108 protein-coding genes, 1 tRNA gene and 1 pseudogene (1 of these 110 running past the window's edge) are annotated in these 112969 nt (G+C 72.8%); 50 read left to right on the top strand and 60 right to left on the bottom strand.

Features of this window, described 5'->3' with window-relative positions:
* The 3 genes in view from ACFY29_RS17230 to argS are tightly spaced (at most 8 nt apart) and all read right to left on the bottom strand, a layout consistent with a single transcriptional unit that may run on beyond the window.
* On the bottom strand, nt 1-1280 hold the 5' portion of the coding sequence (locus ACFY29_RS17230; protein ID WP_328426065.1) for a homoserine dehydrogenase. 31 nt of this gene lie to the left of the window's left edge; 1280 of the gene's 1311 nt are visible here — the first part of the coding sequence; it begins with the start codon at nt 1278-1280; its stop codon lies off the left edge, out of view.
* Between the two features lie 8 nt (nt 1281-1288).
* The gene (gene lysA / locus ACFY29_RS17235; RefSeq protein ID WP_386987201.1) at nt 1289-2674 is read right to left on the bottom strand and encodes a diaminopimelate decarboxylase; all 1386 of its coding nucleotides are present in this window, start codon (nt 2672-2674) and stop codon (nt 1289-1291) included.
* A 1-nt stretch (nt 2675) separates the two neighbouring features.
* Complete coding sequence (gene argS, locus ACFY29_RS17240) at nt 2676-4343, bottom strand: arginine--tRNA ligase (protein ID WP_328419882.1); 1668 nt, start codon at nt 4341-4343, stop codon at nt 2676-2678.
* Nucleotides 4344-4441: 98 nt separating this feature from the next.
* Here argS and ACFY29_RS17245 point away from each other — a divergent pair, with 98 nt between their 5' ends.
* The 4 genes from ACFY29_RS17245 to ACFY29_RS17260 all read left to right on the top strand — a co-directional run bounded on the left by ACFY29_RS17245 (nt 4442) and on the right by ACFY29_RS17260 (nt 7046).
* Nucleotides 4442-5254: a DUF3105 domain-containing protein gene (locus ACFY29_RS17245; protein WP_386987204.1), complete on the top strand. Its 813-nt coding sequence runs from the start codon at nt 4442-4444 to the stop codon at nt 5252-5254.
* Nucleotides 5255-5262: 8 nt separating this feature from the next.
* A complete protein-coding gene (locus ACFY29_RS17250; RefSeq protein WP_386987207.1) occupies nt 5263-5931 on the top strand; it encodes a DUF305 domain-containing protein in 669 nt (222 codons plus the stop codon).
* 199 nt (nt 5932-6130) lie between these two features.
* Nucleotides 6131-6826, top strand: a complete 696-nt coding sequence (locus ACFY29_RS17255; RefSeq protein WP_328426067.1) for a winged helix-turn-helix domain-containing protein — start codon at nt 6131-6133, stop codon at nt 6824-6826.
* A 145-nt stretch (nt 6827-6971) separates the two neighbouring features.
* Nucleotides 6972-7046: transfer RNA gene (locus ACFY29_RS17260), tRNA-Arg, on the top strand.
* A gap of 51 nt (nt 7047-7097) precedes the next feature.
* Here ACFY29_RS17260 and ACFY29_RS17265 read toward each other — a convergent pair.
* A complete protein-coding gene (locus ACFY29_RS17265; RefSeq protein ID WP_386987209.1) occupies nt 7098-8027 on the bottom strand; it encodes an NADP-dependent oxidoreductase in 930 nt (309 codons plus the stop codon).
* A gap of 122 nt (nt 8028-8149) precedes the next feature.
* Here ACFY29_RS17265 and ACFY29_RS17270 point away from each other — a divergent pair, with 122 nt between their 5' ends.
* Together ACFY29_RS17270 and ACFY29_RS17275 are read left to right on the top strand one after the other, a co-directional pair.
* Entirely contained in the window at nt 8150-8593 is a 444-nt protein-coding gene (locus ACFY29_RS17270; protein ID WP_355608643.1) for a helix-turn-helix domain-containing protein, read from the top strand.
* Nucleotides 8594-8653: 60 nt separating this feature from the next.
* Nucleotides 8654-9493 (top strand): aldo/keto reductase, encoded by an 840-nt coding sequence (locus tag ACFY29_RS17275; RefSeq protein WP_386987213.1) that lies wholly within the window; start codon nt 8654-8656, stop codon nt 9491-9493.
* A 45-nt stretch (nt 9494-9538) separates the two neighbouring features.
* On the opposite strand, the gene ACFY29_RS17280 is transcribed toward ACFY29_RS17275, so the two are convergent.
* Complete coding sequence (locus tag ACFY29_RS17280; protein ID WP_386987216.1) at nt 9539-10744, bottom strand: DUF418 domain-containing protein; 1206 nt, start codon at nt 10742-10744, stop codon at nt 9539-9541.
* A gap of 297 nt (nt 10745-11041) precedes the next feature.
* On the opposite strand from ACFY29_RS17280, the gene ACFY29_RS17285 reads away from it, so the two are divergent.
* Nucleotides 11042-12382: a carbohydrate-binding protein gene (locus ACFY29_RS17285; protein ID WP_386987219.1), complete on the top strand. Its 1341-nt coding sequence runs from the start codon at nt 11042-11044 to the stop codon at nt 12380-12382.
* Between the two features lie 82 nt (nt 12383-12464).
* Here ACFY29_RS17285 and ACFY29_RS17290 read toward each other — a convergent pair whose 3' ends face one another.
* The gene (locus ACFY29_RS17290) at nt 12465-13484 is read right to left on the bottom strand and encodes a DNA polymerase domain-containing protein (protein WP_386988459.1); all 1020 of its coding nucleotides are present in this window, start codon (nt 13482-13484) and stop codon (nt 12465-12467) included.
* Nucleotides 13456-14907 (bottom strand): MFS transporter, encoded by a 1452-nt coding sequence (locus ACFY29_RS17295; protein ID WP_386987222.1) that lies wholly within the window; start codon nt 14905-14907, stop codon nt 13456-13458. The genes ACFY29_RS17290 and ACFY29_RS17295 overlap by 29 nt, the downstream gene beginning before the upstream one ends.
* Nucleotides 14908-14986: 79 nt before the next feature.
* Between ACFY29_RS17295 and ACFY29_RS17300 the strand changes: the two genes are divergently transcribed.
* The 3 genes from ACFY29_RS17300 to ACFY29_RS17310 all read left to right on the top strand — a co-directional run bounded on the left by ACFY29_RS17300 (nt 14987) and on the right by ACFY29_RS17310 (nt 18346).
* Nucleotides 14987-15418, top strand: coding sequence for a helix-turn-helix domain-containing protein (locus tag ACFY29_RS17300; RefSeq protein ID WP_328419902.1), 432 nt, complete (start codon nt 14987-14989; stop codon nt 15416-15418).
* 100 nt (nt 15419-15518) lie between these two features.
* On the top strand, nt 15519-16109 hold the full coding sequence (locus ACFY29_RS17305) for a TetR/AcrR family transcriptional regulator (protein WP_386987225.1): 591 nt from the start codon (nt 15519-15521) through the stop codon (nt 16107-16109).
* A complete protein-coding gene (locus tag ACFY29_RS17310; RefSeq protein ID WP_386987228.1) occupies nt 16109-18346 on the top strand; it encodes an MMPL family transporter in 2238 nt (745 codons plus the stop codon). Before ACFY29_RS17305 ends, ACFY29_RS17310 begins: the two co-directional genes overlap by 1 nt.
* 62 nt (nt 18347-18408) lie before the next feature.
* Here the strand turns inward: ACFY29_RS17310 and ACFY29_RS17315 are convergent, their stop codons facing one another.
* A complete protein-coding gene (locus ACFY29_RS17315) occupies nt 18409-19665 on the bottom strand; it encodes an erythromycin esterase family protein (RefSeq protein ID WP_328419908.1) in 1257 nt (418 codons plus the stop codon).
* Nucleotides 19666-19782: 117 nt separating this feature from the next.
* Here ACFY29_RS17315 and ACFY29_RS17320 point away from each other — a divergent pair, with 117 nt between their 5' ends.
* Nucleotides 19783-19974: a DUF2795 domain-containing protein gene (locus tag ACFY29_RS17320; RefSeq protein ID WP_328419910.1), complete on the top strand. Its 192-nt coding sequence runs from the start codon at nt 19783-19785 to the stop codon at nt 19972-19974.
* A 14-nt stretch (nt 19975-19988) separates the two neighbouring features.
* Here ACFY29_RS17320 and erm read toward each other — a convergent pair whose 3' ends face one another.
* A complete protein-coding gene (gene erm / locus ACFY29_RS17325; protein ID WP_386987232.1) occupies nt 19989-20786 on the bottom strand; it encodes an ErmE/ErmH/ErmO/ErmR family 23S rRNA (adenine(2058)-N(6))-methyltransferase in 798 nt (265 codons plus the stop codon).
* A gap of 426 nt (nt 20787-21212) precedes the next feature.
* Nucleotides 21213-22115: a Gfo/Idh/MocA family protein gene (locus ACFY29_RS17330; protein WP_386987235.1), complete on the bottom strand. Its 903-nt coding sequence runs from the start codon at nt 22113-22115 to the stop codon at nt 21213-21215.
* 328 nt (nt 22116-22443) lie between these two features.
* On the opposite strand from ACFY29_RS17330, the gene ACFY29_RS17335 reads away from it, so the two are divergent.
* Entirely contained in the window at nt 22444-22836 is a 393-nt protein-coding gene (locus tag ACFY29_RS17335; RefSeq protein ID WP_386987238.1) for a hypothetical protein, read from the top strand.
* Entirely contained in the window at nt 22829-23245 is a 417-nt protein-coding gene (locus ACFY29_RS17340; protein ID WP_386987241.1) for a hypothetical protein, read from the top strand. The genes ACFY29_RS17335 and ACFY29_RS17340 overlap by 8 nt, the downstream gene beginning before the upstream one ends.
* Nucleotides 23246-23341: 96 nt before the next feature.
* On the opposite strand, the gene fabG is transcribed toward ACFY29_RS17340, so the two are convergent.
* Nucleotides 23342-24100, bottom strand: a complete 759-nt coding sequence (gene fabG, locus ACFY29_RS17345; RefSeq protein WP_328419918.1) for a 3-oxoacyl-ACP reductase FabG — start codon at nt 24098-24100, stop codon at nt 23342-23344.
* Nucleotides 24101-24143: 43 nt separating this feature from the next.
* Nucleotides 24144-25796 carry an alpha-amylase family protein gene (locus ACFY29_RS17350; protein WP_328419920.1) on the bottom strand — a complete coding sequence of 551 codons (1653 nt, stop codon included), beginning with the start codon at nt 25794-25796 and terminating at the stop codon, nt 24144-24146.
* 94 nt (nt 25797-25890) lie between these two features.
* Here ACFY29_RS17350 and ACFY29_RS17355 point away from each other — a divergent pair, with 94 nt between their 5' ends.
* Together ACFY29_RS17355 and ACFY29_RS17360 are read left to right on the top strand one after the other, a co-directional pair.
* The gene (locus ACFY29_RS17355; protein WP_386987246.1) at nt 25891-26505 is read left to right on the top strand and encodes a DUF1349 domain-containing protein; all 615 of its coding nucleotides are present in this window, start codon (nt 25891-25893) and stop codon (nt 26503-26505) included.
* Nucleotides 26506-26602: 97 nt separating this feature from the next.
* Nucleotides 26603-27274, top strand: a complete 672-nt coding sequence (locus ACFY29_RS17360) for a DedA family protein (RefSeq protein WP_328419924.1) — start codon at nt 26603-26605, stop codon at nt 27272-27274.
* A gap of 43 nt (nt 27275-27317) precedes the next feature.
* On the opposite strand, the gene ACFY29_RS17365 is transcribed toward ACFY29_RS17360, so the two are convergent.
* The 4 genes from ACFY29_RS17365 to ACFY29_RS17380 all read right to left on the bottom strand — a co-directional run bounded on the left by ACFY29_RS17365 (nt 27318) and on the right by ACFY29_RS17380 (nt 31483).
* Nucleotides 27318-28706 carry a chitinase gene (locus tag ACFY29_RS17365; RefSeq protein ID WP_386987249.1) on the bottom strand — a complete coding sequence of 463 codons (1389 nt, stop codon included), beginning with the start codon at nt 28704-28706 and terminating at the stop codon, nt 27318-27320.
* A gap of 147 nt (nt 28707-28853) precedes the next feature.
* Nucleotides 28854-30263 carry a carbohydrate-binding protein gene (locus ACFY29_RS17370; RefSeq protein ID WP_386987252.1) on the bottom strand — a complete coding sequence of 470 codons (1410 nt, stop codon included), beginning with the start codon at nt 30261-30263 and terminating at the stop codon, nt 28854-28856.
* Between the two features lie 71 nt (nt 30264-30334).
* Nucleotides 30335-31090: a YidC/Oxa1 family membrane protein insertase gene (locus ACFY29_RS17375; RefSeq protein ID WP_386987255.1), complete on the bottom strand. Its 756-nt coding sequence runs from the start codon at nt 31088-31090 to the stop codon at nt 30335-30337.
* A gap of 99 nt (nt 31091-31189) precedes the next feature.
* Nucleotides 31190-31483 (bottom strand): hypothetical protein, encoded by a 294-nt coding sequence (locus ACFY29_RS17380; RefSeq protein WP_386987258.1) that lies wholly within the window; start codon nt 31481-31483, stop codon nt 31190-31192.
* Nucleotides 31484-31695: 212 nt separating this feature from the next.
* On the opposite strand from ACFY29_RS17380, the gene ACFY29_RS17385 reads away from it, so the two are divergent.
* The 3 genes from ACFY29_RS17385 to ACFY29_RS17395 all read left to right on the top strand — a co-directional run bounded on the left by ACFY29_RS17385 (nt 31696) and on the right by ACFY29_RS17395 (nt 35288).
* Nucleotides 31696-32832: a glutamate--cysteine ligase gene (locus tag ACFY29_RS17385; RefSeq protein WP_386987261.1), complete on the top strand. Its 1137-nt coding sequence runs from the start codon at nt 31696-31698 to the stop codon at nt 32830-32832.
* 23 nt (nt 32833-32855) lie between these two features.
* Complete coding sequence (locus tag ACFY29_RS17390) at nt 32856-34235, top strand: FAD-dependent oxidoreductase (protein ID WP_386987264.1); 1380 nt, start codon at nt 32856-32858, stop codon at nt 34233-34235.
* A gap of 72 nt (nt 34236-34307) precedes the next feature.
* Nucleotides 34308-35288 (top strand): LacI family DNA-binding transcriptional regulator, encoded by a 981-nt coding sequence (locus tag ACFY29_RS17395; RefSeq protein WP_355608725.1) that lies wholly within the window; start codon nt 34308-34310, stop codon nt 35286-35288.
* 102 nt (nt 35289-35390) lie between these two features.
* On the opposite strand, the gene ACFY29_RS17400 is transcribed toward ACFY29_RS17395, so the two are convergent.
* A complete protein-coding gene (locus ACFY29_RS17400; RefSeq protein WP_386987266.1) occupies nt 35391-36338 on the bottom strand; it encodes a carbohydrate kinase in 948 nt (315 codons plus the stop codon).
* Nucleotides 36335-37600, bottom strand: coding sequence for an AGE family epimerase/isomerase (locus tag ACFY29_RS17405; RefSeq protein ID WP_386987269.1), 1266 nt, complete (start codon nt 37598-37600; stop codon nt 36335-36337). Before ACFY29_RS17405 ends, ACFY29_RS17400 begins: the two co-directional genes overlap by 4 nt.
* 275 nt (nt 37601-37875) lie before the next feature.
* Between ACFY29_RS17405 and ACFY29_RS17410 the strand changes: the two genes are divergently transcribed.
* On the top strand, nt 37876-38742 hold the full coding sequence (locus ACFY29_RS17410) for an aminoglycoside phosphotransferase family protein (protein WP_386987272.1): 867 nt from the start codon (nt 37876-37878) through the stop codon (nt 38740-38742).
* 121 nt (nt 38743-38863) lie between these two features.
* Here the strand turns inward: ACFY29_RS17410 and ACFY29_RS17415 are convergent, their stop codons facing one another.
* On the bottom strand, nt 38864-39673 hold the full coding sequence (locus ACFY29_RS17415; RefSeq protein ID WP_386987274.1) for an Fpg/Nei family DNA glycosylase: 810 nt from the start codon (nt 39671-39673) through the stop codon (nt 38864-38866).
* A 180-nt stretch (nt 39674-39853) separates the two neighbouring features.
* On the opposite strand from ACFY29_RS17415, the gene ACFY29_RS17420 reads away from it, so the two are divergent.
* The 4 genes from ACFY29_RS17420 (at nt 39854) to rocD (ending at nt 44999) form a co-directional block, all read left to right on the top strand.
* Nucleotides 39854-41779 (top strand): ricin-type beta-trefoil lectin domain protein, encoded by a 1926-nt coding sequence (locus ACFY29_RS17420; RefSeq protein ID WP_386987277.1) that lies wholly within the window; start codon nt 39854-39856, stop codon nt 41777-41779.
* A gap of 110 nt (nt 41780-41889) precedes the next feature.
* Nucleotides 41890-42618, top strand: coding sequence for a DMT family transporter (locus tag ACFY29_RS17425; RefSeq protein WP_328419944.1), 729 nt, complete (start codon nt 41890-41892; stop codon nt 42616-42618).
* Between the two features lie 351 nt (nt 42619-42969).
* Complete coding sequence (gene ddaH, locus ACFY29_RS17430; protein ID WP_386988462.1) at nt 42970-43785, top strand: dimethylargininase; 816 nt, start codon at nt 42970-42972, stop codon at nt 43783-43785.
* An 11-nt stretch (nt 43786-43796) separates the two neighbouring features.
* The gene (gene rocD / locus ACFY29_RS17435; RefSeq protein WP_386988466.1) at nt 43797-44999 is read left to right on the top strand and encodes an ornithine--oxo-acid transaminase; all 1203 of its coding nucleotides are present in this window, start codon (nt 43797-43799) and stop codon (nt 44997-44999) included.
* 56 nt (nt 45000-45055) lie between these two features.
* Here the strand turns inward: rocD and ACFY29_RS17440 are convergent, their stop codons facing one another.
* From ACFY29_RS17440 to ACFY29_RS17470, 7 genes are all read right to left on the bottom strand, one after another.
* On the bottom strand, nt 45056-46210 hold the full coding sequence (locus tag ACFY29_RS17440) for an FHA domain-containing protein (RefSeq protein WP_328419946.1): 1155 nt from the start codon (nt 46208-46210) through the stop codon (nt 45056-45058).
* The gene (locus ACFY29_RS17445; protein WP_355608580.1) at nt 46207-46500 is read right to left on the bottom strand and encodes a 4a-hydroxytetrahydrobiopterin dehydratase; all 294 of its coding nucleotides are present in this window, start codon (nt 46498-46500) and stop codon (nt 46207-46209) included. The genes ACFY29_RS17440 and ACFY29_RS17445 overlap by 4 nt, the downstream gene beginning before the upstream one ends.
* 143 nt (nt 46501-46643) lie before the next feature.
* A complete protein-coding gene (locus ACFY29_RS17450; RefSeq protein ID WP_328419950.1) occupies nt 46644-47696 on the bottom strand; it encodes an acyl-CoA desaturase in 1053 nt (350 codons plus the stop codon).
* A gap of 134 nt (nt 47697-47830) precedes the next feature.
* Nucleotides 47831-51409 carry an SCO7613 C-terminal domain-containing membrane protein gene (locus ACFY29_RS17455; protein WP_386987283.1) on the bottom strand — a complete coding sequence of 1193 codons (3579 nt, stop codon included), beginning with the start codon at nt 51407-51409 and terminating at the stop codon, nt 47831-47833.
* 48 nt (nt 51410-51457) lie between these two features.
* Nucleotides 51458-51778, bottom strand: coding sequence for a divalent-cation tolerance protein CutA (gene cutA / locus ACFY29_RS17460; RefSeq protein ID WP_328419954.1), 321 nt, complete (start codon nt 51776-51778; stop codon nt 51458-51460).
* A gap of 9 nt (nt 51779-51787) precedes the next feature.
* Nucleotides 51788-52804 carry a 1-acyl-sn-glycerol-3-phosphate acyltransferase gene (locus tag ACFY29_RS17465; protein ID WP_328419956.1) on the bottom strand — a complete coding sequence of 339 codons (1017 nt, stop codon included), beginning with the start codon at nt 52802-52804 and terminating at the stop codon, nt 51788-51790.
* The gene (locus ACFY29_RS17470) at nt 52804-53637 is read right to left on the bottom strand and encodes a patatin-like phospholipase family protein (protein WP_386987287.1); all 834 of its coding nucleotides are present in this window, start codon (nt 53635-53637) and stop codon (nt 52804-52806) included. Before ACFY29_RS17470 ends, ACFY29_RS17465 begins: the two co-directional genes overlap by 1 nt.
* A gap of 154 nt (nt 53638-53791) precedes the next feature.
* Between ACFY29_RS17470 and ACFY29_RS17475 the strand changes: the two genes are divergently transcribed.
* Complete coding sequence (locus ACFY29_RS17475; protein WP_386987290.1) at nt 53792-55270, top strand: protein kinase; 1479 nt, start codon at nt 53792-53794, stop codon at nt 55268-55270.
* A 31-nt stretch (nt 55271-55301) separates the two neighbouring features.
* Here the strand turns inward: ACFY29_RS17475 and ACFY29_RS17480 are convergent, their stop codons facing one another.
* From ACFY29_RS17480 to ACFY29_RS17520, 9 genes are all read right to left on the bottom strand, one after another.
* The gene (locus ACFY29_RS17480) at nt 55302-56357 is read right to left on the bottom strand and encodes a glycosyltransferase family 4 protein (RefSeq protein ID WP_386988469.1); all 1056 of its coding nucleotides are present in this window, start codon (nt 56355-56357) and stop codon (nt 55302-55304) included.
* A gap of 154 nt (nt 56358-56511) precedes the next feature.
* Entirely contained in the window at nt 56512-57183 is a 672-nt protein-coding gene (locus ACFY29_RS17485) for a BON domain-containing protein (protein WP_386987293.1), read from the bottom strand.
* 180 nt (nt 57184-57363) lie between these two features.
* Nucleotides 57364-58971: a trypsin-like peptidase domain-containing protein gene (locus tag ACFY29_RS17490; RefSeq protein WP_386987295.1), complete on the bottom strand. Its 1608-nt coding sequence runs from the start codon at nt 58969-58971 to the stop codon at nt 57364-57366.
* 62 nt (nt 58972-59033) lie between these two features.
* Nucleotides 59034-60590 (bottom strand): ATP-binding protein, encoded by a 1557-nt coding sequence (locus ACFY29_RS17495; protein WP_386987298.1) that lies wholly within the window; start codon nt 60588-60590, stop codon nt 59034-59036.
* Nucleotides 60587-61288 carry a response regulator transcription factor gene (locus tag ACFY29_RS17500; RefSeq protein ID WP_030336721.1) on the bottom strand — a complete coding sequence of 234 codons (702 nt, stop codon included), beginning with the start codon at nt 61286-61288 and terminating at the stop codon, nt 60587-60589. The genes ACFY29_RS17495 and ACFY29_RS17500 overlap by 4 nt, the downstream gene beginning before the upstream one ends.
* A 99-nt stretch (nt 61289-61387) precedes the next feature.
* On the bottom strand, nt 61388-62011 hold the full coding sequence (locus ACFY29_RS17505) for a PadR family transcriptional regulator (protein WP_328419968.1): 624 nt from the start codon (nt 62009-62011) through the stop codon (nt 61388-61390).
* Nucleotides 62008-62832 (bottom strand): DUF4097 domain-containing protein, encoded by an 825-nt coding sequence (locus tag ACFY29_RS17510; RefSeq protein ID WP_386987303.1) that lies wholly within the window; start codon nt 62830-62832, stop codon nt 62008-62010. Before ACFY29_RS17510 ends, ACFY29_RS17505 begins: the two co-directional genes overlap by 4 nt.
* Nucleotides 62833-62966: 134 nt before the next feature.
* Nucleotides 62967-63920 carry a lysophospholipid acyltransferase family protein gene (locus ACFY29_RS17515; protein WP_386987306.1) on the bottom strand — a complete coding sequence of 318 codons (954 nt, stop codon included), beginning with the start codon at nt 63918-63920 and terminating at the stop codon, nt 62967-62969.
* Nucleotides 63917-64699, bottom strand: a complete 783-nt coding sequence (locus ACFY29_RS17520; RefSeq protein WP_386987308.1) for a GNAT family N-acetyltransferase — start codon at nt 64697-64699, stop codon at nt 63917-63919. Before ACFY29_RS17520 ends, ACFY29_RS17515 begins: the two co-directional genes overlap by 4 nt.
* A gap of 180 nt (nt 64700-64879) precedes the next feature.
* On the opposite strand from ACFY29_RS17520, the gene ACFY29_RS17525 reads away from it, so the two are divergent.
* From ACFY29_RS17525 to ACFY29_RS17535, 3 genes are all read left to right on the top strand, one after another.
* On the top strand, nt 64880-65527 hold the full coding sequence (locus tag ACFY29_RS17525; protein ID WP_386987311.1) for a hypothetical protein: 648 nt from the start codon (nt 64880-64882) through the stop codon (nt 65525-65527).
* A 141-nt stretch (nt 65528-65668) separates the two neighbouring features.
* Entirely contained in the window at nt 65669-66604 is a 936-nt protein-coding gene (locus tag ACFY29_RS17530) for an ATP-binding cassette domain-containing protein (RefSeq protein ID WP_328419977.1), read from the top strand.
* Nucleotides 66601-67413 carry an ABC transporter permease gene (locus ACFY29_RS17535; protein ID WP_328419978.1) on the top strand — a complete coding sequence of 271 codons (813 nt, stop codon included), beginning with the start codon at nt 66601-66603 and terminating at the stop codon, nt 67411-67413. Before ACFY29_RS17530 ends, ACFY29_RS17535 begins: the two co-directional genes overlap by 4 nt.
* Before the next feature lie 94 nt (nt 67414-67507).
* Here the strand turns inward: ACFY29_RS17535 and ACFY29_RS17540 are convergent, their stop codons facing one another.
* Both ACFY29_RS17540 and ACFY29_RS17545 read right to left on the bottom strand, forming a co-directional pair.
* Nucleotides 67508-67915, bottom strand: a complete 408-nt coding sequence (locus ACFY29_RS17540) for a hypothetical protein (RefSeq protein ID WP_386987315.1) — start codon at nt 67913-67915, stop codon at nt 67508-67510.
* Entirely contained in the window at nt 67912-68259 is a 348-nt protein-coding gene (locus ACFY29_RS17545; RefSeq protein ID WP_328419982.1) for a hypothetical protein, read from the bottom strand. Before ACFY29_RS17545 ends, ACFY29_RS17540 begins: the two co-directional genes overlap by 4 nt.
* Nucleotides 68260-68525: 266 nt before the next feature.
* Here ACFY29_RS17545 and ACFY29_RS17550 point away from each other — a divergent pair, with 266 nt between their 5' ends.
* From ACFY29_RS17550 to ACFY29_RS17565, 4 genes are all read left to right on the top strand, one after another.
* Entirely contained in the window at nt 68526-72272 is a 3747-nt protein-coding gene (locus ACFY29_RS17550) for a multifunctional oxoglutarate decarboxylase/oxoglutarate dehydrogenase thiamine pyrophosphate-binding subunit/dihydrolipoyllysine-residue succinyltransferase subunit (RefSeq protein WP_386987318.1), read from the top strand.
* A 107-nt stretch (nt 72273-72379) separates the two neighbouring features.
* On the top strand, nt 72380-72559 hold the full coding sequence (locus ACFY29_RS17555; protein WP_328419986.1) for a DUF6104 family protein: 180 nt from the start codon (nt 72380-72382) through the stop codon (nt 72557-72559).
* Nucleotides 72560-72799: 240 nt separating this feature from the next.
* Nucleotides 72800-74869 carry a phosphate acetyltransferase gene (gene pta, locus ACFY29_RS17560; protein WP_386987320.1) on the top strand — a complete coding sequence of 690 codons (2070 nt, stop codon included), beginning with the start codon at nt 72800-72802 and terminating at the stop codon, nt 74867-74869.
* Entirely contained in the window at nt 74866-75981 is a 1116-nt protein-coding gene (locus tag ACFY29_RS17565; RefSeq protein ID WP_328419990.1) for an acetate kinase, read from the top strand. The genes pta and ACFY29_RS17565 overlap by 4 nt, the downstream gene beginning before the upstream one ends.
* A 106-nt stretch (nt 75982-76087) precedes the next feature.
* On the opposite strand, the gene ACFY29_RS17570 is transcribed toward ACFY29_RS17565, so the two are convergent.
* Nucleotides 76088-76255 (bottom strand): hypothetical protein, encoded by a 168-nt coding sequence (locus ACFY29_RS17570; RefSeq protein ID WP_328419992.1) that lies wholly within the window; start codon nt 76253-76255, stop codon nt 76088-76090.
* 158 nt (nt 76256-76413) lie between these two features.
* On the opposite strand from ACFY29_RS17570, the gene ACFY29_RS17575 reads away from it, so the two are divergent.
* Together ACFY29_RS17575 and ACFY29_RS17580 are read left to right on the top strand one after the other, a co-directional pair.
* Complete coding sequence (locus tag ACFY29_RS17575; protein WP_386987323.1) at nt 76414-77322, top strand: alpha/beta hydrolase family protein; 909 nt, start codon at nt 76414-76416, stop codon at nt 77320-77322.
* Between the two features lie 92 nt (nt 77323-77414).
* Nucleotides 77415-78383 (top strand): alpha/beta hydrolase family protein, encoded by a 969-nt coding sequence (locus ACFY29_RS17580; RefSeq protein ID WP_386987326.1) that lies wholly within the window; start codon nt 77415-77417, stop codon nt 78381-78383.
* 108 nt (nt 78384-78491) lie between these two features.
* On the opposite strand, the gene ACFY29_RS17585 is transcribed toward ACFY29_RS17580, so the two are convergent.
* The 3 genes from ACFY29_RS17585 to ACFY29_RS17595 form a co-directional block, all read right to left on the bottom strand.
* Nucleotides 78492-79454 (bottom strand): zinc-binding dehydrogenase, encoded by a 963-nt coding sequence (locus ACFY29_RS17585; protein WP_386987329.1) that lies wholly within the window; start codon nt 79452-79454, stop codon nt 78492-78494.
* Between the two features lie 37 nt (nt 79455-79491).
* Nucleotides 79492-80670, bottom strand: a complete 1179-nt coding sequence (locus ACFY29_RS17590; protein ID WP_328420000.1) for an NADP-dependent malic enzyme — start codon at nt 80668-80670, stop codon at nt 79492-79494.
* Nucleotides 80671-80813: 143 nt separating this feature from the next.
* On the bottom strand, nt 80814-81164 hold the full coding sequence (locus ACFY29_RS17595) for a S24/S26 family peptidase (protein ID WP_328420002.1): 351 nt from the start codon (nt 81162-81164) through the stop codon (nt 80814-80816).
* Nucleotides 81165-81248: 84 nt separating this feature from the next.
* Between ACFY29_RS17595 and sodN the strand changes: the two genes are divergently transcribed.
* The 3 genes from sodN (at nt 81249) to ACFY29_RS17610 (ending at nt 82611) form a co-directional block, all read left to right on the top strand.
* Entirely contained in the window at nt 81249-81653 is a 405-nt protein-coding gene (gene sodN, locus ACFY29_RS17600) for a superoxide dismutase, Ni (RefSeq protein ID WP_328420004.1), read from the top strand.
* 62 nt (nt 81654-81715) lie between these two features.
* Nucleotides 81716-82207 carry a GNAT family N-acetyltransferase gene (locus ACFY29_RS17605; RefSeq protein WP_386988472.1) on the top strand — a complete coding sequence of 164 codons (492 nt, stop codon included), beginning with the start codon at nt 81716-81718 and terminating at the stop codon, nt 82205-82207.
* Nucleotides 82204-82611 (top strand): ATP-binding protein, encoded by a 408-nt coding sequence (locus tag ACFY29_RS17610; RefSeq protein WP_328420008.1) that lies wholly within the window; start codon nt 82204-82206, stop codon nt 82609-82611. The genes ACFY29_RS17605 and ACFY29_RS17610 overlap by 4 nt, the downstream gene beginning before the upstream one ends.
* Before the next feature lie 66 nt (nt 82612-82677).
* Here the strand turns inward: ACFY29_RS17610 and ACFY29_RS17615 are convergent, their stop codons facing one another.
* Nucleotides 82678-83067 (bottom strand): hypothetical protein, encoded by a 390-nt coding sequence (locus tag ACFY29_RS17615; protein WP_386987334.1) that lies wholly within the window; start codon nt 83065-83067, stop codon nt 82678-82680.
* A gap of 43 nt (nt 83068-83110) precedes the next feature.
* Here ACFY29_RS17615 and ACFY29_RS17620 point away from each other — a divergent pair, with 43 nt between their 5' ends.
* Nucleotides 83111-84061, top strand: a complete 951-nt coding sequence (locus ACFY29_RS17620) for a diacylglycerol kinase family protein (RefSeq protein ID WP_328420012.1) — start codon at nt 83111-83113, stop codon at nt 84059-84061.
* Nucleotides 84062-84511: 450 nt separating this feature from the next.
* Nucleotides 84512-84769, top strand: coding sequence for a WhiB family transcriptional regulator (locus ACFY29_RS17625; protein WP_007072794.1), 258 nt, complete (start codon nt 84512-84514; stop codon nt 84767-84769).
* A 66-nt stretch (nt 84770-84835) separates the two neighbouring features.
* Here the strand turns inward: ACFY29_RS17625 and ACFY29_RS17630 are convergent, their stop codons facing one another.
* The 5 genes from ACFY29_RS17630 to ACFY29_RS17650 all read right to left on the bottom strand — a co-directional run bounded on the left by ACFY29_RS17630 (nt 84836) and on the right by ACFY29_RS17650 (nt 88775).
* Nucleotides 84836-85648: a sirohydrochlorin chelatase gene (locus ACFY29_RS17630; RefSeq protein ID WP_386987337.1), complete on the bottom strand. Its 813-nt coding sequence runs from the start codon at nt 85646-85648 to the stop codon at nt 84836-84838.
* Nucleotides 85630-86391 (bottom strand): phosphoadenylyl-sulfate reductase, encoded by a 762-nt coding sequence (locus ACFY29_RS17635; protein WP_386987340.1) that lies wholly within the window; start codon nt 86389-86391, stop codon nt 85630-85632. The genes ACFY29_RS17630 and ACFY29_RS17635 overlap by 19 nt, the downstream gene beginning before the upstream one ends.
* Nucleotides 86388-86549, bottom strand: a complete 162-nt coding sequence (locus ACFY29_RS17640; protein WP_328420022.1) for a hypothetical protein — start codon at nt 86547-86549, stop codon at nt 86388-86390. Before ACFY29_RS17640 ends, ACFY29_RS17635 begins: the two co-directional genes overlap by 4 nt.
* Nucleotides 86546-88258 carry a nitrite/sulfite reductase gene (locus ACFY29_RS17645; RefSeq protein ID WP_386987343.1) on the bottom strand — a complete coding sequence of 571 codons (1713 nt, stop codon included), beginning with the start codon at nt 88256-88258 and terminating at the stop codon, nt 86546-86548. Before ACFY29_RS17645 ends, ACFY29_RS17640 begins: the two co-directional genes overlap by 4 nt.
* 292 nt (nt 88259-88550) lie before the next feature.
* Nucleotides 88551-88775, bottom strand: coding sequence for an ArsR/SmtB family transcription factor (locus tag ACFY29_RS17650; RefSeq protein WP_386988474.1), 225 nt, complete (start codon nt 88773-88775; stop codon nt 88551-88553).
* Between the two features lie 161 nt (nt 88776-88936).
* Between ACFY29_RS17650 and ACFY29_RS17655 the strand changes: the two genes are divergently transcribed.
* Nucleotides 88937-90466 carry a glycosyltransferase family 39 protein gene (locus ACFY29_RS17655; protein WP_386987346.1) on the top strand — a complete coding sequence of 510 codons (1530 nt, stop codon included), beginning with the start codon at nt 88937-88939 and terminating at the stop codon, nt 90464-90466.
* A 181-nt stretch (nt 90467-90647) separates the two neighbouring features.
* Here ACFY29_RS17655 and ACFY29_RS17660 read toward each other — a convergent pair whose 3' ends face one another.
* Together ACFY29_RS17660 and ACFY29_RS17665 are read right to left on the bottom strand one after the other, a co-directional pair.
* Complete coding sequence (locus tag ACFY29_RS17660; protein ID WP_386987349.1) at nt 90648-92252, bottom strand: histidine kinase N-terminal domain-containing protein; 1605 nt, start codon at nt 92250-92252, stop codon at nt 90648-90650.
* 24 nt (nt 92253-92276) lie between these two features.
* Nucleotides 92277-93308 carry an SIS domain-containing protein gene (locus ACFY29_RS17665; RefSeq protein WP_386988477.1) on the bottom strand — a complete coding sequence of 344 codons (1032 nt, stop codon included), beginning with the start codon at nt 93306-93308 and terminating at the stop codon, nt 92277-92279.
* Nucleotides 93309-93497: 189 nt separating this feature from the next.
* On the opposite strand from ACFY29_RS17665, the gene ACFY29_RS17670 reads away from it, so the two are divergent.
* On the top strand, nt 93498-95336 hold the full coding sequence (locus ACFY29_RS17670; RefSeq protein WP_386987351.1) for a tetratricopeptide repeat protein: 1839 nt from the start codon (nt 93498-93500) through the stop codon (nt 95334-95336).
* Here the strand turns inward: ACFY29_RS17670 and ACFY29_RS17675 are convergent, their stop codons facing one another.
* Entirely contained in the window at nt 95337-96914 is a 1578-nt protein-coding gene (locus ACFY29_RS17675) for an MDR family MFS transporter (RefSeq protein ID WP_355613637.1), read from the bottom strand. It lies immediately after the preceding gene.
* 111 nt (nt 96915-97025) lie between these two features.
* Between ACFY29_RS17675 and ACFY29_RS17680 the strand changes: the two genes are divergently transcribed.
* A complete protein-coding gene (locus tag ACFY29_RS17680) occupies nt 97026-97637 on the top strand; it encodes a TetR/AcrR family transcriptional regulator (RefSeq protein WP_386987354.1) in 612 nt (203 codons plus the stop codon).
* A 51-nt stretch (nt 97638-97688) separates the two neighbouring features.
* On the opposite strand, the gene ACFY29_RS17685 is transcribed toward ACFY29_RS17680, so the two are convergent.
* Together ACFY29_RS17685 and ACFY29_RS17690 are read right to left on the bottom strand one after the other, a co-directional pair.
* On the bottom strand, nt 97689-98198 hold the full coding sequence (locus ACFY29_RS17685; RefSeq protein WP_386987357.1) for a GNAT family N-acetyltransferase: 510 nt from the start codon (nt 98196-98198) through the stop codon (nt 97689-97691).
* Entirely contained in the window at nt 98195-98416 is a 222-nt protein-coding gene (locus ACFY29_RS17690; protein WP_355613643.1) for a biotin/lipoyl-binding carrier protein, read from the bottom strand. The genes ACFY29_RS17685 and ACFY29_RS17690 overlap by 4 nt, the downstream gene beginning before the upstream one ends.
* A 221-nt stretch (nt 98417-98637) precedes the next feature.
* On the opposite strand from ACFY29_RS17690, the gene ACFY29_RS17695 reads away from it, so the two are divergent.
* Nucleotides 98638-98712: a 50S ribosomal protein bL37 gene (locus ACFY29_RS17695; RefSeq protein WP_386988480.1), complete on the top strand. Its 75-nt coding sequence runs from the start codon at nt 98638-98640 to the stop codon at nt 98710-98712.
* Between the two features lie 119 nt (nt 98713-98831).
* Here the strand turns inward: ACFY29_RS17695 and rsrA are convergent, their stop codons facing one another.
* From rsrA to ACFY29_RS17720, 5 genes are all read right to left on the bottom strand, one after another.
* Nucleotides 98832-99119 carry a mycothiol system anti-sigma-R factor gene (gene rsrA, locus ACFY29_RS17700; protein ID WP_328420042.1) on the bottom strand — a complete coding sequence of 96 codons (288 nt, stop codon included), beginning with the start codon at nt 99117-99119 and terminating at the stop codon, nt 98832-98834.
* Between the two features lies 1 nt (nt 99120).
* Nucleotides 99121-99948: a sigma-70 family RNA polymerase sigma factor gene (locus ACFY29_RS17705; protein ID WP_355613646.1), complete on the bottom strand. Its 828-nt coding sequence runs from the start codon at nt 99946-99948 to the stop codon at nt 99121-99123.
* 283 nt (nt 99949-100231) lie between these two features.
* Nucleotides 100232-100849: an alpha/beta family hydrolase gene (locus tag ACFY29_RS17710; RefSeq protein ID WP_386987362.1), complete on the bottom strand. Its 618-nt coding sequence runs from the start codon at nt 100847-100849 to the stop codon at nt 100232-100234.
* 52 nt (nt 100850-100901) lie between these two features.
* Entirely contained in the window at nt 100902-101294 is a 393-nt protein-coding gene (locus ACFY29_RS17715; RefSeq protein WP_328420048.1) for a WhiB family transcriptional regulator, read from the bottom strand.
* Nucleotides 101295-101490: 196 nt separating this feature from the next.
* Nucleotides 101491-102201, bottom strand: coding sequence for an SOS response-associated peptidase (locus ACFY29_RS17720; protein ID WP_386987366.1), 711 nt, complete (start codon nt 102199-102201; stop codon nt 101491-101493).
* A 101-nt stretch (nt 102202-102302) separates the two neighbouring features.
* On the opposite strand from ACFY29_RS17720, the gene aroA reads away from it, so the two are divergent.
* The 4 genes and pseudogenes from aroA to ACFY29_RS17740 all read left to right on the top strand — a co-directional run bounded on the left by aroA (nt 102303) and on the right by ACFY29_RS17740 (nt 106589).
* Entirely contained in the window at nt 102303-103604 is a 1302-nt protein-coding gene (aroA, locus tag ACFY29_RS17725) for a 3-phosphoshikimate 1-carboxyvinyltransferase (RefSeq protein ID WP_386987369.1), read from the top strand.
* Nucleotides 103574-104734: a ribosome small subunit-dependent GTPase A gene (rsgA, locus tag ACFY29_RS17730; protein ID WP_386987372.1), complete on the top strand. Its 1161-nt coding sequence runs from the start codon at nt 103574-103576 to the stop codon at nt 104732-104734. Before aroA ends, rsgA begins: the two co-directional genes overlap by 31 nt.
* A gap of 28 nt (nt 104735-104762) precedes the next feature.
* On the top strand, nt 104763-105581 hold the full coding sequence (gene hisN / locus ACFY29_RS17735; RefSeq protein ID WP_386987375.1) for a histidinol-phosphatase: 819 nt from the start codon (nt 104763-104765) through the stop codon (nt 105579-105581).
* Between the two features lie 59 nt (nt 105582-105640).
* Nucleotides 105641-106589, top strand: a pseudogene (locus ACFY29_RS17740) (hypothetical protein).
* Here the strand turns inward: ACFY29_RS17740 and ACFY29_RS17745 are convergent.
* The gene (locus tag ACFY29_RS17745) at nt 106547-107746 is read right to left on the bottom strand and encodes a glycosyltransferase (RefSeq protein ID WP_386987377.1); all 1200 of its coding nucleotides are present in this window, start codon (nt 107744-107746) and stop codon (nt 106547-106549) included. The pseudogene ACFY29_RS17740 and the gene ACFY29_RS17745 sit on opposite strands and share 43 nt — an antisense overlap.
* A gap of 235 nt (nt 107747-107981) precedes the next feature.
* Between ACFY29_RS17745 and ACFY29_RS17750 the strand changes: the two genes are divergently transcribed.
* From ACFY29_RS17750 to ACFY29_RS17760, 3 genes are all read left to right on the top strand, one after another.
* Nucleotides 107982-108980 carry an SDR family oxidoreductase gene (locus ACFY29_RS17750; protein WP_355613654.1) on the top strand — a complete coding sequence of 333 codons (999 nt, stop codon included), beginning with the start codon at nt 107982-107984 and terminating at the stop codon, nt 108978-108980.
* A gap of 83 nt (nt 108981-109063) precedes the next feature.
* The gene (locus ACFY29_RS17755; RefSeq protein ID WP_386987381.1) at nt 109064-109849 is read left to right on the top strand and encodes an ATP-binding protein; all 786 of its coding nucleotides are present in this window, start codon (nt 109064-109066) and stop codon (nt 109847-109849) included.
* 89 nt (nt 109850-109938) lie between these two features.
* Nucleotides 109939-110511 carry a DUF5709 domain-containing protein gene (locus ACFY29_RS17760; RefSeq protein WP_386987384.1) on the top strand — a complete coding sequence of 191 codons (573 nt, stop codon included), beginning with the start codon at nt 109939-109941 and terminating at the stop codon, nt 110509-110511.
* A gap of 20 nt (nt 110512-110531) precedes the next feature.
* Here ACFY29_RS17760 and ACFY29_RS17765 read toward each other — a convergent pair whose 3' ends face one another.
* Nucleotides 110532-111191: a response regulator gene (locus ACFY29_RS17765; protein WP_386988483.1), complete on the bottom strand. Its 660-nt coding sequence runs from the start codon at nt 111189-111191 to the stop codon at nt 110532-110534.
* Between the two features lie 14 nt (nt 111192-111205).
* Nucleotides 111206-112372 (bottom strand): MacS family sensor histidine kinase, encoded by a 1167-nt coding sequence (gene macS / locus ACFY29_RS17770; protein ID WP_386987388.1) that lies wholly within the window; start codon nt 112370-112372, stop codon nt 111206-111208.
* 120 nt (nt 112373-112492) lie between these two features.
* Between macS and ACFY29_RS17775 the strand changes: the two genes are divergently transcribed.
* On the top strand, nt 112493-112951 hold the full coding sequence (locus ACFY29_RS17775) for an ATP-binding protein (protein ID WP_328420070.1): 459 nt from the start codon (nt 112493-112495) through the stop codon (nt 112949-112951).
* The last annotated feature ends 18 nt before the right edge of the window (nt 112952-112969 follow it).

Here is a 112969-nt window from a genome sequence, read left to right on the forward strand (position 1 = left end):
GTCACCGACCGGACGATGTCCAGACCACGAAGCTCGCCGACGGTGGCGGCGAGCGCGGCGTCCGGTGCCACGTGGGTGACGATGACCAACTCGGCGTCGCCGTCCCGGCCGGGCACCCCGCCCGCCGAGCCCTGCCGCACGGTCGCGATCGACACGTCGTGCCGGGCGAACACGCCAGCCACCGCGGCCAGCACACCCGGACGGTCGGCCACGTCCAGGCTGACGTGGTAGCGGGTCAGCGCCTCGCCCATCGGCCGCACCGCCAGGTCGGCGTACGCGCTCTCGCTGGCCGCGCGCACCCCGGCGAGCCGGTTGCGGGCCACCGCCACCACGTCGCCGAGGACGGCGCTGGCCGTCGGCGCGCCACCCGCGCCCCGGCCGTAGAACATCAGCTCCCCGGCCGCGTCCGCCTCCACGAAGACCGCGTTGAACGCGTCGCCGACGCTGGCCAGCGGGTGGCTGCGCGGGATCATCGCCGGGTGCACCCGGACACTGACCGTGTCCCGGCCGGCCGGGTCGACGCCGCGGGCCGCGATGCAGAGCAGCTTGATCGTGCAGCCCATCGCCTGGGCGCTGGCCACGTCCGCGGCGGTGACCTCGGTGATGCCCTCCCGGTGCACGTCGGCGGCACCGACCCGGGTGTGGAACGCCAGCGAGGCGAGGATCGCCGCCTTGGCCGCCGCGTCGAAGCCCTCCACGTCGGCGGTCGGGTCGGCCTCCGCGTACCCCAGCTCGGTGGCCTCCTCCAATGCCTCGGCGAAGCCGGCGCCGGTGGCGTCCATGGCGGAGAGGATGAAGTTGGTGGTGCCGTTGACGATGCCGGTGACCCGGTTGATCCGATCGCCGTGCAGCGACTCGCGCAGCGGGCGCAGCAGCGGGATGGCCCCGGCCACGGACGCCTCGTAGTAGAGGTCGCCGCCGCCCTCGGCCGCCGCGTCGTGCAGCGCCACGCCGTCCTCGGCGAGCAGCGCCTTGTTGGCGGTGACCACGCTCTTGCCGGCGCGCAGCGCCTCGACCAGCCAGGTCCGGGCCGGCTCGATGCCGCCGACCACCTCGATCACCACGTCCACGTCGTCGCGCTTGATCAGGCCGAGCGCGTCGGTCGTGAACAGGGTGGGGTCGACCGGCAGGTCACCGCGGTCACGGCCGAGTCGGCGGACGGCGATGCCGGCGATCTCCAGCGGAGCGCCGATCCGGGCGGCCAGGTCGGTCCCCTGCTCGTGCAGCAGCCGGACCACCTCCTGACCGACCGTGCCGCAGCCGAGCAGTGCCAAGCGCACAGGTGACGTCATCCCACATCCAAAGCCAGCAGATCCTCTTCGGTTTCCCGCCGGACGATCAGACGCGCCTGGCCGTCGCGCACCGCGACCACCGGTGGCCGGGGTACGTGGTTGTAGTTGCTGGCCATGCTGCGGCAGTAGGCACCGGTGCCGGGCACCGCGACAAGATCTCCGGCCTGCACGTCGGCGGGCAGGAATTCATCCTTCACCACGATGTCCCCGGACTCACAGTGCTTTCCCACCACGCGGGCGAGCATCGGCTCGGCGGTCGAGGCACGGGAGGCCAGCGTCGCCGAGTAGGACGCGTCATAGAGCGCCGTCCGGATGTTGTCGCTCATCCCGCCGTCGACGCTGACGTACGTGCGGATGCCGTCGAGGTCCTTGACCGTGCCGACCTCGTAGAGGGTGAACACGGACGGCCCGACAATGGCCCGCCCCGGCTCGATGGAGAGCCGCGGCACGGCCAGATTCTCCGCCGCGCACTCCGAGTCGACGATCTTGCGCAGCCGCTTGGCCAGATCCTGCGGAGCGGCCGGGTCGTCCTGGGTGGTGTAGGCGATGCCGAAGCCGCCGCCCAGGTCCAGCTCGGGCAGCTCGACCCCGCGCGCGTCGCGGATCTGCGCCTGGAGGGCGAGCACCCGGCGGGCGGAGACCTCGAAGCCGCTGGCGTCGAAGATCTGCGAGCCGATGTGCGAGTGCAGCCCGCGCAACTCCAGTACGTCCTCGTCGAGGATCTTGAAGGCGGCCGACGCGGCCGCCCCGCCGGCCAGCGAGAAGCCGAATTTCTGGTCCTCGTGGGCGGTGGCGATGAACTCGTGGGTGTGCGCCTCGACGCCGACGGTGACCCGGACCAGCACCCGGGGGCGGACCCCCCACTCGCGGGCCAGCGCGGTCAGCCGGTCGATCTCGGTGAACGAGTCGACGATGATCCGCCCCACCCTGGCGTCCAGTGCCCGGCTCAGCTCGGCCACCGACTTGTTGTTGCCGTGGAAGCCGATCCGCTCCGGCGGCATCCCGGCCGCCAGCGCGGTGGCCAGCTCGCCGCCGGTGCAGACGTCGAGGTGCAGCCCCTCCTCGGCGATCATCCGAACCACCGCCCGGCAGAGGAACGCCTTGCCGGCGTAGTAGACGTCCTCGGTCGGGAAGGCCGCCCGAAAGTCCCGGCAGCGTGACCGCAGGTCGTCCTCGTCGAGGACGTACACCGGGGTGCCGAACTCGGCCGCGATGTCGCGGACGCTCAGGCCCGCGACGGCGACCGCGCCGTCGGCGCCACGCGTCACCGTACGTGGCCACAGCGCCGGCACGAGGGCGTTGACGTCCTGTGGGGTACGCAGCCAGGCCGGCCCCTGGTTGCTGATGTCCGCGTGCAGCGCACCAGCCTCATGAGCCCTCATGTCACATCCTCTCGGGTGCGGAGACGCCGAGCAGGTGCAGACCGTTGGCGATCACCGTGCGGGTGGCGTTGTTGAGCCAGAGCCGGGCCCGGTGCAGGTCGGTGACCTCCTCGTCGCCCAACGGCAGCACCCGGCAGTTGTCGTAGAACCGGTGGAAGGAGGCGGCGACGCTCTCCTCCAGGTAGCGGGCCACCCGGTGCGGCTCGCGCAGCTCGGCGGCGGTGGCGACCACCGCCGGGAACTCGGCGAGCGCCTTGAGCAGCTCGTTCTCCTTCTCGTGCCCGAGCAGCTCGGGGCGGAAGTCGTCGGCGCCGCCCTGGAGCAGCCCCACCTCGGCGGCGTTGCGGGCCACGCCCGCCGTCCGGGCGGCGACGTACTGCACGTAGTAGACCGGGTTGTCACGGGTGGCCCGGGTCCACAGCTCGATGTCGATGTCGATCGGGGAGTCGCTGGAGTAGCGGGCCAGCGCGTACCGGGAGGCGTCCACCCCGATCGCCTCGACCAGGTCCTCCAGGGTGATCACGGTGCCGGCCCGCTTGCTCATCCGCACCGGGGCGCCGTCGCGCAGCAGGTTGACCAGCTGCCCGATCAGGATCTCCAGGTTGCGCTCCGGGTCGTCGCCGAAGCAGGCGGCCATCGCCTTCATCCGGCCGATGTAGCCGTGGTGGTCGGCGCCCAGCATGATCACGACCCGCTCGAAGCCGCGCTCCCGCTTGTCCAGGTAGTAGGCGCAGTCCGCGGCGAAGTACGTCCACTCGCCGTTGGACTTGCGCAGCACCCGGTCCTTGTCGTCGCCGAAGTCGGTGGTCCGCAGCCAGGTGGCGCCCTCGGACTCGTAGACCTGGCCCTGCTCACGCAGCCGGGCCAGGGCGAGGTCCAGCTCACCCCGGTCGTGCAGGTCCTTCTCGTTGAAGTAGGTGTCGAACTCCACCCCGAAGTCGCGCAGCGAGGAGCGGATCTCGTCGAACATCAGCGCGACGCCCTCGACCCGGAACACCTCCTGGGCGGCGGCGTCGTCCAGGGTCAGCACGTCCGGCCGGCGGGCCTGCACCTCGGCGGCAATCTCCCCGATGTACGCCCCGCCGTAGCCGTCCTCGGGCGCGGACTGGCCGTTGGCGGCGGCGAGCAGCGAGCGGGCGAACCGGTCGATCTGCGACCCGGCGTCGTTGAAGTAGTACTCCGTGCCCACCTCGGCGCCGGTGGCCCGCAGCAGCCGGCTGAGCGCGTCACCGACGGCCGCCCAGCGGACTCCGCCGATGTGCACCGGGCCGGTCGGGTTGGCCGAGACGAACTCCAGGTTGATCTTTTCGCCGGCGAGCCGGTCGCTGCGGCCGTACTCCGCGCCGGCCTCGACGATCACCCGGGCGAGCTGGCCGGCGGCGGCCGCGTCCAGCCGGATGTTCAGGAAGCCTGGGCCGGCGATTTCCACCGACTTGACCCCGGGTGCCCGGCCCAGCTCGTCGGCCAGCGCGGCGGCCAGCTCGCGCGGCGGAACGCCCACCTTCTTGCTCAACTGCAGGGCGAGCGTGGAGGCGTAGTCGCCGTGCTCGGGGTTGCGGGGTCGCTCCACCGCCGTACGCTCCGGCAGCGCGGCCTGGTCCAGGCCACGCTCGCTGAAGACGGCGCGGGCAGCGGTGAGGACGACCGAGGCGAGTTCTGCAGGAGTCACCCAGCCATGTTATCGGGGGTAGACTCGGGCACTCGGCGGCTACCCACCGCGTCATCCGGCCCGCCAACATCCCTGACCGACCGACTTGACGAGGCACGATGAGCATCAGCACCCCCGGTGGCCCTGAGCGCCGCCCGACCGTGGTCAGCACCGGCAAGAAGCCGGCCGCAGGCCGGCCGGCGTCCGGCGCCAAGGCCGGTTCCGGCAAGCCGGCGGGCAAGCCTGCGGGCACTCCGCGGGCAGGTGGCAAGGGCCCCCGCAAGCCGGTCACCCCGGTCAAGGTGAGCCAGGGCCGCGCGTGGGGCCCGATCGCGCTCTTCGTCGCCGTGGGCGTGCTCGCCGCCGGCATCATCGGGTACGGCGCCTGGGCGTCGTTCCAGGGTGCCAAGCCGTGGGACAAGCGGGCGAGCGCCATCGACGGCATCGTCAACTACCGCAAGTCGGACCCGGAGAGCCTCAAGTACGAGGCACACAAGTCCGGCCCGCTGACCTACAAGTACTCGCCGCCGGTGGGCGGGGTGCACAACGCCACCTGGCAGAACTGCATGGGTGACGTGTACGACGCCCCGATCGCCAGCGAGCACGCGGTGCACAGCCTGGAGCACGGCGCCGTCTGGATCACCTACCGGCCAGGCCTGCCGCAGGACCAGATCGACAAGCTCGCCGGCAAGGTCCGCGGCGTCGAGAAGATGATGATGAGCCCGTACGAGGGCCTGGACAAGCCGATCTCGCTTCAGGCGTGGGGCTTCCAGCTCAAGGTCGACAACGCCGACGACGCGCGGATCGACGAGTTCATCAAGGACCTGCGGGTGAACGCCTCCATCGAGGGCCCGACCGCGCTGTGCAACACCGGCGTCACCGCCACCGGCACCACGCCGCGTGACCTCGACTCCCAGATGCCCACCCAGTAAGGACGGCGATGACTGCTCCCGCCACCACTGACAGCGAGCACGACGAGGCTCCGGCCGCCCCGGACCAGGGCGGCCGGGCCCCGGCGCGGCGCTACGGCGTGCTGGCGCTGACCGCCATGCTCGTGGTGGGCCTGCTGCTCGGGTTCGGCGGCGGCCTGCTCACCCCGGGGCTCACCCGACCGGGTGACACCTCGGTGGAGGCGGGCTTCGCGCGGGACATGACCACGCACCACACCCAGGCGGTGGAGATGAGCCTGACCGCGTACCGGTCGGCGACCCTGCCCGGGGTGCGGCAGATGGCAGTCGACATCGCCAGCGGGCAGCAGGGCGAGATCGGCGCCATGCAGACCTGGCTGCGGCAGTGGGAGCTGAGCCCGACCGGGTCGCAGCCGCCGATGTCGTGGATGTCCGACGGGGCCACTGTCAAGGACGGGCTGATGCCGGGGATGGCCACCCCGCAGGAGATGGCCGCCCTGCGTGACGCCCAGGGCATCGAGGTCGACCGGCAGTTCCTGGACCTGATGATCAATCATCACCTGGGCGGCATCCACATGATCGACGCGGTGCTCGGCGAGACCGACAACGCCGAGGTGCTGCGGGTGGCGCGGACCATGAAGTCCACCCAGCAGAGCGAGCTGAACAACCTCCGGCAGCTCCAGGCGCAGGCCAAGGGCTGACCTACCGGACGGGCACATCGGGCCCGCGTCACCGCCGTGGACCGGCGGGGCGCGGGCCCGCGTCATGTGGTGGGAACGACCCCATCTTGTCCCTGAAGTTCCGTATGGGCGTTTTGAGCGGTGCAACCGATTACGTTGCTTAGAGAGTTTTCTCCGCACATATCGTGACCAGTTGCGATTCGGGCTCGTTGCGCAGGACGTGGGGGTTGCACTCAGAGACGCACGGCGTTCGGTCACCAGCTGGTGCCGGCGCCACACCATCGGCGGTGACGGGGCGGTGGCAGCCGTCCGTCGCGGACAGCGGCAGGGCGAGCCGGGAATGCTCAGCCGCGAACAGGAACTCGAACTGATCGACGCGCTCCGGGGCGTCCACCCCGACGAGTTCGGCCTGGACGAGGAGCTGTGGACGCGGCAGAGCCTCACCACGCTCATCCAGCGCCGGTTCGACCTGCCGCTGGACGCGGGGGCGGTCGGGGCGTACCTGCGGGCCTGGGGGTTGGGTCCGCGGGAGCCGCGCGAGCGGGCCTGCGGGCTCTGCGTCAGCGCGGTCGAGCGCTGGGTACGCAGCGAGTACCCGGCGATCACCCGGGCCGCCCAGGAGCACCTCGCCGAGGTCTACTGGCTCGGGCGGGTCCGGCTGCGCGGCACCATGCCGGCGGCCGACGTGATCTCCGCCGTCTCGTCCCGCGGTCGGGTGCGCTTCATGATCACCACGCCGACGGTGGACCCGCCGCTCCCCCGGGACTTCGTGCTGCGACTCAGCGGGGAGGAGCAGCGCACCGTGCACCTGATCGTGGACGGCTCCTGGCCACGCAACGAGTGGCCCCGGCGACTCCCCCGGCGGATCGTGCTGCACCCGCTGCCCAGCTGCGGTCGGGTGATCGCCGCCGCCTGACGGCTACGGGCCCTCGCCGCCTGACCGCCCCGGGCGGTCGGGCGGCTGACCACCAGGGCGATCGGGCGGTTGGCGACACGATCGGGTCACCGGATACCGATTCGGCGTTCACGGAGGAGGTTTGCTAGTCTTCTCCAGTCGCTGAGCCCCCGTAGCTCAGGGGATAGAGCACCGCCCTCCGGAGGCGGGGGCGCAGGTTCGAATCCTGCCGGGGGCACCATCGTTGAATCGCACGTAAGGCCTCTGACAGGGTAAACCCCGGTCAGGGGCCTTAGTCGTGTGCCCAGGGCTGGAGCACGTAGCGACCGCGCACCCCACCCTTCGCCATCGCCCGGTGGGCGTCGTCGACCTGGTCCAGCGGCATGACCGTGTGCACTCGGGCCGGCAGTTCGCCGGACGCGGTGCGGGCGAGCAGGTCACCCAATCGAGGGCCGTCGGGGTGCGCTACCACGGCGGCTACGGTGATCCCACGCTCCATGGCCGGCACGGCGTTCGGCCGGACGCCGACGAAGGCCCCGCCGTCGCGGACCAGGGCGAGACCCTGCTCCTGCAGGGCAGCACCGTCGGCGACCGCGTCCCAGCCCGACTCGGCTCGGGCGGTGAAGTCGGCGCCGAGGCTGCGGACGAACTCCTCGTCCTCGGCTCGGGCCAGGCCGGTCACGCGCCAGCCGCGGTCCTGCGCGAGCGAGGCGACGTACCCCCCGACCGCGCCGGCCGCCCCGGTCACCAGCAGCCGGTTACCGCCGGTGGGCGCGTCGCCGAGCAGGTCGACGATCTGCGCCGCAGCCAGCCCATTGAGCGGCACCGTCGACGCCGCGACCAGGTCCAGCCCGTCAGGCACGACGGCGAGGTCGGCGGCCGGCACGACGAGCTGTTCGGCGTAGGTGCCGAAGTCGCGGTCGAACCCAGCCACCAGACCGGCGACCCGGGTACCTACGGTCAGGTCCACGCCGCGGCCGGCGGCTACCACGATGCCGGCGAAGTCCCAACCCAGGCCGGTACGCTCCGCCTGATTGATCAGTCCCATGGCGTGGAAGAAGCCACCCGCGACCCCGAGGTCGACGGGGTTGACCGGCGCAGCGGCGATCTCGACCCGGACCTCGCCGGGCCGGGGCTCAGTTACGGGAACGTCAATGATCTCGATCGAGCCGGGTGCGCCCGGGGTGCGCACGACGGCGGTGCGGTAGGTGGACATGCTCATGGGTTCGCTCCTCATGGCTTGTGTTCGGCGGTCTTCCCACATCACTATTGAGGGGTAACTCTCCACTAGGAAGTACGCACCTCAGAGTGCGTAGGGCACCGCCCGGTAGGAAGGAGCAGTCGATGCCAACACGGACGGCAGCCCAGAGGCGGGCACAGGCGCAGGCGGACTACGACGCGTTCCTCGCACGCTGCCCCAGCCGCCAGCTACTCGACCGGATCTCCGACAAGTGGGTGACGCTGATCCTGGCGGCACTCGGCAGCGACGGCCCGCATGCCCCCGGCAGCAACCGTGTCGGCGAGCCGCGAGCGATGCGCTACTCGGAGTTGGCCCGCCGGCTGGCCGGCGTCAGCCAGAAGATGCTCACCCAGACGCTGCGCTCCCTCGAACGCGACGGCCTGGTCACCCGCACCGTGACGGCAACCGTGCCGGTCACCGTCACGTACGAGCTGACCGACCTGGGTCTCTCGCTCCACCACCTGATGCGCGCCGTCAAGGATTGGGCCGAGGCGCACATGGACGAGGTGCTCGCCAATCGCGAGCAGCATGACATCCGCGTCGGCTGAACGCTGACCATCAGCGCAAGAGCGTGCTGTTAGCGTTGCCCCCTCAACAGGGGAGACAGAATGACATCGACAACGTTCCGTATCGGAGGAGATCTGGAGGTACGCCGGCTCGGGTTCGGTGCCATGCGCCTGCCGACCGAGGCGGGCGCTGCCCGCGAGGCATCTCTGGCGGTGATCCGGCGGGCCGTCGCGCTGGGCGTCACGCTGATCGATACCGCCCACCTGTATGGCGGAGGAGCAAACGAGGAGCTTCTCGCCGAGGCCCTCTACCCCTATCCGGACGGGCTGCTCATCACGACCAAGGTCGGCGTTGCGCGATCAGGCCCGCAAGGGGAGTGGAAACTGGACGGGCGGCCGGCCGTCCTGCGCGCGCAAGTCGAGCAGGCTCTGCGCCGGCTGCGCGTCGAGCGAATCGAGCTGCTCCAGCTGCACCGGATCGATCCAGAGACGCCGCTGGCCGAGCAACTCGGTACGTTGCGGGAGCTGAAGGCTGAAGGCAAGATCGGCCGAATCGGGCTGTCCGAGGTCACCGTTGCCGAGTTGGACCAGGCGCGTCAGATCGTTGATGTGGCGAGCGTGCAGAACCGGTACAACGTGCTCGACCGCGAGCATGAGCCCGTCCTCATGGCCTGTGAGCGGGCAGGCATCGCGTTTCTGCCGTGGCGGCCGGTCGCGGCAGGAACGTCGGGGGCGAAGGCGGGGATCGCCGCCGTAGCATCCGAGGTCGGCGCCACCCCCACCCAGATTGCGCTCGCCTGGCTCCTGAGTCGCTCGCCGGTGATGCTCCCGATCCCCGGCACCGCCCGGGTGGACCATTTGGAAGAGAATCTCGCTGCAGAGAGCCTTCACCTGACTCCAGCCCAACAAACCAGCCTGGACCGGCTGCAAGAGCTGGCATAGGCACTGCACGATCTCCCAGCCGGGCAGCGCCGGTACCGGGACCCGTCATGCCGGGTCCGCGGCCCGCAGCCGTGGCCACCGCTGCTCGGTCCAGGCCCGCAACAGCCACTCCATCGGTCCGTACCGGAACCGGGCCATCCATGCCGCGCTGGCGGCGAGCTGCACGCAGTAGATCGCGACCGCGATGAGTACGACGACCGGGGGTGCGACGGCACCGGCGAGGCCCAGCCCGACGCCGGTGAAGACCAGCACGCAGAGCAGCGACTGACCCAGGTAGTTCGACAGGGACATCCGGCCGGCCGGCGCGAGTACGGCGACGACCCGCCGCCCCCGGGCGGTCTGGAAGAACTGGAGCAGGGTGGCGGCGTACGCGGCCGCGAGCAGCGGCGCGGTGAGCACGCCCGCCGTCAGCCCGGTCAGGTTGGCGGTGCCCCCGCCCGATGCGAAGATCACCGCACCGGCCAGGCCGACCGGATAGCCCAGCTGCTGCACCCGGTGCAGGAGCTGCTGGTTCCCGACGACGTCGGTGAGTAGCCGGCGCCGCCCGGCCGCGTAACCGAAGAGGAAGGCCGAGAGGGCGAGCGGCCCCTGCACGAGGAGCGTGCCGAACATCGCCGGCAGCTGGCGTACGTGCTCGGTGATCACCGAGCCGATCCCGCCCTGTAGTGCCTCGGTGGACCGCTGCCCCGCCGCGAGTGCCGTCGCCGGATCGGTGACCAGCTGGGTCCCGCCCGTGGCGGCGAGCGCGAGGACGAAGCCGATCCCGCCGGTCAGCAGTACGGCGGCGCGCAGCGCGGTCCCGGCGCCGACTCGCCGCATGCCGAGCAGGACCAGACCGAGCAATGCGTACGTGGTCAGGATGTCGCCCTGGAACAGCAGCACCGCGTGCAGGATGCCGAGCACGAAGAGCCCGGCCAGCCGTCGCCGGAACCGTGGGGCGAAGTCGACGCCGCGCCGCGCGGCGGAATCGAGCTGGAGGGTGAAGCTGTAGCCGAACAGAAAGGAGAAGAGCAGGTACGCCTTCATGGTGAGGAGCAGCTCGACCAGCCACCGGACCGCCTGGTCGCCCCACGAGTCGTGCGCGGGATCCGGAACCAGCTGGAAGGAATAGCCGGAGGCGAAGAAGGCGATGTTGACGACCAGGATGAGGAGCAGCGCCACGGCGCGCAACGCGTCGACGTCGACGATCCGGGAGAGCGTCCCGGACGACGCTCGATTCTCGACGGGCGGGTCTCCGATGGAGAAATTCACGTGACCACCTCCGGAACGGACAGGAATCGTCTTCGATGACTTTCCTGCGACGCTACGAAGCGGTCTGTCCAGATGACAGCCGGTGAGCGGGAAGTTCGCCGGTGGGGCAGGCCCTACCCCCGCGAGGCCGGGGGGCAACGCGACCATGGCCGGAGACATCTACCGGATCATGGACGTATGGGGCCGATGTCCCCGTCCGAGGCGACGCCAGCCGAATCTGTTAACAACCCTTGATATTAAACATCACGGACGTCAATATGTGGAGGTCGCGGGTCGTCGAAGCCTGGGGAGTGAGCCATGAGAAGCCGTCGGATTTTCGCAGTGGTAGCCGGGGCGGCGATGACCGTCGCGGCCGCCGTCGCCTTCGTCCCCAGCAGCATGGCCGCCGTGTCCTCGGCGGACGCCGCCCTGCTGGTCGCCTGTACCGCACCGGCCTGGGCCGAGGGCAACACCTACCCGGCGGGTGCCCAGGTCACCTATGGCGGCCGGCTCTACCAGGCTCTGGTCACCCACACCGCACACCCCGGCGCGGGCTGGAACCCGGCCGCGACCCCGTCGCTGTGGCGTGACCTGGGCGCGTGCTCGGGAGGCACCCCGCCACCGACCACACCGCCACCGACCACACCGCCGCCCACCACACCGCCACCCACCACGCCGCCACCGACCACGCCGCCGCCGACCGGTGGGACCTGCGGGGTGAAGTCGCGGCCCGCCGGCAAGGTGCTGCAGGGCTACTGGGAGAACTGGGATGGCGCCTCCAACGGCGTACACCCCGGCCTCGGCTGGATCCCGATCACCGACAGCCGGCTCAGCCAGCACGGCTACAACGTGATCAACGCGGCTTTCCCGGTGATCCGCTCAGACGGCACGGTGCTCTGGGAGAACGGCATGGACGCTGGCGTCAAGGTGGCCACCCCAGCCGAGATGTGCCAGGCCAAAGCGGCCGGCGCAACGATCCTGATGTCGATCGGCGGGGCCGCGGCGGGCATCGACCTGAGCTCCAGCGCGGTCGCCGACCGGTTCATCGCGACGATCGTGCCGATCCTCACGGCCTACCACTTCGACGGCATCGACATCGACATCGAGACTGGCCTGACCGGTAGCGGGAACATCAACACCCTCTCCACGTCGCAGGCCAACCTGATCCGGATCATCGACGGAGTCCTGGCCCGGATGCCGTCGAACTTCGGCCTGACCATGGCACCGGAGACGGCCTACGTCACCGGCGGCAGCGTGGTCTACGGCTCGATCTGGGGCTCGTACCTGCCGATCATCAAGAAGTACGTGGACAACGGCCGGCTCTGGTGGCTGAACATGCAGTACTACAACGGCAGCATGTACGGCTGCGCCGGCGACTCGTACCCCGCTGGCACGGTGCAGGGCTTCACGGTGCAGACGCAGTGCCTGAACAACGGCCTGACCATCCAGGGCACCACCATCCGCGTGCCGTACGACAAGCAGGTTCCGGGCCTCCCCGCGCAGAACGGCGCCGGTGGCGGCTACATGTCGACGTCGCTGGTCACGCAGTCGTGGAACGCCATACCCGGCCTCAAGGGCCTGATGACCTGGTCGGCGAACTGGGACGGGTCAAAGGGCTGGACGTTCGGCGACAACGTGAAGCGCTTGCAGGGGCGCTGAAGGGTCGCGGCTCCCCTGCCCGACTGGGAGGGGGAGCCGCGCCGCGACAGCGAGCGCCCGGACCGGACCGCAGCGCGTGCCGTCAGCCGGTCTGTCGGCGGGCGCGGGCCCGGCGCTTGCCCTCGTGCATGGCCTGCACGCGGGCCACCGGGATGGCTCGCCCCTCGGCCACCAGGTCGGCGGGGAGCGGCTGCGGCGCCGGCATCAGCGCCACCCACGGGTCGGCCCCGGCCACCAGCGACGGCACGGTCCGGATGGTGAAGTCGGCCGGGGTCACCTGGGGCAGGTCGGCCCAGTCGACCGGGAAGGAGACCGGCAGCCCAGGGCGCAGCCGCGGGCTGTACGTGGCCGCCACGGTCGCCCCGCCGGCCCGGGTGGCGTCCACGAAGACCCGGCCGCCCCGGTCCTCCTTGATGTAGGCCGTGGTGGCCAGCGCCGGGTCGAGCCGCTCGGCGCGGACGGCGAGCGCCCGGGTGGCCGCGGCCAACTCCTCCGCCGTGGGCTCGTCGGCCACCGGGACGAAGACGTGCACGCCCTTGGCGCCGCTGGTCTTGACCGCCCCGGCCAGGCCGACGTCGGCGAGCGCCTGGCGGACCAGCAGCGCCGTGGCGACCGCCGCGCCGAACCCGTCCCCCTCCGGCGGGTCGAGGTCGAGCACCAGGTGGGTCGGGCGGTGCAGGTCCGCCGCGGTGGCCAGCGTCGGGTGGAACTCCACGGCCCGCTGGTTGGCGAACCAGAGCAGGGTGCGCCGGTCGTCGCAGAGGGCGTACGAGATCTCCCGGTGCGACGCCTCCGCCCAGACCGGCACCCGGCGGACCCAGTCCGGGGTGTACCGGGGCAGGTTCTTCTGCATGAACGGCGGCTGGCCGGGGCGGACCCGGATCACCGACAGCGGCCGGTCTCGCAGCTGCGGCAGGATCCGGTCCCGGACCGCGTCCAGGTAGTCGACCAGGTCGCGCTTGGTCGCGTCGTCGCGGTCGGACAGCGGCTGGTCCAGGTTGGTCAGGGCCACCCCGTCCCGGGTTTCCTCAGCCTCGCTCACCCGCTCACCCTCCCGGCACCGGCGCCGTCGGTCAACTGGACGCGGCGCTTCGCTGCCGATCGGTTTCGACGCGCGGCGCAGTGGGCCGGTCGCCGGACAGCGTGGTCAACGCGACCAGCAGCGCGGCGATCACCAGGGCCGCGGCGACGGCGAACGCCATCCGGTAGCCGCCGGCCAGCGCGGCCGTCTCGGCCCAGCCGGCGGCCCGCAGGCCGTCGGCGCGCGTGGCGGCCAGGGTGGCCAGCGCGGCCAGTCCGACCGCACCGCCGACCTGCTGGGTGGTGTTGGCCAGCCCGGAGGCGAGCCCGGCGTCCGCGTCGGTCGCGCCGGCCATGGCCAGCGTGGTGACCGCCGGCAGGGTCAGGCCACCGGCCATCCCGAAGACCACCATCGAGGGGAGTACGTCGGCGAGATAGCCGCCGTCGGCGGGCAGCCGGGCGAGCAGCAGGAAGCCGACGGTCGCCAGACCGAGCCCGGCGAGCAGCACGGTCCGGGCACCCCACCGGGCGATCAGCCGACCGGCCAGGCCGAGCGACACCACCGCGATCACCACCGGGGTGGGCAGGAAGGCCCAGCCGGTGGCGGCCGCATCCAGCCCGAGCACCAGTTGCAGCTCCACGGCGAGCAGGAACTGGAAGCCGAAGTACGCGGAGACCATGAGGAACTGCACGGCGTTCGCCGCGACCAGGCCCGGAACGCGCAGCACCCGGGCCGGCAGCAGCGGAGTGGCCGCCACCCGTTGGCGCATGGCGAACCCGCCGAGCAGCAGCGCCGCGAGCGCCGCCGCACCGAGGGTCCGTGGGCTCGTCCAGCCATGCTCGCCGGTCCCCACGATGCTCAGCACGGCGGCCATCAGGCCGGCGGTGGCGAGCAGCGCGCCGGGCAGGTCCAGGCCCGCCCGCAGGCCGATCCCCCGCTCGGCGGGGAGCCGGCGGACGGCGGCGAGCAGGATCACCGCCCCGATCGGGAGGTTGATCAGGAAGATCGACCGCCAGCCGGCCAGGTCGGTGAGCACGCCACCGGCCACCGTGCCGACCGACGCGCCAGCCGCCCCGGTGAAGCTGAACACGGCGATCGCGCGGGCCCGCTCGGCCGGCTCGGGGTAGAGCCGGACGATCATGCCGAGACTGACCGCCATGGCCAGCGCGCCGCCGACGCCCTGACCGAAGCGCGCGGCGACCAGCAGGGCCGGCCCGGTAGCGACCGCGCAGGCCAGCGAGGCCAGGGTGAACAGCGCGACGCCGGCCAGGAAGACCCGCCGGCGGCCAAGCAGGTCGCCGAGGCGGCCGGCGAGCAGCAGCAGCCCGCCGAACGCGACCAGGTAGGCGTTGACCACCCACGCCAGGCCGGCGGCGGTGAAGCCCAGGTCGCGTTGCACGGCGGGCAGTGCCACGGCGACCACGCTGCCGTCCAGGATGATCATCAGGCTGCCGGCGCAGAGCACGAGCAGCGCTGGCCAGCGGGACGGGACGACACGGTCCATGGGGACCCCTCCTTGGTGCACGGTTTGTTACCGACGCCATCGTCTGTGACCATGAGCCTGAGCGGAAGGAGGCACTGTTATGTCCCAGAGGAACAGCGATGTGTCCGCGCTGGTCCAGGCCGAGCTGACCTGCGCGGCCGGGAACGTGCCGTTCACCCCGGGGCAGGCCCGGGCGTGCACCGTCCGCGAGGTGCTCGACCGGGTCGGCGGCAAGTGGAGCATCGGCATCCTGGTGGCGGCCTCGAACGGCCCGGTGCGCTTCACCGAACTGGAGCGGCACATCGAGGGGATCAGTCGACGGATGCTCACGCTGACCCTGCGCAACCTGGAACGGGACGGCCTGCTGCACCGCACGGTCTATCCGACCGTCCCGCCCAAGGTCGAGTACACGGCCACCCCGATGGCGCTGGAGCTCTACGAGTCGCTGGTGGCGCTGACCAGCTGGGCCGAGCGGCACCGCCGGGCCATCGCCGAGGCCCGGACCAGGTACGACACCGAGCACGCCGGTTAAACCGGTCGGCGGTGTGGGGAACGCCACCCCGGCAATCTGACCGATCGGTCAGGGTCTGACCGATCGGTCAGGCATGCTGGTCTGCGGAGGTGGACCAGTGATGGCCAAGGCGGTTTTCGACACGCACGGCGAGATCCTCGCCGCGGCGGCGCGGCGGTTCGCGGTGACCGGCTACCGGGGCACCTCGCTCCAGGACATCGCCCGCGAGGTCGGCTGTTCCAAGGCCACCGTGCTGTACCACTTCGCCAACAAGGAAGCCCTGCTCGCCGAGCTGATGTCCCCGGCGATCGCCGTCCTGCGGGACCTCGACGACCAGCTCACCGGGCTGACCGGCGCGGCCGCCCAGCAGGCCGCCGGCGTGGGCTTCGTCGACCTCGCGGTCCGGTTCCGGGGGGAGATCGCGCTGCTCCGCGGTCAGTTCTCGGAGCTGCTCTGCCAGCCGGCCTTCGCCCACATCCAGCAGATCTCCGAACGGCTGCGAGACGCGTTGGCCGGGCACTCCGACCGGCCGGTAGCCCGGATCACGGCGCTGGTGCTGCTGGCCGGCATCCCCGAGGCGTGCGCCGAGTTCGTCGACATTCCCGACGACGAACTGCGCGTCGCCCTGCTCTCCCTCGTCCGGCAGGCCCTCGAACCCGTCGACGACACACGCCTGCCCCAACCACCCACGACCGAGGACAAGGAATCCTGATGGCCACCCTGCTCTACCGGCTCGGCCGGGGCGCGCTGCGCCGGCGACGGCTCGTCGTCGCGCTCTGGCTCGTCGTACTCGTCGTCGCCGGCCTTGCCGCAGCGACCCTGCGCGGCCCGACGGCGAGCAACTTCACCATGCCCGGCACCGAGAGCCAGCGCGCGCTCGACCTGCTCGCCGAGCAGTTCCCCGCGGCCAGCGGCGCCACCGGCACCATCGCGGTCAAGGCGCCGGGGGACGGCCAACTGGCCAGCCCCGAGGGCCAGGCCGTGGTGCAGGAGCTGGTCCAGCAGGCCTCCACGCTGCCCGGCGTGGTCGGTGCGGTCGACCCGTTCCAGGTCGGCGCGGTCTCGCCCGACGGCCGGTACGCACTGGTCCAGGTCCAGTTCGCGACCGGCGCCGACGGGGTGAGCGATGAGCAGCGCACCGCGTACGAGGAGGTCGGTGCCGCCGCCGAGGCCAAGGGTTGGCAGGTCGCCCCGGGTGGCGAGGTGCTGGGTGGTGAGCCGGAGATCGGCTCCACCGAGGCGCTCGGCGTACTGGTCGCCGCGATCGTTCTGATCATCACCTTCGGCTCACTGGTGGCCGCCGGGATGACCATGCTCAACGCCCTGATCGGCGTGGGCGTCGGCATGGCCGGTCTGTTCGCGCTGAGCGGCGTCATCGAGTTGACCAGCACCGCGCCGATCCTGGCACTGATGCTCGGCCTCGCGGTCGGCATCGACTACTCGCTGTTCATCACCTCCCGGCATCGGCAGAACCTGCTCGACGGCCTGTCCCCGGAGGAGGCGGTCGGCCGGGCCGTGGGTACCGCTGGCTCCGCCGTGGTCTTCGCGGGCGCCACCGTGGTCATCGCCCTGGCCGGGCTGGCCGTGGTGAACATCCCGTTCCTCACCGTGATGGGTTTCGCCGCCGCCGGCACGGTCACCGTCGCGGTGCTCGTCGCGATCACCCTCCAGCCCGCGCTGCTCGGCTTCGCGGGCCTCCGGGTGCTCCCCCGCCGGCTGCGATCGGTCGCCGCCGACTCCGCGAGTGCCGGTGACGTCGCACTGGTCGACGGTCCGGACGTCAACGACCGGCCGTCCGTCGGGAACGCGCCGAACGAGGACCGGTCCTCGTTCGGCTTCCGCTGGGCGCGGCTGGTCACCCGGTTCCGGGTACCGGTCATCCTGCTCAGCCTGCTCGGCCTGGGGCTGCTCGCGCTGCCCACACCGGACATGCGGCTGGCTCTGCCGGACCCCTCGACGGCGGCCGTCGGCTCGCCCGCCCGGGTGGCGAGTGACCTGACCACCGAGGGCTTCGGACCGGGCTTCACCGGCCGGCTCGCGGTGGTGGTCGCCGGCGACACGCCGCAGGCCACCTCGGCCGCCGTGCCGCAGGTCACCGCCCTGCTCCAGCGCACCGAGAACGTGCTCGCGGTGGCGCCGGCGCAGGTCAGCCCGGACGGCCGGACCGCGCTGCTCGGGGTGGTGCCGAAGACCGGCCCGACCGATGAGGCCACCGAGACGATGGTGCACGAGATCCGTGGCTCGGTGGGCGGGATCCGCGACGCGGACGTACTGCTCACGGGGGCCACCGCAGTCGGCATCGACGTCTCCGAGAAGCTCTCCGACGCGCTGCCGACCTACCTGCTGCTGGTGGTCGGGCTCTCCGTACTGCTGCTGATGCTGGTCTTCCGCTCGCTGCTGGTGCCGATCAAGGCCGCACTGGGCTTCCTGCTCACCGTCGCCGCCACGTTCGGCATCACGGTGGCGGTCTTCCAACAGGGGCACCTCGCCGACCTGGTCGGCCTGGACACCCCGGCCCCGCTGATCAGCTTCCTGCCGATCCTGCTCATCGGCATCCTGTTCGGGCTCGCGATGGACTACGAGGTGTTCCTGGTGTCCCGGATGCGGGAGGACTTCGTGCACGGCGAGTCCGCCCGGCAGGCCACCATCAGCGGTATGGGGCACGGTGCCCGGGTGGTCACCGCCGCCGCGCTGATCATGATTTCGGTCTTCGGAGGCTTCGTCTTCCTGGAGGACCCGGTGATCAAGTCGATGGGCTTCGCGCTCGCCGTGGGTGTGGCCATCGACGCCTTCGTGGTCCGGATGACCATCGTTCCCGCGGTGATGTCGCTGCTCGGCGACCGGGCCTGGTGGCTGCCCCGCTGGCTGTCCCGCGTCCTGCCGAACGTCGACATCGAGGGCGAGGGCCTGCGGAACCACCTCACCGAGCGCACGCCGACCCGGGTCTGACCCGCTCGACCGCGGAGGCGTGGTGGCATTTCGGACACCACGCCTCCGCGGTGCGGGCCTGGTCAGACGCCGGCTGGGTAGGTCTCCATCTCGCCAGGGGCGGCCGGGACGGGCAGCGGGTGCAGGGCGGTGGTCTCGTCACACCAGATGAAGGCGTCGTAGCGTTCGCCGAGCCGGGTCGGCACGTAGTTGCCCCAGGACTCGAAGGACGGGTCGTAGACGACGCCGATCGCCCGGTGGTCCACGGTGTCGGTGACCCAGCCGGGCTGGTCCTCCCCGCCGAAGACCAGGACCGCCCGATCCGGCATCAACTCGTGCATCCGCCGCTCGACCGACCCCTCCCGGGCCGGTGGCACCACCATCGGCTCGGGCGTCGAGCCCCACCGGGGGGCGGCGATCACCGTCCCGCGATAGCTGCCGAAGCCGATCAGCGTCACCGCGTCGTCGCCGTGCCGCTCCCGGGCCAGCTGACCAATGTTGATCATCCCGTCCGCGGCCATGTCGGTGGCCCGGGCGTCCCCGACGTGCGTGTTGTGCGCCCAGACGATCCCTCGGGCGTCCGGGCCGTACCGGTCCAGCAGCCGGTCCAGGGTGTCCTGCATGTGGGTGTCGCGGATGTTCCACGAATCCGGCCCACCGGCCACCATCGCCCGGTAGTAGCGCTCCGCGCCGGCCACCACCTCCGCGTTCTGCCAGGCCGAGAAGCGGTCCGGACCGTCGGAGAGGGCATGTTCCCGGGTCCGGGCCAACAGCCGGACCACCTCCTCCTCGCAGCGGGCGGAGACGAACCGGCTGGCCGCGCCGTACTCCTCGACCCGCTTGCCGTACGGCTCAAAGCACCGGTACGCGTCCTGCGCCGCCTCCAGCGAGGTCGGATCCTCCTCCCCCAGGTAGTCGAAGATGGCCTGCATCGACTCCCAGAGGCTGTACACATCGAGCCCGTGGAATCCGGCCCGTTGCTCCTCCGGCCGTTCCACGTTCCACGCCCGCAGCCACCGGCAGAACCGGGCCACCTCGGCGTTCGCCCACATCCAGGTCGGCCACCGCTCGAACCGATCGAGCGCGATCTGTGGATCGAGCGCCCCGCCCGGCGCGGCGGTGACCGAGCGGTGCACCCGGTCGCAGTCCGGCCAGTCGCCCTCCACGGCCACGAACGAGAAGCCGCACTCCGCGATCAGCCGGCGGGTGAGCTGCTCGCGCAGCCGGTAGTAGTCGTAGCTGCCGTGGGTGGATTCGCCGATCATCACCACCCGGGCGTCCCGGACGCGCTCCAGCAACGGGTCGAAGTCGCTCGGCGCGCCGAGCCGCTGAACCAGCATGTCAGCGGCTACCCGGCGGCCGCTGCGACAAACCGTCGGCGCGCCGCGGGCGACACGCCGTACACCGGCCGTCCGGCCGACCGGTGTACGGGTGGAGCGAGCGGGTAGCCGGCCGACATGACCGTCACCGGGGTTCAGTTGCAGGAGTACCTGGCCGGGCTCGACTACCCGGTCTCGCGCGAGGATCTGGTCCGCTGGGGGCAGGAGAACGGGGCCAGCACGGCGATGTTGCAGATGTTCCAGGCGTTGCCGGTGGAGCAGTTCGAGTCGCCGGACGAGTTGAGCGCCGCGCTGACCACCCGCACCTGATCGGGGCGGTGGGGTCACCGGGCGTGCAGCAGGCGGAACAGCACCAGCCACTGTTCGGGCCAGACGTAGCCGACCGGGGTGTCCGATGCGATCCGGGTGGCCCGCAGCGCGGCCGCCACCCGGGACGGCGGGTGATGCCGGCGCAGGCTCGCGGCGAGGGAGCCGCCGACTCCCTCGAAGCCCACCGCCACCAGCCGCTGGTACGCCGGCAGGGCCGCCCGGGGTAGCAGCGGCTCCGCCCGACGCTCGATGCGCAGGATCCCGGCGTCCACCGCCGGCACCGGCCGGAACGCGGTACGTGGTACCCGTCCGGCCAGCCGCCAGCCGAGCTCCGGCCAGGTCGAGACGGTGAGCCGGGTCCACCGGCCGTAGTCGCCGCTGCGCCGCCGGGCGTACTCCAACTGGGTGAGCAGGGTGGCCGAGCGCAACCGGGGCGCGGCAAGGCACCACCGCACCACGGCCGAGGTCAGCGACCAGGGGATGTTGCCGACCACCGCGAACGGCTCCGGTGGTGGCTCGGCGGCCAGGAAGTCGGCCTGTCGGTGCTCGACGGTGGGCAGGGTCGCGCAGACGGCGGCCAACTCCCGGCCGGCGGCCGGATCCACCTCGTACGCCGTCAGTCGCGCGCATCGGGCGGCGAGCGGCCGGGTCAGCTGGCCACGACCGGCGCCGACCTCCAGTAGGAGCCCGTCCGGATCGGGGTCGGCGGCGCGGACCAGCCGTGCCACGGCGGTCGGGTCGGCGAGAAAGTTCTGGCTGAGTACACGACGGGACCGGTCGCGTTCGGTAGGTCGGGATTTGCGGGGCGCCACGGGTCTTCGTCCTGTCTGTCGCCGTTCGGCGACGGGCTGGACAGGCAGCCGGGATTCCGGGCCTGTCCGAGTGGATCGGGACTCGGACGGCCCTGGACGATGGCGCGGGAACGCGGCGGTGCGGCAGCGACGGGGCGACAGCCCCGGGTGCGGCGGCAGGAATGAGCCGATCAGCGGCGGCGGGGCTCAGCCCCGGCTCGCCGCGAGGGTGAACCGATCAGCGGCGGGTCGCGTCCCGGCCGGCCAGGGCCGGACGCCGGACTCGCGGGCGGGACACCAACAAGTGGCCCCGAGCGGCCGGCGTACCGACCCCCTCGATCAGGGCATGCGTGAACATGCCCGCCACCCTAACCAACCCCAACCCCGCCCTCCACCCATTTCCCCCGCCGCCGACCCATCCCCCGGTGAGTGGGGGTGGGGGTGGGGTTACGGGAGGGGGACTGTGCGGGATTCGGTGCGGGCGATTTCGGCGGCGGCGAGGATGCCGACGACCTCCCGGCCGAAGCGGACGTCGCAGCGGTGGTCCCGGGTACCCGCCTGAACCTGCTCGATGAGCTGGTCGATCGCCACGCCGAACGCCGTCGCGGGGTCGTTCTCCCCGAGCGGGACGGTCTCGATGCCGTTCTCGCCGTAGAACACGAACTCCCGGGCCATCGCCTCGCGCGGTGCGTCCAGGGAGAGCGAGGCGCTGCTGGTGGCCCCACCATCGTGGGTGAGCAGCAGGTGCACCATCCCGCTCGGGCCGTTCATCGCGGCCACCTGAGTCGCCCGGCCCAGCACCGGCAGGATGATCGAGAGCGCGTGCGGGCCGATGTCCCAGAGCGCGCCGTGCTCGCGCCGCCACAGCGAACCGCCGTACGGGCTGCCCTCCTGGAAGATCGACGCGAACGCGGTGGTCCGACCGTGCTGCCAGCCCCCGGCGGCCGCGGTCGCGGCGAGGAAAGCGGTCACGTTCGGCTGGAACCGCTGGGTGAAGAAGATGACCGACGCGACCCCGGACGCCTCGGCGGCGGCGACCACCCGGTCGGCGTCGGCGACGGTGAGCGCCAGCGGCTTGTCCAGCAGCAGGTGCCGGCCGGCGGTGGCCGCCCGGACCGCGATGTCGGCCTGGATGTCCGGCGGCAGCGCGACGGCGACCGCGTCGCACACCTCGAGCAGCGCGTCGACGTCGGCGAACGCCGGCACCCCGTACACCTCGGCCAGCGCGGCGGCCCGCTCCGGGTTACGCCCCCACACCCCGACCAGTTCCGCGTCCGGGTGTGCGTGCAGCGCCTTCCCGTGCGTCTCAATCGCCCAGTGACCGGTGCCGAACAAGCCGAACCGCAGCACGTGTACCTCCGCCGTTTCCCCTCACCGCGGCGACGCCACGGGCGAGATCCACGCTAGTCGCCCCACCAGGCGTGCCGGCAGCGGGTTGACCAACCGGAGCCCGGAGGTTCCGGCGCGGGCCGGCAGAGCCGATGCCTGATTGGCGCCTGTCGAGCTGCCCCAGATATGGGCCATCGACGCTCAGACCAAAAAGTGCCCGCCCCTGCCACTGCCCCATTTGTGGGGCAGCTCGACAGCGAGCGGCGATAGACAGCCAGGCGGCATCACTCGTTTACTACGACGGTTAGTAGGCTGTGCCGGTGACCGAGGCAACGACCGGGTGGGTCCGGTGACCAGCGTGGGCGCCGACTCACCGGTGGACGGGATCCTCGCGACGGCTTCCATCGTGCTGTCGCTGCTCGTCGCGGTGTGGGCACTGGTGGCGGCGCTACGCCAGCGGCCGCCGGACCGGGTGCAGTTCATCGGCCTGGGCGTACTCGAGTTGGCGCTGCTCGCGTTGAGTGTGCTGGCGCTGGTCGCGGTCGGCGGCGGGGACCGGCCCGGCGAGCCCGGTGCCTTCTTCGGCTACCTGGTCACGCTCGTCTGCCTGCCGCCGCTGGCCTGGGTGCTGGCCCGGATGGAGCCGACCCGCTGGGGTTCGGCGATCGTCTGCGCGGTCTGCCTGGTAGCCCCGGTGGTGGTGGTCCGGTTGCAGCAGACCTGGGAGGTGCTCGGTGGTTGAGACACGACCGGCGCGGCGCGCCACGAACACCGGTCCGGGCCGGCTGCTGATCGCGGTGTACCTGCTCTTCGCCATCGCGGCGACCAGCCGGGCGGGCCTGCAGATCGCCACGAAGTTCGACGAGGCACCGGTGGCGTACCTGCTCTCCGCGCTGGCCGCACTCATCTACATCGTGGCCGCGGTGGGGCTGGCCCGCGCCGGGCACACCGGCCGGCGGGTCGCACTGGCCTGCTGCACGGTGGAACTGGTCGGGGTGCTCGCGGTCGGCGTCCTGAGCGTGGTCGACAAGGAACTCTTCCCGGACGAGACGGTCTGGTCGCAGTTCGGCAGCGGGTACGGGTACATCCCGCTGGTGCTGCCGGTGCTCGGCCTGCTCTGGCTCTGGCGCACCCGCCGCGACACCGACTGACCAGCAGCACCGCCTGACCCGGCTCTGGCGCGCGTCGAGGGCGCTCCATGCAAACGGAGCGCCCTCGTCGGGAGTGCGGAGGCGCGGGGGTACGGGTCAGTCCCGCGGGCCACCGGCGACGTAGATGACCTGGCCGGAGACGAACCCCGCTCCCTCGCTGGCCAGGAACGAGATGGTGTGCGCGACGTCCTCCGGCCGGCCCGGGCGGCGTACCGGGATCTCGGCGGCGGCGTGCTTCTGGAAGTCGTCGAAGTCGACCTTCATGCGGGCGGCGGTGGCCGCGGTCATGTCGGTGACGATGAAGCCGGGCGCGACCGCGTTGACGGTCACCCCGAACGGACCCAGCTCGATGGCGAGCGTCTTGGTGAAGCCCTGGAGGCCGGCCTTGGCGGCGGCGTAGTTCGCCTGGCCCCGGTTACCAAGCGCGGAGGTGCTGGACAGGTTGACGATCCGCCCCCACTTGCGGTCCACCATGTGCTTCTGGGCCGCCTGGCTGAACAGGAACGCGCCGCGCAGGTGCACGCCCATGACCGTGTCCCAGTCGGCGCTGGTCATCTTGAACAGCAGGTTGTCGCGGAGCACGCCGGCGTTGTTCACCAGCACGGTGGGCGCGCCCAGCTCGGCGGCCACCCGTTCCACGGCCGCCTCGACCTGTGCCCGGTCGGACACGTCGGCGCCCACACCGAGCGCCCGGCCGCCGGCACCGGCGATGGCGTCCACCGTCTCCTTGGTCGCCGCCTCCTCGATGTCGACCACGGCGACAGCCATCCCGTCGGCGGCCAACCGCCGGGCGGTGGCCGCGCCGATACCGCGCGCGGCTCCGGTGACGATGGCGACGCGGGGCTCCTCCGACATGATTACCTCCCGGTAACGTGGGGTCGATCGAAGGAGCTTAGCGTCAGCAGGCCGGGCCCCGGCAGAGGCGGATCCAGCGGTAGCCGTGGCCGGAGAGCTTGACCGCACCGAGCTTGCCCAACTCGCCGTAGCCACGGTCGGTGAGCACGTCGATCGGCAGGTCGGCCTCCGCCTCCAGGCTGCTCAGGTCCACCTCGACGTCGTCGGTGCCCAGGTTGTGCAGGAAGACCATGGTCCCGGTCCGCCCGTCCGCCCGGTGCGCCAGCACTCCGGCCGGCATCGGCACGTCGATGTGGGTGGTCGAGCCGGAGCCGATCTCCGGCGCCTCGCGCAGTGTCCCGATCATGCGCTCGAACCAGGCGAGCAGCGACTTCGAGTCGCCCCGCTGGGCAGTGACGTTGACCTTCTGGTAGCCGAACTCACCCTTGTCGATCACGGGACGGACCAGCTTCTCCGGGTCCGCCGTTGAGAAGCCGGCGTTCGGCTGGTACGACCACTGCATCGGGGTACGGATCGCCTCCCGACCGGGCAGCGACAGGTCCTCGCCCATCCCGATCTCCTCGCCGTAGCGCAGCACCGGAGTGCCGCGCAGCGAGAACTGCAGGGCGTACGCCAGCTCGATGCGACGCCGGTCGTTGCCGAGCATCGGGGCGAGCCGGCGACGGATGCCCCGGTCGTAGATGCGCATGTTCTCGTCCGGGCCGAACTCCGCGTACACCTGGTTGCGCTGTTCGGTGGTGAGCCGGGACAGGTCGATCTCGTCGTGGTTGCGCAGGAAGGTCGCCCACTGGCCGCCGACGGGCAGCTTCGGAGTGTCCCGCAGCGCTTCGATCAGCGCCTCCGGGTCCTGCCGGGCCAGGGCCAGGATGAGACGGCCGTTGAGCATGAAGTCGAAGAGCATGTGGATCCGGTTGCCGGAGCCGCCGGCGTCGCCGAAGAACGTGGGCAACTGGTCCGGCTCGACGTTCGCCTCGGCCAGCAGGACGGCGTCGGGGCGCCGCCACTGCACGTGCTGGCGCAGCTCGGTGAGGAACTCGAAGTCCTTCGGCGAGTTCGGGTTGCCCGGCTCGGTCAGCTCGATGATGAACGGCACCGCGTCCATCCGGAAGCCGGAGACACCGAGCTGGAGCCAGAACGACATGATCTTCTTGATCTCCGCCCGGACCTCCGGATTGGCGAAGTTCAGGTCCGGCTGGAACTTGTAGAACCGGTGGTAGAACCACGCCTTGGCGGTGCGGTCGTAGCTCCAGGTCTCGTTCTGCTCGCCGGGGAAGACCATGCCCTGGTGCCGGTCGTCCGGCTCGGTGTCGGACCAGACGAACCAGTCGCGGTACGGCGAGTCCGGCGAGGAGCGGGCGGACTGGAACCACGGGTGCTCGTCGGAGGTGTGGTTGACCACCAGGTCGATGATCACGCGGATGCCCCGGTTCTGCGCCTGGTGCAGCAGCTCGGCGAAGTCGCCGAGAGTGCCGAAGCGCGGGTCCACGTTGTAGAAGTCGGTGGCGTCGTAGCCGTCGTCGCGGTTGGGCGACGGGTGGATCGGGTGCAGCCACAGGCACGTCACCCCCAGCCGGGCCAGGTAGTCCAGCCGGCCGATCAGCCCGCGGATGTCACCGACCCCGTCGCCGTCGGAGTCGGCGTACGTGTCGATGTCGAGGCAGTAGACGACGGCTTCGGAGTACCAACGGTCACCCATGCCGGAAGAACTTCTCCGGTTGATCATCGCGGCAAACCCGCCCCGGCCGGTGGCGGACCGCGGTCGGCTCTTTCCGGCCGGTACGGTGCCGGTCATGGAGATCGACCTCGTACCGCCGAGCCAACCGTTGGACTGGGCCCGGGGCGGTTGGCTGCACCAGCCGGTCCGCGCCGAGGAGGGCCCGGCGGGTGAGCTGGTCGTCGAACCGGCGGCGGAGAGCGACTTCTGGCGGCGGACCAGCTACGGGTTCGTGCACGACAACGGCCCCGCCCTGCTGGCCCCGCTGCCGGTCGGCAGCGCCATGGAGGTGAGCTTCCGGCTCGACCTCAGCGGGCAGTTCGACCAGGCCGGCGCGCTGGTCCGGGTGGACGAACGCACCTGGGTCAAGGCCGGCGTCGAGCTGAGCGACGGCGAGCTCCAGCTCGGTGCGGTGGTGACCCGGGAGTTCTCCGACTGGTCGGTTGCGCCGGTGCCGGAGTGGGCGGGCCGGGAGGTGACCGTCCGGGTCAGCCGCGCCGGCAACGCACTAACCGTCCGGGCCCGGGCCGACGGCGAGCCGTGGCGACTGGTCCGGCTCGCCCCGCTGGACCCGGCGGTCGAGGCCATGGCCGGCCCGTTCTGCTGCGCTCCGGTCCGCGCCGGCCTGGCTGTGGTGTTCACCGGTTGGCGGCAGGGACCGGCCGACATCGCGCTGCACCCGGAGCACTGACCGCCAGGACAGGGTGGCCCGGCTCACCGGCAGGTGTGCCCCTCGGCCGACGGGGTATGACCATCCGATCCCCGGCAGCCGACACGGAAGGACGATCATGGCGCTCGCCCAGAATGTCGACCCGTCCAAGTTCACTGGGTTGACCGGCTGGGTGGCCAGCGTCATCGAGAGCATGGGGCCAGTCGGTGTGGCGCTGCTGGTGGCGCTGGAGAGCATCATCCCGCCCATCCCCAGCGAAATCGTGCTGGCGCTGGCCGGCTACCTGGCCAGCGAGGGCCGGTTCAACGTGGTGCTCGTGGTGCTGGCGGCGACGGTCGGCTCGCTGGTCGGCGCGCTGGTGCTCTACTGGCTCGGCGCGGCGCTGGGCGAGGAGCGGCTCAAGCGCTGGCTGGACCGTATCCCGCTGGTGGATCGTGACGACCTGGAGAAGGCCGACCGCTGGTTCGAGCGGCACGGCCGCTGGGCGGTGCTGATCGGCCGGGTGGTGCCGGTGGTCCGCAGCCTCGTCTCCGTGCCGGCCGGGGCGAACCGGATGCCGCTGGGCGAGTTCATCCTGCTCACCACGATCGGCAGCGGGGTGTGGAACTCCCTCATCGTCGGAGCCGGCTACGCGCTCGGCAGCCGTTGGCAGGACGTCGAGCGGTACAGCGACTGGTTCAACTACGGGATCGTCGCGATCTTCGTCGTCATGGTGGTTTGGTGGGTGATCCGCAAGATGCGCCGACGCCGGACGCGCGACGACCGGCGGTCGGTGACCGCCGGTCGCTGATCCCGCGTCGCCGCTCAGCCCAACCCGGATGGACGCCGACCGGTCAGGGCAGGGTGTCCAGGTGCGGCGCCACCGCGCGGGCGAAGCCGTTGCCGTTGCTGACGTCCCAGTTCACCGACCAGGTCATCGCGCCACGGATGCCGGGGTAGGTGCGCGGCGGCCGGAAGCTGCCGCAGTTGGTGCCCCGGGCCAAACAGTCCAGCGCGGCGTTGACCACGCTGGGCGCGACGATGCCGCCACCGGCCGCGCCCGGTCCGGCGGGCAGGCCGAGGCCGACCTGGTCGGGGCGAAGTCCGGCCTCCAGTTGGATGCAGGCCAGCGCGACGATGAAGTTCACCGTGCCCTGGGCGTACGCGGCGTTCTGGTCGCAGCCGAGCATCGCCCCGGAGTTGTAGTACTGGGTGTTGACCACGGTGAGGATGTCCTTGATGTCCAGGGCCAGCTTGAAGTAGCCGCCGGGCGGGGACTGCATGTCGATGGTCTGCGGCGCCATCGCGATGATCAGGCCCGCGCCGACCTTGGCCCGCAGTGCGCGCAGCGCCTGTGCCATGTACGTCGGGTTGAGCCCGTTCTCCAGGTCGATGTCGATCCCGTCGAAGCCGTAGCGGGCGATCAGCGCGGCGGCCGTGTCGGCGAACACGGTGGCCGAGGCGGCGTCGTTGACCGTGACCCGGCCGGCCTCGCCACCGACCGAGAGGATCACCCGCTTGCCCCGGTCGTGCAGGGTGCGCACGTCCGCGGTGAAGTCGGCGTCGGTGTAGCCGCCGAGCGCGGCGGACAGCCCGGGATCGATGCCGAAGGTGAGTGCGCCCGGCGTCGCGGTGGCCTCGGCGAAGGCGACCGCCACCAGGTCGTAGTCAGCGGGGACGTCGCGCAGCCGCAGCTCCACGGCGGGGTTGTCGAAGTTGTGCCAGTAGCCGGTGAGCAGGTGCTTCGGCAGCCCACCGGTGGGCGGTGGGTTCGTCGGGGGCGGCGTGGTCGGTGGCGGGGTGGTCGGCGGTGGCGTGGTCGGTGGCGGGGTGGTGGGCGGGGTGCCTCCACCGCAGGGTGCGCCGTTGAGCTGGCAGCCGCTCGGCGAGCCGGAGCCGCTGGCCAGGAAGCCGAAGGAGACCGAGGCACCAGGGGCGATGCTGCCGTTCCAGGACCGGTTGGTGAAGGTGTGCCGCTGGCCGGCGGAGCTGAGCAGCGCGTCCCAGTAGCTGCCGAGGGTGGTGCCGGCCGGCAGGTCGAAGGCGAGGCTCCAACCGTTGATGGTCGAGCCGCCGCCGTTGGTGATGGTGTACTTCCCCTCCCAGCCGGAGCCCCAGTCGGCCGTTTTGACGAAGCCGGCGGTGGCCCCGGCGGCGAACGCGGGCAGCGCGACCCAGGCCGCGCCGAGCGTCGCGACGAGCGCGGTGACCAGGGACAGGACAAGGGATCTGGCAGGTTTCATGCGACCCTCCACGCCCGGGCAGGCATCCATGGACGTCAACGTTGGCGCTAATTATTAAGACAGTTAACTGTTTCTGTCCAGGGGTTGACGCGGATGATCGGGCCTCCCGCCGTGCGGCGACACGACGGGAGACCCGAAAGGCCCGCCTCAGCGGCGGAAGGTGAACCAGTTGACGTTGACGAAGTCGTTCGGTTGGCCGCTGGTGAAGGTGAGGTAGACGGTGTGCCGGCTGGTCACCGCGCCGACGTTTCCGGGCACCGAGCGCCAGCTCTGCCAGCCGCCGGTGTTGCCGATCGCGAAGCTGCCGATGGGCGCCGCCGTCGGGCTGTCCAGCCGCACCTCGACCAGGCCACTGACCCCGCCACCCGCGCCGGATGCCACCCGCGCCACGAAGTCCCGCGCCGGCGTGGAGCCGAACTCGACGTTGTCGTAGCGCACCCAGTCGCCGTTACGCAGCGCGCCGATGTTCTGCCCGCCCTCGGCGCACGCCTCGACGAACACTCCGTTCTGCCCGTTGAACGACTCGGCCTCGATTTGCCCGTACGCGTCCCTCGTCCCGCCGGGCGGTGGAGTGGTGGGCGGCGGGGTGGTCCCGCCGCCACGGCGGTACACCGCCACGTAGTCGACCAGCATCGGCCGACCCGGGACGGTCGCCGCGGTGGGCGTGCCGCTGCCGGCCACCCCGTTCGGGAACGCCCCGCCCATCGCCACGTTGAGCAGCAGGAAATAGCCCGCGTGCGAGGTCATCTGCGACCAGGCCGGTTCACCGACCCGACTCTGGGTGACGGTGTGGTAGAGCTGCCCGTCGACGTACCAGCGCAGTTGCTGGGGGCTGATCGAGGCGTCCCACTCGAACCGGTAGGTGTGGAACGCGGACTGGCAGCTGGCGCCCGGGCAGGCCCGGGACGCGCCGATGCCGTTGAACTCGTCGCACGGCCCGCCGGGGGCGACGCCGCAGTGCAGCACGCCCCAGACCGAGTTGATGCCGTTGACGTTCTCCATCACGTCGAACTCGCCGATGCCCGGCCAGTTCTGGTAGTTGCCTCGGTAGGGCGCGCCGAGCGCCCAGAACGCAGGCCAGTAGCCGGCCGCCGCGGCACCGGTGACGTTCGGCATCTGGATCCGGCCCTCAATGGCCAGCACGCCGCCGGCCGGGGCCTTGAAGTCGCTGCGCACGGTTTCGATCCGGGCGGAGGTCCAACCGCCCCCACCGTCGCGCAGCGGCGTGATCCGCAGGTTGCCGCCGCCGTCGTGGCTGACGTTGGCGGTGCTGGCGGTGTAGTTCTGGATCTCGCCGGTGCCCCAGTTGGCCGGGCCGCCGGGGTAGTTGTGCCCGGTGTCGATGATCCAGTTGGCGGCCGACGGCAGGGTGCCGGCCGCGCCGGTGAAGTCGTCGCTCCAGACCGTGCTCCAGCCGGCGGCGGGGGGCGGAACGGCGGCCTGCGCGGTCACGGTGATGCCGGCCAGGACGGTGGTGGTGGCGACGAGCAGGACGGACGCCAGCCGCAGGCGGCGTCGGACGGGCGGGGCGGCGGTGGCCGCCGGAGGAGGTGGCATGGACGTGCCTCTCTGCGGGGACGGGCCGAGAGAGCGCTCTCTCAGAGTTGTACGTCCCACCGTGACAGTTGTCAACGTCGATCTATGTCGACGCTCGCCGGAGCCGCCTGCGGGCGCCGGAGCACCGCCTGCTCCAGTGCCGACCAGGCGGTCGTGGTCACCAGGTAGATCACCGCCGCGAGCGGCAGCACCAGCGCCACCAGCACTGTCGTGAACGGCAGCAGGGGCAGCAACCGGGCGAGCGTGGCGGCACCCGGCCCCTCGGTGGGCGTACCGGCCACCGTGCCGACCGCCGCCGACGCCCGGCGGGCCCGCCGGGACGACCACCAGGCCAACAGCAGCAGCACGGCCAACAGGATGGCGAAGAGCGGACCGGCCGCGCCGGCAAGTCCGTCGCCGAGATGATGGCCCAGCGGCACCCCGGCCAACCGCTCCTCCAGCAGCCCGGTGCCGCCCTCGGTGCTGCTGAACAACCGGTACAGGACCAGCAGGAACGGTGCCTGGAGCAGCAATGGCAGGCAGCCGGCGATCGGGTTGGCGCCGGCCGAGCGGTACAGGGCGAACACCTCGCCCTGGAGCTTCGCCGGGTCGTCGGCGTACCGCCGCTGCAGGTCGCGCACCTGCGGGGCGAGCGCCGCGCGGCGCCGCTCGCCGCGGACCTGCGCGACGGTGAGCGGCGAGATGAGCAACCGGACGGCGATGGTGAACAGCACGATGGCGGCGGCGGTCGCCATGCCACCGGCCAGCGGTTCGAGCAGATCGGTGAGCCAGGAAAGCGCGGTGCCGGCGGCGCCGACCGCGCCGTGCAGTGGTGCGAAGGCGAGCATGGGAAACCCCTCGGGTCCGATTCCGGTGGGGTCCTCCCGGCGGCGTTAGCCCGGCGGAAGGACCGGTGACGGCGGGATCGGCCGCGCGGCGGCGTGGCGCTACGCGGCCGAGGGGTGACCGGGTGCGTGGGGGCGGGGCCGACCGGCGGCGTCGGGGTCGACCTGTCGGGGCACCTGGCGACCACGGGAGCGGGCGCGCAGCCCGACCCGGCGTCGCCCGGTGCCCGGTGGGCTCATGCGGCCCAGCACCCGCGCCGCGAGCAGCGCGGCCAGCAGTGCCAGGGTGGTCAACGCGGCACCGGCGAGCAGGTCAGTCGGGCGGTCCGCAAGCAGGGTGACCTGGGCGAACGCGGACATCCACGCGACCCAGACGAACCCCAGCGGCACCGGCACGGGATCAGCCTAGGACCCGGTGTCACGTCGGCGGGCCGGATCGCGGGCCCGGTGTGCGGCCGAGGCGCGTACCCGAATCCAGCGGCCGGCCGACACGCCAGGTGCGACGTGCGACGCGCCGCCACCACGTTTCCCGGCATCGCCACTGTGGGTAACCAAACGACCGACCGACGCGGACGGACCGCGACCGGCAGGAACGGACGGTGGTGTCGATGACCGGCCAGTTGGCGGAGATGCCGCACGAGACGACCGCGGGGACCGAACTGCTGACCGTGGGTGTCGAGGAGGAGTTCCTGCTCGTCGACCCGCACACCGGGGCCGCGGTGCCCGCCGTCGACCTCGTCCTGGAGCAGGTGCCGGCAGAGCTGCGCGGGCAGGTGGAGCGGGAGTTCCAGACCAGCCAGATCGAGATCGGCAGCCCGCCCGGCCTGGAACTCTCGTCGATCCGGCACTCCCTCGGCGTGCTGCGCCAGGCGCTCGCCGACGCCGCCGAGCGGGCCGGCGTACGGCTGCTGGCCATCGGCACCGGCCCGGTGGACGGCCCGGTGCCGCCGGTGGTGGACAAGCCCCGCTTCGACCGCATGATCGAACGGTTCCGGTTGCTCGTCCCCGGCCCCGGCAACAACGGCATGCACGTACACGTCGGCATCCCCGACCCGGAGACCGGCGTGCAGGTGCTCAACCACGTCCGCCCCTGGCTGCCGATGCTGCACGCGGTGACCACCAACTCCCCGTTCGCCCGGGGCGAGGACACCGGCTACGCCAGCTGGCGCTCGGTGGAGTGGGAGCGCTGGCCGTCGGTGGCGCCGACGCCGTGGCTGGAGTCGCACGAGCACTACCAGCGGCTGATCCGCCAGTTGATCTCCAGCGGGTTGATGCTCGACGAGGGGATGCTCTACTGGTACGCGCGACTGTCGGCGAAGTACCCGACCGTCGAGCTGCGGATCGGCGACGTCTGCCCGTCCGTCGACGACGCGGTGCTGGTCGCCGCGCTGGTCCGGGCCCTGGTGGCCACCGCCATGGCGGACGTCGAGGCCGACCGGCCGGCGCTGCAGACCGACCACCACCTGCTGGTCGGCGCGCACTGGCGGGCGGCCCACGACGGCCTGGAGGGCGAGGGCGTCGACGTCACCACCGGCGAGCTGCGCCCCGCCTGGGAGCTGCTGGACCAGTTCGTGGAACGGATGCGACCCGCGCTGGAGCAGCACGACGACTGGGCCGAGGTGACCGACCTGCTGGGCGGGCTGCGCCGGCACGGCAGCGGCGCGGCGCGGCAGCGCGCGGTTTTCGCCCGCGCCGGGCGGCTCACCGACGTCGTGCAGGACGTGGCGCGACAGACCCGCGGCTGATCACCGCGTGACAGGATGGTTCCGTGGCGCAAAGACTGATCGTCATCGGTGGGGACGCCGCCGGAATGTCGGCGGCGTCTCAGGCCCGACGCCGCCGTGGCCGCGAGGACCTGGAGATCGTGGTCTTCGAGCGGGGGCACTTCACGTCCTACTCGGCATGCGGCATTCCGTACTGGATCAGTGGCCTGGTGCCCGACCCTGAGCAGCTGATCGCCCGGGACCCGCAGACGTTCCGCACCGAGTTCGCCATCGACGTGCGGATACGCCACGAGGTGGTCGCCATCGACCTGGAGCGCCGCGAGGTGGTCGCCCGGGACCTGGAGCAGGGCGACGAGGTCCGCGAGCGCTTCGACGAACTGCTGTACGCCGCCGGCGCGGTGCCGGTGAAGCCGCCGTGGGCGGAGACGGACGTGGCCGGCGTGTTCGGCATGCAGACCCTCGACGACGGAGCGGAGCTGCGCGACTGGCTGGACGGCGAGCCGCAGCCGCACCGGGCGGTGGTGATCGGCGGCGGGTACATCGGCGTCGAGATGGCCGAGGCGCTGATCCAGCGCGGCCTCTCCGTCACCCTGGTCGAGCGGGGCGACCAGCCCATGTCGACGGTGGACGGCGACATGGCCGAGCTGGTCGCCGACGCGATGCGCGGCCTGGGCGTCACGATCCGCACCGGCCTGTCCGTGAACGGCCTGGAGCAGCGGGACGGCCGGGTGTCCGCGGTGGTCACCGCCGAGGGGTCGATCCCGACCGACGTCGTGGTCCTGGGTCTGGGCGTACGCCCCAACACCGCGCTCGCCGAGGCGGCCGGGCTGCCGATGGGGCCGACCGGCGGGATCCGGGTGGATCGCAGGATGCGGGTGGTCGGGCTGCCCGGGGTCTGGGCGGCCGGCGACTGCGTGGAGACACTGCACCGGGTCAGCGGGATGCAGGTGCACGTGCCGCTGGGCACGCACGCCAACAAGCAGGGCCGGGTGGCCGGGATCAACATCGGCGGCGGGTACGCCACCTTCATGGGCGTGATCGGCACGGCGGTCACCAAGGTCTGCGATCTGGAGGTGGGCCGGACGGGGCTGCGCGAGCGGGACGCCACCGAGGCCGGCTTCGACTTCGTCTCGGTCATCGCCGAGTCGACCAACCGGGCCGGCTACTACCCCGGTGCCCGGCCGATGACCGTCAAGCTGATCGCCGAGCGACCCAGCGGGCGGCTGCTCGGCGCGCAGATCGTCGGCTGGTCCGAGGCGGCAAAACGGATCGACACACTGGCCGTGGCGCTGTGGAACGGCATGACGGTGGACGATATGACGGCGCTCGACCTGGGCTACGCTCCGCCGTACGCGCCGGTATGGGACCCGGTGCTGATCGCCGCCCGAAAAGCGGTCGACGTGCTGGCCGCCGCCAGCCGCTGACCCGCGTCCGCCGTGGAGGACCATCCCGTGACCCAGACCCCGATCCGACCGGCCGCGCGCCGCCGCCCGACGATGGTCGACGTGGCCCGACGCGCCGGGGTCAGCCTGAAGACGGTCTCTCGCGTGGTCAACGACGAGCCGGTGGGTCAGGAGTTGGTCGCCCGGGTGCTGGCCGCCATCACCGAGCTGGGGTTCCGGCGCAACGACATCGCCCGCAACCTCCGCTCCCGGCAGCTCAACGCCACCGTCGGTCTGCTCATCGAGGAGATCGCGAACCCGTTCTACGCCACCATCGCCAGCGTCGCCGCCGACATCGCGGCCGAGCACGGCACCATGCTGATCACCGCCTCCTCCGAGGAGGATCCGGAGCGGGAACGCGCCCTGCTCCAGGACTTCACCCAGCGCCGCGTCGACGGGCTGCTGGTGGTGCCGGCCGGCCTGGACCACTCGTTCCTGCGCCGCGAGGTCGAGCTGGGCATGCCGGTGGTCTTCCTGGACCGGCCGCCGCAGGGGCTGCTCGCGGACGCCGTACTGCTGGACAACCAGGGCGGCAGCCGGGCCGGGGTCGGCGCACTGCTCGACGAGGGGCACCGCCGGGTGGGTGTCCTGCTCGGCGCGCCGACCGTGCCCACCATTCGCGAGCGGCTGGCCGGCGTGCGGGCGGCGCTGGCCGCCGCCGGGATCGAGCCCGACGAGTCCTTGGTCCGCGACCGGCTCATCGCACCGGAGGAAGCCGGGCGGGCCGTCGCCGAACTGCTCGACCTGCCGGACCCGCCCACCGCCTTCTTCTGCGGCAACAACCGGCTCACCGTCGGTGCACTGCAGGAGTTGCACCGGCGAGGCAGCGACGCCGCACTGGCCGGTTTCGACGACTTCGAGCTGGCCCACCTGATGCCCCGGCCGCTGACCGTCGTCGGGTACGACACCCGGGAGCTGGCCCGGGTCGCCACCGAGCGGCTGTTCCAGCGGATCGCCGGCGACAACTCGCCACCGTCAACCACGGTGCTCCCCACCCGGCTGCTGCGCCGAGGCCTGCCCCCACCGACCGCCTGAGGCGCAGCCCCCTCTCCAGCGTCGATCATGGAGTTGTGGTGCCTCGCGTATGCCGCGAAGTGCGGTCAAACGCCCACCACAACTCCATGATCGACCCCACAGTCAGGCGCGGAGCAGGGAGTCGAGCTCGGCGCGGCGGGGCGGGTCCGCACCCCGGCGGCCGCAGGTGAGCGCGGCTACTGTTGCGGCTTGGCGGAGCACTGCGGCCCACTGCTCCGCGGTTACCGCGGCGAGCCGGTCGGCCGGCCGGCCACCGAGCGCGTCGAGGTCGGCCAGCGCGGCCAGCAGGCCGCCGGTGAACGCGTCGCCGGCGCCGACGGTGTCGACCACCGTGGTGGGCACCGCCGGCTCCTCGTGCATCGACCCGTCCGGGGCGAGCAGCCAGGCACCGTCCCCGCCCCGGGTCACCACTGCGCAGCACACCCCGGCCGCACGCCACCCAGCCATCACGTCGGACACCGTCCGGTCCGGGTAGAGCCAGGCCAGGTCCTCGTCGCTGGCCTTGACCAGGTGCGCGAGGCTCACCTGCCGTTCCACCCTCGCCTGCTCCGCCGCCCGGTCGGTGACGATGCCCGGACGCAGGTTGAGGTCGATCGAGACGGTGAGCCCGTCCCGGCGGCGTTCGCGGGCGAGCAGGTCCTCCAGCACCTGCGCGCCGGGCGCCAGTGCGAGCGCGAGCGACCCGGTGTGCAGGGCGGTCGCCGACGTCCCGGCCAGTTCGGGCAGCTCCTGGGGCGTCCACTGCCAGTCCGCCGTGCCGATCAACCGGAACTCGTAGCTGGCCTGCCCGGTGGCGTCCAGGGTGGCCAGCGCCACCGAGGTGGGCTGCTCGGCGCGGACCGCCCACCCCAGGTCCACCCGGTTGGCGGTCAGGTGTTCGGTGAGCTGCTTGCCGTACCCGTCGGCGCCGAGCCGGGCCAGCAGCCGCACCGGCTGGTCGAGTCGGGCCAGAGTGACCGCCACGTTCGCCGGCGAGCCGCCCGGCACCGCCCGCTCGCCCTCGGCGGAGACCACCAGGTCGATCAGGGCCTCGCCGGCCACCACGATCACGCGGGCACCTCGCCCGGGGCGAGCGGGCCGGGGCCGCCGAGCCCGTCGGCCGAGCGGGACAGCAGAACCGCCTGGTAGGCGTGGTAGACGTCCGGCCGGCCGTGCCAGACCGTGCTGGCGGGCCGGTTCTGCGGATCCAGCTCGTGCCGCCACCCGCTGTCGTCGATCAGGTAGCGGCGCGCGTATCCCCAGAACACCCGGTACCAGTCGGCGTAGACCGCGTCCCCGGTGCGCCGGTGCAGGGTGACCGCCGCCCCGATCGCCTCGGCCACCACCCAGTGCATCCGGGAGCGGACCACCGGCCGGTCGTCCCAGTCGATGGTGTAGACGAAGCCGTCGGCGCCGTCGACCGCCCAACCACGTCGCACGGCGGCGGCGAACAGGGCGCGGGCGTCGGTGAGCAGCCAACTCGGCGGCTGCGGCAGGACCGCCTCCAGCTCCAGCAGCAGCCGGGCCCACTCCAGCCAGTGCCCCATGGTGGAGCCGTACGGCCGGAACGGGTCGGCGGGCCGGTCCCGGTTGTAGTCGGGTAGCGGCGCCCAGTCGGCGGTGAAGTGCTCGGGCAGCCGCCAGTCGTGCCGGGCGCCCTCCCCGTGCACCAGGTGGGTGCCGATCCGCAGGGCCCGGTCGGTCCAGCTCGGATCGCCGGTGGCGGCGGCCGCGCCGAGGAACGACTCGACCATATGCATGCTGCTGTTCGCGCCCCGGTAGTCCTCGGTGACCGTCCAGTCCCGGTTCCAGGACTCGCGGACCGCTCCAGCGTCGTCGTCCCAGAACCGGTCCCGCACCACGGTCAGCGCGTCGGCGAGGAGCCGGTCCGCGCCGGGCCGTCCGGCGCGCGCCGCGCCGGACGCGGCGAGCAGCACGAACGCGTGGTCGTACCCGGCCTTGCGCTCGTTGGTCGGCGACCCCTGCTGGTCCACGGCGCTGAACCAGCCGCCGTACCGGTCGTCGCGCAGCAGTGTGCTGAGCGCGGCGACTCCGTGGTCGACCAGGGCGGCAGCGTCCGGGTCGCCGTTGCGGTAGGCGATGGCCGACACGTGGGTCATCCGGCAGGTGATCCAGGTGTGCAGCGGCTCGGTGGGGTCCGGAGTGCGGTCGTCGGTCAACCACCAGAAGCCGCCCTCGGGCCGGACCGCGCGGCGGACCGTGTCGAGCAGGGTGCGGGTCTGGTCGGCGAGGAACTCTTCGAGGTCGGGCAGTTCGGGCGCCCCGGCCGGGGCGAGGGTCAGTTCGGCGTCAGATCGGGGCACGTCGGTCATCTCAGCTGGTCACCGTCGGGTAGGAAAGGGACATACGGTCAGGATCGGCGGGCGGACCGGGTCCGCGCCGGAAAACCGCCAACGGGACGCCGCGAGCCGGCCGGCCGCGCTACGGGAAGGATCATGAGTACGATTCCTCCCATTTGCCCGTTGACATCGTTGTCTCGACTCCACCCTGCTCCGGCACCCGTCGGCTGTCAATTCCCTGCCGCATCACATCGGCACCGTGACGACCCGGGCCAGCCGCGCGGCCACGGATGCTCCACGATGGCCGGATGGAGCTGCCCGAGGGACTCGACTGGGTACGCGGATCACCCGCCGGCCGGGACTGGCTGGCCACGCTCCCCGGCCGGCTGGCGGAGTGCGCCGAACGGTGGTCGCTGCGACTCGGGCCACCCTTCCGGTACGCCTTCGCCTCGCTGGCGCTCCCCGCCGACCTGCCCGACGGCACGGCGGCCGTGCTGAAGCTCCAGTTCCCGGATGGGGAGAGCCGGCACGAGGCCGACGCGCTGGCTCGGTGGGACGGGGACGGGGCGATCCGGCTGCTCGACCACGACCCGCAGCGGCGGGCGCTGCTGGTGGAGCGCTGCCGACCCGGGACGGCACTGCACGAGTTGCCCATGGACCGGGCGCTGGACGTGGTGACCGGACTGCTGCGCCGGCTGTGGCGCCCGGCCGGCACGCCGTTCACCCCACTGGCCGAGGAGGCCGCCGGCTGGATCGACCGGATGCCCCAAGCCTGGGAACGGGCCGGCCGGCCGTACGAGCGGCGGCTGCTCGACGCCGCGCTCGCCCTGCTCGCCGGGCTGGCATCGAGCCAGGGCGAGCAGGTGCTGGTCAACCAGGACCTGCACGCCGGCAACGTGCTCGCCGCCGACCGGGAACCGTGGCTGGTGATCGACCCGAAGCCGCTGACCGGCGAGCGGGAGTTCTCGGTGGTGCCGATGGTGCGCGGCCGGGAGTTGGGCCACTCGCCGGCCGCCGTCCGGCACCGGCTGGACCGGCTCAGCGCCGAGTTGGGGCTGGACCGGGAGCGGGTCCGAGGCTGGACCATCGGGCACACGCTGGCCTGGAGCATCGACGGGGACGTGGTGCTTCCGCACCAGCTCGAGGTGGTCCGCTGGCTGCTTGACGAGCAGTGACCGCCCACCGCCCTGTCGAGCTGCCCCATATCTGGTTGTCGAGCCGCACCGCAGTTGTCGAGCCGCCCCATATCTGGGGCAGCTCGACAGGGCATCGAAGCAGCGTCCGGCACCGGGCCGATCAGGCGGCCTGGCAGGTGCGGCACCAGTAGAGGTTGCGGCCGGCCAGCTCGCCCCGACTCACCTCGCCCCCGCAGACGTGGCAGGGCTCGCCGGGGCGGCGGTAGACGTACACCTCGCCGCCGTGCCGGTCCACCCGGGGCGGCCGGCCCATCGCCGCCGGCAGGTGCGCGTCACGCACGGTGTCGATCCGGCCGTGCTCGACCGCGAGCCGCATCAGCCCGACCAGGTCGGCCCAGAGCGCGTCCCAACCGGCCCGGGTCAGCCGCCGCCCGGGCAGCGTCGGCGGCAGCCCGGCCCGGAACAGCGCCTCGGTCACGAAGATCAGCCCGGTGCCGGCCACCACGGACTGGTCCAGCAGCAGCGCGGTCAGCGGCGTCGGGCTTCGCGAGATCCGGGCGTACGCCCGCTCCGGGTCGGCATCGGTGCGCAGCGGATCCGGCCCGAGGCGGCCACGCAGTGCGGCCACCTCGGGCGGGGTGAGCAGCTCGCAGGCGGTCGGCCCGCGCAGGTCCAGCCAGTGCCGGTCGCTGGCCAGCCGCAGCCGAATTTGACCGACCGGCTCCGGCGGCTCCCCCGGCCCGTCGGTGAACTTTCCGTACAGCCCGAGGTGCACGTGCAGGGTCAGCTCGCCGGCGTAGTGGTGCAGCAGGTGCTTGCCGTACGCCTCGGTGCCGTCCAGCACCGTGCCGGAGAGCAGGGCGGCGCCCTCGGTGAAACGGCCCTGCGGGCTGGCGGCGTGCAGCTTGTCCCCGGCGAACAGCTCGGCGTGCCGAGCCGCCAGGCGATGAATCGTGTGTCCCTCTGGCACGGGTGCCAAGGATAGTCAGCAGCGACCTCAGAGGGCTGGGCCCCGGTCCACGCAGCCGGTGAGCAACTCCAAGGAATCCATTGACTTCTATTACTAAGGAATATTAACTGTAGGCAACGGATGCCGGACAGGTCGGGGCAATCCGTGACATCCATCCGCCGCGCGAGAGGAAGCCGTCAAATGGCCGCCATCCCCGTACCCCCGCCACCGGGCCAGCGCCGACGGTCCCGACGCCGAACGACCGCGGCGAGCATGCTCGCGCTCTGCACCGCCGCGGCCGTCGCCACGGTCGCCCTGCCCGCCCCGGCGTCCGCCGCCGGCGAGCCGGTGAGCATCTGGCTGACCACCACCTCGGACTCCGGTGGCCGCCAGGTCAGCCGGGGCCTCCAACCACAGGCACCGGTCACCTTCGCCGCCACCAGCGGCGGCGCGACGCACACCATCACGGTCGACGAGAACACCCGCTACCAGCAGTTCGAGGGCGGTGGCGCGTCGATCACCGACACCACTGCGTACCTGTTCCGAGGCGGTCCGATCAGCGCCGCCACCCGCGACGCCGTGATGAGCAAGCTCTTCTCCCCAACCGACGGCATCGGCCTCTCCTTCGTCCGCAACCCGATCGGCGCCTCAGACCTCTCCCGCCCCGGCAACGTCTCGCTCGACGACACCTGCTGCAACCTGAACGACTTCCACGCCAACGGCTACGACACCAACGTCCGGCTGCTCACCGCACAGGCCCGGTCGCTCAACCCGGCGCTGCGGGTGATGGGCGTGCCGTGGAGCGCCCCGGGCTGGATGAAGGACAACGGCCGGATGGACCAGATGGGCTGGCTCAAGTCCGAGTACTACCCGATGTACGCCCAGTACCTGGTCAAGTACGTGCAGATGTACCAGGCCGCCGGCGTACCGGTGAACTACCTCTCGGTGCAGAACGAGCCGAACTGCTGCCAGGCCGGCAACCCGACGGCGATGAACTACCCGGGCATGAGCTGGAACGGGTCCGGGCTGGTGGAGCTCACCAAGAACCACCTGTACCCGGCGCTGCGCGCCGCCGGCCTCACCACCAAGGTGCTCGTGCACGACTGGAACTACGGCGACTATCCGAACTTCGGCGCGGTGCTGCTGGCCGACGCCGCCGTCCGCAACGACCCGCTCTTCGGCGGCATCGCCTGGCACGGCTACTTCGGTGACCCGGCGGTCGGCACCCAGGTGCGCAACCAGTACCCGGCGGTACGCCAGTTCAGCACCGAACACTCCGGCGGCACCTGGATCAGCAACCAGCACAACGAGGACCTGGCCGACATCGTCAACTACGCCCGCAACTACAGCGGCAGCCTGGTCAAGTGGAGCCTCGCCCTCAACCAGTCGATGGGCCCGCACAACGGCGGATGTGACGTCTGCACCGGCCTGGTCACCGTGCAGGAGGGCGGCTCCCGGGCCGGCCAGGTCGACTACACGATCGAGTACTACACCACCGGGCACCTCACCAAGTTCGTCAAGCCCGGGGCGTACCGGATCGCCTCGACCGCCAACGGCTCGGTGCCGAACGTGGCGTACGTCAACCCGGACGGCTCCAAGGCGCTGATCGCCCACAACGGCGGCACCGGCACCCAGTCGGTCAAGGTGGCCTGGGGCGGGCAGTCCTTCACGTACTCGCTGCCGGCCCGGACCACGGCCACCTTCACCTGGTCGGGCAGTCAGTCCGGTGGGGGCGGCGGGGGCCGGACCGGCCCGATCGTCGGACTGGCCGGCAAGTGCCTCGACGTGGCCGCGGCCAGCAGCGCCGACGGCACGGCCGTCCAGCTGTACGACTGCAACGGCAGCGCCGCACAGCAGTGGACGCTCGGCACCGACGGCACCGTGCGGGCGCTGGGCAAGTGCCTGGACGTCCGGGACAACGCCACGACCGACGGCAGCCGGGTGCAGATCTGGACCTGCACCGCCGCCGCGAACCAGCGCTGGACCGCGACGGCGGCCCGCGACCTGGTCAGCGTCAGCGCGAACAAGTGTCTGGACGTGGTGGGCAACACCTCGGCCAACGCCACCCCCACCCAGGTCTGGAGTTGCACCGGTGGCGCCAACCAGAAATGGACGGTGCCGGCCTGACCGCCGGTGCGATCGGGTGTCGAAAATCGAGCTTCTGGGTACCTCCGGTGACATACCGCGTGGGTGCCACCCGTTCCGTCGGCCACCACGCATTCATCAGGAGGTGTGTTGTGGTCAGGATTCCTTCGCTGTCCCGCCGGTCCGAGCCGGCACCGACGCGGGACGAGAACCTCGACGGCCGCATTGACGGCCGCGACACCCCGGTCGACAGCGGCCGGGAAAGCTCGGCGGTCACCGGCGTGGGCCGGTCGGACGACAGCCCCGGCCGCCCGGTGGTCACCGACCGGGCCGCCGACCAGACGACGTACCGCAGCGCCACCGCGACCGACGACCAGGCCGGCGACGCCGGCGAGGCCGAGCGGCGGGCGACCGAACGGGCCGCGGTGGCCCGCGCCGCCACCGCCCGTCCGGTGGAGGGCGAGACCCGGCGGCCTGACCCGGAGGACCGGGTCGCGACCGACCGGCCGGTCTCCCCGGCACCGGAGCGGACCGAGCCGCCGGTGACGCGCGGCCCGAAGCCGCGCGCCAGCCTGCTCGCCACGTTCGGCCTCATCGTCGCCGTCGCCGGTGCGCTCTTCGTGCTGACCGGCGCCCTGGCCGGGTACGGCATCGGGCTCGGCGCCCTCGGCGCGGTGCTCTCGGTGCTCGGCCTGTCCGCCACCCGCCGCCGGCATGTCGCCGGCAAGACCGACGCGCTGTTCGGCGTGCTGATCGGGCTGGCCGCGGTGGTGCTCGGGGTGCTGGCGATGACCGGCCAGTTCGACTGGCCGACCACCGACGGCGACTGGGTGCAGCGGTTCCGCGAGTGGCTCGACTCACAGTTTGTCGATCGTTTCTAGCGGGCACTGTTCCGCTCGCCGGTGGTGCACCGGCAAAAGCCGGTGGTTCGCCGGCAGCCCGAACTCTCCGGTGGTTCATCGGCCGGGCGACACCCTTTCAGGGGCGGCGGTTCGCCGCCCCTGAAGTGTTTCCAGGGCCCGGTTCGCCGGGCCCCGAGGAGTTTCCACGGCCCCGCCGACCGCTCACGCAACGAATCGCAGCCGCCAACCGCTCAGACGCAACGAATGTTCGGTGTGCGCAACTCTCGGTGGTGGATCCTGCTGCTGGCGCCGCATAACGTTGAGCAACGGCGCCAGCCCGTGGGCCATGGTGGCCGGGCGCGCCCGACCCCTGGGAGCAGGACAATGACGATGGACGCCACCAGCCAGCGCCTGTTGATGTGCCGGCCGACGTACTTCGCCGTGGATTACGCGATCAACCCGTGGATGGACCCGAGTGCGCCGGTCGACGCCGCGCTGGCCGTCCAGCAGTGGGAGCGGCTGCGCCAGACGTACCTCGACCTGGGCCACACCGTCGAGGAGATCACTCCGGTGCAGGGCCTGCCCGACATGGTCTTCGCCGCCAACGGCGGCACCGTGATCGACGGCAAGGCGATGGCCGTGCAGTTCCGCGACCCGCAGCGCGCCGACGAGGCGCCGGCCTACCGGGCGTGGTTCGAGGCCGCCGGCTTCGAGATGTACGACCCGAAGCACGTCAACGAGGGCGAAGGCGACGTCCTGCTGGCCGGCGACTACCTGCTGGCCGGCACCGGGTTCCGCACCGCGCACGCCTCGCACGCCCAGTTGCAGGAGGTCTTCGGCTACCCGGTGATCACCATGCAGCTGGTCGACCCCCGCTTCTACCACCTGGACACGGCGCTGACCGTGCTCGACGAGCGGACCGTGGCGTACCTGCCCGAGGCGTTCTCGCCCGGCAGCCAGGCCGTGCTGCGTCGGCTCTTCCCCGACGCCGTGCACGCCACCATGGCCGACGCCGAGGTGCTGGGGCTGAACGCGGTCAGCGACGGGCGGCACGTGGTGCTGCCCGCGCAGGCCACCGACCTGGCCGCCAAGCTGCGCGACCGGGGCTACGAGACCATCGGTGTCGACCTGTCCGAGCTGCGTAAGGCCGGCGGCGGACCGAAGTGCTGCACGCTGCGACTCCGTCAGGGAAAGGCAAGCAAGTGATCGTGGACGACATGCTGCGGACGCCGGGCGCGGTCCGGGACGCCGAGCGCTGGACAGCGCACAACTACCACCCGCTGCCGGTGGTGATCTCGTCTGCGGAGGGTGCCTGGCTCACCGACGTGGACGGCCGGCGCTACCTGGACTGCCTGGCCGGCTACTCCGCCCTCAACTTCGGCCACCGGCATCCACAACTGATCGCCGCCGCACACGCGCAGCTGGACCGGTTGACGCTGACCAGCCGGGCGTTCATCCACGACCAGTTCGCCGACTTCTGCCGGGAGCTGGCCGAGCTGTGCGGCAAGGATCTGGTGCTGCCGATGAACACCGGCGCCGAGGCCGTGGAGACCGGGATCAAGGTGGCCCGCAAGTGGGGCTACCAGGTCAAGGGTGTGGCCGCCGGTCAGGCCAACATCGTGGTGGCCGAGGGCAACTTCCACGGCCGGACCACCACCATCGTGAGCTTCTCCACCGACGAGGACGCCCGCGCCGACTTCGGGCCGTACACCCCGGGCTTCACCGTGGTCCCGTACGGCGACCTGGACGCGCTGGCTGCCGCGATCGACGAGAACACCGTCGCCGTGCTGCTGGAGCCGATCCAGGGCGAGCAGGGCGTCGTGATGCCGCCGGAGGGCTACCTGCCAGGCGTACGCCAGGTCTGCACCGACCGCAACGTGCTCTTCATCGCGGACGAGATCCAGTCCGGCCTGGGCCGCACCGGCACCACCTTCGCCTGTGACCACGAGGGCGTCGTGCCGGACATGTACCTGCTGGGCAAGGCGCTCGGCGGCGGCATCGTGCCGGTTTCCGCCGTGGCCGCGAACGCCGACGTGCTCGGCGTGCTCAAGCCCGGCCAGCACGGCTCCACCTTCGGCGGCAACCCGCTGGCCTGCGCGGTGGCGATCGAGGTGGTCCGGCTGCTGGCAACCGGCGAGTTCCAGCGCCGCTCGGCCGAGCTGGGCGAACGGCTGCGGGCCGGCCTGGAGGGGCTGGTCGGCAAGGGCCTGGTCGGGGTGCGCGTCCGTGGTCTCTGGGCCGGTCTGGACATCGACCCGGCGCTGATGAGCGGACGGGAGGCGTGCGAGCGGCTCGCCCAGCGCGGTGTGCTCGCCAAGGACACCCACGGCTCCACCATCCGGCTCGCCCCGCCGCTGGTGATCACCGAGGAGGAGATCGACCTCGCGGTGGCTCAGCTCGCCGCCGTACTGGCCAGCTGAACCGGAACGTACTTCGGGCGGGCGTCGGGACCACGGTCCCGGCGCCCGCCCGCACGTCAGGCGCGGGGTAGGCGCATCGCCATGGTGGGGGCCTCGGCCATCACCGAGGTCGGGGTGAACGGGGCGCCGGCGGGCAGCTCCTCGGCGCGGCCGACCTGCACCCCGGGGTAGAGCTCCACCATGTCGCCCTCGCCCAGCACCCGGGACTGCTGCGGGGCCAGGGGGATCCGGTCGGACTCGGCCATCGAGCCGGCCGGCCGGATGCCGGAGCCGTTGGTGCTGACGTCGGTCACGATGACCTCGCCGACCCGCAGCTCGAAGCGGACGTGCCCACGACTGATCCACCGCCGGGCCTCGTCGTTGAGCCACTGCCCGAGCATGATCCCGCCGTCCTGCTCGGGGGCCCGACCGGCCACCACCGGCTGCTCCTCGGTCAGCACGAACCGCCGCCGGACCAGGCCGCCGACGCGGACCGCGAGCACCTCGGAGCGTGGCCGGGGGCCGGCGTCACCGAGCCGCACGCCGTGCCGGGGGCAGGTCGGTACGCCGTTGCGCAGCGCGGGCGGCGGCTGACCGGCCGGGCTGCGTTCCACCACCCGGGCCAGGTCGGCGAACGCGCCGCCTCCGCCACCACTGCCGAAGAGCGCGCAGCCCGGCTCGGGGCAGCGCCACTGGCGGGCCAGCAGCTTCGCCCCGGTCGGCGAACGCTTGCCGGCAACCGGCGTGTGCCCGCCACCGACGTGCGCGATGAACGCAGGTCCGCCGGCACCGGGCACCGGGGCGAGCACCCGTCCGGCCTGCTCGACCAGCCACGGGAACCGCCCGCGCAGCCCGTCGAAGCGGACCCGGCTGAGCACCGGAAGCCCGAGCAGATCGGCGACCTCCAACATCCGGTCGCCCGGGTTGTCGAGCACCTCGACGAGCCCGTCGTCGGCCCAGCGGCGGACCACCATCCGCTCGTTGGAGGTGAGGTCGGCATCGGAGAGCAGCGCCCGGTGCACCACGGCGTAGACCTGGACGCTGTCCTCCTCCAGCTCGCGGGAGAGCGCGTCGATGACCATGCCGAGCCGCAGCAGGCTGGCCGGCCGGCCGCCGTCGATGTCCTGGTAGCGGATCACCTCGGCCAGGTCGAGCACGGCCCGGGCCAGCGACGGGTCCGTGCAGACCCGGCCCTCGATGGCGTCCAGCACCTTGCTGATCTCAAACCTCATCGGGCGCTCCGAATGATCTCGTCGATCCGACGCGCCAGGTCGACGTCGCGGTGGGTGACCCCGCCGGCCGAGTGGGTGACGCAGCGGAAGGTCAGCGTGCGCCAGCGGATGTCGATGTCAGGGTGGTGGTCCAGCTCCTCGGCTGTCCCGGCCACCCGGTCGACCACCGCGATGGCCGCCGGGAAGCTGGTCAGCTCCACCGTGCGGCTGATCCCGGTGCCATCGCCCGACCAGCCCGTCAGCCCGCCCAGCTCGTCTCGCACCGCCTCCGCGGTGAGCAGGTCTGCCATGCGCCGACCCTACCGGGCACGGCGAGTGCCACCGACCAGCGGTGGCGGGGTGTCGGGGCGGACCCCACACGACGAAGCGGGGGCGGTGCCCTCCGGCACCGCCCCCACCAGGTACGTCCTCAGCCGCGCAGCGGCCGGCGTCCTCAGCCGCGCAGCGGCTGTCCGACGTCGTGCAGGTGGCCGAGCGCCTGCCGGTACGACTCGACCAGCCCGGTCTCGGTGTACGAGATGCCCTGCTCGTCGCAGTAGGCGCGAACGATCGGCTGCGCCCGGCGCAGGTTGGCCCGGGGCATGTTCGGGAACAGGTGGTGCTCGATCTGGTAGTTGAGCCCGCCCAGCGCGGTGTCCACCAGCCGGCTGCCCCGCACGTTGCGGGAGGTCAGCACCTGCTTACGCAGGAAGTCCAGCTCGTCCTCGGCGGTCGGCATCGGCATGCCCTTGTGGTTCGGCGCGAACGCGCAGCCCATGTAGAGGCCCCACAACGCCTGGTGCACGACAGCGAAGAGCAGTGCCTTCCCCGGCGACATGACCGCCAGCAGCAGCGCCACGTAGCCGGCGGTGTGCAGGACGAGCAGCCCCGCCTCGACGGCCCGGTGCCGCATCGGGGTGCTGTACCCGCCGTCCGATTCCCGGCCGACGATCGCCCGGATGCTCGCCACGTGCAGGTTCAGCCCCTCCAGCAGCAGCATCGGGAAGAAGAAGTACGCCTGCCGCTTGGCCATCCAGCGGCCGAACCCACGGGTCTCCAGCGCCTGCTCGGGCGTCCACACCAGGGCACCCGCGCCGACGTCCGGGTCCTCGTCCTCGTGGTTCGGGTTGGCGTGGTGCCGGTTGTGCTTGTCGACCCACCAGCCGTAGCTGATCCCCACTGCAACGTTGCCGGCGAGCAGCCCCACCAGTTCGCTGGGGCCGCGCCGACGGAACATCTGGCGGTGCCCGGCATCGTGGCCGAGGAACGCGACCTGGGTGGTGGCCACCGCCATCACGGCTGCGAGCGGCAGCTGCCACCAGGAGTCGCCGACCAGGAACACGGCGACCCAGCCGGCCACGAAGGCACCGAGCGTGATCACGATGCGGGCGACGTACGCGGCTGGGCGCCGCTCCAGCAGGCCTGCCTCGCTGATCCGTCGGGACAACTGTGCGTAGTCACTGCCTCGCCGGCGTACCGGCGGTTCCGCCACCGCTCCGAGCGCCATTGGTGCTCCCGTCCCGCTCACGCCCGTGCCGGGGCGCCCGGGCTCATCTCGAGTCTCCCGGCATTGGTTGCGCTGAGTAACCCTGACAACCCCCGAATGGGGGGTAGGGCGAGCCCTACCCCCGGGGATTCGGCTCAGCCCAGCCGGGCCACCACGGCCCGTATCCGGGCCAGGTCGCGGCGCCGCCGCTCGTAGCTGGCGGCGAGTCCGATCAGCGCCAGACCGCCGGCACCCAGGTAGATCCACCGCGGCAGCAGGTCCCAGCCGCGGGCCAGTTCGTGCAGCGCCAGCACCGCCAGCACCCCACCGCCGAGGAGCACCGGGGCCTGCCAGCGGCGGGTGGCACCGGCCAGCACCACGCCCAGCGCCGCCACGCCGAGCAGCAGCCGCCGCCACGGCTGCGGGTCCGCACCGGCCAGCACCGACACCAGGCTCGGCAGCAGCGCCGCGACCAGCCCCGGGCCGAGCGCCGGCCAACTGGTCAGCCCGGGCCGGGTGCGCAGCGCCAGCAGGCCCGCGCCGAGTGCGAGGGTCGCAGCCGGCAGGGTGTACGCCTCCAGCACGGTCACCCCGCCCGCGGCCAACAGCACCCACGCCCCGAGCAGTTCGCTGCCACCGGCGATGCCGGCGAATGCCCACCGCCGGCCTGCCGGCTCGCCCCGGCGCAGCAGCCGCAGCGCCACTGCGACGCCCCAGAGCACGCAGACGGTCGCGAGGTGCCGCGCCACCTCGACCGCGAGCAGTGCCGCCACCAGCGCCACCGCCTGCGCGGCACCGTCCAGCACCCGCCCGACCCGGGCCCGCCCCGCCACACTCCAGTCGGCCGAAGCACCCGCCCCGGACGTGTCGGTGGGCGCTCCCACCGCAGCGACCGTCGGACTGATCGCGGCGGCGACCGCCAGGACCAGCGCGGCCACCCCCAGCAGCGGGTACGCCGCCGCCCGCAGCGGCAACCCACCGGCGAGCGGCACGGTCACCGCCAGCGCGGAGGCCGCGCCCACCGCCGCGAGACAACCCGTGACGCGCACCTCGACGATCCGCGCCCCGACGGCGACGGCCACCGCCGCCACCAGCAGCATGCCCTCGGCGGCGAGCGTGCCCGCCCGGGTGGCCAACAGCCCCACCACACCGGCGGCGGCCAACACCGCCCCCACCGGCACCGCCATCGGCGCGAGCGCCGGGCGGGGCACCGCCAGGGCCGCGAGCAGCAGCACGGCCAACCCGGCGAGCAGGACGGCTACCGGCAGCACCGGCCAGGGCGCGCGGACCGCGACGAGGAGCACCGGCAGCGCACCCGCGGCGAACGGCAGCGCGGGCAGCAGCGTTGGTCGGACCCCCCGGCCGATCAGCACGGCGGCCACCGCCAACGCGACCAGCGCCAGCCCGGCGGGGAGCGCCGCCGGGTCGGCGACGACCGTGGGCACCCCGGACCAGATCGGCCCCCGGCTGCCGTACGGAGCGGCGAGCGCAGTCAGCAGTGCCGGCAGTGCGGCCAGCACCGCGACCGCCGCCAGCCCGGCGCCCGCCACCACCAGTGGACCCGACCGGCTGATCGCCGGCGGCCCCCCGACCGCCGACGACCCCCCGACCACCGGCGGCCCCCCGACCGCCGGCACCCGCGACTCATCAGGTTGATCGCCGGCTGTCGGCAGGTCCCGTCGGGCGACGAACACGACGCCCAGCGCCGCCAGCGCGGCGTACAGCCCGAGCCGCTCATCCCCCGCCACGACCAGCGGCGCGAGCCCGGCGGCAGTCACCGCGACCGCGGCACCGGTCACCGCGTACCCGGTCAGCTCGACCCGGTGGCGACGCGCCGCGAGCACCGCGACCAGCGGCAGCCCGGCGGCGGCCAGCGCGGCCCGGGCCTGCCACCAGGGCGGTGCACCCGCGGCGAACAGCGCCAGCGCGGCGACCGCCGGCAGCGCGAGCTGCGCGACCAGCAGACCCGGACCGGCCACCCACCGGTACGGCCCGGCGGCCCGGCGCACGGCCAGTGCCAACCCGAGCACGGTGATCGTCCCGAGCGCCACCAGGGCAGCGGCCGGGGCGGCCAGGGCCACCAGCAGCCCGTGCCCCAGCAGGACGGCGCCGCCAAGCGCCCCGGTGAGCAGCGTGGCCGGTCGGGCCGCCGGACGGGCCAGCACGGCGAGCAGCAGCATGACCCCGCCGACCAGGTCCACGGCCACCACGACCGGCCAGGCCGCCGCCCAGCCGACGGGCACGGCGAGCAGCACGGCCGCCGCGCCGGCCGTGGCGAGCAGCACCCGCGCGCCCCGGGGCAGCAGGAGGGCCATCGCGGCGAGCGCCACCGCCAGAGCGGGTGCCACCTGCCAGCCCCAATCCAGGTCCGGGCCCGTCTCGGCACCAGTCCACGGCGGCAGCGATCGGGCACCGGCGGCGACCGCCAGCCCGCCGGTGATCAGCACCGCGGTCTGCACCGTGCCCGCCGAGACCAGCAGCGCCCCGACGCGCGGGCCGGTCCGCCAGCCGGCGGGCAGCAGCCGTACGGCGCCGGCCAGCCCGAGGGCCACCGTGGCCGCCGCGAGCAGCAGCAGTGACGGCCGCAGCTCGGCCACCGGGCGCAGCAGCGCGGCGGCGAGCACCGGCACCAGCAGCCCGGCCGCCACCACCCGCAGCGCCCGTCCGCCGACCAACCGTGCCGCACCGAGCCCGGTCAGCGCGACCAGCAACAGCGGAACCCCGGCCAACAGCGGTGCACCCGCCGCCCTGCCGAGCAGCAGCGGCACCAGGGCGCAGCCGGCGGCACCGACCAGCGCGGCGACGTGCCCGATCCCGGCGAGCACACGGCCGGCGAGCTGGGCCGGCCGCCCCCGATCGCGCAGCGCGGCCAGCACGGCCAGGTCGAGCAGCGCCACCCCGAGCAGGACCAGCGCCCAACCGCCCGCTGCCGGCCGGGCCTCGACGGCGAGCAGCGGCAGCACCGGCTGGGAGGCCAGCAACGCGGCGAACCAGGGCCCGGTCAACCGGCTCAACCTGGCGTACGCCACGGCGACCGCCGCGCTGGCCCCCCCGACCAGCGCGGCGTACCTGCTGCCCGGCCAGCCGGCCACACCGGCCAGGTCCACCGACCAGGCCGCGTAGCCGTCCAGCACCACCAGCAGCAGCCCCACCGCGGCGAACGTCTCCGCCGTGCCGCGCAGCCCCCGACGAACCGCCAGCAGCGGGGCGGCCAGGACGAGCGCGGTGACCGCCGCCAGGATCAGGGCCCGTCCACCGACCCCCACCGCCGCCCAGGCCACCGCCGTGAAGACCACGGCCGCAGTACTCAGAAGAAGTCCACCGAGGACGAAGAGCAGGCCCTGGACCGTCCGCGTCGAGGTCTCCGCCGCGCCGGAAGCCGCGGATCCCGTACCGACCGGTTCCGGAACCCCCTGGCCGGCGGGCGTCCCCGGCCCTTGGAACGGCGTCGGGCCGGTGGACGGCGTCGGGCGCACGGCGACGGAAGCGGCCAGCCCGGCGCGGACGCGCGCGGCCAACTCGGCCCGCCGCTGCGTACTGGCCGCCAGCCGCCCGGCCAGCTCGACGTACGTCCGGCGGGCCCGCTCCACCTCCGGCGCGAGCTGGGCGACCTCCCGGCCCAGCCGGACCACCTCGGCGGCGACGGGGTCGGGCGGACGACGGCAGCCGGCGCACCCGGTACTCAGGTCGGCCGGGGCGCCGCAGGCGGGGCAGGGATAGCCGGTGTCATCCACCCGGTCATCATCGAGACCGGCCGGGGCGCCCGCCCAGAGTGCGCGTACTCAGGGGCGCGTGTGCTCGTGTACCCAGGTGGCGTAGCCGGGGTCGCCGCTCTCCACCCTGGACACCAGAATCTCCGGCACCTCGTACGGGTGGCTGGCCCGGACCTGGTCCACCAGCGCGGTGAGCCGGTCCGGCGCGGTCTTGAACTGCACCGACCACTCGGTGCTGGTCTCCACCCCGGACCGCCACCAGTAGGTGCTGTCCACCTGACCGCCGACCTGGGCGCAGGCGGCGAGCCGTCCGGCGACGGCCGCGGCCGCCAGCACGTCGGCGACCGAACGCGCATCCACCACCGTCGTCACCACGCAGATCTGGTCCACGTCCGCACCCTACGCGGCGACCTCCCGATTGGCCGCGATCCAGGTGTCGATCCGCGCCCACCAGTCATAAAGCCAGTCGATGCGTTCCTGCCGACCGGTCGGCACGTCCTCCGGCGGCACCGACCAGAACCGCATCACGATCCGCTTGTCCATCGGCAGTTCGCGCCACACGTCGGCGACGGTGACCATCCGGTCCAGCCCGGTGTGGGCGACGAAGATGACCCCGGCGTCCGGGGCGGCGTCCAGCGCGGCGAGCACCCCACCGGGCTGCGGGGCGAGCACGTGCCGCATCCGTTCCGCGCGCAGGGCCATTCGCTCCAGGCCGAGGGAGCGCAGCCGGGCGATGGCACGCAGCCGGCGCTTGGGGGTGAAGTTGCCGCCCTCCGGGAAGATCACGAAGGCGTCGTTGTCGTCCAGGCCGGTGGCCAGGTGCCCGACCTGGCGTACCGTCTCCTCGCCGCGCTCCGGCGTCGGCGCGATGAACCGGTTGGGCAGCCGGTTGAGCAGCACGTCGATCGCCGGGTCCCACTGGAGGCTGTCCTTGAGCACGATCCGCGGCTCCCGGTTGAACCAGTTGACCAGCCCGTGGATCAGGATGAACGAGTCGCCAGGCCCGGCGTGCCGGCAGAGCACCAGTTCAGGCCGGCCGGGCAGGGCGGTGTCGGGGTCGGTGCCCACCACGTCGATGCGCAACCGCAGCGTCCAGTGGGCCTGCCAGAACAGCACCCGCAGGAACCAGCCCGCCAGCACGTAGTGCGCGCGCTGGAAGGCCGGCGACCGGGTCCGCCAGCCAAAGCCGGAGACGACCCAGAGCACGAAGAGCGCGAGCAGCGCGGCGGCATCCCAGACCAGGTACACGCAGCCGATCCAGAGCAGTCGCAGCGGGCGCAACCGGCCCCGGACCAGGGGGGAGGCGGCCGCGGCGACCAGCGCCCAGACCGGCAGCGTGGTCACCACGGCGACCGCGAGCAGCACCACGGCAGGGGCGAACAGCAGCCGGCGCAGCCACCTGGGGGGCAACGGCATCACCGCACCACGTGGGTGGCCAGGTAGTGCCGGGAGGCGGTGTACGCCCGGCTGATCCGCCGCCCCACCGCCGCCATGTCCCGGTACGCCCACGGGGTGTCGTCGCGCGGGTTCAGCCCTCCGGTCGGCAGGACGTGCACCTCCACCCCCTCGGGCAGCGCGGCCATCTCGCGGAAGAACCGGTGCCGGCGGGAGATCTCGAACGCGACCTGCGCGATCTCCCACGGACGCCGGGGCGGTGTCAGCTCCCGTTCGATCCGGCCCACCTGGAGGACGAAGATCTGGCGGGCCCCGACGGCCACCGCCTCGCCGATCGGGATGGAGTTGACGATGCCACCGTCCACATAGTGCGCTCCGTCGATCTCGGTGGGCGGAAGCAGGCCGGGCACCGAGGCCGACGCCAGCACCGCCGGCACCACCGGACCGCTGTCGAACCAGTGCTCGGCGGCCCGCTCGATGTGCGCGGCGCAGCAACGGAACGGCACCCGCAGGTCGGCGAAGGTGGTGTCCACCCCCAACTCGGATTCGAGTAGGCGGCGCAGCGGTCGGGGCGAGTGCAGGTGGGTCCGGGCGGCGAAGCGGCGCACCTGCCGGGCGACCGAGTCGCCGTACACCTCGCTGGCCTCCGGCGAGGCCCAGAGCCGGACCAGCCGGTCGGTCACCGCCTCCGACGGGTCGGCGGCGACCAGCGCGCCGTTGACCGCGCCGATCGAGGTGCCGAGCACCAGGTCGGGTTGGATGCCGGCCCGGAACAGGGCACGCAACATGCCCACCTCGACCGCGCCGAGCACTCCCCCGCCGCCGAGTACGAACGCCACCGGTCCCCCCGCCATACCACTCATCCTGGCACGGGCCCGCCGCCGACCGGTCGGCCGCCGTCGCGGGAGGGGGCGGCGCACGACAGGGCCACTCATCGACGACGGCGTTGACAGGCCGGACACATTCGCGCAACCTGATACCGCTCCCACCCCGAGGCAGGTGCGATCCGTGAAGGCAGCACTGCATCCGGGCCGGTTGCTGGCCCGCAGGTACCGGCTCATCGACCAGGTCGGCGCCGGTGGCATGTCGGTCATCTGGCGCGCCCGGGACGAGGTGCTGGACCGGGTCGTCGCGCTCAAGGTGCTCGCCCCGTCGCTGGCCGCCGACGCCCGGTTCCGGGGCATGGTGCGCGAGGAGGCCCGGGCCGCCGCCCAGTTGGTCCACCCGCACGTGACCTCGGTGCACGACTACGGCGAGACGGTCGACCCGGACGGTTCCATCACCTCGTTCGTCGTGATGGAGCTGCTCAGCGGCGAGGAGTTGAAGCTGCGGCTCACCGAGGGGCCGCTGCCGTGGGCCGAGGCGGTCCAGGTCGGCGCGCAGATCGCGGACGCGCTGGCCGCCGCGCACCGGCTCGGCATCGTGCACCGCGACATCACCCCGGCCAACGTGATGATGACCGACGTGGGCGTCAAGGTGCTCGACTTCGGCATCGCCACCCGGATCGGGGCACCGGACGAGGACGAGGACGGCGGCACCTTCGGGACTCCGGCATACGTGGCACCGGAACGGCTCGACGGCGCGCCCGCCCAGCCGGCCACCGACGTGTACTCGCTCGGCGTGCTGCTGCACGAGGCGCTCACCGGCCGGGTCCCGTACCCGGCGGACACCTGGGAGCAGCTCAGCGCAGCGCTGGCGGGCGGCCCGCCGCCGACGCTGGCCGAGGTGCCGGAACTGCCGTCGGTCGTGGCCCGGATCTGCCTGCGCAGCCTGGCCCGGGATCCGGCCGACCGGCCGACCGCCCGGCAGGTCTCCACCGCGCTGCGCGACCAGCTGCTGCCGGCCGACCCGCCGACGGCCACCATCCGGGTGCCCACGCTGACCCCGCCCCCGGCCCCCTCGGTGCCGGAAACCGTGGCGACCGAAACCGGCGGGGCGGCGGCGGAACCGGCCGCACCGGAGGCGGGACCGGCCGACGGTGGGCCGGGCCGGTCGCGTCGCCGTCCGGCCCTGCTGCTGGTTCCGGCCATCCTGGCGGTCGGTGTGGCGCTGGCCGTCGCGGCCCTGCTGCCCGACGATCGGCAGCCAGCGCCACGGACGCAGCCTTCGGCTGGTCCGTCGGCGTCCGCGTCGAACGATCCGTCGATCAGCGAGCCGTCCGGCCCGGCCGCGTCACCGTCGGCGCGGTCGAGCACGGGCTCGCCCACCTCGGAGCCGGGCACGCTGGTGGAGGCCGCCAGCCGGCTCAACGGGCTGATCGGCGCCGGGTTGGACGCCGGGGAGATCCGCCCCGACGTCGGTCTCGACCTGCGCAACGAGCTGCGCAACCTGACCGCGGCCGTCGGCTCCGGCCGGGACGAGCTGGCTCCGCCGGTGGCTCGGCTGCGCGAGAAGGTCGCCGTCCGGCTGGGCGAGGGCGGCATCAGCCCGGCGTACGCGGAGCGGCTGGACGCCGCCATCGCCGAGCTGGGTGCGGCCCGGGTCTGACCGCGGCCACAACGGCACCGGGGCAGGCTGATCAGCGGACCGCGACTCCGGCCGACTCGCGGACGTCGTGCCGGCCGGCGACGACCCGTCGGTAGACCTCCTCGTAGCCGGACGCCAGGCGCTCGGTCGAGAAGTTCTCCGCGACGTGCGCCACGCAGTCCTCCGGGTCCAGTTTCTTCGCCGCCCGCAGGGCCTCGGGCAGGTCCTCCGGCCGCTCGCACACCAGCCCGGTCACCCCGGGAAGGACCAGCTCCGGCACCGCGCCCCGGTCGAGTGCGACCACCGGTGTGCCGGTCGCCATCGCCTCCAACATCACCATGCCGAACGGCTCGTCCCACTGAATCGGCATGATCAGGCATCGGGCGTCGACCAGCATCCGCAGGGTCTCCGCGCGGCCGGCGTTGAACACGACCCTGACGTCGTCGCCGATCAGCGGCTCGACCACCTGCTCGTAGTAGCGGCGCTCGGCCGGCTCATTGCACTTGCCCGCCAGCAGCAGCGGCACCCCGGCCGCTCGGCACGCCCGGATGGCGAAGTCCGGGCCCTTGTCCGGGCTGAACCGGGCCAACCACAGCACCGGCCCGGGACCGGGTGCGGTCTTGCGTGGAAAGCCCCGGATGTCCAACGCGTTGTGCACCGTACCGACCCAGGGCAGGAGCGGGTTGAGCCGGCGCTGGGCGTGCGAGATGGCCACCAGCCCGACCCCCTGGTCGACTTCGCCGAGCACGTCGCCGTACTCCCCCACCGGGTTGCCGTGCACGGTCGCCACCGTCGGCACGGCCCGGCGGCCGGCCACCAGCGGGCCGATCGTGGTGTGGTCGTGGATCACGTCGAAGTCCGCCGCCGTGATCATCTGGTTCACCCGGGCCAGGTGGGCCAGCTCCGGCAGTGACTCGCCGAGCCGCTCGTACTGGACCTCGGGAACGGTGGAGACGAAGCCGCCAGCGGCGGTGCCGTGCTCGACGCCGGCACCGAACAGGGTTACCGCGTGGCCGTGCCCGGTCAGCGCGTCCACCAGGCCGGCGACCACCTGTTCCAGGCCGCCGTAGCCAGGCGGCGGTACGGACAGCCACGGCGGGACCACCATCGCGATGCGCAACGACCGCTCCGGAGGGCGGTCGGCGGGCGGGTGGTTCACAACCACGAGTCCTCCCCGTTGATCCCCGGTCGAGCGTCGCCGCCGGCATGGTCTGCGGCGGTTTCCCCACGGCGTCTCCGGTAAACCGGACAAAGACGGACGCTCAACCGCCGACCAGGAGCTGGTCGTGGACCACCCGCACCCCCGGCGCGGACCAGGCCACCCGCTCGACCTGGTCGCGTTCCCACCACGAGTGGACCACCCCGGCCAGGACCAACGTGTCGCCGTCCACCTCGACGGTCACCCGGTCGGCGCCGAGCGTACGCAGCAGCGCGCGCTGTACGTCGCGCCGCAGCCGCTCGGCGGCCGGCGGCGCCGACGGTCGCACCTCGACCAGGTTGGTGATCCCCCGTACGCCGTCCAGCCGGCGCAGTTCCCCCTCGGCAGCGCGGCGCTGCCAGCCGAACTCGACCTCGCCGCGGAGCATCAGCCAGCCGTTCGCGACTGTCACGTCCAGGCGCTCGGCCGGCACGAAGCTGTCCCACTCCAGCGCCCGACTGGCGGCGATGGCGATCTCGGCGTCGGTACGCCCCGGTGTGCCCGGCAGCCGCACCTCGATCTCGTCGGCTACCGCCCGCACCCCACGGACGCGCTGCGCGCAGCGGGTCGCCGCCCAACTGCGGGCGGCGCCGTCGACGAATCCGGTCAGGGTGACCACCCCCTGGTCGACGGTCACGCCGATCTCGTTCGGTTGCAGCTGCGCGTCCCAGGCCAGCTCGGCCAGGACGTCGCGCTGGATCTGCTGGTCGTCGCGGACATCCGTCGCCGTGCTCATGGCATCCACCCCCCGTACGGTCGCGGGCTCGCCTTCCGAACGTGCCGGGCGCACGGGTGACGGCGGTTCACCCGATCCGGGTGAACCGCCGTCAGGGCGGAAAAGAGCGGCGGGTGACGGAGCCAACCCCCTTGGCCCCGCCACCCGCCGCCGGAGGGAGGAGGCAGGTTCAGATATCGGTTAGGACGTTTCGGCGAGCGTCACGGTTGCCGACTTCTCGGCGCCGTTCCGCTTGAACTGCACCTCGACCCGGTCGCCGACCTTGCCGGCCTGCACCGCGCCGACCAGGTCGTCGGAGTCGTTGACCGCCTTGTCGCCGAACCGGGTGATCACGTCACCCCGCTGGAAGCCGGCCTTCTCGGCGGGGCTGCCCGCGGTGATCGACGCGACCAGTGCGCCGCCGCCCTCGGCCTGGTTGACGCCGACCCCGAGCGACGGGTGGCTGACCTTCTCGCCGCGCTGGAGCTTGCCCGCGACGTCCTTGGCCTTGTTGCTGGGGATGGCGAACCCGACGCCGATGTTGCCGGTGCTCTGCCCGGAGGTGGCGATGGCGGTGTTGACGCCGATCACCTCGCCCCGGGTGTTGACCAGGGCGCCACCGGAGTTACCCGGGTTGATCGGGGCGTCGGTCTGGAGCAGGCCGGAGATCGAGCTGACCGCCTGGCCCTGCTGGCTCGGGTCCTGCTGCTGACCCTCGCCAGCCCGGATGGTGCGGTCCCGGGCGCTGAGGATGCCCGCGGTCACCGAGCCCTGCAGGCCGAGCGGGCTGCCCAGGGCGAGCACCTGGTCGCCGACCTGCATGCCGTCGCTGTCACCGAAGGTGGCCGGCTTGAGATCGGAGACCCCGTTGGCCTTCACCACGGCCAGGTCGGTCTTCGGGTCGGTACCGATGATCTTCGCTTCGGCGGTCTTGCCGTCGGCGAAGACCACCTGCACGGTGTCCCCGCTGGCGGAGGCGACCACGTGGTTGTTGCTGAGCACGTAACCGTCGGCGCTGAGCACCACACCGGAGCCCTCGCCACTGTCGGTGGCGATGGAGACGACGCTGTCCTGCACGGCGGCGGCGATCTTCGGCAGGTCGGCGCTGTTGAGCACCGGGGCCGCGGAGTAGGTGCGGGTGACACCGCCACCGTCGCCGTCGAGAGCGAGCGCGAGCGCCCCGCCCGCCACGCCGGAGCCGAGCATCAGGGCGAACACCGCGACACCGGCGCCGGCGAACTTGGCGATCCGGCCCGGCCGGGGCCCGGTGCCGGGCGGCGTGGCCTGCGGGCCCCAGGGCGGCACCGGCTGCCCCGGGTGCTGCTGCTGGTGCTGGTGCTGCTGGTACGCCGCGCCCGGCTGGCCCCCGCCGGCCCAGCCGGACTGGTGCTGGCCCGGGTACCAGGGAGAGCCGGGGTACCGGCCGGCGGTCGGCTGCGGGTAGCCGTGCTGGCCGGGCGCCGGGTGCCCGGAGACCGGGTACGGCGGCGCGGAGGGGGTGGCGGCCGAGGGCTCGTACCCGGTTGGCTGCCCAACGGCCGGCGGCGCGCTGGCCGGCTGGCCGGGCTCGTACCCGGTCGGCTGCCCAACGGCCGGCGGCGCGCTGGCCGGTTGGCCGGCGGAGGCGGCGGGCACGGCCGGGGTGACGGCTGTGGTCGCCGCGTCCTCGGTGGTCGACACGACCGGAACAGGGGTGGTCGGGGAGTCGGACTGCGCGCGCTCGTCGCGCGGCAGCTCGGCGGTGGGGTGCGACGGCTCGGCGTCGGTGGCGGCCGGCCGGCGCTGCGGGTCGGACTCGAACTCGGTCATGCCACTACCTTCTCCCCGGCCACTGCGATCAAGCTGGATCCGTCCTGGAAGTTGGCTGAAAGTCACTCGCCCGTCTCGTCGACCTGAGGCGCCTGAGGCAGCCGGACCCGGAACGTGGCCCCGCCGCCGGGGGTCTCGGTCACCTCCACCGAGCCGTGGTGGGCGGCGACCAGCGCCGCCACGATGGCCAGGCCGAGGCCGGTGCCGGTGTTGCCGTCGGCCCGCCTGGTACGCGCCGCGTCGGCCCGGTAGAACCGCTCGAACACCCGTTCCGTCTGCTCCGGGGAGAGGCCCGGACCGGTGTCGGCCACCTCCACCACCGCGAGGTTCCCCGGCTCGGCGCGCAGCCGCAGCTTGATCTCGGCGTCCGGCGGGGTGTGGGTCAGCGCGTTGGTGACCAGGTTGCCGATCACCTGACGCAGCCGCGCGTCGTCGGCGAAGACGACGAGGGGGCCCGAGCCGGGCTCGATCTCCAGCTCGATCCGCCGGTCCGGCGCGATCGCCCGAGCGGCGTGCACCGCGTCGGAGGCGAGCACCGGCAGCTCCACCGGGGCGAGCGAGAGCGGCCGTTCCCGGTCCAGTCGGGCGAGCAGCAGCAGGTCCTCCACCAGCAGCCCCATCCGGGCCGCCTCGTCCTCGATCCGGCGCAGCAGGCCGGCGGTCTGCTCCGGTGCCCGGGCTGCGCCCTGCCGGTACAGCTCGGCGAAGCCGCGGATGGTGGTCAGTGGGGTACGCAGTTCGTGCGAGGCGTCCGCGACGAACTGCCGCATCCGCCCCTCCGAGCGCCGGGCCCGCGCCTCGGACGCCTGGGCGGCAGCGGCCGCGTCCCGCGCGGTGCTCTCGGCCGAGCGGGCGGCGGTCTCCGAGGCGGCCCGGGCGGTGAACGCCGCCTCGATCTGGGCGAGCATCGCGTTCAGCGCACGGGAGAGCCGGCCCAGTTCGGACGTGGGGTACTCCTGCCCCTCCTCCGGGTCGGGCACCCGACGGGTCAGGTCACCGCCGGCGATGGCCGCGGCGGTCCGTTCGATCTCCACCAGCGGCTTGAGGCTGGTCCGCACGATGGCCGCGCCGATCGAGGCCAGCATGATCAGCACCGCACCGCCGACCAGGAGGTCGATCCAGACGAGCTGCTGCACCGCCCGGTCCACCTCGGTCAGCGGCTGGCCCACCGCCAGCACCGAGCCGTCGCGCTGGGCGGCGTAGTACACCCGCCACCGGGTCTGGCCGTCGTGGGACACGACGGTCCGCGGCTCCCCCTCCAGGTCCGCGAAGCCCGCACGGCTGGCGGGAAAGGTGGGCAACTGCTCGGGGTCGAGACTGATGTCGTCGTAGATCGCCCGGTACACCTGCTGGTCGTCGGCCAGGGTCACGACGTAGTCGCTGGGCAGCATGGCGTTGATCTCACCGCTGCGCAGCTTTGGGAGCAGCTGACCGAGACCCTGGGCGGTCGACCTGATCTGCCCGTCCACCTGGCCCACCAGGTAGTTGCGGAGGAAGTAGGCGGTCAGCGAGCTGATCACCAGCAGTGCGACAGCGACGAGCGCCAGCACCGAGGTGACCAGCTTGAACCGCAGTGGTACGCCCCGCAGCCGTCCCTTCGCCTGCTGGACCGCGTTCACGCCGCTGGCTTGCGCAGCACGTACCCGACGCCGCGGAGGGTGTGGATCAACCGGGGCTGGGTGGTGTCGACCTTGCGCCGCAGGTAGGAGATGTAGGACTCGACGATGTTGTCGTCGCCCCGGAAGTCGTAGTTCCAGACGTGGTCCAGGATCTGCGCCTTGGACAGCACCCGGTTGGCGTTGAGCATCAGGTAGCGCAGCAGCTTGAACTCGGTCGGCGAGAGCTGCACCCGCTGCCCGGCCCGGTGCACCTCGTGGGTCTCCTCGTCCAACTCCAGGTCGGCGAAGGTGAGCCGGGACGGGGCCTGCTCCCCGGTGGTGGTGCGGCGCAGCACGGCCCGGATCCGGGCCGTCAACTCCTCCAGGCTGAACGGCTTAGTCACGTAGTCGTCGCCACCCAGGGTCAGCCCACGGATCTTGTCGTCGGTGGCGTCCCGGGCGGTCAGGAAGACCACCGGGGTACGCGTACCGCCCTCGCGGAGCATCCGGATGACCTCGAAGCCGTCCAGGTCCGGCAGCATCACGTCGAGCACCACCAGGTCGGGCCGGTGATCCTTGGCGGCATTCAGGGCCGCGCTGCCGCTGGTCGCGGTGGCCACGTCGAACCCCGCGAAGCGCAGGCTTGCGGAGAGCAGTTCGAGGATGTTCGGGTCGTCCTCGACGACGAGCAGTCGCGCCTCGGTTTGGGTAGCGGGCATGTGCCCATCATCGGTGACCTCACTGCGTCGGCGCTGGACACTTCCTGCAAAAACCCTGTGAGTCGTTGGCCGCCACCTCTGCCCGGCGGGCGACGACGGTCAGCGCAGCAGCCGGCGCAACCCGTCCAGCGCGCCGTCGAGCAGTCGGATCGCGGTACGCACCTGGGTGTCGCTGAACTGCCGGGCCCGCGCCAGCCGGCCCACCTCGGCGGTGAACGCGGCCAGCCGCTGGTCGAACTCGTCGAGCAGGGCCGCGCTCGGCCCATTGGCCGACGCCGGACCGGGCGGCGGCGGAGGGGGAGGCGCCGAAGGCTCCCACCGGGTACGCCGGGTCTGCCGGGCTGCCGCGTTGAGCTCCCGCTTGAGGTCACGCACCGAGCCGCTCACCTCGCTGCGGATCTCGCCTGCCAGGGTGGAGAGGTCCGCCACCGAGGCGGCGATGTCCGCCTCCAGGGTGGCCAGCTCGCCGTCGCGCTGGCGCAGCTCGTCGCGGCCGGCGTCGGTGATGCCGTACGTCTTGCGGCCGCCCGCGGCGGTGTGGCTGACCAGCCCTTCGGCCTCCAGCCGCTGGAGCCGGGGGTAGATGGTGCCGGCGCTGGGGGCGTACAGCCCGAGGAACCGGTCCTCCAGGAGGCGGATCAGCTCGTAGCCGTGCTTCGGGCCGTCGTCGAGGAGCTTGAGCAGGTAGAGCCGGAGCCGGCCGTGGCTGAACACGGCGGTCACGGCAGCTCCTTCTCGTCGTCGCGCACCGGCCGGGCGAGCAGCGCGATGCTGCCCGAGGTGGCGGAAGCCCAGAGCTTACCCTCGCCTGCGCCGAGCACCCCCTCGCTGTTGGCCAGCGGGAATGTCGAGGTCCGCACCTGGGGAAACCCGCTGGTGATCCGGCCTGAGGCGGTGTGCAGCCGGACATCGAGGTCGCTGTCCTCCCGGACCCGCACCGTGATGCTGCCGGAGATGGTGGTGAGCCGGATCTCGCTGCCCCGAGGGTTGTCCAGGTCGCAGGTGATAGCTCCGGAAACGGTCTGGGCGTGCACCCGGTCGGCGGCGCTGTCGGCGAGGATCACCTCCCCGGAGACCGTCTCCAGGGTGAGGTCACCACCCACCCCGAGCGCCTCCACCGGCCCGGAGGTGATCTTCGCGGAGGTGCTGCCGCGCAGCCCCATCAGGATGATCTGGCCGGCGGTCACGTCGACCGTGGTCTCCCGTCGCAACCCGGAGGCGACCAGCGAGCCCGCAACCAGGCGGAGGTCGGCGAGGACGTCGGCGGGCACCGCGACGGAGACGTCCACCTTCGGGTAGCGGGTCAGCGACCGGAGCCACCGCAGGGCGTCCGCCCAGCCCCGACCGCGCTCCTGGCGGAGGGTGAGCCGGCCGTCGGAGTGGGTGATCAGGACGGGCCGCCGGCCGACCCGGGTGATGTCGATCCGGGTCGGGCCGTCGGTGGCGACCACGTTGAGCCGCCCGCTCACCAGGCGGACGTCCAGCCGGGTGACCGGGCCGTCCACGGTGAGCCGCTGCGGGCTGTCGACCGTCCATCCGGTCATCGCGTTCTCCCCTCGACGACGCGCCGACGCGCGTCCGACAACGAGACAGTAACGCGATACATCGCGACAGCACAAGACTGCCGCCAGTTGTCAGGCCGCCGGACGGAGCGGCGTCCACCCCGTGGCGTGGATGATCAGGCCGCCAGGTCCAGCTCCCGGCCGGCGTCCGGCGTCAGCGCGGGCGTGGATGCGGGCGGCGCGACGACCGTCAAGGTGGGCACCGGGTGCAGCCGGCCCCGCGTCGCGGCACCCGCCACGGGCCGCAGGTGTACGGCCGACTCGGCGGCCCGGGCCAGCAACCGCCGGTCGGCGTCGCGGGCCGGGTGCAGCGCGGCGGCGATCGTCACCGAGACCACCAGTTCCCGCGCCGCGACCACCCGCGCCATCGAGCGCAGCAGGGTGTCCGCACCGAGGAAGGCGGCTGCCGTGGTGGCCGTCCCGGTGACCTCGCACCGGTAGGCGAGCCGCAGCGGCACCACCGGGCTGCCCGCGTCGATGGCCGCCTGGAACATCGCGGGCCGGAACCCGCCGCCGGGACGGCAGTCGGCCGCGCCGTCCCCGGCGCACCAGGTCGTACCCTCCGGGAAGACCGCGACCGGCCGGCCGGCGCGCAGCGCGTCGGTCACCCGGCGCACGGTGGCCGGCAGCGCCCGCGGCCGGGACCGGTCCACGAAGACCGTGCCCGCCGCCGCGGCCAGCAGGCCGAGCACAGGCCAGGAGCGGACCTCACGCTTCGCCACCATCCGGGTCGGCGCGACCGCCAGCACCGCGAGGATGTCCAGCCACGAGACATGGTTGGCGACCAGCAGTGCGCGCCGCCGGGGCAGCCGGCCCCGGATCACCAGCCGGACGCCGAACGCCCGCGCGGTGCCCCGGGCCCAACCGCGCACCGCCGCCTGCCGCTCCGGTGCCGGCAACACCGGCAGGAGCACCGCCAGCCCCGCCCCGGCCAGCAGCATGCCGGCCACGGCGACCAACCGAAGGACCCGGCGGGGCACCGGCACCGTGGGCACCTCGCCGGCCGCCGGCAGGCACTCCTCGTCGCAGCCGGAGGAGGGCCGCCACAGGTCATCCGACACGGCGGTCACCGCTCCACCCCGCCCAGGAAGTGCCGCAGGTAGCGCGGGTTCATCCGGTCGAGCGAGAAGAGCACGTAGAAGTCCGCGACCCCGAAGTCGGGGTCGTACGAGGGCTCACCACTGATCCACGCGCCGAGCCGGAGGTAACCGCGCAACAGCGGCGGCACCAGGGCCCGGCCGGCCGGGCTGGGGACGGTGGTCGCCGGGTCAACGAGGGCGGCCGGCTCGGCGAACCAGGGCCGCAGCGGGCGGACCCGCAGCGGCGGCGGCGCCAGGTGCCGGGCCTGGGCCTGTGCCCACACCTCGGCGACCGCGCGACCGCCGTCGGCCACCGGCACCGAGGCGCAGCCGCCGAGCCAGCGCGAGCCTCGCAGGTGCAGGTAACGGGTGATACCGGCCCACATCAGGTTGATCACCGCGCCGGAGCGGTGATCCGGGTGCACGCAGGACCGGCCCGCCTCGACCAGGACGTCACGGAGCGGGTCGAGCGCGGTGAGGTCGAACTCGTCCTCGGCGTACCGCCGGTTGGTGCGGCCGGGCGGCAGCAGCCGGTAGGTACCGACCACCTCGCCGGTGCTCTCCTGGCGGACGATGAGGTGGTCGCAGTGGGCGTCGAAGGGGTCCACGTCCAACCCGACCTCGCCCGGGCGGAGGGTGGCGCCGAGCTCGGTGGCGAACACCTGGTGACGCAGGCGTTGCGCGGCCGCGACCTGGGTGGGGTCGTCGGCGATCAGCAGGGTGTATCCGCTGGTCGTAAGGGGTGCGCCAGCGGCATGCAGAACGGCCATGGGATCTGTGTAAGTGCCCCGGGTTGCCATCCCCGGTGACCACCGGTGTCGATCGGGTGAACGCCGGCCCAACCACCGGATGACCCACCGGCACGGCCGCCGGAGGTGCCCGACGGTGCCCGTGCGAGGCTGCCGGACGGACCCGGCGACGGTGCCGGCACAGCCCTCCGGAGGTCGACGATGCGCATCGAGTCCCGCTACAACGGGCCCTCCGGCTCCGGCAACGGCGGCTGGAGCGCCGGAGTCTTCGCCGCCGCCGCGGGCGGCCCCGGACCGGTCGAGGTGACGCTGCGCCGGCCGCCGCCGTTGGAGACCGCGCTGCGGATGGTCGACGGCGAGGTTCGTGACCCGGCCGGCGAGCTGGTGGCCGAGGTCCGCCCGACCGGAGAGGTGGACGCCGTCGTACCGCCGGTCGACCGGGACATCGCGGTGGACGCCGCGACCCGCTACCCCGGCCTGGTCGAGCACCCGTTCCCCGACTGCTACGTCTGCGGCCCGCACCGGACGGACGGGCTGCGGATCTTCCCCGGCCGGCTGCCGGACGGGCGGACCGCCGCGCCGTTCCGGGCACCCGAGCAGGTCAGCGGCGCCACGGCCTGGGCGGCGCTGGACTGCCCCGGCGGCTGGACGGTGCTCGCACCCGGCCGGCCGTACGTGTTGGGCCGGATCGCCGCCGTGGTCACCGCGCTGCCAGCGCCGGGCGACGAGTGCGTGGTGACCGGTGCGCTGATTCGCATCGACGGCCGCAAGGCGCTCGTGCACACCAGCCTGTACGGCCCGGACGGCGCCCTGCTGGGTGCGGCCCGGGCCACCTGGATCGCCCGCTGACCCACGGCGTCGTCCGCAGGACGGACCCGCCTCCACCTCGAGAAGGACCACGCCGTACGGACCGCGCCTGATTGACCTTGTTGCCTGGGGCCGTCACGCTGTGCCACGGCGTACCTCGACGCCACACGCGGGAGGAGAACGATGACTGACGGGCAGCGAAGCCCCACCAGCGACGGTCAGATCGTGGTGTCCGGTCTGACGAAGCAGTACAAGAACGTCCGGGCGGTGAACAACCTGTCCTTCACCGTGGCACCGGGGCGGGTGACCGGCTTCCTCGGCCCGAACGGCGCCGGCAAGACCACCACGCTGCGCATGCTGCTGAACCTCGTCACGCCCACCGCCGGTACGGCCACCATCAGCGGCCACCGGTACGTCGACCTCTCGGACCCGATGCGGCAGGTCGGCGCGGTGCTGGAGGCGTCCAGCGCGCACAAGGGTCGCACCGGCATCAACCACCTGCGGGTGATCTGCGCGGCGGCAGGGCTGCCCAAGCAGCGAGCCGACGAGGCGCTGGCCCTGGTCGGGCTGACCCCGGCGGCGAAGCGCAAGTTCAAGGGTTACTCGCTGGGTATGAAGCAGCGGCTCGGCATCGCCGCCGCGATGCTCGGCGACCCCCGGGTGCTGATCCTCGACGAGCCCGCCAACGGGCTCGACCCGGAGGGCATCCGGTGGATGCGGGGATTCCTCAAGAACCTCGCCCACGAGGGTCGCACCGTGCTGGTCTCCAGCCACCTGCTGTCGGAGATGCAGCTGCTCGCCGACGACGTGGTGATCATCGCGGCCGGCCAGTTGGTCCGGCAGGGGCCGGTCGACCAGGTCCTCGGGTCGATGGCGCAGGGCGCCCGCGTGCGGGTCCGCACCCCGCAGGCCGAGGCGCTGACCGCCGCGCTGAAGGCGCAGTCGGCCACCGTCGACACCGACGAGCACGGCGTCCTGCTGGTGGCCGGGGTGGACGCCCCGACGGTCGGCCGGACCGCTCTCGCCGCCGGGGTGGAGCTGCACGAACTGACCACCGAACGGCCCGACCTGGAACGGGTCTTCCTGGAGCTGACGGCCGGAAAGGCGGGCATCCGATGAACCTGGTCCGAGCCGAACTGCTCAAGATCCGTACCACCAACACCTGGTGGCTGCTGGGCCTCGGGGCATTCCTGTCGATCGTCCTGGCCTTCGCGCTGAACGCCTGGCTGGCCAGCGAGGCGCTGAAGGGCAACGGCGAGAACATCGGCCTCACCGGCGACGCCGCCTCCGCTCCGTCCGTGATGGCGAACCTCTACACCTCGGGTCAGTACCTCGGCCTGATGTTCGTGATGCTCATCGGCATCCTCATGGTCACGAACGAGTTCTTCCACCAGACCGCGACCACCACCTTCCTCACCACCCCGCGGCGAACCTCGGTGATCATCAGCAAGCTCCTCGCGGCTGCCGTGCTCGGCTTCGCGTTCTGGCTGGTGACCACCGTGATCGACCTGGCCGCCGGGGCGTCGTTCCTGTCGCTCAACGGCTACGACACGGGCCTCGGGGAGTGGGAAGTCCAGCGCGCGCTGCTGCTCAACCTGCTGGCCTACGGCATCTGGACCATCCTCGGGGTGGGGATCGGCACGCTCATCACCAGCCAGTTGGGCGCCGTGATCACCGCCTCGGTGCTCTATCTGGTGGGTACGCAGGTCGTGGGGGTGCTCTTCCTCCTGCTGGCCAACTGGATGGACAACATGGACATCGTCAAGTGGCAGGTCGTCTGGCCGGCCGCCGCGTCGACCATCATGATCAGCGGGGGCGAGTCGGAGATGACGCCCGCCTGGTGGGTCGGGGCTCTGGTGTTGGTCGGCTATGCCCTGGTCAGCGGCATCGTCGGCATTCTGCTGACTCGTCGGCGGGACATTTCCTGAGCACAGCCGGCTCCGGGTGGCGATCTGCCGTCGCCACCCGGGGCTGGGGCCAACGGCACGGTCGTCGCCCGGGGCCAACGCCACGCGTCGCCGGCTACCCGCCCGGGCAGCTTCGGCCGCCGCTGATCGGGACGCAGTGGCCGACCGGCGGGTCCGGCTCCTGGTCGGCCGGGCTGTGGCCGATCAAGGCGCTGGTCGCCATGCTGCCGGCCAGCGCGACCGCCAGGTAGATCAGCGCCACCCCGCCGAAGGCCCAGCCGAAGTGCCGACGCCAGCCCTCCTCCCCGACCAGCCCGGCCAGCAGCAGGCCGACCGCCGGGAGCGCCACATTCAGCACCAGCCCGACGGCCAGCAGGGCGTCCGTGGTGGCCCCGAACGCCCGCGCCGCGTCCTCGGTCGGCGTGTACGGCGTCGACGTCCGCCGGATCAGGCCCACCACGAGCAGGAACGGCACCCCGTAGAGCCAGGCGAAGAAGAGCCCGCCCAGGCCGAGCCGCTTCACGATCGACCCAGGTACGCGCCGGCCACGACGGCGCCGACCGCGACGCTGACCGCCACGGACAGGGTGCCGGCCAGCACCACCGAGGGGATCCGGCGAACGAGCAGCGCGGCGACGATCGCCGTGACGACCAGCAAGGCCACGAGCACCGGCCCGCCCCAGAACAGCCCGGCCAGTGCCAGCGACTCCAGCGGCGAGAGGCAGCTGAACATCGCCGAGCAGTCCTGCCGCGGCGCGCTCGGCACGCTGGTCGTGCCCACCACCACCGCCGCGATCGCGGTGGCGTACCAGCCGAACGCGACCGCCATGCTCCGGCCGTACCGACCCGGCGCCTCTGTGTGATCCATGCGGCCGATCCTCGCCGGCATCGCTCCGGCGGACATCCGTACCGGTACTCAGTCGTGGCTGGTCAGCGCCTTTATCAGTGGTTGACGGACCACGCAGCGGTTGCTGAACTTCTGGCATCTTCTGTGAAACGGACCACGGGGCCGAGGCGGAAATGCCTGCGGGATCAGTACGGCGTAGCCTGGGAGCCGTCCTGTCCGTGCTCCTAACTGGGCGCGGCGGACACCGCTTGACACACAAACCCGCTTGAAAGAGGCGATTACCGGCCGTGTCGACCCAGCAGACTTCGCAGGAGAACCCACTGGCGGGTTTCGGCCCGAACGAGTGGATCGTCGAGGAGATGTACCAGCGGTACCTCGCCGACCCAACGAGCGTCGATTCGGCCTGGCACGACTTCTTCGCCGACTACCGGCCGGCGCCGGGCGCCGGCACCCCGCGCGCTGGTGAGCCGACGAGCGCACCGGCCGCCGCGCCGGAGCCGGACGGCCAGCCGGAAGCCGCCGCCAAGGTCAGCCAGCCGAGCGCCACGGCACCGTCGGCGCCCGCCAGCAAGCCGGCCGCCGCGAAGCCGGCACCGGCCAAGCCCGCCGCCGCACCCGCCCCGACGAAGGCCGCCCCGGCCAAGCCGGCCGCGAAGGCCGCCCCGGCGCCGAGCGCCGACGGCCCGCAGACCACGCCACTGCGTGGCGTCGCCGCGAAGATCGTCCAGAACATGGACGCCTCGCTGAGCGTGCCCACGGCAACCAGTGTGCGGGCGGTCCCGGCCAAGCTGCTGGTCGACAACCGCATCGTGATCAACAACCACCTCGCCCGGGGGCGCGGCGGCAAGGTCAGCTTCACCCACCTGGTCGGCTACGCGATGGTCCGGGCGCTGGTCCAGCACCCGGAGATGAACAACTCCTTCGCCGAGGCCAACGGCAAGCCGGCCGTGGTCCGCCCGGCGCACGTCAACCTCGGCATCGCGATCGACCTGGCCAAGCCGGACGGCAGCCGCAACCTGGTGGTCCCCTCCATCAAGGGCTGCGAGCAGATGGACTTCCGGCAGTTCTGGCAGGCGTACGAGGACGTGGTCCGGCGGGCGCGGCGCAACGAGCTGACCATGGAGGACTACTCCGGCACCACGATCTCGCTGACCAACCCGGGCGGCATCGGCACCGTGCACTCGATGCCGCGGCTCATGCAGGGGCAGAGCGCGATCATCGGCGTCGGCGCCATGGAGTACCCGGCCCCCTACCAGGGCATGTCCGAGGTCACCCTGGCCGAGCTCGCGGTCAGCAAGATCATCACGCTGACCAGCACGTACGACCACCGGATCATCCAGGGCGCGCAGTCCGGCGAGTTCCTCAAGGTGATGCACGAGCTGATCCTGGGCGAGCACGGCTTCTACGACGAGATCTTCACCTCGCTGCGGATCCCGTACGAGCCGGTGCGCTGGGTGCGCGACGTGGCGGTCAACTCCGAGGGTCAGATCAACAAGACCGCCCGGGTGCACGAGCTGATCCACGCGTACCGGGTGCGCGGTCACCTGATGGCCGACACCGACCCGCTGGAATTCAAGATCCGCAAGCACCCCGACCTGGACGTCCTCCAGCACGGGCTGACGCTGTGGGACCTGGACCGCGAGTTCCCGGTGAACGGTTTCGCCGGCCGGCAGCGGATGAAGCTGCGCTCGATCCTCGGCGTGCTGCGCGACTCGTACTGCCGCCGGGTCGGCATCGAGTACATGCACATCCAGGACCCGGAGGAGCGGCGCTGGATCCAGGAGCGGATCGAGCGCAAGTACGAGAAGCCGCCCCTCGACGAGCAGAAGCATGTGCTCAACCGGCTCAACGCCGCCGAGGCGTTCGAGACCTTCCTGCAGACCAAGTACGTCGGCCAGAAGCGGTTCTCGCTGGAGGGCGGCGAGTCGCTGATCCCGCTGCTCGGCGAGGTGCTGGAGTCCTCCGCCGAGGGCGGGCTGGACGAGGTCGTCATCGGCATGGCGCACCGGGGCCGGCTCAACGTGCTGGCCAACATCGTCGGCAAGCCGTACGAGAAGATCTTCTCCGAGTTCGAGGGTCACCTGGACCCGCGCTCGACGCAGGGCTCCGGCGACGTGAAGTACCACCTGGGCCAGAACGGCAAGTTCACCACCCCCGACGGCGAGCACGCCGTCAAGGTGTCGGTGGTGGCCAACCCGTCGCACCTGGAGGCCGTCGACCCAGTGCTGGAGGGCATCGTCCGGGCCAAGCAGGACCGGATCGACCTCAAGCTGGAGGGCTACACCGTGCTGCCGCTGGCGGTGCACGGTGACGCCGCCTTCGCGGGTCAGGGCGTGGTCGCCGAGACGCTCAACCTCTCGCAGCTGCGCGGCTACCGCACCGGCGGCACCGTGCACGTGGTGGTCAACAACCAGGTCGGCTTCACCACCGCCCCGGAGTACAGCCGGTCCAGCCTCTACAGCACCGATGTGGCCCGGATGATCCAGGCGCCGATCTTCCACGTCAACGGCGACGACCCGGAGGCCGTGGTCCGGGTGGCCCGGCTGGCCTTCGAGTACCGGCAGGCGTTCAACAAGGACGTCGTGATCGACATGGTCTGCTACCGCCGGCGCGGGCACAACGAGGGCGACGACCCGTCGATGTCCAACCCCCAGATGTACAAGATCATTGACTCGAAGCGCTCGGTGCGCAAGCTCTACACCGAGGAGCTGATCGGTCGCGGCGACATCACCGTGGAGGACGCGGAGGAACTGCTGCGCGACTACCAGGCGCAGTTGGAGAAGGTCTTCAAGGCCACCCGGGACGCCGCCGCGGCACCGCGCCAGCTCAACCGGCCGCGCCGCGAGGAGGAGCCGGAGCCGCAGGTCGACACCGCCACCGACGCGGCCGTCGTGAAGGCGATCGGCGAGGCGCACGTCAACCTGCCGGAGGGCTTCACGCCGCACAAGCGGATCCAGCAGCTGCTCGACCGGCGGGCCAAGATGTCCGTCGAGGGCAACATCGACTGGGGCTTCGGCGAGATCATCGCGCTCGGGGCGCTGCTGCACGACGGGGTCACCGTCCGGCTGGCCGGTCAGGACTCCCGCCGCGGCACCTTCGTCCAGCGGCACGCCTCGGTGGTGGACGCCCGCACCGGCGACGACTACCTGCCGCTGAAGTCGCTCACCGGCGACGGCGAGCGTTCCCGGTTCTTCGTGCACGACTCGCTGCTCAGCGAGTACGCGGCGATGGGCTTCGAGTACGGCTACTCGGTGGAGAACATCAACGCGCTGGTGGCCTGGGAGGCCCAGTTCGGTGACTTCGTCAACGGCGCCCAGTCGGTGATCGACGAGTTCATCTCCTCCGGCGAGGTGAAGTGGGGCCAGCGCTCCGCGGTCACCCTGCTGTTGCCGCACGGTCACGAGGGCCAGGGCCCGGACCACACCTCCGGCCGCCCGGAGCGGTTCCTGCAGATGTGCGCCGAGGACAACATGCGGGTGTCCATCCCGACCACCCCGGCGAACTACTTCCACCTGCTGCGCCGCCAGGCCCTGTCGCCCAAGCGCAAGCCGCTGGTGGTGTTCACGCCGAAGTCGCTGCTGCGGCACAAGCTCTGCGTCTCCTCGGTGGAGGACTTCACCACCGGGACCTTCCAGCCGGTGCTGCGCGACACGGCCGCCCCGGCGCCGGAGGCGGTGAAGCGCGTGCTGCTCTGCACCGGCAAGATCTACTACGACCTGTTCCAGGCCCGGCAGCAGCGTGAGGTCACCGACACCGCGATCATCCGGATCGAGCAGCTGTACCCGCTGCCGGTGGAGGAGATCCGGGCGGCCCTCGCGCAGTACCCGAACGCGGAGGACTTCGCCTGGGTGCAGGAGGAGCCGGCCAACCAGGGCGCCTGGTCGTTCGTCGCGCTCAACCTGCTGGAGCACCTCACGGACGTCCGGCTGCAGCGGATCTCCCGCCCGGCCGCGGCAGCCCCGGCGGTCGGCTCGGCCAAGACGCACGAGGTCGAGCAGAACGCGCTGATCGAGGCGGCTCTCCCCCGCCCGTGACCTGACCGCGCCGTGAGAGCCGGGGCAGGGCCGTCACCACGGTCCTGCCCCGGCCTCCGTCGGTCCACCCGCCCGGCCCGAGCCGGGCCGAGCAGGAGGACGTACCGATGTACTTCACCGACCGTGGCATCGAGGAACTGGTCGAGCGCCGGGGCGACGAGCAGGTGACCCTGGAGTGGCTCGGCGAGCGCCTGCGCGACTTCGTCGACCTCAACCCCGACTTCGAAACCCCCATCGAACGCCTGGCTACCTACCTGGCCCGCCTAGACGACCCCGAAGACGACTAACCCCAAACCCACCCCAAACCCACCCCACCCCACCCCGCCCGGCCCGCCCGGCCCGCCCGGCCCCGCCCGGCCCGCCCGGCCCCGCCCGGCCCGCCCGGCCCCGCCCGTTGATCATAAAGTTGTTTGCGCGTGTCATCGGCGGGTCGCGGCACAACTTCATGATCAACGGAGAAAAGGCCCTGGGGGTGGGGGTCGGAGGGCCCGGGTGGGGGGCGGGCGCGATCTTCTAGGGTGGGGGGCGTGGCCAGGAGCGTGTATCTGACGAGTGTGGGGTCTGGCGGGGGTAAGTCGACGATCGCGCTCGGACTGGCCGAGTTGCTGTCCCGCCAGGTCGGGCGGATCGGTGTGTTCCGGCCGCTGGTCGGCGACAACGGCCCGGACCCGATCCTCGCCCTGCTCAGCGAGCGCTACCGGGTCGAGCTGCCGTTGGCCGAGTTGGCCGGGACGACCTATGCCGAGGCCGCTGCACTGGTGGCCGACGGCCGGCGGGAGGAGCTGATCTCCGCCATCGTCGAGCGCTACCGGGCGGTGGAGCGGCAGTGCCCGGCGGTGGTCGTGGTGGGCAGCGACTTCGACGACCCGGGCGACCCGGCCCGTCCCCGGGAGTTGGCCTTCAACGCCCGGCTGGCCACCGAGTTCGGCAGCGTGGTGGTGCCGGTGGTGGACGGCTTCGGGCAGGAGCCGGCCGCCGTCGCGGCCGCCGTGCGGGGGGCGTACCACGACCTGGCCGACCTGGGCGCCACCGTGCTCGCGGTGATCGCCAATCGGGTAGCCGAGCCGATGACCCTGCCCGACCTGCCGGTCCCCGCGTACGCCATCCCGGAGGTGCCGACCGTGTCGGCGCCGACGGTGGCCGAGGTGGCGGCGGCGCTCGACGCCACCCTGCTGGCCGGGGACGACGCCGCGCTCGGCCGGGACGTACTGGACTTCGTGGTCGGCGCCGCGCACGTGCCGACCCTGCTGGGCCACCTCACCGAGGGCGCCCTGGTGATCACCCCCGGGGACCGGGCCGACCTGCTCGTCGCCGCCAGCGCCGCGCACGTGGCCGGGCAGGTGTCGGTGGCCGGGCTCGTGCTGACGCTCGGCGAGCAGCCCGACCCACGGGTGATGCGGCTGGTGGAAGGGCTGAACACCGGACTGGCGGTGCTGTCCGTACGCAGTGACAGCTACGACACGGTGGCCGCGTCCAGCCGGATCGAGGGTCGGCCCAACGCGGCCAACCCCCGCAAGGTGGAGGCGGCGCTCGGTGCGTTCGAGCGCTGCGTGGACACCGACGATCTGGCCCGCCGGCTGCGGGTCAGCCGGTCGGCCCGGGTCACCCCGCTGATGTTCGAGAACGAGCTGATCGACCGCGCCCGCTCGCGGCGCCGGCACGTGGTGCTGCCGGAGGGCGCCGATGAGCGGATCCTGCGCGCGGCCGAGATCCTGCTCCGCCGGGGGGTGGCCGAGCTGACTCTGCTCGGCCGGCCGGACGACATCGCCCGGCGGACCCGCGAGCTGGGAATCGACGTCGGCGACGCGCACCTGGTCGACCCGGTCACCAGCGGGTGGCGGGACGACTTCGCGGCCGAGTACGCCCGGTTGCGCGCCCACCGGGGCGTCACCGCCGAGTTGGCGCACGACATCGTGGCCCAGCCCAACTACTTCGGCACGCTGATGGTGGCCACCGGGCACGCTGACGGCATGGTCTCCGGCGCCACGCACACCACCGCCGCCACCATCCGGCCGGCGTTCGAGATCATCCGTACCGTGCCGGGGGCCTCGGTGGCCTCCAGTGTGTTCTTCATGCTGCTCGCCGACCGGGTGCTCGTCTACGGCGACTGCGCGGTCAACCGCGACCCGGACGCCGCCCAGCTCGCGGACATCGCGATCTCCTCCGCCGATACCGCGGCCCGGTTCGGCATCGAGCCTCGGGTGGCCATGCTGTCCTACTCCACCGGCAGCTCCGGCGCCGGCGCGGACGTGGAGAAGGTCGCCACGGCCACCGCGCTGGTGCGAGAGCGCCGGCCCGACCTGCTGGTCGAGGGGCCGATCCAGTACGACGCGGCGATCGACCCGGCGGTGGCGGCCACCAAGCTGCCGGGCAGCCCGGTCGCCGGCCAGGCCACGGTCTTCATCTTCCCGGACCTGAACACCGGCAACAACACGTACAAGGCGGTACAGCGCTCCGCCGGGGCGGTCGCGGTCGGCCCGGTGATGCAGGGCCTGCGCCGGCCGGTGAACGACCTGTCCCGCGGCGCCACCGTGCCGGACATCGTCAACACGGTGGCGATCACCGCCATCCAGGCGGCCACCGAGGAGGCGTCGTGAGTTGCGTGCTGGTGCTCAACTGCGGGTCGTCGTCGGTGAAGTGGCGCCGCTACGACGGCGACCGGGTGCTCGACCAGGGCACGGTCGAGCGGGTCGGTGAGCCCGGCGGCGGGCCGGCGGACCACGCCAGTGCGGTCCGGCAGATCCTTGCCGGGCTGGACCTGGCCGGGCTGACCGCGGTCGGGCACCGGGTGGTGCACGGTGGCCGGAAGTTCAGCACGCCGGTCCTGATCGACGACGCGGTGCTGGCCGCGATCCGGGACCTGGTCCCGCTCGCCCCGCTGCACAACCCGGCGAACCTGGCCGGCATCGAGGTGGCCCGGGAGGCGCTGCCGGACGTCCCGCAGGTCGCCGTCTTCGACACCGCGTTCCACCACACCCTGCCGGAGGCCGCCGCGACCTACGCGATCGACCGGGACACCGCCGAGCGGTACGGCATCCGCCGGTACGGCTTCCACGGCACCTCACACGCGTACGTCTCCCGGCGCACCGCCGACCTGCTGGGCCGCCCGTACGAGCAGCTGAACACGATCACCCTGCACCTGGGCAACGGGGCGAGCGCCTGCGCGGTGGCCGCCGGTCGCAGCGTCGCCACCTCGATGGGCATGTCCCCGCTGGAGGGGTTGGTGATGGGCACCCGCAGCGGCGACCTCGACCCGACCGTGATCTTCCATTTGCGGCGGGAGGGCGGGCTGTCGGTGGACGACATCGACGACCTGCTCAACCACCGCAGCGGCCTGCTCGGGCTGACCGGCGTCAACGACATGCGTGAGGTGCTCCAACGCCGGGGGGACGGGGACCGGGCGGCGGAGCTGGCCTTCGACGTGTACTGCCGGCGGATCACCGAGTACGTGGGCGCGTACTACGCGCTGCTCGGACGGGTGGACGCGATCGCCTTCACGGCTGGGGTGGGCGAGCACGCCGCGCCGGTCCGGGCCGCGGCGCTGGCCGGGCTGGATCGGCTCGGCATCGCCGTGGACCCGGCCCGCAACGACGGTGCCGGCGACCGGCTGATCTCCCCCGACGGCGCCGAGGTGTCCGTTTGCGTCATTCGCACCGACGAGGAACGCGAGATCGCCCGGCAGACCCGGGATGTGGTCCAGGCCGGCTGACGACCGGCCGGGATCAGCGCCCGACGCTGCGGGTGCGCCGGGCCCGGTTCCGACCCGGGTCTCCGGGCGAGCGGACGCGCCGTCGCCCGGTCCGGCACGGTCGGCTCTAGGCGAGCCAGGCGACGAGGGCAACCAGCAGCACGACGACCACCGCCGCAGCGATGATCAGCGGTAGACGGGACGGCGACTCCGCCGATGCGGTGGCCTCCGGCGTCTGGGTGAACGCGCGGAACGCCTCGGTGTTGCCGCTGGGGTCGCTGTAGTTCTCAGGCATGCGGGTGACCCTAGCGAAGCTGGTCGCGGCGCACCGCCCCCGACCCACGCCGACCGGCCGGGTCGACCCGGCCGGCGGGGCGGAGCCGACCGGGTGGCGGGTACAGGCGGGCCGGACGGCGGGGTCGCTGCGCACGCTCGGGCACCTACCGTGGAACGATGGGGGCGGGGCGGCTGATCGCCGTACTGGTGACAGCTCTGCTGGCTGGTTGCGCGCCGGCCACCGCCGTGGCGGGCGGGTCCACCGCCGCCCCGGGCGGGCCGCTGTCGGCGCGCCGGGCGCCCGAGGGGTCGTACGCCGTCGGCGTGCGTACGCTCACCCTCGATCCGCGCTCGGCGCGCCCCCTGCCGGTGACCATCTGGTACCCGGCTGCCCTGGGCGGGGTCGCCGCCGGGCGGTTCCCGGTCGTCATCTACAGCCACGGGTTGGGCAGCCGACCCGACCTGCACGCCGGGCTGACCACCCGCTGGGCGGCGGCCGGTTTCGTGGTGGCCGCCCCGGCGTTCCCGCACACCCGGCACGGCGCGGCCCATTTCACCCGGGCGGACGTCCGCAACCAGCCGGCCGACGGCTGGCGGCTGATCCGACATCTGCTCCGTCTCGCAACCGACCCGGGCGATCCGCTCGCCGGCCACCTGGACACGGCGCGGATCGCCGCCGCCGGGCACTCGGCAGGCGGCTTCACCACCACCGGCATGTTCAGCGCGGGGCACCCGGCCCGGCTGCGCGCCGGCATCGTGATCGCCGGAGGCGGACTGCCGGGCAGCTTCGCCGGGCCGGCCGCGCCGGTGCTCTTCGTGCACGGTACGGCCGACGCGGTGGTGCCGGTGACGGTCGGCCGAGCCGCGTATGGGCGTACCCCCGGGCCGGCCGCGTTCCTCAGCCTGCTCGGCCAGGACCACGGCGCGTACCTCACCCCGGGCCACCCGGGCTTCGTCCCGGTCCTCGCCACCACGACCGACTTTCTCCGCTGGACCCTCTACGACGACCCGGCGGCGGGTGCCCGGCTCCCCGCCGACGCCCACTCCCCCACCCTGACCCATTACGAGTCCCGCCCGGCCCACTGATGCTGCGGCGGGACTGAGCGCTGGGTCAGCGGGCAGGCACGCCACGCCGATCCCGGCCGAGCGGGTCAGCCGGACAAGGCACAATCGGTCTCATGTCGCGTCGCGTCACCCCCGCGCTGCTTGCCAGCGCCCTGTTCCTGACCAGCATGGTCGGCTGCTCCGCCGATGCCCGCCCGGCCCAGAGCCGGCAGGCACTGCCGGCCGAGCCGCAGCCCACCGTCACGGCGACACCGCAGGTACCCGCCGGGACCGCCCCACAAAAGAGCTTCGCCGTCGGCGTACGCCAGCTGAAGCTGAACCGGGACGGCCGGGCGCTGCCGGTGACGCTCTGGTATCCGGCGGTCGGGGCGGCCGGCGGCGCGACGAAGCGGTCCGCGGCGGCTGCGGACGGCCGGTTTCCGGTGGTGATGTTCAGTCACGGCCTGACCGGGCGGCCGGAGGACTACGCCACGATCCTGACCCGGTGGGCGGCGGCGGGCTTCGTGGTGGCCGCGCCGACCTTTCCGCACACCGCCCGGGGCAGCGACGGCAACATCCTCGACGTGCTCAACCAGCCGGCCGACGTGTCCTACGCGCTGACCCAGGTGCTGGCGCTGGACGGCAAGGCCGGCGACCCGCTGCGCGGCCGGCTGGACGCCGAGCGGGTGGCCGCCGCCGGGCACTCCGCCGGCGGGGTGACCACCATCGGCCTCTTCACCGCCAGCCGGGACGAACGGCTGGACGCCGGCGTGGTGTTCGCCGGTACGGCGCTCGGCGTGGGCACCGCGTTCGCCGGTGCGGCCGCGCCGCAACTGTTCGTGCACGGCGAGCTGGACGAGGTGGTCGACTACGCGGCGGGCAAGGCCGCGTACGACAAGGTGCCCTGGCCGAAGGCGATGCTGAGCCTGCCCAAGGGCGACCACGGGCGTGCCCTGCTCAGCGACGGTGCGACGCTGCGGGTGGTCTCGGACGCCTCGGTCGAGTTCCTCCGTTGGACGCTCTACGGCGACGCGAAGGCCAAGGGCCGCATCTCCACCGACGCCACCCGCGGCGACATCGCCACCTTCGACGATCACCTCTGACCACCGACGCGCCCGACGATCCGCGCAACATCAGGGAAAGAGTGGCCTCCGGCAGCGCTGAGGCCACTCTTTCCTGGATATTGCGCGGATCTTGAAGGTAACGCCTCGTCAGGCGGTGTGGTCGACGACGATCTTGCCGAAGGTGTCGCCGGAGTGCAGCCGGGCGAAGGCGTCCTCGACCCGGCTGAACGGGATCACGCTGTCCACCACCGGGCGCACGCCGCTGTCGGCGCAGAACGCCAGCAACTCGTACAGCTCGCCCGGGGTGCCCATCGAGGTGCCCAGGATCTCCAGCTGCATGGCGAAGACCCGGCGGAGGTTCACCGACGGCTCGTGCCCGGCGGTGGCGCCGGAGACCACGATCCGGGCCATCGGCGCGGCCGACTTCAGGGAGTGGTCGAAGGTGGCCGCGCCGACCGTCTCGATCACCACGTCGACCCGTTCCGGCAGCCGGGCGCCCGGTTCCACGGCGATGGCGCCGAGCCCGGTGATGCGCTCGCGCTTGACGGGGTCGCGGCTGGTCGCGTACACCCGCTTGCCCATCGCGACGGCGAGCGCGACGGCCGCGGTGGCCACGCCGCCACCCGCGCCCTGCACCAGCACGCTGTCGGCGTCCGCGACGCGGCCCTTGGTGGTCAGCATCCGCCACGCGGTCAGCCAGGCCGTGGGCAGGCAGGCCGCGTCGGTCGCCGCCAGCCCGTCGGGCAGCGGGACCAGGTTCGACCGGGGTACGGCGACCCGCTCGGCGAGGGTGCCGGGGAAGTGCTCGGAGAGGATGGAGACCCCGCGCGGGTCACCCGGGGTGACCACCACCGGGTACACGACCACCGTGTTGCCCTGCGGGTCCACGCCGACCGCGTCACAGCCCAGGATCATCGGCAGCTGGGCCTCGGTGAGCCCCACCCCGCGCAGTGACCAGAGGTCGTGGTGGTTGAGCGAGGTGGCCCGCAGCTGCACGGTCACCCAGTCGTCGGCCGGATGGGTCGGCTCGGGCCGCTCACCGACGGTGAGCGCGGCGAGCGGATCGGCGTCGTCGAAGCGGGAGGCGAAGGCAGCACGCATGATCGGCACGGTAACAAGCTGAGCGCCCGTTAAGAAGTGCCCGTCCCTACCGGCGGGCGACGCCGTCGCGGCGCGCCGCCTCGGCGACGGCCTCGGCGACGGCCGGGGCGACCCGGGGGTCCAGCGGCGACGGAACGATCGCCTCGGCGGTCAGCGACTCGGCCACCACGCCGGCGATGGCGTCCGCGGCGGCGACCTTCATGCCCTCGGTGATCCGGGTGGCCCGGGCGTCCAGCGCGCCGCGGAACACCCCGGGGAAGGCCAGCACATTGTTGATCTGGTTGGGGTAGTCGCTGCGCCCGGTGGCGACCACCGCGACGTGCCGGGCGGCCACCTCGGGGTGCACCTCCGGGGTCGGGTTGGCCAGCGCGAACACGATCCCGCCGGGCGCCATGCCGGCGACCGCCGCCTCCGGGATCTGCCCGCCGGAGACGCCGATCAGCACGTCCGCGCCGCGCAGCGCCTCGGTGATGTCGCCCTGGCGACCGTCGGCGTTGGTGCTGGCGGCCAACTCGGCCTTGGTGCCGGTCAGCTCGGTGCGGTGCCGGCCGATGATCCCCTTGGAGTCACAGACCACCACCTGGTCGGGGTTGACGCCCCCGGCGACCAGCATCTTCGTCACGGCCACGCCGGCCGCGCCAGCGCCGCTCACGGCGACCCGCAGGTCACCGAGCTTGCGATTGAGCAGGGTGGCCGCGTTGCGCAGCGCGGCGAGCACCACGATGGCGGTGCCGTGCTGGTCGTCGTGGAAGACCGGGATGTCCAGCGCCTCGTCCAGCCGACGCTCGACCTCGAAGCAGCGCGGCGCGCTGATGTCCTCCAGGTTGATCCCACCGAACGAGGGGGCCAGCGCCCGCACCACCGCGACGATCTCGTCGACGTCCTGCGTGTCCAGACAGATCGGCACCGCGTCCACCCCGGCGAACTGCTTGAACAGCACCGCCTTGCCCTCCATCACCGGCAGCGCGGCGCGCGGGCCGATGTTGCCGAGCCCGAGCACCGCCGAGCCGTCGGTGACCACCGCGACGGCGTGCGACGCCCACGTGTAGTCGTCGGCCAGGTCGGGGTCGGCGGCGATCGCCTCACACACCAGGGCAACCCCGGGGGTGTACGCGAGCGAGAGGTCTTCCCGGCTGGTGAGCGGCACCGTCGAGGTGACGGCCATCTTGCCGCCCAGGTGCAGCTGGAAGACCGGATCAGCAGGGTCCATGGTGGACGAGGACATGGCGGTGACTCCAGAATCTGTCGAGGCAGACGGGGCGGCCGGCCCGGCCGCGAGGTTGGCGGCGAGCGGTGGCACGCGGTGCGGGGGGTCACCCGGGCACATTCGAGCATAGTGTCGACACCGCCGCTCGGATGTGAGCAGGGTCATAACGGTCGACGAGGGACCCGTCCGGGGCGGGGCCAGTACCGGGCCACCACCCTCCCCCGCACATCGGCCACCCCGTACGCCCGGGAGTCGTCGGTGATCAGGTCGTTGTCCCCGCGCAGCCACCAACCGCCGTCCTGCGGCCGAACCGCCCGCTTCACCACCAGCAGCTCCGGACGGGTCCGGAAGACCGCGACCACCACATCGCCGGGACGGATCGGACGACCGCCCGGGCGGACCAGCACCGCGTCGCCATGCCGCAGCGCCGGCGCCATGGACGGACCGGTCACCAGGACAGCGGTCAGCGGCCCCCGCAGCCGGGGTGGCACCGCCGGGTGATCGGCCCGCACTGGTTTCACCTCCACCCGGTCCGGGGAGCACTCCCAGGAGTAATGTCGCCTTTGATCATCGCAAACTTCCCATGGAGGATCCCGATGCGACTTCCACGCATCCTTGCGCCCCGCGTCACCGCGAGCGCTCACTGCGACCTGCCGTGCGGCGTCTACGACCCGGCACAGGCCCGGATCGAGGCCGAGTCGGTCAAAATGATCTGCGAGAAGTACCAGTCGAACACCGACCCGGAGTTCCGCACCCGGGCGGTCATCATCAAGGAACAGCGCGCCGAGCTGGTCAAGCACCACCTCTGGGTGCTCTGGACCGACTACTTCAAGCCGGCCCACTTCGAGAAGTACCCGAACCTGCACACGCTGTTCAACGAGGCCACCAAGCTCGCGGGCGCCGGCGGCGTCAAGGGCAGCCTGGACCCGGCCACCGCCGACAAGCTGCTCGCGAAGATCGACGAGATCTCGAAGATCTTCTGGGAGACCAAGAAGGCGTGACCAACCCGGTCATCCCGACGATCCGGCCGGCACGTCCCGAGGATGTGCCGGCCGTCGTCGCCATGGTGCACGAGCTGGCGGAGTACGAACGCGCTCCCGACCAGTGCCACCTCACCACCGAGCAGTTGACCTCGGCCCTGTTCGGGACTGCGCCGGCCCTCTTCGGCCACGTCGCGGTCGACGAGCACGACCAGCCGATCGGCTTCGCGCTGTGGTTCCTCAACTTCTCCACCTGGGCCGGCGTGCACGGCATCTACCTGGAGGACCTCTACGTCCGGCCGACCGCGCGGGGCACCGGGGCGGGCCGGCTGCTGCTCGCCACCCTGGCCGACATCTGCGTACGACGCGGCTACCGGCGGCTGGAGTGGTGGATGATCGACTGGAACCCGGCCGCCGGGTTCTACGCCTCGATCGGCGCCGAGCAGATGAGCGAGTGGGTCCCCTATCGGCTCAGCGGCGACGCACTGCGCGACCTGGCCGGCCAGGCGGCGGCTGCCGGCACGCGTACGGACGACCGACCGGGTAGAGTCCCCGACCGGGGGGATGAGGCGTGACTCAACTGACCGGCCAGCCAGCGACCGACGACGACGTGGTGCACCTGACGGTGCCCGCCGACGGCGGCTACCTCGGCGTGCTCCGTACCGCCACCGCCGGTCTCGCGGCCCGGTTGCAGTTCGCGCTGGACGAGATCGAGGATCTGCGGATCGCGGTCGACGAGGCGTGCGCCATGCTGCTCGCCATCGCCACCCGCGACGCCGAGTTGGAGTGCCGGTTCTCCGTCACCGAGGACGCGCTGACCGTCGAGGTCACCGTGCCGACCGTGCACGGTGCCACGCTGCCTGCCGAGTCGTCCTTCGCCTGGAAGGTGCTCACCGCGCTGACCACGTCGGCGTCCGCCACGGCCGCCGACGGCCGGGCGACGATCTCGTTGCTCACCCGCCGCTCCGGCGGATACTGACCGGCCGCCGCGCGGTCCCCTGCCGGTCGCGGTCACCTGCCGCGCGCCGTCACCTGCCGCGCGCCGTCACTCGAAGCCGAGGGCCCGGGTCGTCGGAGGACTGACCAGCAGCCAGCCGACGCCCAGACCGAGCGCCATCAGCGGCACGCCCAGCCAGCCCAGCCCAGCCTGAATCATGAACCACCCGATCGGCAGCAGCATCAGCTGAAGCACGATTGCGGGGGCTCGCGCGCCGGCCCGGCGGCGCAGCAGCGCGCGGCCCAGCGCCCAGAGCACGACCGCCGCCCCGACGGCGAGCGCCGTCACCAGCAACGCCGACGGAAGATCCGTGGTGGTTGCGGTGAAATCGGCCCAGACCAGCCAGGCGGCGATCAACCCGACGGCGGCCGCCTCCGCCCACAGCAGCCGGACCGCCCAGCGGAGCGTGACGGGAATCGGGTCCGAGTCGATGGTCACGCGCGACACGATACCTGGGCTACTGGGAGGTACAGTGCCGCCCATGCGCGCCGTCCTGGTGGTCAATCCGAAGGCCACCACCACCAGCGAACGCAGCCGGGACGTGCTTGTCCGGGCGCTGCGCAGCGAAGTCGACCTCAGCGTGCGCTACACCCGCCGACGCGGGCACGCCATGGCGCTGGCCCGGGAGGCCGCCGCCGAGGGGGTTGACCTCGTCGTCACCCTGGGTGGTGACGGCACCGTGAACGAGGTGGTGAACGGCCTGATGACGGCCGAGCCGCCAACCGGCGCCGACGGTGCCACGCTGGCCGAGCGGCTGCCCGCGCTGGCCACCGTTCCGGGCGGCTCGACAAACGTGTTCGCCCGCGCGCTCGGCCTGCCCCGGGAGTGGCCGGAGGCCACCAGCATGATCCTCGAAGGGCTGCGCCTGGGCCGACAGCGGACGGTGGGGCTGGGCCGCGCGGACGACCGCTACTTCACCTTCTGCGCCGGGTTCGGCCTGGACGCCGCGGTGATTCACCGGGTGGAGCAGGCTCGGCGTCGGGGTCGGGTCTCCACCCCGGCGCTCTACCTGCGCTCGATCATGAACCAGTACTTCCTCGCCTCCGACCGACGGCACCCGGCGATCACCCTGGACCGACCGGGCGAGCCGGCGGAGAGCGAGTTGGCCACCGTCATCATCCAGAACACCGCGCCGTGGACGTACCTGGGCGATCGGGAGATCAACCCGAACCCGGAGGCCTCGTTCGACCTCGGGCTGGATGTGCTGGCGCTCCGTCAGCTCCGGGTGGCCAGTACGACACGGACAGTGACGCAGTTTTTCTCCCGGCGGCCGGATCCCAAGGGGCGGCAGGTGTTACGACTCCATGACACGGCGGAGTTCACCCTGTTCTCCAGCCGCCCGCAGGCGTTCCAGCTCGACGGTGACTACCTTGGCGAGCGGGAGAAAGTCAGATTCACATCCGTTCCCGCCGCACTGAGAGTAATCTGCTAGGTCTCGGGTACTGCCCTAGGTCGACGCGGCGCCACATCGCACCGTCGCGAGTCGCCGCCACACCGAGGGGCAGGTGCCGGAAATGTCAGCAATGTCACGCGCACTGTACTATATTGATCCTCGACTGTGGCACGGCGGGTAACCAGGAAGGCACTGGAACCCGGACAAATGGGTTGTGGGCTTGCTCACCGCCCGGAGTTTTTCCCAGCGTCACCCTTGACATCGCGAGCGTTCGTGAAAGTATTCACAAGCGAACTTGAGTTACCGGGACATTGCCTGGATATGCTCGTCAGGTTGAGCTGTTCCAGCAGGTCCACGGGGCTAACTGCCTGCTCACGCACTGCCGAATGGCCGGACGCGAACTGTCACCATCGGCACTGCGGATGCATATAGGAAAAGCACGACCAAGCAATTAATTGCCACCCATCCAGAATGAGGAGTGTTGCCGCCATGGACTGGCGTCACCATGCTGTCTGCCGCGACGAGGACCCGGAGCTGTTCTTCCCGATCGGGACGTCCGGACCGGCTCTCCTGCAGGTCGAGCAGGCCAAGGCCGTCTGCAGGCGCTGCTCCGTGACCGACCAGTGCCTGCAGTGGGCGCTTGAGTCGGGTCAGGACGCCGGCGTCTGGGGCGGGATGAGCGAAGAGGAGCGGCGCGCTGTCAAGCGGCGCGGCGGCCTCCGGGTGCTGCGCGCTCACTCCGCCTGATCCCACGACACAGCTGCAACGCCCCGGCGGGTCCGCCCGCCGGGGCGTTCTGCTGTCCAACCCCGGTCACACCGCTGTCGCCAGGACGCGGCGACCGGACCAGTCGTCGACCCGGCGCAGCACCAGCTCGGCCAACTCAGGGGCGTCGGACAACGGGGCCGCCACCGCCACCGCGCCGGCCGCCCGTGCCTCCTCGGTCACCGCATCGTGAAACAGGCCCGGCGCCAGGAAGTACCCGGACACCGCCACCCGGCGTGCGCCGGCCGCTCGCAGCAGGGACACCGCTGCACCCGTCGCCGGCGGAGCCGCCGAGGCGTACGACACCCGGCAGGGCAGCCCGAACTCCGCACCGAGCGCCTCCGCCACCCGGCCCACCGAGCCGCGTGCCCGCGCGTCCCGGGTGCCCGCCGCGGCCAGCACCAGCGCATCGAAGCGGCCCGGACGCGACTCACCGAGCCGGCGGCGCAGCCCGGCCAGCAACGCTGGGTCCACCCTCCCGTCCGCCGGCCCGAGCACGTCGGTCACCCGTACCGCCAGCGGAGGCCCGGTCTGCGCCGCGGCGGCGACGGCCGCCGGGATGTCCACCCGATGGTGGTACGCGGCGGTCAGCAGCAGCGGCACCAGCACCGCGCGGCGGTGGCCGGCCACCGCCAGCGCGCGCAGCACCTCGGTCGGACCCGGCTCGGTATGGTCCAGCCAGCTCGCCCACACCGGGGTGCCGGGCCGGGCCGCCGACACGGCCCGGGCCAGCGCCCGCGTCGCGTCGGCAGCTCGTGGATCGCGGCTGCCGTGGGCGACCAGCACGATCGGAACCGCCCCGCCGGCCACACCGGGCCAGGTCGGGGTCGGAGTCGGGGAGGTCAGACGTGCAGTCCGCACTCGGTCTTCTCGAACATGGCCCACCGGCCGGCGCGCGCGTCCTCGCCGGCCTTGGTACGGCGGGTGCACGGCCAGCAGCCGATCGAGCCGTAACCCTGCTTGAACAGCTCGTTGACCGGCACGTTCCACCGGGCGATGTACGCGTCCACGTCGCCCTGCGACCAGGCCGCGATCGGGTTGACCTTGACCTTGCCGCGCCGCGGGTCGAAGGTCGCCACCGGCGTGTTGGCCCGGGTCGGCGACTCGTCCCGCCGCAGACCGGCGGCCCAGGCGTCGTACCCGGTCAGCGCCCGCTCCAGCGGCTCCACCTTGCGCAGTTGGCAGCAGTCGTCCGGCGACTTGTTGAACAGCCGCGGGCCGTACTGGCCGTCCTGCTGCCCGACGGTGAGACGGGGCCGGATCGACCGGACGTTCACCGGAAGCGTCCGGGCCACCTCGTCGCGCACCCGCAGCGTCTCCGGGAAGTGCAGGCCGGTGTCGAGGAAGACCACGTCCACCCCCGGAGCCACCCGGGACACCAGGTGGGCCAGCACCGCGTCGGCCATCGAGCTGGTGACGCAGAACCGGTCGCCAAAGGTCTGCGCCGCCCAGCGGGCGATCTCCAGCGCCGGGGCGCCCTCCAGCTCCCGACCCGCCTGCTCGGCCAGCGCCCGCAGCTCGTCGGGGCTGCGCCGGGCCGGGTCGGCCGGCGTCGGACCGCCCGGGCCGACCAGGCCCAGGCCAGTCGCGGAGACGAGGCTCATCGGGTCACCTCCCGCGAGAGCAGCCCGGTGAACTTCACCGAGAAGACCCGGGTGCAGGCGTGGCACTCCCAGGCGCCGTGCCCCGCCTCGTGCGGCCGCAGGTCCTCCTCGCCGCAGTACGGGCAGTACAGAGGTGCCGCTCGGTTCTCGCTGCTCATCGCAGTTCCTCCTCGTCGACTCTGATCACCCAGTTGGCGAACGTCTCGCCCTTGCTCCGGCCAGCCAGGTAGCGACGGGCCAGCCGTTCCACGTACTCCGGAAGCTCATCGGCGGTGGTCTTCAGGCCGCGCAGCTTGCGCCCGAAGCCGGCGGTCTGCCCCTGCGCCATGCCCAGCCCGCCACCCAGGTGCACCTGGAAGCCCTCCACCTGCCGGCCGTCCGGGCCGACCACCAGCTGACCCTTGAGCCCGATGTCGGCCACCTGGGTGCGGGCGCAGGCGTTCGGGCAGCCGTTGATGTGGATCGAGATGTCCGCGTCGAAGTCGCGCAGCCGCTGCTCCAGCCGTGCCACCAGCTCCTCGCCGCGGGCCTTCGTCTCGACAATGGCCAGCTTGCAGTACTCGATGCCGGTGCACGCCATGGTGCCGCGCCGCCAGGCCGACGGCCGGGCCTCCAGACCGATCCCCCGCAGCGCGTCGACCAGCGACTCGGTCCGCTCCGACGGCACGTCGAGGACCAGCAGCTTCTGGTACGGGGTGAGCCGCACCCGGTCGCTGCCGTGCGCCTCGACCACGTCGGCCAGCTGGGCGAGCTGCCCACCGGAGACCCGGCCGACCACCGGGGCGGCACCCACGTAGTGCCGCCCGTCGGCCTGCTCGTGCACGCCCACGTGGTCGACCGGCTTCGCCGGCAGGTCCGGTGCCGGGCCGTCGAGCAGCGTCCGGCCGAGGTAGTCCTTCTCCAGGACCTCGCGGAAACGCTCCACGCCCCAGTCGGCCACCAGGAACTTCAGCCGGGCCCGGTTGCGCAGCCGGCGGTAGCCGTAGTCGCGGAAGATCCCGACCACGCCGGCCCACACGTCCGGCACCTCGGCCATCGGCACCCAGACGCCGAGTCGCTGGGCCAGCATCGGGTTGGTGGAGAGACCGCCACCCACCCAGACGTCGAAGCCGGGGCCGTGCTCGGGGTGGTCGACGCCGAGGAAGGAGATGTCGTTCGACTGGTACGGCGTGTCCACCAGCCAGGAGATCGACGTCTTGAACTTGCGGGGCAGGTTGGAGTACTGCTTGTCGCCGACGTACCGGGCCACGATCTCGTCGATCGCCGGGGTCGGGTCGAGCACCTCGTCCCGAGCGACCCCGGCGACCGGGCTGCCCAGCACGATCCGGGGGCAGTCGCCGCACGCCTCGGTGGTCTGCAGGCCGACCGACTCCAGTCGGCGCCAGATCTCCGGCATGTCCTCGACCCGGATCCAGTGGTACTGGATGTTCTGCCGGTCGGTGATGTCGGCGGTGTCCCGGGCGAACTCCCGGGAGATGTCCGCTATCACCCGCAGCTGAGCCAGGCTGAGCTGACCGCCGTCGATGCGGACCCGGAGCATGAAGAACTCGTCCTCCAGCTCGTGCGGCTCCAGCACGGCGGTGCGCCCGCCGTCGATGCCCGCCTTGCGCTGGGTGTAGAGGCCCCACCAACGGAACCGGCCGCGCAGGTCCTGCGGGTCGATGGAGGCGAAGCCGCGGTGCGCGTAGATGTTCTCGATCCGGGCCCGGACGTTGAGCGGATCGTCGTCCTTCTTGATCCGCTCGTTGGGGTTGAGCGGCTCGCGGTGGCCGAGCGCCCACTGACCCTCACCCCGCGGCCGGCGCGGCGCCCGGGTCGGGCCGGTCGTCGGGTCCTCGGAACGGGCCGGGATGCTGCTGACCGCCATCGCGGCGTCCTCCGTTGTCTGCGGTGTCTCGGGCAGGCGCGGGGCGCGGCGGCCGGCCCGTCAAGAGCGGGCGGGACAACGGTGTCTGAGACAGCCGGCGCGGAGCGCGCCCGAGACAGATGGGTCGGGCGTCGTCAGTAGGCCGGACAGATCGCGCTGCGGACGCGGCCGTAATCGACGTGGCGACGTGCCACGAAGCGGCGAAGGACAGCGGCGGTCATGGGCTCATGCTGCCACACGCCAGGGGGTCGGGCCAATGTCCGCGTGCCCGATCCCACATGACGGGTGAGCGCTAGCCGACCAGCTGGCCACCGAGGACAGTTCGGGCATAACAGACGGTACGTCCCCGCCGGACGCCGGCGATCAGGCCGTTGTCCCGCAGCGTGGTGAGGTGGTGCGACGCGGTGGCCGGCGCGAGGCCCAGCATCGCGGCCAGCTCGCCGGTGCTCAGCGGCGTGTCGAGCAGGGACAGCGTCCCGACCCGAGCAGCTCGCCGAGACGGCGGCGGCCACCGCAGTCCGGCTGGACGACGACCTGATGGCGCGGATCGACGCTGTGCTCGACGAGCTCATCGAGCGTGATCCGGCGAAGACCGCCCGCCCGAACGACGTGCTGCCCGCCTGGCGCTGACCACCGGCTCTCACCCGTGACCGGGGGTGGCCGTGGCAGGCTCACAGCGTGGGCATATTGTCCGGAAAGTCGACCAGGGCGGCGCGGAGCGGCCTGCACCGCGTCCCGGTCTGGCTCCCCCCGGCGCTGCTGACCCTGGCGGTGACCGGGACCGGGCTGAGCTCCGCCCAGCTCTGGCGCGACGAGCTGGCCACCTGGAGCGCGGCCACCCGGTCGCCCGGTGACCTGGCCCGGTTGGCCGGCACCATCGACGCCGCCACCGGCCCGTACTACCTGCTGATGCACGGCTGGCTCGCGATCGTCGGCGACTCCACGGTCGCCCTGCGCGCGCCGGCGGCGCTGGCGATGGCCGTCGCCGCCGGGCTGCTCGCCGTGCTCGGCGCGCGATTGGTCGACGGCCGGACGGGCCTCTTCACCGGGCTGCTCTTCGCGGTGCTCCCCAGCACCTCCCGCTACGGCCAGGAGGCCCGCCCGTACGCCCTGGCCACCATGCTCGCGGTGCTCGCCACCCTGCTGCTGGTGGCGGCGCTGCGGCGCCCTGGCTGGCCCCGGTGGGCCGGGTACGCCGCCGCCGTGGCCGCACTCGGGCTCACCCACCTGGTCGCGCTCACCCTGCTCGCCGCGCACGCGCTCGTCGTACTGATCGCCTGGTGGCGGGGTGCCGCCACGGCTGGTGTGGTCGGGCCGGCAGCGGCCGGTGTCGACGACGCGCGCGACGGGGATCGGCCGGATCGGCGAGCGTGGCGGTGGGTGGTCGCGCTGCTGCCGGCCGCGCTGCTGGTCGGCCCGCTGCTCGTCGAGGCCGGCACCCAGCGTTCCCGGCAGTTGGACTGGGTCGACCCGGCCCGGTTGGACGACCTGACCGCGTTGCCCGGTGGAGTGGCCCAGAGCAGCGTGGTGGGAGGCCTGCTGGTCGGCCTCGCCACGCTCGGCGCGGCCCGGCTCGGGCGGCGCGCCCTGCTCCCGGTGAGCGCGGTGCTGCTGCCGGTACTGCTGCTCTTCGCCGCCGGCACGGTCGTACCGCTGTGGGTACCCCGGTACCTGGTCTTCGTGGTGCCCTTCGCCTGCCTACTGGCCGGCGCGGCGCTGGCCGGGGTGGCCGCGCCGGCCGCGCTGGCCGTGGTGGTCCTGGCCGGGCTGCTCGGCCTGCCCGATCAGGCGGCGCTGCGGCGGACCCACGAGTGGCCGCGCAGCGCCCCGGTGGACTACGTGGGTGCCGCGCGGGTGATCGCCGAGGGGCAGCGGCCCGGGGACGCGGTGGTCTACTCGCCCCGGCAGAGCTGGCTCTTCCTCGACCTGGGCATCGGGTACCACCTCGACGACCGGCCACGGGACGTACTGGTCACCGAGGACGAGGCCCGCCGGGGTGACCTGTGGGCCGCCGAGTGCCTCCAGCCGGCGCAGTGCCTGGCCGGCACGCCAAGGGTGTGGCTGGTCCTCGCCGGGCGGCAGGCTGCGCCGCTGGCCGCCGTGCCGGGCTCCAAGGGTGACGCGCTGCGCGCGGACTTCACCGTCGCCCGGGTCTGGCAGCGCCCCGGCCTGACCGTCGCCCTGCTCACCAGCCGCCCCGACCGCTGACCTGACCGCCCCGGCCGGCGGGCCGGCTGTGTGCCGTCGGGTCACGCCCACCTTGGTGAGCGTGATACCGCAGAGGCATAAATATGACTCACAGGTATCGCGCTCATCCGCACATCTACGCCCGGAGCCGACCCGCCCGGGCGCGGAACACCCAACGCCGGCCGGGGAGGGGGCCGGTAGGTCAGGGTTGCGAGCGGCCCTCGGGCGCGCTGCGGGCCAGCGGGACGACGAGCACCGCCTCGGTGCCGCCGTTCGCGCCGGCACGCAGCTCGATGGTGCCGCGCAACTCCCCGGTGACCAGGGCACGGACGATCTGGAGGCCGAGCCGGCTGCCGCGTTCGGCGTCGAAGTCGGGCGGCAGCCCGCGCCCGTTGTCCGTCACCGAGACGTGCAGCATCTTGCGGAACCGGTGCGCCGAGACCACCACCTCCGGCCGGTCCACCGCCTCGGTCGCCGGGACGACGGCGGGCACGGCACCGGGCACCACGGCCGGGACGTACGCGGGACCCGCCTCGTCCACCTCATCCGCTGGCGGGAAGCCGTGCTCGACGGCGTTGAGCAGCAACTCGTTGAGGACCATCACCAGCGAGGTGGCGATCTCCGCCGGCAGCACGCCGAAGGTGCCCTGCCGGCGCATGCCGACGCTCACCTCGGTCGCCGCGACCTCGGTCGCCGCGCTCGCCACCCGGTCGACGATGCCGTCGAACTCGACCGCCTCGTCGCTGGACATGGAGAGCGTCTCGTGCACCAGGGCGATCGAGGCGACCCGGCGGACCGACTCCTCCAGGGCGACCTTGGCCTCCGGCATGGCCACCCGGCGGGCCTGCAACCGCAGCAGCGCGGCCACCGTCTGGAGGTTGTTCTTCACCCGGTGGTGGATCTCCCGGATGGTGGCGTCCTTGGTGATCAGGGCCCGGTCCCGGCGACGGACCTCGGTGATGTCCCGGACCAGCACCAGCGCGCCGATCGGTACCCCGGCGGGCATCAGCGGCAGCGCCCGGGTGAGCATCGTGGCGCCGCGCGCGTCGATCTCCCGTCGGGGCGGCGCCTCGCCGCGCAGCGCGGCCAGGATGCCGTTCGCCGCCTCGGTGCCGTCCAGCGGGTCGCCGGCCAGCCGGCGGTGCAGCGCGGCCAGGTCCTCCCCCACCAGGTGGGCGGCGTAGCCCAGCCGGCGGTACGCGGACTGCGCGTTCGGGCTGGCGTAGGTGACCTTGCCGCCGGCATCCAGACGGACCAGCCCGTCGCCGACACGGGGCGCGGAGGTGGTCTCGCCGGGGTGCCGGGGCGGCGGGAAGGTGCCGTCCGCGATCATCTGGGCCAGGTCGTCGGCCGTGGTCAGGTAGTTGAGCTCCAGCTGGCTGGGGGTACGCGCGGTGGAGAGGTTGGTGTCCCGGCCGACCACGGCGACCACCTCGCCGGCCTCGCCCTCGGCGGTGCGCAGCCGGACCGGGATCGCCTCGTGCCGGGCCGGCACGTCGCCGTACCAGACCGGGTCGCCCTCCCGCCAGATCCGGCCCTGGGAGTACGCCACCCCCAGGTGGGCCACCTCCGGCCCGCCGACGATCCGCCCCACCTGATCGTCCTGGTACGCGGTGGGCGCGGTCGTCGGGCGGACCTGGGCGACGCAGAGGAACGTGCCCTCGGCGTCGACCGGCACCCACAGCAGCAGATCGGCGAAGGACAGGTCGGAGAGCAGTTGCCAGTCGCCGGCGATCCGGTGCAGGTGGTCGATGTCGGCCGGACGGAGATGGGTGTGCTCCTCGGCGAGGTCGCGCAGCGTGGACACGGTGACAGCGTGCCACGCCGCGCCTCACATCGTTGCGGTGACCTTCTTCAACCCGCGCGGTGCGTCCGGGTCCTCGCCCCGGGTCAGCGCCAGGGCCAACGCCAGGCGCTGCAACGGCAGGATGTCCAGCAACGGGGCGTACCGCTCGTCGACCTCAGGAACGGCGAGCCGGGTGGCACCGGGCACGTCGGCGGAGCCGACCACCACCACGTCGGCGCGGCGTTCGCCGAGGCGGGGCAGCACCTCCCCCATCGACCGGCCACCCGGGCCGGAGCCGACCACGGCGAGCACCGGGACCTCCGGGTCGGTCATGGCGAGCGGACCGTGCAGCAGGTCGGCGCCGGAGAAGGCGAGCGCCGGCAGGTACGAGGTCTCCATCAGCTTCAGCGCGGCCTCCCGGGCGGTCGGGTAGGCGTACCCGCGCCCGGTGGTGACCAGTTGACGGGCGAACCGGTAGCGCGGCGCGAGCTTGGCCGGGGTTTCGTCGGCCAGGGTGCGGGCGGCCAGCTCGGGCAGCGCCGCGAGCGCCTCCCGCTCGGCCGCCGGGAGCACCCCGTCGCCGGCCCGGATTCCCTCCACGAGCATCAGCAGGGCGAGCAGCTCGGCGGTGTACGTCTTGGTGGCGGCGACCGCGCGCTCGTGCCCGGCGGCGATGTCGATGCTCAGCTCGGCAACCTCGGCCAGCGGGGACCCCGGGGCGTTGGTCACCGCGAGGGTCAGCGCGCCGGAGGACCGGGCGGCTCGTAGCACCTCGGCCAGGTCGGGCGAGCCGCCGCTCTGGCTGACCCCGACGACCAACGCGTCGGACAGGTCGGGACGGGCGCCGAACAGGGTGACCGCGCTGGGCGAGGCGAGCCCGGCGGGCAGGTTGAGACGAATCTCGGTCAGGTACGCCCCGTAGAGGGCCGCGTGGTCGGAGGTGCCCCGTGCGGTGAAGACCACGTGCCGCGGCCGGCGCTCGGCGACGGCAGCCGCCACCCGGGCGATCTCGCCTGCGTTGGTGGTGGAGAGCAGGCGGGCGTAGCCGGCCGGCTGCTCGTCGATGTCGGCGGCCATCCCGGCCCCTGCACGTGTCACGGACACTCCCCCCTTTGCGCGATTGCCGCGCGTTTCCTGCTCAGTCTTGCATCTTTGGCTCGCTCCGAGCAATCGAACGAGCAGTAGTGCGCAGTTGATCACCTACCAATCTCAATATCAACTAGACTTGCCCCGCTTCACCCGGTGTAGCTGCGACGAGAGGACGACGTGCCCGAGGGAAGGGACGACCCCGCGCTCTCCGCGACGGAGGAGCTGGCCCTGGCCCGGCTGGCATTGGACGAGGGTGATCTCGACCATGCCGCCGGCCACCTCGCCGGCGCGCTGGCCCGGGCACCGACCCTGCCGGAGGTGCACGAGACGCTGGCCCGGCTGGCCGCGGTCGGCGGTGGCGGGCTCGACCTCTTCCCCCTCAACCACCACACCTTCGTCGGCGCCGTCGTCGCCCGGGCCCACCTGCTGGCCGCTGCCGGCCGCCCCGCCGAAGGGCTGGAGCTGCTGGCCGCGGCGACCGGGTACGCACCCGGCACGGAGTGGGCCGGCGTGCCGTGGGTGACCGCGCCCGAGCTGGCCGAGCGGCTGGACCCGGAGCACATCGCCCGGGTCCTCATGCAGGTCTGCTCCGCACTGCCCGATCCGGTGCCGCGGGCCGGCCGGGGCGCGCTGGCGCCGTACCTCGCGCTGGCCCGCAACGCGGTCACCGTCCGCCCCGAGCACGGCCTGCTGCTCGGCGCGGCGTCCGCGCTGGCCCGGCGGCTCGGCGAGGTCACGCTGGCGATCCGCTGGGCCACCCGAGGGGTACGGTCCCAGCCGTCGAAGATGGGCGAGGTCTGGCTCGGGTACGCGTACCGCAGCGCCGGCCGGACCCGCGAAGCCCTCGCGGCGCTCGGCCGGGCCGTCGCGCTGGACCCCGACGACCTGGCCATCTACGCCGACGTCGCCGGCACCCTGGCCGAGACCGGCCGGCTCGACGAGGCGCTGGAGTGGACCGAGCGGGCGCTTGCCCGGGACCCGTCGTTCGACTGCGCGGTGCACACCGCCCACCGCCTGCGGCACCTGCGCGACGGTGACCTGTCCCACCTGGTGGCGCTCGCCGACTTCGTCCGTGACCACCCGGACGACAGCCACGAGCACGGCGACCTGGCCCAGTGCTGCCGAGGCCGGCCCTGGCTCGGCCAGCTGACACCGGCCGGCGGTCCGCTGGTCGACGCGCTGCGCCAGGCGGTCGTCGACGACGACAACGGTCTCGGCAGCGCCGTACGCCTGACGGCGGCGCCGCCGCCGAGCGCCGTACGGACGGCCACCTCGGTGGCGCCCGGGCTACGGATCGAGGTGTCCGGCGCGCCGGACCCGGATCCGCGCGAGCCCCGGCGGGCGTCCGCCCAGCGGCTGTGGCACTACGCGGACACCGTGCCGACGCCCGCGCTGCCGGCGCCCTCGGCGGCGGCGGTCGAACGGATCGGGCAGGTCGCGCACCCGGCCTGGCCACACCCGCCGGCCGCCTACGACGCCGCCGTGGGCCTGGCCGGTCTCGATGTGGCCGACCTGCTCGGCCTGCTGGTGCACCCGCCGGCGGCGCCGGCCAACGCGGTGGGCCGACTGCTGGCCGCCCACGACCCGTCGGTCTGGGTACGCGGCGTGCAGGTGTGGGCCTGCCTGGGGCTGCTGCACCACCGGACCGACGAGCCGTGGGACGGCAGCACCCGGCGCCGGGTGCTGCTGGACCTGGTCTGGGGGGTGGAGGACTGGGTCACCGAGGCGGCGCTGTTCGCCCTGGTCACCGCCGCCTGGGTGGACCCGGCGGTGCGGCCGGACGTGGCCCGGGTGGTCGCCGAGCGGCTGGCCGACGCGGCGGCGGTGGCCCGTGTGCGGCCGGTCCCGATCGCCGTCTCACTGGCCCACCTGGCGCTGGCCGCGCCGGCACTGGACCCGGCCACCGCGGCACTCGCCACCGAACTACTCGGCAACCAGTCGCCCCAGCTCCCCCGACCCCGCAACCCACTCCGCCGGCTCTGGCAACGCCTGACCACCCTCCGCTCCCGCCCCTGATCAGGCGACCGGGGCCCTGCCGAGAGCGATCTCGGCCTCCTCCTCCGGAGTGGCCTGCGCCGGCGCCTCGTTCGCGGTGCGCAACGGGATCTCCTTGATGAACCAGGCGAGCACCGGGATCGCGATGGTGAACAGCACCGCCCAGAGGAAGACGTGTGAGATCGCGTCGGCGAGACCGCCGAGCACCAGCTCACGCGCCTGGGCCGGCAGCTCCTTGAGCTTCTCCAGGTCCATCCCGCCGCCCTCGCCACCGAAGGCACCGCCCGCGCTGGAGCCGTTCAACCGGCTGGCGAAGATCGCGCCGAACAGGGAGATGCCGAACGAGCCGCCGATCGACCGGAAGAAGGTGGCCGCGCCGCTGGCCGCGCCGAGGTCCTTCTGCTCCACGCTGTTCTGCGCGATCAGCATGGAGGTCTGCATGAGGAAGCCCATGCCGGCACCCAGCACGACCATGTACAGCGAGGACTGCAACTTGCTGGTTTCGGTGTCGAGCAGGGTCAGCAGCGCCATGCCCGCGGTCATCACCACGCCACCGATGATCGGGTACGCCCGGTACCGGCCGGTCTTCGTGATCGCCCGCCCGATGACCAGCGAGACGACCAGCATGCCGAACATCAGCGGCAGCAGCAGCAGGCCACTGTTGGTCGCCGAGGCTCCCTGCACGGTCTGCTGGTAGAGCGGCAGGAAGTTCATCGCACCGAACATCGCGAAACCGAGCAGGAAGCCGATCAGCGAGACCAGTGCGAAGTTGCGGTTGGCGAAGAGGGCCAGCGGGAGGATTGGCTCGGCGACACGGCGTTCGACCAGGCCGAACGCCACCAGCGCGAGCGCGGCCAGCACGGCCAGGCCGAGGATCTGCGGTGAGGTCCAGTCGTACTCGTTGCCGCCCCAGGTGGTGATCAGCACGACCGCGGTGATGCCGACCGAGAGCAGCCCGGCGCCGAGCCAGTCGATCCGGTGCTCGGTGCGGTACTTCGGCAGGTGCATGGTGGTGATCAGCACGAGCAGCGCGACGCCGCCCAGCGGCAGGTTGACGTAGAACGCCCAGCGCCAGGAGAGGTGGTCGGTGATGAAACCGCCGACCAGCGGGCCGGCCACCATGGCGATGGCCATGATGCCGGCGATCATGCCCTGGTAGCGCCCGCGCTCGCGGGGCGGGACCAGGTCACCGATGATCGCCATCACGCCGACCATGAGGCCGCCGGCGCCCAGACCCTGCACGGCCCGGAAGGCGATGAGCTGAACCATGCCGTCACTCGGACCGCCGAAGAGCCCGGAGCCGGCCATGCCGCAGAGCGCGGAGCCGAGGAGGAAGATGCCGACCGAGGTCAGGAAGACCGACTTGCGGCCGTAGAGGTCACCGAGCTTGCCCCAAATCGGGGTGGAGACGGTGGTGCCCAGGACGTACGCGGTGACCACCCAGGTGAAGTGGCCGAGCCCGCCGAACTCGCCGACGATCCGCGGCAGCGCGGTGCTGACGATCATGTTGTCGAGCATCGCGAGCATCATCGCGATCATCAGCCCGAACAGCACGACCCGTACGTTGGGTCGCACTGTGGCCTGAGTTGCCTGAGTCATGGGTAAGCTCCCCCCGAGGAATGCCACACTTACTTGCCGCCCGGCTAGTTACCTTACTAGCCGCACGGTAAGTTGGGTGCCAACTGGCGGTCAACCGATTTGGGGGCATGGGTGAGGGAGAGCACAGGCGGCACTCGGGAGCGGATCAAGGTCGTCGCGCTCGAGCTCTTCACCGAGCAGGGGTACGAGAAGACCTCGCTGCGGGAGATCGCCGAGCGCCTCAACGTCACCAAGGCAGCGCTCTACTACCACTTCAAGAGCAAGGACGACATCGTCGCCAGCTTCGTCGAGGAGCGCTTGGAGCGGATGGACGCGCTGACCGCCTGGGCCGAGTCACAGCCGGCGACCCTGGCCACCCGGCGCGAGCTGATCTCCCAGTACGCCGACACGATGTTCACCGGCGACCAGCCGTCGGTGATGCGCTTCTTCGAGCAGAACCAGACCGTGCTCAAGAGCCTCGCGTCCGGCCAGCAGATGCGCGGCCGGATGATGCAGCTGGCCAACGCGCTCTGCCGGGGCGACGACTCCCCCTCCGCCCAGCTGCGCGCCGTGCTGTCACTGTTCGCGGTGCACAGCAGCTGGTTCGCGGTGCGGGCGCCGGGCATTACCGACGCTGAGCGCCGCCGGATCGCCCTGGAGGTGGCCGACGAGCTGCTTGCCGCCATCGGCGTCGCGCCCGACGAGAAGGCGGCCCCGGCCACCTCGGTCGGCCCGCCCGCCTGATCGACCGCGGGCTCAGCCCCGGCATCTCGGCCTCGGGGCGGCTCCGGCATCTCAGCCTCGGGAGAGCTCCCGGCGCAGGCCGAGCAGGTCCACGCCGGGCACCGGCGACCAGTCCTGCTCCCGCGACCGGACGAAGCCGAGCCGCTCGTACAGCCGGTGCGCCGAAGCGGCCATCCCCGCGCGGACGCAGATCACCACCGCCGTGCAGCCCAGCTCGGCCGCGCGGTCGACGCACGCCTGGGCCAGCGCCGCGCCGACACCTCGACCCTGCCCGGCCGGGTCGACCGCGAGCATCCGGAACTCCGCCTCGCCGGGGCCGGAGAGCTCGGCGAACGGGGTGCCCGGCAGCACGAAGGTGACCGAGCCGAGCACCGCGGCGGTCGCCTCGTCCACCGCGACCAGCACCTCGCCGCTGGAGGCCCGGGTCGACACGTCGGCCAGCACCGCGCCGTACCCGTGCTCGCCCTTGAGCTGGCCGTCCGCCTCGTATGCGGCCACGGTCAGCCGGGCCACCGCCGGGAAGTCGGCCGGCTCGGCGCGCCGGACCCGCAGGCCGGTCAATCGATCACCGCGATGAGGTCGCCGTCCTGCACGACGTCGCCCTCGTTGACGGCGAGCTGCTTGAGCACACCGTCGGACTCGGCGATGACCGGGATCTCCATCTTCATCGACTCGAGGATCACCAGGGTGTCGCCCTCGGACACGGTGTCGCCGGCCGATGCCACGACCTTCCAGACGTTCGCCACCATCTCGGCGCGGATCTCCTCGGCCATGTGCACGGCCCTCCCTTTTCCCGATGTGCCTGCCGACGTATCCAATCATGCGGCGGGCGACGGTGGGCGCAGAGCGGTGTTGCAAGGGTGCCCGGCCGCCCCTGGGGAAGGTGTCGGGTGCCGGCCGCACTACCATCAGCGGGTTGGAACCGCCGCCGGGCCGCCGGTGGGTGCACCGGCGCGAGGACGTGCGCAGGACGGTTCCGACCCATCACGAGGAGGTCAGCATGGCGAAGAAGTCCCGGAAGAAGAAGGCCCGGAAGAAGAGCAACGCGAACCACGGCAAGCGTCCCAACTCCTGAACGCGCCGACGGGCCGACCGCCCGTCACCGCTCAGCCCAGCCCGGGGGACTCCGGGTACGACGGTGGCCCGGGTCGACATCGACCCGGGCCACCGGTTTGTCCGTTCAGAACGCCGACGTCAGTCGGCCAACTCGCGGGAATCGCTGGTCTCGAAGACCACCAGCTCAGTGAGCTTGACCCGCAGCCGCTCGCGCAGCTCGTCCGGCGCGGTCTCGTTGCCGCAGCAACGAGCCACCAGCGCCCGCACCTCCTGCTCGAGGCCGTACTCGCGCAGGCAGGGCCCGCACTCGTCGAGGTGGTGCCGGATCAGCGAGCGCCGCTCGTCGGCGCACTCCAGATCCAGGTAGAGATAGACCTCCGCGAGCACCTCGCGGCAGTCCGTCTCGTGCGGCTTCCCACAGCTCACGTCACACCTCCCGGCCGGCAGCGGCAGCGGTCGAGCCCTTCGACGAGCGGGCCGGGCTGAAGCCCCGCTCCGCGGCGTAGCGCTCGAGCAGCTTGCGCAGATTACGACGGCCCCGGTGCAGGCGCGACATCACGGTGCCGATCGGCGTGCCCATGATGTCGGCGACCTCCTTGTACGAGAAGCCCTCGACATCGGTGAGGTAGACGGCCAGGCGGAACTCCTCCGGCAACTGCTGGAGGGCCTCCTTGACGTCGCTGTCCGGCAGCCGGTCCAGTGCCTCGGTCTCGGCGGAGCGCAGCCCACTGGAGGTGTGCGACTCAGCCTCGGCGAGCTGCCAGTCGGTGATCTCCTCGGTGGGCGCCTGGATCGGCTGGCGCTGCCGCTTGCGGTAGGAGTTGATGTAGGTGTTGGTCAGGATCCGGTAGAGCCAGGCCTTCAGGTTGGTGCCCTGCTCGAACTGGTGGAAGGCGGCGTACGCCTTCAGGTAGGTCTCTTGGACCAGGTCCTCGGCATCCGCCGGGTTGCGCGTCATCCGCAGCCCAGCAGCGTAGAGCTGATCGACGAATGGCATCGCGTCCCGCTCGAAACGGGCCCTGCGCTCGTCCGTCTTCTCGGTGGTCAACCGCACATCCCCTCGCGTCGGATGCTTTCCCGCCGAGGATACGCGCACGGACCTGCCCACAGATTCACTTCCGGCCGGTGTGCTCGTGCTCACCGCACCCGCCCCGCCCGGTCCCGCCGTCGCGGGCCAGTCCGGGCCATCCAACAGCCGCTTCAGCTGCCGGGCGTCCCGTTCGTCCCGTTCCAGGCTCCGTGTATCGGTTGGCACCCGTCACCCCCCTCGCAGAAAAGTCGTCCGGGGGTAGTAACGCGGGACAACGGGTGGGGCATTCCGGCCGGCCGTCCCGTTCCTGGTCCCAGCCCCGGCGACAGCCGGCGCTGGGACCAGGAAGGGCCTGGGAGGACTGGCACCGCCCGTCCGGATCGGGCCGGCGGCACCATCGGATGCAACGACCCGCGCCCGGCACCGGACACGGTCCGGCCGACCGACCGGTGCTGTGGCAGGCGTTCACGTCGCGCGGCCGCGACCGGGTTCGGCGCGGCAGCGCGGATCAGCCGGCCGCCCAGCCCTGGGCGCGCAGCCAGTCCCGGACCACGGCCGCCGTACCGACCGGATCCCGCCGCAGGTCATGGGTTTCGCCGGGTCGGGTCACCACCTGCACGGCCGGCCCCGGCTCCGGCATCCCGAACGGGTCCCGGTCGCCGTTGACCACCAACGTCGGCAGCCCGGTGTCCAGTTCGCTGGCCCGGGAGCGTTCCGGCCGGCCGGGTGGGTGCAGCGGAAAGGCCAGCGCGACGACGCCGGCCGCGCCCACCGCGCGGGCCGTCCGGCAGGCCACCCGCGCACCGCTGGACCGACCGCCGACCAGCAGCGTCGGGACGTCCGGGTGCCGTTCACGCAGCGCGGCGAGCACTGCGGTCCACGCCTCGTCGAGGTGCCCGGCGGGGGCCGGCGCACGCCGGCCGGCGACCCGGTAGGGCTGGGTCACCCGGACCACCGCCAGGCCGACCGCGACCGCCGCCTCCCGTACCGCGATCAGGTCGGGCGCGTCCACGCTGCCGCCCGCACCGTGCCCGAGCACCAACAGGGTTGCAGCCGGCCGGGCCGGCAGGTCGGTGTCGATCCGCGCCGGACCGCGCGGAGTCTCGATCTCGTCGCTGGGCAGCACCGCACCATTCTGCGCCGCCAGGTCGGCGCCCGGGACAGGACCCGGCCGGCGTTCAGCTCAGCGGCACCAGGGTGAGCAGACGGTCCCGTACCGGCGGGCCCGCGTCGTCGACGGCGTCCGGATCCGGCTGGACCTCGCCGCGCCAGGCGACCAGCATCGCCCGCCGCTCCCGGGGCGTAGTGCCGCCCCACACGCCGTGGCAGTCACCCACCTCCAGGGCCCAGGCCAGACAGGACCCCTGTACGTCGCAACTGCGGCACAGGGCGACAGCGGCGTCCGCCGGCTCGTTCGGCGCCGGAAAGAATGTCTCTGGATCGACGCTCTGGCACGTCCCTCTGGTGCGCCAACTGTCATCCTGTCGCCGTTCCTGCAAGGCTCGCAGCAGTCGCGGATCTCGCCGCGCCGCAGCCACCTCGTGCGGGCGGGGCATACGCGCCCGTGTCATCCACCCACCTCCCCCGTGGGACCGGCAAGATCGATGGATGTCGTCCGCCCCGTGCGAATCGACACCCACTACCGGCGCTGTGTTCTATCGCACTTCCGGACACTGAGACAAGGGGTTGCCGGGAACATGACTGAACGGTTAGGAGACGAATCGCGCGCAACCCTGGCAAATCGGCGCCCGACGATGCGGCTGGGCCTCAGAACAGGGTCAGCTCCTGCGGCGCGACCGTTGGCGCCACCGGCACCCGCGCGATCAACTGCGGCCCGTCGTTGCGGACGTCGCCCACCGCCGGCCCGACCGGGCGGATCTCCAACCCGGCCAGCCGGTCCGCCGTCGGCGGGGCGAGCAGCCGGTCCGGCTCGTCGGTCGACGCCAGCCACGTCGACCACCGCTCGGGCGGCAGCAGCACCGGCATCCGGTCGTGCACCTCGGCCAGCTCGCCGAGCGCCGCGGTGGTCAGCACGCTGAAGGTGAGCCGGGTGTCGGCACCGGACTCCCAGATCGACCAGATGCCGGCCAGAGCGAGCACCGAGCCGTCGGTGGGCGTCATGTAGTACGCCTGACGCCCGCCGTCGGGCTGGCGGACCCACTCGTACCAGCCGTCGGCCGGGACCAGGCAGCGACGACGGGCGAACGCCCCGGCGTACGCCCGGCTGGTGGCCACCGTCTCCGCCCGCGCGTTGATCATGCGGGCCGCGCCAGCGGCGGACCGGGACCAGTGCGGCAGCAGGCCCCAGCGTCCGACGCAGAGGGAGCGGTGCCCCTCCGGGGTGACCCGGACCAGCGGCACCGGGTCGGTGGGCGCGACGTTGTGATCAGGCAGGACCCGGCCGTCGGTGTCGTCCGACGACTCGAACAACGCGCTCAGCTCACCGGAGCTCCGGGTCGTCGCGTACCTGCCGCACATGGGCACACGCTAACCCGTCGAGGGCTCCGCGGCTGTCCCGCCAACCGGGAGTACGACCGCCGTTCGGCGCCGCCCACCGGCCGACACGGCAGAATGTAACCGTGGGGAACCTGATCGCGACCCGGCCGCCGCAGCCGTGGACCGCACCGACCGCGTCCGACCCGGTGGCGGCCACGCTGCGCCTGCCCGGGTCCAAGTCGATGACCGCGCGTGCCCTGGTGCTCAGCGCACTGGCCGCCGGCCCGTCGACCCTGGCCGGGCCGCTGCGCGCCCGGGACACCGAGCTGATGGCGGCCGGCCTGCGGGCGATGGGCGCGCACGTGTCGATCAGCGACGACGAACGCTGGCTCGTCCGGCCGCACCCGCTGGCCGGCCCGGCGCACGTGGACGTGGGCCTGGCCGGCACGGTGATGCGGTTCGTCCCGCCGGTGGCCGGGCTGGCCGACGGACGGATCACCTTCGACGGCGACCCGCAGGCCCGCACCCGGCCGCTCGGCCCGCTGATCGGCGCGCTGCGCTCGCTGGGCGTCCGGATCGACGCCAGCGGCGCGGGCAGCCTGCCGCTGACCGTGCTCGGCTCCGGCGGGGTCACCGGCGGTGAAGTGGTGATCGACGCCTCCGCCTCCAGCCAACTGGTCTCCGGGCTGCTGCTGGCCGCGCCGCGCTTCGACCGGGGCGTCGTGGTGCGCCACGTCGGCCCGCCGGTGCCGTCCGCGCCGCACCTGCGGATGACGGTGCAGATGCTGCGGGCCGCTGGCGCGGCGGTCGACGACACCACCCCCGACGTGTGGACCGTCGAGCCCGGCCCGCTCACCGGGCGCGGCTGGGAGATCGAGCCGGACCTCTCCGGTGCGGTGCCGTTCTTCGCCGCCGCCCTGGTCACCGGCGGCGAGGTCACCCTCCAGGGCTGGCCGCGCAGCAGCGCCCAGCCGGTCGAGCAGCTCCGCTCGCTACTGCACCGGATGGGTGGCGAGGTCACCCTCTCCACCACCGGGCTGACCGTCCGGGGCACCGGCGTGGTGCACGGCCTGACCGCCGACCTCTCCGACGTCAGCGAGCTGACACCGGCGCTGACCGCGCTGGCCATGCTGGCCGACTCGCCGTCGTCCTTCACCGGCATCGGGCACATCCGCGGCCACGAGACCGACCGGCTGACCGCGCTGGCGCGGGAGTTCACCGCACTCGGGGCGGACGTCACCGAGGCTCCGGACGGGCTGGAGATCCGGCCCCGGCCGCTGCGCGGCGGCGTGTTCCGCACCTACCACGACCACCGGATGGCGCACGCCGCCGCAGTGGCCGGGCTCGCCGTGCCGGGCGTCGAGGTGGACGACGTCGGGTGTACCTCCAAGACCATGCCGGAGTTCCCGGCACTATGGTCAGCGATGGTGACCGGCAAGAGCTGACGCGACAGGGGGCGGTCCTGGCGACCAAACGGCGGGAGTACGACGAGGACGACGTACGGGTCCGACCCGGGAAATCGTCGCGTCCGCGTACCCGCACCCGACCCCGGCACGCCGACGCGGTGGACGGCTTCGTCATCGCCGTCGACCGGGGGCGCTACACCTGCGTGCTGGCCGGGGCCGAGCACGGCGTGGTCGGGGCCGAGCTGCCCACGGTCACCGCCATGCGGGCTCGTGAGCTGGGCCGCAAGTCGGTCGTGGTGGGCGACCGGGTCAGCCTGGTCGGGGACACCTCGGGCGCGGAGGGCGCTCTCGCACGCATCGTCCGGATCGCCGAGCGCCGCTCGGTGCTGCGCCGCACCGCCGACGACGACGAGACCACCGCCGAGGGCCGGCTGGAGCGGGTGGTGGTGGCCAACGCCGACCAGTTGGTGATCGTCAGCGCGCTGGCCGACCCGCCGCCGCGCACCGGGTTCATCGACCGCTGCCTGGTGGCCGCGTACGACGCGGACATCGACCCACTGCTCTGCCTCACCAAGGCCGACCTGGCCGGGCCGGAGGAGGTGCTGGGCTACTACACGGAGCTGGAGCTGCCGTACGTGCTGAACCACCCCGACTCCGACCTGGACGCGCTGCGCGCGCTGCTCGCCGGCCGGGTGTCGGTGCTGGTCGGGCACTCCGGTGTGGGCAAGTCGACACTGGTCAACCGCCTCGTCCCGGACGCCCTTCGGGCGGTCGGCGTGGTCAGCGCGATCGGCCGTGGCCGGCACACCTCGACCAGTGCGGTGGCGCTGCGGCTGCCACCGATCCCCGGCATCGACACCGACCCGGGCTGGATCATCGACACCCCGGGCATCCGCAGCTTCGGGCTGGCGCACGTCTCCGCCGACAGCCTGCTGCACGGCTTCCCCGACCTGGTCGAGGGGACCGCCGACTGCCCACCCAACTGCCCGCACACGGCCGACGAGGCCGACTGCGGGCTGGACGCCTGGGTGGCGGCCGGCAAGGCCGACCCGCGCCGGCTGGCCTCGTACCGCCGGTTGCTCGCCTCCCGGGCCGGCGACGGCGACCAGCGCGGCGAGACCGACCAGCGCGGGCCCGGCGAGGGCGACCGGCGCGGGCCCGACGAGTGAGCCACCCGGCGTCGGCTAGGTTGCCGGCATGACCGGGTACGCCGACGACCTCGCCCTCGCCCACCTGCTCGCCGACCGGGCCGACGCCATCGCCACGGACCGGTTCCGGGCGCTCGACCTGCGGGTCGAGGCGAAGCCTGATCTGACCCCGGTGTCCGACGCGGACACCGCCGTGGAGCGGGAGATTCGCGCGTTGCTGGCCGAGCACCGGCCGGGCGACGGCCTGCTCGGCGAGGAGTACGGCGCCCAGCCGCCGAACGCCCCGGACGGCCGGCAGTGGATCATCGACCCGATCGACGGCACCAAGAACTTCGTCCGCGGCGTGCCTGTCTGGGCCACCCTGATCGCGCTCCTCGACGGTGACCGGCCGGTGGTCGGCGTGGTGTCCGCCCCGGCGCTGGGCCGGCGCTGGTGGGCGAGCGCGGGCGCGGGCGCGTACGCCGGGCCGGGCCCCGCGGCCGGCGAGCGGATCGGCGTCTCCGCGGTGCGACGGATCGCCGACGCCAGCTTCTGTTACTCGTCCCTGAACGGGTGGGAACGCGCCGGGCGGCTCGACGCGATGCTCGACCTGATGCGCGACAGTTGGCGCAGCCGGGCGTACGGCGACTTCTACGGCTACATGCTGCTGGCCGAGGGCGCACTGGACGTGATGGTCGAGCCGGAGTTGTCGCTGTGGGACGTGGCGGCGCTGGTGCCGATCGTCACCGAGGCGGGTGGCACGGTCACGGATCTGGCCGGTCGACCGGCTCCGGCTGGCGCGCCGGGCACCGAGAGCAGCGCGGTGGCCACCAACGGTGTGCTGCACGCCGACATCCTCGCCCGGCTGAATCGACCAGCCGAGCATTGACCCCGGGCAACCTCTATCCTCGCCAGGTGGTCTCCTCCGGCTGGTGCTTTCTCGCGGCGATGATTGTCGCGTACGGCTTCGCCAACCTGCTCCAGTCGGTGGCCGCGGCCCGCACAACCGTGCACCACACCTTCGATCCGGGGCTGCTGCTGCGGCTGGCCGGGCACCGGACGTACCTGGTCGGGTTGGGCTGCCAGATCGGCGGTTTCGTGCTCGCCTTCCTGGCCCGGCGGGACCTGCCGCTGTTCCTGGTCCAGGCCAGCGTGGCCGCCGGGCTCGGAGTGACCGCCATCCTCGGCGTGCTGGTGCTGAAGTGGCGGCTGCCGGTGGCCGAGGTGGTGCTGCTGGGCCTGCTCTTCGCCGGGATCAGCGCGCTGGTGCTGTCCGCGCGACCGGCGCCGTCCCGGCAGCTCGGCACCGCCGGCTCGGTCGCCCTGCTGGTGGCGCTCGGCGTGATCGCGGTGCTCGGTGTCTTCGCCGTCCGGCTGCACGGAGCGCCCGGGTCGGTGGCTCTCGGCTCGCTGGCCGGGCTGGCGTTCTCCTCGGCCGCGGTGGCTGCCCGGCCACTGGCCTCCGCACCGTCGGCCGAGGCGTTCCTCGCCAACCCGCTGTTCTACCTGCTGATCGTCCACTCGATCGTCGGCCAACTGCTGCTCGGCCTGGCCATGCAGCGCGGCTCGACGACCGCCGCGGTCGCCGCGATGGACGCCGCCGGAGCGGTGCCGGCGGCGATCGTTGGCCTGCTGTTGCTCAACGACAAGATCTGGCCGGGGCGGGAGTGGCTGGCCGCGGTCGGTTTCCTGGTCACCCTGGCCGCGGTGATCGGGCTGACCCGGTACGCCGAGCCGCAGCAGCACTCCGCGAGGGCGCAACGCCCCGGCCGGACCATGGTCGGCGCCGGCCGACCCGGCTGAGCAGGCGCCCACGCCACGACTGGCGTGGCGTGGGCGGATCCCGACTCAGACTCAGGCTTCGACCGGTTTGCGGCGGCTCACCACCCGCTCGTAGAGGCGCTCCAGCGCACCGGCGGTCCGTTCCCAGGTGTAGCTGCTCCGGACCCGGTCCACCGCGGCGTGGCCGTAGGCGAACCGCCCGGCGTTGTCGGTGAGCAGCCGGCGCAGGGAGACCCCGAGGGTCCGTACGTCGCCGGGGGGCACCAGCCGGCCGGTGACCTCGTCGACGACGGCGTCCGCCAGGCCGCCCATCGCGTAGCCGACCACCGGCACCCCGCAGGCCATCGCCTCCAGCGAGACCCGCCCGGCGGAGGAGTAGTGCGGCGTGCAGGCCACCACGTCCGCCGACCGGTACCAGGTCGCCATCTGGTCGTGCGGCACCGCCCCGACCAGCCGTACCTGGTCGGCCAACCCGGCCTGCTCGGCCAGCTCGCGCAGCCGGCGTGCCTCCGTGTGGTTGGCCAACTGGTCAGCCGGCGGCCCACCGGCGATCACCAGCTCAGCGTCACCGACCAGCCGCATCGCCCGGATCAGGTCCTCCTGGCCGTGGCCCGGGGAGAGCCCGCCCACGGAGAGGATCCGGGCCCGCTGCTCGCGCGGCGCCGCCTCACCATCGGGGTGGAACTGCTCGATGTCCACCCCGGCGGGCACCATCGCCACCGAGCTGCGCTGCAGGCCCATCCGGGTCAGTTCGTCCACCTCGTCGTTGCTCTGGGCCACCGCGATGTCCACGGCGCGGGTCAGCGCGCGTTCCAGTGGGATCCGCTCCCCCGGCCCGTCGTACCGACCGCCCAGGTGGCGCAGTTGCTCGACGCCGAGCGAGTGGAAGGTCTGCACCACCGGGATGTCGGTCTCCCGGACGGCGTGCGCGGCGGCCAGGCCGCCGATCCAGTAGTGCCCGTGCACCACCTCGGGCTGCCAGGCGCCGGCCCACTCGTCGGCCAGCCAGCGGCCGAAGCCGGTCACGTGCGGGATCAGCTCGGCGGTGGGCAGCGGGGTGGGCGGCCCAGCCGACACCCGTCGCACCTGGTAGCCATCGACGTCAACGGTCTCCGGTAGCCCGGGGTCGTCCCGGCGCTCGTAGATCCGGACGTCGTGGCCTCGGCCGGCCAGCTCGGCGGCGACCCGCGCGATGTGCTGTTGGGTGCCGACCGGCGGGCCGTCGGCGTGCCGGTACGAGCTGGTGTGCGCGCAGACGAGGCCGACGCGCATGGGTCACCTCCCTGCGATCTTTCCTCGGCGGTGGTCCTCCCGGTCAGAGCGTCCCATTAACCCAGAGGTCGGGAGCCGAAACCTGGCAGATCGGGAACAGTCCCCGCAGGTGCCACCGACACTTGCGCCACGACAACCACGAAACCGCCCTGCGCAGCCCCCGACGAGGCTGTTCCACGAGGATCGGCGAGGGACCTTTGGTATGACCCGGCCTGGTCGGGGGTACCGCTCAGGAATGCCGCTGACCCGCAGCCTCGACGATTCGACCGTGGTGATCACCGGCGCCTCCAGCGGGATCGGCACGGCCACCGCGTACGCGCTGGCTCGCCGGGGCGCCGCCGTCGTGCTGGCCGCCCGAAGCGAGCCGGCGCTGCGGCAGGTCGCGCAGCGCTGCCGGGAGTTGGGCGGTCGGGCGCTGGTCGTGCCGACCGATGTGACCGACCTGGAGTCGGTGCAGCGGCTGGCCGACCGGGCGGCGGCCGAGTTCGGGCGCATCGACGCCTGGGTGAACAACGCCGCCGTGGGAGCGGTGGGGCTTTTCGACGAGATCCCGGTCGCCGAGTTCCGCCGGGTGGTGGAGGTGAACCTGCTCGGCGCGGTGCACAGCTTCAAGGCCGCGCTGCCGCACCTCGGCGCGGCCGGCGGCGGGGTGCTGGTCAACAACGCCTCGATGCTTGCCGAGGTGGCGATGCCGTACCAGTCGGCGTACAACGCCACCAAGCACGGCATCCGCGGGCTCGCCGACACCGTCCGGCAGGAGCTGCGGGTCACCGGTCGGGGGCAGATCTCCATCTGCACCGTGCTGCCGGCCACCATCGACACCCCGTTCTTTCGGCACGCGGCCAACCACAGCGGACGCGAGCTGGTACCACCGCCGCCGGTCTACCCGCCGGAGGTGGTCGCCGAGACCATCGTCCGGCTGCTGCGTCGGCCCCGCCGCGAGGCGTACGCCGGCGGCGCAGCCCGGCTCCTCGGCCTGCAGTGGCGGCTGGCGCCCGCACTGGTGGAGCGCATCCTCGGCTGGTACACCCACCGCACCCAGTTCGGCCCGGGCGCCCGAGTCGACAGCAGCGGCAACGTGTTCCACGCCGACGCGGAGGGCCACCGGGACGGCGGTTGGCACGGCCGACGGCGGCAGTTGGTGCGGATGACCGCCGCGTTCGGCCTCGCCGCCGCCGGCACCGCGGTCGGCACGATGGCGGCGATGAGCCGTCGGACCCGGCAGGACCAGTGATGCCGAGCATCGAGCGACCGGACGCCAGCGCGAGAAGTGAGCCGGTGCTGCGAGCCCCGCAGTCGCGAGCGAAGGAAGGAACAGTGACGTCCGTCACCAGCGAGCACGATCGGGCGATCATGTCGGCCGGCGCGCATTGTCTGGTGGAGATCGACGAGTCGTCCGCGGTGGTCCGGGTGACCGGTGTGCTCGACGCCCCCTGCGCCGGCACGGTCCGCGACGCGCTGCTCGCCCGACTCTGCGACCGGCCCGGCCCGGTGGTGGCCGACGTGACCGGGCTGCGGGTCGACGACCCGGTCGGGCGGGGCGTCTTCGCCGAGGTCCGCCGGGAGGTCGCCGACTGGCCCGCTGCTGACCTGCTTCTCTGTGACCCGGCGGTCCCCGGGCCCAGTCGCGCGGACACGTCGCTGGGCGGCGTGCCGGCCTGGCCCACCCTGGCCGGCGCGCTGGCCGCGATCGCCGCAGCGCCGCTGGCGGCGGTGCTCACCGCCGAGCTGGCCCCGACGGTCGGAGCGGCCGGGCAGGCCCGCGAGCTGGTGACCACCGGTTGCCGGCGCTGGGACATGCCGGCGCTGGCCGAGCCCGCGTGCATCGCGGTCACCGAGATGGTCAACAACGTGGTCGCGCACGCCCGGACCCCGATGACCGTCCGGCTGGCTCCGCAGGACAGCACCCTGCACCTGGCGGTTCGCGACCACTCCCCGCGGCGGCCGGCGTTCGCCGGGCTGGTGCCGCCGACCCACGCCGGAGGGCGGGGCCTGCTGCTGATCAGCACGATGGCACGGCGGTGGGGCAGCAGCGTGGTACCGGACGGCAAGGTCGTCTGGTGCGTGCTGCACCCCGCAGACGAGGCGAGCGCCCTCGGCTGACGGGCCGTTGCGGCCCTGTTGTCCAACTCGACACCGCACGGCCGGCAGTGCCCCGGTTATGCCGGGAGGGCAGCGGGTAGTGATCAGACATGCGCGACAACGAGTTCCCGACCCCCGTGTCCGACACCGAGGCGCAGGGGCTGCCCGACACCGCCGACGACGACTCGACCGCCAACGACGACGTGCTCACCGGGCGCGAGGCGGACGGCCCGGATCCGGCCCAGCTGCCCGGCGACCGGACGCCCGTGGCGGTGGACCGGTTCGGGACCACCGCCGAGGAGCAGCTCGACGGTGAGTCGTTGGACTACAAGCTCCAGCGGGAGACCTTCGAACGCCCGGTCGACGACCCGCTGGCCGGCCCGGTCGACCCGAAGATCGCCTTCGAGGCGGACAACGAGGCCGCGGCAGCGGAGGCCCAACTGGACGCCGACGTGATGGACCCGGGGCCCACCTCGGACCCGAAGTCCCCGGTCTCCCTCTACGACCACGGCCAGCTCGGCACGGTGGCCGACGCCACCGTGGGCCGGCTGGTGGAACCGGACGAGGGAGCGCACACCGACCAGGAGACCGACTCCGTCGCGTACGACGCCGGTTCAGCCGGGGGCGGGGCGACCGCCGAGGAGTTGGCCATCCACGAGACGGAGCCACCGCGCTCGGTCTGACCCGCCGGCCGGCCGCCGAGTCAGTCGTCGAGACCGCGCTCGATCGCGTACCGGGTCAGCTCGACCCGGTTGTGCAGTTGCAGCTTGCCCAGCGTGTTCTGCACGTGGTTCTGCACCGTGCGGTGCGACAGCCCGAGCCGCTGCGCGATCTGCTTGTACGACAGCCCCTTGGCCACCAGGCGCAGCACCTCCGTTTCCCGATCGGTGAGCCGGGGCGCCCCGGGCTCCGAGCCGTCGGCCGGGCCGGACCCCGACCCCGACCCGGTGCCGGCGGCGAGCCGGCGGTACTCGCCGAGGACCAGCCCGGCCAGGCCGGGGGTGAAGACCGGCGCGCCGTCCGCCGTGCGGCGTACCGCGTCGAGGAACTCGGCCGGCGCCGTCGACTTCACCAGGTACCCGGTGGCCCCCGCCTTGACCGCGTCCAGCACGCTCTGCTGCTCGCCGCTGGCGCTGAGCATCAGCACCCGCACGTCGGGCAGCGCCGCGCGCAGCCCATGGACCACCTCGACCCCGGAGATGTCCGGTAGTTGCAGGTCGAGGACGACCACGTCGGGTCGGGCGGCGGCGGCCACCCGGATCGCCTGCCGTCCCTCGCCGCTGGTGGCCACCACCAGGAAACCGGCCTCGGTCAGATCGCGGGCCACCCCCTCCCGCCACATCGGATGGTCGTCGACCACCATCACCCGTACCGGGGTCACCGGTCCGCCCTCGGCACGGTCAGCTCGATCTCGGTGCCGACCTCGGGGGTCGACACGATCCGGACCGTCCCGCCCAGGTCCGCCACCCGGCCCCGGATCGACTGGGTCACGCCGAGCCGCCCCTGGGCGGCCGCCTCGGCCAGCCGGCCGTCCGGGATGCCCGGCCCCTCGTCACGGATCGACACGGTCACCGTCTCCCCCTCGTCCTCGATCAGCACCCAGGCCCGCCCGCCAGCGTGCCGTCCCACGTTGTCCAGGGCCGCGCCGGTCGCGGCGGCCAGTTCCCCGGCCGTACGCCGGGGCAGCGGCACCGGGGTGGCCGGCGCGGAGAGCGACACCGCCGGTGAGGCGTACCGGCCGAGCAGGGTCCGCAGGTCCACCGCGCCGGCATCGGCCACGTCCGTGCCGCCCCGGCCGGCGTCACCCGGCGGGACCGCGTCACCGACCGGAGCGGCGCCGGCGATCAGCGCGCGCAACGCGGCCTCCTGCTCGCCGGCCAGCCGGGCCAGTTCGCCGGCCTCGCCGGCCAGGTGCGCGCCGCGCCGCTGCACGAGCGCCAGCACCTGCAGGACCGAGTCGTGGATGCCCCGGGCCAGCCGCTCCCGCTCCCGGGTGGCCGCCTCCAACTCCACCGCGCGTTGCAGCCGCTCCTCGGCGGTCACCGCGAGCCGGGCCACGTGCCCGACCACCACTCCGGCGAGCAGCAACAGGATGACCCCGGTGAACGAGGACTGGCCGATCCGCTCCCGGGTCGCCAGGTCCGCGCCGGCGACCAGCAGCGCGGCCACCGTGCCCCGCCGCCGGCCGCCAGAGACGGCCCAGGCCAGCACCGGGCCGGCCATCCAGGCCACCCCCAGCGTGGGCACGCCAGCGGCGAGCGCCGCGCGGCCGACCACCCACGGAGTGGCCAGCACGAGGGCCATCACCACCCCGAGGTCGGCCAGCAGCAGCGGCCAGCGCCGCCAGGCCGGCCGGGCGTACCCGATCGCGGTCGCCGCGGTCCAGGCCATCATCACCAGGACGAGGGCGCCGACGAGGAACGGATGGGCGTACCGGTCGGCGTCGCGCACCGCGAGCGCGCAGACGTACGCGAGGGACGCCAGCCGGAACACGGTGAGCGCCCGCCAGAGCGGCACCTCGAAACCACCCGGCGGTGACGACATGGCGGTCAGGATGCCACAACCGGGCCCGCCGGGCGGGGAGCGCGAAGTGCGGTCCGAGGAACCCTGACGTACGGTGGAAATGCCGCGAAATACTCCGCGATCGGCCGTCGGGACGGGGCCATGACGAACGCAGATCCGCACGCACCGCGTACGGTTGTGCCCATCGAACCTGCCCTCCTGATCGCCGAGGCCTTCGACCAGGCCCAGGTGACCGAGATTCGACACTCGGTCACCTCCTGCGCGCATGCCTCTGGGCTGACCGGGCAGCGGCTGGACGACTTCGTGCTGGCGATCAACGAGCTGATCACCAACGCGGTGCGGCACGGCGGCGGGCGGGGATGGCTGCGGCTCTGGCTGGAGCCGGGGATGCTGGTCTGCGAGGTCGCCGACCACGGGCGTGGGATCAGCGCGCAGCGGCTGGGCGACCGGCGCCGGCCGGCCCCGGACACCGCCGGCGGCTGGGGCCTCTGGCTGGCCCGCGAGCTGACCGACGCCATGGAGGTCGCCACCGGCACCGCCGGCACCACCGTCCGCATCACCACGGCCCTCACCAGCAACAACCACAACACCGCACGCTGACCCCACGCCCACGGGTGG

Source organism: Micromonospora sp. NPDC000668 (genome assembly GCF_042897975.1).
Classification (GTDB): domain Bacteria; phylum Actinomycetota; class Actinomycetes; order Mycobacteriales; family Micromonosporaceae; genus Micromonospora.

Excerpts from the sequence above, each read along its gene's own strand:
- ACFY29_RS17485 (WP_386987293.1), bottom strand. The coding sequence starts at position 57,183 with ATGAGCACGGCGACGGATGTCCGCGACGACCAGCAGATCCAGCGCGAC.
- sodN (WP_328420004.1), top strand. The coding sequence starts at position 81,249 with ATGCGACTTCCACGCATCCTTGCGCCCCGCGTCACCGCGAGCGCTCAC.
- lysA (WP_386987201.1), bottom strand. The coding sequence starts at position 2,674 with ATGAGGGCTCATGAGGCTGGTGCGCTGCACGCGGACATCAGCAACCAG.
- ACFY29_RS17420 (WP_386987277.1), top strand. The coding sequence starts at position 39,854 with ATGGCCGCCATCCCCGTACCCCCGCCACCGGGCCAGCGCCGACGGTCC.
- ACFY29_RS17580 (WP_386987326.1), top strand. The coding sequence starts at position 77,415 with ATGTCGCGTCGCGTCACCCCCGCGCTGCTTGCCAGCGCCCTGTTCCTG.
- ACFY29_RS17765 (WP_386988483.1), bottom strand. The coding sequence starts at position 111,191 with ATGGTGGTCGACGACCATCCGATGTGGCGGGAGGGGGTGGCCCGCGAT.
- ddaH (WP_386988462.1), top strand. The coding sequence starts at position 42,970 with ATGGACGCCACCAGCCAGCGCCTGTTGATGTGCCGGCCGACGTACTTC.
- ACFY29_RS17305 (WP_386987225.1), top strand. The coding sequence starts at position 15,519 with ATGGCCAAGGCGGTTTTCGACACGCACGGCGAGATCCTCGCCGCGGCG.
- ACFY29_RS17520 (WP_386987308.1), bottom strand. The coding sequence starts at position 64,699 with ATGGCCGTTCTGCATGCCGCTGGCGCACCCCTTACGACCAGCGGATAC.
- ACFY29_RS17510 (WP_386987303.1), bottom strand. The coding sequence starts at position 62,832 with ATGACCGGATGGACGGTCGACAGCCCGCAGCGGCTCACCGTGGACGGC.
- ACFY29_RS17720 (WP_386987366.1), bottom strand. The coding sequence starts at position 102,201 with ATGTGCGGCAGGTACGCGACGACCCGGAGCTCCGGTGAGCTGAGCGCG.
- ACFY29_RS17275 (WP_386987213.1), top strand. The coding sequence starts at position 8,654 with ATGACATCGACAACGTTCCGTATCGGAGGAGATCTGGAGGTACGCCGG.
- ACFY29_RS17745 (WP_386987377.1), bottom strand. The coding sequence starts at position 107,746 with ATGCGCGTCGGCCTCGTCTGCGCGCACACCAGCTCGTACCGGCACGCC.
- ACFY29_RS17315 (WP_328419908.1), bottom strand. The coding sequence starts at position 19,665 with ATGCTGGTTCAGCGGCTCGGCGCGCCGAGCGACTTCGACCCGTTGCTG.
- ACFY29_RS17465 (WP_328419956.1), bottom strand. The coding sequence starts at position 52,804 with ATGCCGTTGCCCCCCAGGTGGCTGCGCCGGCTGCTGTTCGCCCCTGCC.
- ACFY29_RS17640 (WP_328420022.1), bottom strand. The coding sequence starts at position 86,549 with ATGAGCAGCGAGAACCGAGCGGCACCTCTGTACTGCCCGTACTGCGGC.
- ACFY29_RS17490 (WP_386987295.1), bottom strand. The coding sequence starts at position 58,971 with ATGACCGAGTTCGAGTCCGACCCGCAGCGCCGGCCGGCCGCCACCGAC.
- ACFY29_RS17360 (WP_328419924.1), top strand. The coding sequence starts at position 26,603 with ATGGCGCTCGCCCAGAATGTCGACCCGTCCAAGTTCACTGGGTTGACC.
- ACFY29_RS17310 (WP_386987228.1), top strand. The coding sequence starts at position 16,109 with ATGGCCACCCTGCTCTACCGGCTCGGCCGGGGCGCGCTGCGCCGGCGA.
- ACFY29_RS17570 (WP_328419992.1), bottom strand. The coding sequence starts at position 76,255 with ATGCCTGAGAACTACAGCGACCCCAGCGGCAACACCGAGGCGTTCCGC.
- ACFY29_RS17445 (WP_355608580.1), bottom strand. The coding sequence starts at position 46,500 with ATGGCAGACCTGCTCACCGCGGAGGCGGTGCGAGACGAGCTGGGCGGG.
- ACFY29_RS17715 (WP_328420048.1), bottom strand. The coding sequence starts at position 101,294 with ATGACACGGGCGCGTATGCCCCGCCCGCACGAGGTGGCTGCGGCGCGG.
- ACFY29_RS17605 (WP_386988472.1), top strand. The coding sequence starts at position 81,716 with ATGGTGCACGAGCTGGCGGAGTACGAACGCGCTCCCGACCAGTGCCAC.
- ACFY29_RS17760 (WP_386987384.1), top strand. The coding sequence starts at position 109,939 with ATGCGCGACAACGAGTTCCCGACCCCCGTGTCCGACACCGAGGCGCAG.
- ACFY29_RS17480 (WP_386988469.1), bottom strand. The coding sequence starts at position 56,357 with ATGGTGGTCCCGCCGTGGCTGTCCGTACCGCCGCCTGGCTACGGCGGC.
- ACFY29_RS17385 (WP_386987261.1), top strand. The coding sequence starts at position 31,696 with ATGACCGGCCAGTTGGCGGAGATGCCGCACGAGACGACCGCGGGGACC.
- ACFY29_RS17405 (WP_386987269.1), bottom strand. The coding sequence starts at position 37,600 with ATGACCGACGTGCCCCGATCTGACGCCGAACTGACCCTCGCCCCGGCC.
- ACFY29_RS17645 (WP_386987343.1), bottom strand. The coding sequence starts at position 88,258 with ATGGCGGTCAGCAGCATCCCGGCCCGTTCCGAGGACCCGACGACCGGC.
- fabG (WP_328419918.1), bottom strand. The coding sequence starts at position 24,100 with ATGTCGGAGGAGCCCCGCGTCGCCATCGTCACCGGAGCCGCGCGCGGT.
- ACFY29_RS17575 (WP_386987323.1), top strand. The coding sequence starts at position 76,414 with ATGGGGGCGGGGCGGCTGATCGCCGTACTGGTGACAGCTCTGCTGGCT.
- ACFY29_RS17270 (WP_355608643.1), top strand. The coding sequence starts at position 8,150 with ATGCCAACACGGACGGCAGCCCAGAGGCGGGCACAGGCGCAGGCGGAC.
- ACFY29_RS17320 (WP_328419910.1), top strand. The coding sequence starts at position 19,783 with ATGACCGTCACCGGGGTTCAGTTGCAGGAGTACCTGGCCGGGCTCGAC.
- ACFY29_RS17395 (WP_355608725.1), top strand. The coding sequence starts at position 34,308 with ATGGTCGACGTGGCCCGACGCGCCGGGGTCAGCCTGAAGACGGTCTCT.
- ACFY29_RS17410 (WP_386987272.1), top strand. The coding sequence starts at position 37,876 with ATGGAGCTGCCCGAGGGACTCGACTGGGTACGCGGATCACCCGCCGGC.
- ACFY29_RS17530 (WP_328419977.1), top strand. The coding sequence starts at position 65,669 with ATGACTGACGGGCAGCGAAGCCCCACCAGCGACGGTCAGATCGTGGTG.
- ACFY29_RS17250 (WP_386987207.1), top strand. The coding sequence starts at position 5,263 with ATGACTGCTCCCGCCACCACTGACAGCGAGCACGACGAGGCTCCGGCC.
- ACFY29_RS17665 (WP_386988477.1), bottom strand. The coding sequence starts at position 93,308 with ATGGCCGCCGACATCGACGAGCAGCCGGCCGGCTACGCCCGCCTGCTC.
- rocD (WP_386988466.1), top strand. The coding sequence starts at position 43,797 with ATGCTGCGGACGCCGGGCGCGGTCCGGGACGCCGAGCGCTGGACAGCG.
- hisN (WP_386987375.1), top strand. The coding sequence starts at position 104,763 with ATGACCGGGTACGCCGACGACCTCGCCCTCGCCCACCTGCTCGCCGAC.
- ACFY29_RS17500 (WP_030336721.1), bottom strand. The coding sequence starts at position 61,288 with ATGCCCGCTACCCAAACCGAGGCGCGACTGCTCGTCGTCGAGGACGAC.
- ACFY29_RS17750 (WP_355613654.1), top strand. The coding sequence starts at position 107,982 with ATGCCGCTGACCCGCAGCCTCGACGATTCGACCGTGGTGATCACCGGC.
- ACFY29_RS17525 (WP_386987311.1), top strand. The coding sequence starts at position 64,880 with ATGCGCATCGAGTCCCGCTACAACGGGCCCTCCGGCTCCGGCAACGGC.
- macS (WP_386987388.1), bottom strand. The coding sequence starts at position 112,372 with ATGTCGTCACCGCCGGGTGGTTTCGAGGTGCCGCTCTGGCGGGCGCTC.
- ACFY29_RS17365 (WP_386987249.1), bottom strand. The coding sequence starts at position 28,706 with ATGAAACCTGCCAGATCCCTTGTCCTGTCCCTGGTCACCGCGCTCGTC.
- ACFY29_RS17440 (WP_328419946.1), bottom strand. The coding sequence starts at position 46,210 with ATGAGGTTTGAGATCAGCAAGGTGCTGGACGCCATCGAGGGCCGGGTC.
- ACFY29_RS17355 (WP_386987246.1), top strand. The coding sequence starts at position 25,891 with ATGGAGATCGACCTCGTACCGCCGAGCCAACCGTTGGACTGGGCCCGG.
- ACFY29_RS17625 (WP_007072794.1), top strand. The coding sequence starts at position 84,512 with ATGGACTGGCGTCACCATGCTGTCTGCCGCGACGAGGACCCGGAGCTG.
- ACFY29_RS17675 (WP_355613637.1), bottom strand. The coding sequence starts at position 96,914 with ATGACTCAGGCAACTCAGGCCACAGTGCGACCCAACGTACGGGTCGTG.
- ACFY29_RS17555 (WP_328419986.1), top strand. The coding sequence starts at position 72,380 with ATGTACTTCACCGACCGTGGCATCGAGGAACTGGTCGAGCGCCGGGGC.
- ACFY29_RS17775 (WP_328420070.1), top strand. The coding sequence starts at position 112,493 with ATGACGAACGCAGATCCGCACGCACCGCGTACGGTTGTGCCCATCGAA.
- ACFY29_RS17265 (WP_386987209.1), bottom strand. The coding sequence starts at position 8,027 with ATGAGCATGTCCACCTACCGCACCGCCGTCGTGCGCACCCCGGGCGCA.
- ACFY29_RS17470 (WP_386987287.1), bottom strand. The coding sequence starts at position 53,637 with ATGGCGGGGGGACCGGTGGCGTTCGTACTCGGCGGCGGGGGAGTGCTC.
- ACFY29_RS17590 (WP_328420000.1), bottom strand. The coding sequence starts at position 80,670 with ATGTCCTCGTCCACCATGGACCCTGCTGATCCGGTCTTCCAGCTGCAC.
- ACFY29_RS17545 (WP_328419982.1), bottom strand. The coding sequence starts at position 68,259 with ATGGATCACACAGAGGCGCCGGGTCGGTACGGCCGGAGCATGGCGGTC.
- ACFY29_RS17535 (WP_328419978.1), top strand. The coding sequence starts at position 66,601 with ATGAACCTGGTCCGAGCCGAACTGCTCAAGATCCGTACCACCAACACC.
- ACFY29_RS17620 (WP_328420012.1), top strand. The coding sequence starts at position 83,111 with ATGCGCGCCGTCCTGGTGGTCAATCCGAAGGCCACCACCACCAGCGAA.
- rsgA (WP_386987372.1), top strand. The coding sequence starts at position 103,574 with ATGGTCAGCGATGGTGACCGGCAAGAGCTGACGCGACAGGGGGCGGTC.
- ACFY29_RS17370 (WP_386987252.1), bottom strand. The coding sequence starts at position 30,263 with ATGCCACCTCCTCCGGCGGCCACCGCCGCCCCGCCCGTCCGACGCCGC.
- ACFY29_RS17295 (WP_386987222.1), bottom strand. The coding sequence starts at position 14,907 with ATGGACCGTGTCGTCCCGTCCCGCTGGCCAGCGCTGCTCGTGCTCTGC.
- ACFY29_RS17350 (WP_328419920.1), bottom strand. The coding sequence starts at position 25,796 with ATGGGTGACCGTTGGTACTCCGAAGCCGTCGTCTACTGCCTCGACATC.
- ACFY29_RS17300 (WP_328419902.1), top strand. The coding sequence starts at position 14,987 with ATGTCCCAGAGGAACAGCGATGTGTCCGCGCTGGTCCAGGCCGAGCTG.
- ACFY29_RS17375 (WP_386987255.1), bottom strand. The coding sequence starts at position 31,090 with ATGCTCGCCTTCGCACCACTGCACGGCGCGGTCGGCGCCGCCGGCACC.
- ACFY29_RS17285 (WP_386987219.1), top strand. The coding sequence starts at position 11,042 with ATGAGAAGCCGTCGGATTTTCGCAGTGGTAGCCGGGGCGGCGATGACC.
- ACFY29_RS17450 (WP_328419950.1), bottom strand. The coding sequence starts at position 47,696 with ATGGCGCTCGGAGCGGTGGCGGAACCGCCGGTACGCCGGCGAGGCAGT.
- ACFY29_RS17635 (WP_386987340.1), bottom strand. The coding sequence starts at position 86,391 with ATGAGCCTCGTCTCCGCGACTGGCCTGGGCCTGGTCGGCCCGGGCGGT.
- ACFY29_RS17245 (WP_386987204.1), top strand. The coding sequence starts at position 4,442 with ATGAGCATCAGCACCCCCGGTGGCCCTGAGCGCCGCCCGACCGTGGTC.